The sequence below is a fragment of the Paenibacillus sp. FSL H7-0350 genome, from assembly GCF_038593195.1.
Taxonomy (GTDB): Bacteria; Bacillota; Bacilli; order Paenibacillales; family Paenibacillaceae; genus Paenibacillus_AQ.
The window spans coordinates 980,416-1,095,758 of the sequence record NZ_CP151972.1 but is presented as its reverse complement, the minus strand read 5'-3'; the positions used below and the strand labels follow the sequence as shown (position 1 = coordinate 1,095,758).

Genomic DNA, 115,343 nt, shown 5'->3' with positions numbered 1-115,343 from the left:
TGACAGCGAAATTGCCGGTTCGCTGCGGATTGGCGCACCGGAATCCCTGGCGGCCTTCAGGCTTCCCGGCATTATTAAGGATTTCCGCAGCCGTTATCCGCAGGTGCAGATTACCCTGAAGCCGGGGGCCTGCTGGGAGCTGACCGAATTCATCCGCTCCGGGGAGCTGGATCTGGCCTTCCTGCTGCAGCCGGAAACAGAGTATAAGGATATGTACTGTGAGACGCTGATCCATGAAGCTATGGCTCTGGTGGCTCCGCTGGATCATCCGCTGCTGGAGCTTGCTGAAGTGGAGCCGCATCAGTTGAAGAACGTAACCATTCTGCATACCGAGGCGGGCTGCACCTACCGCACCTTGTTTGAACGTCATCTGAACAGCCACGGCGTCTTTCCTGATCCGAAGCTGGAGTTCTGGAGCATTGAAGCAATCAAGCAGTGCGTGATGGCCGGTCTCGGCCTCTCTTTTCTGCCGCAGATTACGGTGAAGCGCGAGCTGGCGGAAGGCAAGCTGGGCCGGCTGAACTGGAATGACCAGTCGCAGCGGGTAGCTACCCAGATCGCTTACCATAACAAGAAATGGAAGTCTCCTGCGCTCAGCGAGTTCCTCGGAATGGTAGAGAAGCATGCTGCCGGATGGAGAGAAGCTGCTGCGGAGGAATGATATAATAGTTGTACTTAAGAGGGAGGGGGACAGATCATGAACGAGCTGGAACTAACATACGAAGAAGAGCTGGAGGCTTTCCTGATCTGGATGAAGGATGCCGGTTATACAGCACACACCCAGAAATCCTACCTTGCCGATGTGCGGGAATTCTTGGACAGCCTGAACGGCAGGGAGCTGGGGACGGTCAAAAAGCTTCATGTGGTGTCCTACCTGACTTCGGTCCGTGAGCGGGGAGTCAGCGATTCCACCCGTAACCGCAAGCATGCCTCGGTCAACTGTCTGTTCAAGGCATTGTCGGAGCTGGAGCTGTTATCTATTAACCCGGCGGCAGGAATCAAGAAATCCAAGACCGACAAAAACCGTGAGCCGGTCTATCTGGAGGAGCAAGAGCTGGAGCGGTTCCTCTCGGCGGTTGACGGCAAGTACAGAAGCCGCAATCTGGCGGTCTTCCTCCTTATGTCCTACATGGGGTTGCGGGTAGGGGAAGTACATACGCTGAATTTGAGTGATTATAATGTAGACAGACGTTCCCTGCGGGTCTTCGGCAAAGGGCGCAAATGGCGGGGCATTCCGGTTCCGGAGGATGTAGCCCCTTATCTCGATCAGGCGATTGCCGACCGGCTGGTCCCTTGGCGCAGCCAAGAGGAGGCCATGTTCATCTCGCAGAAGGGCCGCAGACTGTCGATCCGGGGAATTCAAGGCATTGCTGCGGATACCTTCAGCCGCTTCCAGAGTGAACTGCCCTCTTCCCAGCAGCGTACCTATTCGAGCCATAAGCTGCGGCATTCATTTGCCACCATGCTGCTGCGAAAGGGTGCGGATCTGCGGACGGTGCAAGAGCTGCTGGGTCACTCGTCCATTCAGACAACTACAGTATATACGCATATCACGAGCCGGGAGAAGGAAGAGGCGATGTCCCGACTGCAAATCAGCAGCGCTGATAAGCTAAGCGGCAGCCTGTAATCTGCCTGTCCAGCATTCATATCACTTGAACTATGAACTTTTGTTCATACCCTAACGCATAAATTACATGGAATGTGCATTTTTAGGATGACAACTTGTCTATGAATTGCTACCATGAGAAAGGAAAAACGGATTGTGAAATCAACCGCATAATCACTTTAGTCGCTTAACGCGTCTTCGCGGCTTGTAAATGCTTGGATGCTTGGATGTCAAAAAAAGGCCGCCAATCCTGCGGATTGGCGGCCGGCTTGTTTCGGCTGAAATTATAGCTCCAGCTTGGCAATTTCACTCTTGAGCTTGTCAGCGGACTGCTGGAATAAGCTCTGTTCTTCTTCGCTGAGCGGAAGATCCAGTACCTCACGCACCCCGGAGCGGTCCACAACACACGGAGCGCCGAGGAACACATCGGAGACGCCGTTGTAGTTGTTCAGCAATGTGGATACATTCAGAACGGAGCCTTCATTGTTCAGGATGGACGCTACAATGCGGTCCAGTGCGAGCGCGATGGCGTAGGAGGTCGATCCTTTGGCATCGATAATCTCGTAAGCGGCATTCTTCGTATCCTCGAAGATTTCTTTGCGTTCGGCTTCATCGAAGCCCAGATCAATCCCGGCGACATTGGCGAGACTCCAGACCGGCAGCTCGGAATCGCCATGCTCCCCGATGATCTGTCCATGAATGCTGCGCGGATCAATCTCCTTATGCTTTCCGATCAGGTACCGGAAGCGGGCGCTGTCCAGTACCGTTCCTGAGCCGATAACCCGTCTGCGGTCGAAGCCGCTGATCTTCAGGGTAGCGTATGACAGGATATCGACCGGATTAGTCGCAATCAGCAGGATCGCATGATGGTTGTATTTCGTGATTTTCTGAATGATATCTTTGAAGATCGAGATGTTCTTGCGGAGCAGGTCGATCCGGGTTTCACCAGGCTTCTGGGAGGCTCCGGCTGTGACGATAATAATGTCGGCTTCGCGGCAATCCTCATAGGTACCGGCCCATAGCTTCACGCCTCCTACAAAAGGCATACCATGGTTCATATCCAGCGCTTCACCAAGCGCCTTCTGGTGGTTCACATCGATCAGAACAAGCTCGGGCATGCGCTTACGCAGCAGCAGCGTATAGGCTGTAGTGGTTCCGACTGCACCGGTACCGATGACTACAACACGATTGGGCTTAAATGGGGCCATGGTTAAATCTCCTCCAGCATTTGTATTTTGGTAGTATAAGGAAGGCAGAGCCATTCCACTTGCTGTCCAATCTAATCCATCATAATCGCTAGGGATAGTGTTTTCAAGCTGTCCGCTTTTCATCCATTACCCGAAATAGGGTAAGCTAACAAAAGTTTTTCTATTATCCACTCAACCACTTGACAGGAGCGAACTGAAGTATGGATTTATTCCGCAAAAAACCGCTGGCCATTCCCCAGAATGCCGGAGCGGAGAAGCTTAGCAAGACACTGGGCGCCATGGATTTGACGATGCTTGGAGTAGGAGCCATCATCGGCACCGGGATCTTTGTAATGACGGGTGTGGCTGCTGCGGAGCATGCCGGCCCGGGACTGGTGCTGTCCTTCATCATCGCAGGGATTGCCTGTGTGTTGTCCGCCTTGTGCTACTCTGAATTTGCTTCGACACTGCCGGTATCCGGCAGTGCTTATGCTTACAGCTATGTGGCCTTTGGTGAATTACTAGCCTGGCTGCTCGGCTGGGATCTTGTACTGGAATACGGGGTTGCTGCCGCGGCGGTAAGCAGCGGATGGTCCGGTTATTTCCAAGGGCTGCTGGAGGGCTTCGGTATACATTTGCCGACAGCTTTGTCTGGAGCGTATAATGCGGATAAGGGAACGTTTATCAATCTGCCTGCCGTCATCATTATCCTGCTGATTTCCTATCTGCTGACACGGGGAGTTAAGGAGACAGCCCGTTTTAACGCAGTGATGGTTGTAATCAAGATTTCCGTGGTGCTGTTATTCATCATCACCGGTATTTTCTATGTGAAGCCGGAGAACTGGACGCCGTTCCTGCCGTTCGGGATTCATGGCGTGATGAACGGCGCGGCTACTGTGTTTTTTGCCTATATCGGCTTTGATGCCATTTCAACCGCCGCAGAAGAAGTTAAGCGTCCGCAGCGCGATCTTCCGATCGGGATTATCTCATCCCTTGCTATCTGTACAATCTTATATATCGCCGTATCCTTGGTTCTGACGGGTATTGTGCCTTATCAGAGCCTTAACGTCAGTGATCCGGTGTCATTTGCACTGCGTTTCGTCGGGCAGGATAAGATTGCCGGGCTGATCTCGATCGGAGCTATAGCCGGGATGACCACCGTACTGCTCGTTCTGCTATTCGGCCAGACCCGGCTATTGTTCGCGATCTCGCGTGACGGGCTGCTGCCGCAGAGCTTGTCCAAGGTTAGCGCCAAGACGCATACTCCGGTGCGCAGCACCTGGATGGTCGGCAGCCTGATCGCTGTGCTTACCGGCCTCGTTCCCCTGGACAGGCTGGCAAATTTGACGAGTATCGGTACCTTATTTGCCTTCCTGGTTGTGTCACTCGGGGTCATTATGCTCCGCCGGACGAAGACAGATCTCAAGAGAGGCTTCCGGGTTCCTTGGGTTCCGCTGGTTCCACTCCTTAGTGCGGCAGCCTGTGGCTACTTAATGTATAATCTCGGCAGAGAGACCTGGATTGGCTTCATCATCTGGGTTGCAATCGGGCTGGTCATCTACGCACTGTACGGCTATAGACGCAGTAATCTGAATACGAAGAAATAATCTTTTAAACAATCATTATTATAGAAGAAAAGGAGAGAGCGCATTGTCAGCCAAAGCTTCATATTCCAAGGTTCTAAGAGTGGCATTGATGCTTCTTATGGCTCTGCTGGTTCTCTCGGCCTGCTCGTCCGCCCCTAAACCGGAGGCTACCCGGCCTCCTCAGCCGACTGAAGCGCCGGAAGAAGGGCAGATGATTACGGTCATCACCCCGGATAACAAGAATGTGGAACCCGAAAATGCAAAGAAATATCAGATTCAGACGCGGCTGACAGACTTCCGGCTGCTCACCTCCTCGGCAGGACTGGCCTGGGGGGTAACGCGCAACGAGCTGCGAATGTACATGACGCTCAATAACGGCAAGACCTGGGCGAATATCTCACCAGCTACGAATGTACAGTTTCTGAACAATCCGGTCTACGGCAAAGAGATTTTCTTCACCGACCCCGAACATGGCTGGATTATCCGCAGTTCGTTCGGCTCCACCGAGACCGTGGTGCTGCGTACCACAGACGGGGGACACAGCTGGCAGATCTCTGCGTTCCCCGATTCCAACAAGCTGTCCTCCATATACTTCAGCTCTGGTCTGAACGGCTGGCTTATGACCAAGTGGGATGCTAGTGCCACCAAAGAGAGCAAAGCCTTGTATGCTACCAAGGATGGCGGAGCCACCTGGAGTCTGATGATGCAGAATGAGCAGTATAATCCGAATCTGCCGAGTAATTCGATTCCGCATGCCGGGGTCACGACCGGGATGATCTTTAATGATGAGAGCCGCGGGTTTGTTATGCTGCAGACTGGCGCTCTGCCCAAGATCTATATGACCAGGGATGGAGGGGCGACCTGGGTACCCGGTTCGGAATTCCTGGTCAATGATAGCTTTGCCGGATGTGACCGGGTGGTTACGGGTGTCCCTGAATTCTTCGGGGAGAATGCGGCCGGGGGCTGGATGCCGGTCGGCTGTCAGAAGGACAAAGAAGACAGTATGAGCTTTAACGGTTATTTTACCGCCAATGGGGGAGAGAATTGGAAGTTCACCACATTCGGGCGGCCGGTGCTCTCTGGGATGAACCGGAAGGTGGCACCCGACTTCCTGAATGCCATGACGGGCTGGTCGCTGGAAGGCAACCTGCTCTATAAGACGGTGAACCAGGGAGTGACCTGGACGGCCCTCCCGGCCAGCACGGTGCTGCAGTCCAAGCTCCTGGAGTATCCGGAGGTAGTGAAGCTGCAATTCATCTCAAGTGATGTAGGCTGGCTGCTGATCTCTAAGGAAGAAGACCGCAGGTCGATCCTGCTTCAGACCACCAATGGCGGCGAGAGCTGGCGTGTAATGTAATACTCTGCAAGAGGTTATCCGTTCTGACGGATAGCCTCTTTTTTTCACATTAAATCCGCTTAAAGTCCTCTACAATATAAGGAAAAATCTTATTTAAAATTTTCTTTAAAAATGTGAAAAAAATCACATGACAAACTCTGATTCCTGTGATATATTTAACACATAGAAAGCAAGTTCATTTTTTCACAAACTTTCAAACAAACCTTCAACCCGAATAGGAGAGATTACAATGACAACTTTTGAAACGGATTATATGACTAGAAACCTGATGCAACTGTGCTACAACTGCGATGACGCTCACCTGTGCCAGACTGAAGAACAATGCAAAGCCTGCTGGGCAGAGAACGGCATGATGCCGGAAGAAACGAACGAAACCAGACAACTGTTAGACCTCGTACATGCTTAATGTAACCGCCACTCGGGTATTATAGAAGGCCATTTAAGTTCCCGGCAGTACTGGAACCTGAATGGTCTTTTTGCAAATATAAGAACTTATATGTTTAACACGATAACTTATCCTTCTATTTCTCGCTGAAACGGTACCATCCTTTCAAAGGACGGCGAAGCCGTTTCTACTTGCGTTTCTACCGGTGCTGTCTTGCAGACAAGGGGCATATACATGTAGAGAAGCCTATAGGGGCAGGTGTGCTAACTATTTGGGAATAAGGGGGAAGAGACAATGGGAACGGGGAGTGATCCATCCTGGCTGTTCGATTTTACAGGAACGGTATTGCCGGTCTTTCTCGCTCTGGTCGTGGGGATCATCGCTGTGTCTGCGGGCCGGGGATTGCTTCAGTGGAGCCGGAACAATAAAGCCCCCCTGCAGTCCATTCCCGCCCGTATCGTGAGCAAGCGGACCGAAGTGCGCCAGCAGCAGTCCCAGGAGGATAATCTCTCCAGCCGGACCAGCACCACCTACTATCTGACCTATGAAGCTGAGGATGGGGTGCGCAGGGAATTCAAGGTGGAGGGACAGGAATACGGGATGAGCGCTGAGGGAGACCAAGGTATACTGACGTATCAGGGGACCCGGTATCATGGCTTTCAACGGCGTCCTCATTACTCCACGGCGGAGTAGATAAGAAGATGGAAATGTAATATAGATGGTTATTGTGACCCCCCTAGTTCCCGTTGTGGAGCAAGGGGGTTTTTGGCGTGTCGCCAACATAGGGACGGATGAGGAAGCGGCAGAAAATTGGGTGCAGACTGTCACCTCCTGGGCGAATACACATACAATACAGCGAGCAGCAAAAGAACAACGGAGAAAACAATAGTCTGCATAGCCTCACCCGTCAATGAAATGTATGCAAGGAGGAGAACGCGTGGCTGTCATCAAAACAAACTCGGAGGACGTAAGAGTGCTTGCACGGCTGATGCGGGCAGAAGCTGAAGAGGATGGGGAGTCAGGCATGCTGATGGTCGGCAATGTCGGCGTGAACCGGATTCTCGGCAACTGTCTGGATTTCAACAACATCCGCAGTGTGAACGACATGGTGTACCAGAGCCCCGGGGGCTTCGAAGCCCCGCAAAAGGGATATTTCTATCAGCGGGCGCGGGAGGCTGATATCCGGCTGGCGAAACGAGCGATTAACGGGGAGCGAACCTGGCCGGCCTCGAATGCGCTCTGGTTCTTCCGCCCGGTCGGTGATTGCCCGGCGACCTGGTACAATCAGCAGAATACCGGACGCTACAAGGCCCACTGCTTCTTCACTCCAACACAGGGAGATTGTCCGGCAGTATACTAGGCAAGACAAGGCAATTATTACACTTTAGGAGGTATTCCGTACATGATCGTTCAACCGTACCGCCCAGTTCCTTATATGATGGGCAGCAATCCCGCAGGCAGCATGAACAATATGGATAACATGAACAACATGAATAACATGAGCAATATGAACAATATGAATAACATGGGACACATCGGGAATATGGGTAAAATGGGAAACATGGGAAACATGGGAAACATGGGGAATATGGGCACCATGGCCGCCATGCCGCCTCAGGTAAGCAGCGGAAGTCCCATGATGCCCGGCGGCACGGTGGTCTCCACAGCTGCACCCGTGTTTGAACAGTCCTATGTGGAGAATATTTTCCGCCTGAATCTTGGCAAGGTGGGCACCTTCTATTTCACATATGAGAATAACAAGGACTGGAATGCCAAGGTCTACACCGGGGTGCTTGAAGCTGCGGGCCGTGACCACCTGATTATCAGCGACCGGGCTACCGGACAGCGGGTGGTGCTGCTGATGGTTAACTTTGATTACGCCACTTTCGAAGAGCCGCTTGTCTATCAATATCCGGGTGTAATCGGGAATCCGCTGGGAGTACGCAACTGCTAAACCGCTTTTCCGGGCATTTATCCATAGAATCATCCAAAAACGGCTGTCCGCCTTGGTTTGAAGGCGGTCAGCCGTTACTTATGCTCCCGTACGTACATATGCTGTATTTTTCGAGGGGACACGCATGCTTGCTGTTTCACCTAATATATTTATATAATGAAAGTATTATTTATAATCCGTGATTTTGTATAGGAGATGAGGGCATTGGGGAATTGATACGCAAGGGTTCTCTTAGCGTAATCGAGTCTGACATTTTGAGCAAACGAAGGAGGTGGGCCTATCCAGCCGTACAGATTACGGTGGATAGGAGTATAAATTGAGCGACCCTTTACCCGGTATATTACATGTAGGACTTATTATTTTGCTTGTGCTGCTTAACGGTTTTTTTGTTTCGGTGGAGTACGCGATGGTGAAGGTGCGCAGCGGGCGCATTGAATCGCTGATTGAGGAAGGCAGCAAGAGAGCGCTGGCGGCAAGGAACATTGTCCATAATCTGGATGGATTTCTGTCGGCCTGCCAGCTTGGGGTAACCCTTGCTTCACTTGCACTGGGCTGGCTGGGAGAACCGGCCGTGGCCACGATTGTGGGGCCGCTGGTCAGAGGTCTGGGCTTTGATGAAACGACCGTATTTGTCATCTCCCTGATTATTGCCTTCATGTTCATCACGGTTCTCCATATCGTACTCGGCGAGCTTGCACCGAAGACCATTGCTGTGAATAAGGCTGAGGCGGTGCTTCTGTTAACTGCGGGACCGATGAATGTGTTCTACCGGATCATGTTTCCATTCATCTGGGTGGTTAACGGGCTTGCCCGGGGACTGCTGAGGATCTTCCGTCTGACACCGGCTTCCGAGCTGGCTACTGCGCATACGGAGGAAGAAATCCGCATTCTGATGCAGGAGAGTAACAAAAGCGGCTTGATCGACAACACAGAAATGACACTGGTGGATAATATTTTTGGATTTGCCGACACGATGGCCCGGGAGATTATGATTCCGCGTACCGAGATGATCTGTCTGAACACGCATCTGGAGACGGAGGAGAATCTGGAGATTGCCTTCGATGGCATGAGAACCCGTTATCCGGTCTGTGACGGTGACAAGGACCATATTCTTGGTTTCATTCATATCAAGGATATGATTCGGGAGAAGGCACCGAGCTATAATGAACTGATCCGTCCGATATTGACGGTACCGGAATCGATTCAGATCAGCAGCCTCCTGAAGGTCATGCAGCGTGCCAAGACCCAGATCGCCATTCTTATTGATGAATACGGCGGTACCTCGGGGATGGTTACACTGGAGGATATTATGGAAGAGATTGTCGGTGAGATTCAGGATGAGTTCGACGAGGAGCGGCCCGGCATTGAGCAGCTGGGAGAGGATGAGTTCTCTTTAGACGGACTGATGCTGATTGAAGAGATTAACGACAAGCTCGGAATCCATATGGAGACTGATGATTATGATACGATCGGCGGCTGGCTGTATTCCAAGCTGGAGGTCAATCCGCCGCAAAAGGGCCAGTCTATTGAGTTCGACAATCATTTATTCGTGGTCGAAGAAACCGATAATAAGCGGATTTCCCGGATTAAGCTGCTGAAGCTGCAGTTATTGACGGAAGAAGCCGGAGCATAAGCTGTTGCATATACTATAAGCATGGCGCTACTACAGCGCTGTGCTTTTTTGTCATTATAAGGTTATTTGTCATTATATGGATGAATGGTTCTGGCGTTATTGCGATTCGGCTGGATTTAAGGCGGGTAAGGGAGTGTAAATACATGTAATATATCCGACTCAAGAAAGGGGCGGGAGCGTTGGAGCATCCTTTGAACACTTACAATGATCTGCTTGTCCTCTTGTCGGTTGCGGTAGCCTTTCTCTCCTGCTTCACGGCGCTCGATCTGACGGAACGCCTGCTTCGCGGCCAGCGGAGCTCCCGGTTCATTCTACTCATCTCCCTGGTGCTTGGCACAGGCCTGTGGAGCATGCATTTCATCGGGATGCGGGCAATGGAAATGGGCGTTCCGGTATCGTATAATCTGCCTCTGCTGGCGTTCTCTCTAGTGATCCCCGTCGCAGCTTCTTATATGCTGTTAGTTATGCTGAATAACCCGCACACCCGCAGCAGGGTCTATCTGGCTCTGGGCGGCCTCTTGTTCAGCAGCGGCATCCTGATTATGCATTTCAGCGGCATTCTGTCGATGAGACTTACGGCAACGTATGAGCAAGGCGCCTTCTCTATTACACTGGCGGTGTTGTTCGCCCTGATCGTCCCGGTGGTCACCGCATCCTATGATCCGAAGTGGCTGGAGCAGGCCTACAATATGTTCAGCTTCAAAAAACTGCTGCTTGTCCTGACCCTGACCGGCGCGTTCACAGGCATCCATTACGCTGCCATGGCGGGCGCTTCATTCCCGATAAGAGAACAGACCAGTGCTGCCGGACAAGTGCTCTATTTGCAGGATTCCATACTGGGAATGATTCTCTGCGGCTCTTTCCTGTTCATTGTGTCGATCGTCCTTGCTCTGCTGTACAGGGACCGGCAGCGGATACTCCAGTCAGCAGCTTTTAATGAGCAGCGGTATACTGCGCTGTTTGAGCATAACCCTGATATGGTGATCTGTATTGATCCTGCACGCAAGAAGATTATCAGTGCTAATCCTGCTCTGCGGGACATTACCGGATATAGCAGAGAGGAACTGGGGAATTATAAGGCGATACTTTACAGCGAACGGGATGAAGCGGCTGTTCGGGATGCCGTAACACGTGCGTCACGGGGCCAGTCCTCAAAGCTTGAGCTGAAGGTCCGGAGCAAAGGCGGGGCGCAGCTGATTTGCAGTGTCACCGTCTTTCCTTTGCTACATCATACGGAGCAGTGGGTCTATATTGTGGCCGAGGATGTGACAGCCCTTATGAAGTATCAGTATGAGCTGCTGGAGGCCAGGGATGCCGCGGAGAGTGCTGTGACGATGAAGAGCGAGTTCCTTGCCACCATGAGCCATGAGATTCGCACACCGCTGAACGGCATTATCGGTGTCAACCAGCTGCTGGCCGAGGAGATCAGCAATCCCGAGCATCTGGAGCTCCTGCAGCTTCAGAGTACAAGCAGCCACGCTCTGCTGCATGTGATGAGCGATATTCTCGATATCTCCCGGCTGGAGGCGGATAGTCTCTCGTTGACCAAGGATACATTCGGGCTGAAGGCGCTTCTCCAGGGCTGTATGGATCTGTTCGTGGTGAGCACGCAAGACAAGCCGTTATCCCTGGAGCTTGTGATCGAAGAGGGGCTTCCCGACAAGTTCACCGGGGATGCTGTGCGTATCCGCCAGATTCTGATCAATCTGATCGGCAATGCGGTGAAATTCACGCCATCCGGCACGGTAACGGTTAAGGTGGAGTCCTATGGCGTCAGGGAGACCGCTCAGGCGCTGCAATTCATGGTGCGCGACACCGGCATTGGCATCTCCCCGGATAAGCTGCAGCTGCTCTTCCAGTCCTTCTCGCAGGTGGACGCGTCGCATACCCGCAAATACCCCGGAACGGGTCTGGGCCTTGCGATCTGCAAGAAGCTTGTAGACCTGATGCAAGGAGAGATCTGGGCAGAACCGGCAGAGGGAGGCGGTACACAATTCTTCTTCAGAATTAAGCTGCAGTCGCAGGAGCATTCCCCGGAGGTATTCTTCGGCAAGGATACAGGGGGCGGGGAGTCAGCAGAGGAGAACGAAGCCGTATAAGCAGCGATTGCCAACAAGAGAGTTAACATTATATAATTTGAAAGTAACTATTCTTTTATCACGACAGTCCTGAGGACGGAAAGGAACTCTCTTTGAGCAAAACAAAAAAGAACAATGTCATGGCTCCCCAAATGAGCAAGCAGGAGAAGCGCAGGGCAGAGCAGGAACAGCAGAAGCAGAAAACGAGAATTCTGATCGTGAGTACGGTGGCTATCGTCGTTATTATTTTTGTAGGCTTATTCATACTTGCTTCGAAGGACTCTTCTCCTGCCGGTACAGACAGTAAGCCGGTTGCCTTCAATTACAGCGAAATGATGCGGCTTGGCAAGGAGGATGCTCCGGTTAAAATTGTGGAATTCGGCGATTTCAAATGTCCGGCTTGCGCCCAGTTCACCGGTGTGATCAAACCGCAGATCGTTCAGGGTTATGTAGATCAGAATAAAGCAGCCTTCTATTTCGTGAATCTGGCCTTCATCGGCAAGGATTCCAGAACGGCCTCCCTGGCAGCGCTATCGGTGTATCATCAGAACCAGGAAGCGTTCTGGAAATACTTCGATGCGATCTATGCCAACCAGGGGAATGAAGATAAGGAGTGGGCTACGCCTGACTTCATGGTGAGTCTCGCCAAGCAGCTGGGGCTGCCGGTCGATTATGACCTGCTGCGCAAGGATATTGACGACCGCACCTATGCGAAGGAGCTGGACCGGGATATTCAGCTTGGCACGGATGCGGGCGTAACGAATACACCTTCCTTGTTCGTGAACGGCATCAAGGTGAAGGAGCCTTTCAATATGGAGGAGATTGACGCTCAGATTCAAGCAGCTACAGCAGCAGCGGGAGCTGCCCAATGACAGCCTTCTCTACCTTCTGCCGGCGTAATTGTCTCTACTTGGCCTGGTTCGTCTGTGTGGTGGCTGTAGCGGGAAGCCTGTATCTCAGTGAGGTCCTGCATTACGAGCCGTGCAAGCTGTGCTGGTTCCAGCGGATCTTCATGTACCCGCAGCTGTTCTTGCTGGGGATCGCCACCTACCGGGCGGACAAGCGGATCATTCCTTATGTGCTTCCCCTTAGTCTGATCGGCGGCTGTATCTCTATTTATCATTATGCAGAGCAGAAAATTCCGGCGCTCAGCAAGGTGCTTCCCTGCACCATCGGCGTACCGTGCAACAAGGATTATCTGAATTGGTTCGGATTTGTTACGATCCCTCTGCTTGCACTTATAGCCTTTGTCTTAATCTCCATTCTGCTCTGGACAGGACGGAAAGAGGAGACTGCAGAGTAAGAAGCTGACGGGCAGAAGGAAGAGAAGAGAATCCCCTTAATTTTAGCGAAAAATAATATACAAAAACCCTGTAAAATCACGCCATAAAGGGATAATGAAAGAGAATGAAAGATCAAGACATACCGGATGATGAATTTGGTTGTTTTGAGTGCTTTTCATTCTTTTTTCATTTGTTTCCACGCTTTACGGAAGACGTATTGTAGCTTAATATTAGTCCTTGTGAGAAGTTGAATATGCGCTGAATTTTCCGGAAGGAAAAACGGGGGAACCACACTTTGGCCAAGGCCAAAAGGGGTGAATCGGAGCAGGCCGCAAGGGCTGTAACCGTAGGGCTACCACAGTCCGAATCCGCCAGCTAACCTCGTAAGCCACTAGTGGGATAATGACCATGCACATTAGGCATGCGGATCATTTCCGTATGCTTATTTTGGTGCCTGCATTTATGAAATCCACTTATGAAAACAGCGCAGGGAAACCCCATTTTCAACTTAACCAAGAGAGGAACTGTTACTACAATGGTAAGCAAGGTAAAACGACTATTGATCGGGCGTCCGATGAAGTCGAACGAACTCGATCATGAAAAGTTATCCAAGGTGAAAGCACTGGCTGTCCTGTCTTCTGATGCGCTCTCGTCTGTAGCCTACGGAACAGAACAAATTCTAATCGTACTGGTGGCCGCCGGGTTCACCGCCATCTGGTACTCCTTGCCAATTGCATTAGCCGTACTGGGCTTGCTGGCTATTCTGATTCTGTCCTATCGGCAGACGATATTCGCTTATCCGCAGGGCGGAGGAGCTTATATTGTAGCCAAAACCAATCTTGGAGTGCATACTGGGCTTCTGGCTGGCGGCTCGCTGCTGGTGGATTACATTCTGACGGTGGCGGTAAGCGCCTCGGCGGGGACGGACGCGATCACTTCAGCTTTTCCAAATCTGCATAATCATAGTGTCCTCATAGCGGTATCTGTTATCGTACTCTTAACGATTGTTAATCTGCGCGGGGTGACCGAATCGGCTTCGTTCATCGCCATCCCGGTCTATCTGTTCGTCGTCTCCATCTTCGTGCTGATTATCGCAGGGATCTTCAAATATGCAACCGGCGGGGCTCATGCACACGTTCCTGAGATTGGTACGGCAGTCTCCAATGTCAGTATGTTCCTGCTGCTGAAGGCATTCAGCTCCGGTTGTTCGGCCCTAACCGGGGTAGAGGCGGTCTCCAATGCCATTCCTAACTTCAAAGCGCCGGCGGAGAAAAATGCAGCCAAAACGCTGATGCTCATGGGCCTCATTCTCGGAGCTATGTTCACAGGCATTACGCTGCTGGCTTACTGGTACGGCATCATGCCCGATGAGAAGGCCACCGTGGTCTCACAGATTACCGAGTCTACCTTCGGCCGTGGCGGGCTGTACTTCTTCATTCAGGGGATTACGGCGGTTATCCTGTTCCTGGCAGCCAATACGGCTTACTCGGCCTTCCCGCTGCTGGCGTTCATGTTCGCCAAAGACAAATATCTGCCCCATGCCTTCATGGTGCGCGGCGACCGGCTTGGCTTCTCCAACGGCATTATTTTCCTCGGCGTCATGTCGGCAGTGCTCGTAGCTGCATTTCACGGGAATACGGAAGGACTCATTCCATTATATGCAGTAGGGGTATTCATTCCGTTCACGCTGTCGCAGCTAGGAATGATGGTCCAATGGTACAGAACGAAGCCGCAAGGCTGGCAGAGCAAGTTCGCCGTGAATACGGTCGGGATGCTCACCACGTTAACGATCACCATGATCTTCATTATCACCAAATTCTCCAGCGTGTGGATGGCCTTCATCTTCCTGCCGGTCGTCATTATCGTGTTCCACCGGATTCACCGCCATTATATGAATATTGCCGATCAGCTGCGGATCTGTCCCGCTACCGATAAGCCTTGTATCAAAGGAAGCACCGTAGTCGTTCCGGTCGCCGGTGTGACCCGCGCAGTACTACATTCGATCAGCTATGCGAAGTCATTGACTGATAATGTGGTCGCTGTATATGTAGGCTTTGATGAAGAAGAGATTCACAAGATGGAGCAGAAGTGGGAGGAGTGGAACCCCGGAGTACGCCTGATCGTACTGCGCTCCCGCTACCGCAGTATTATCCGCCCGCTGGTGAAATTCATCGATACAGTAGAGTGGAAGACCTCTTCAACGGATCATATTACCGTCCTGATTCCGCAATTCGTTACCAAGCATTGGTGGCAGGCGGTGCTGCATAATCAGACCAGCTTGTTCATCCGCTCTTATCTGATGAATCAGAAGGATATTGTCATCGCCACGGTTCCTTTCCATCTGCATAAATAATATAGAAGATTATAGAAAGACGGCTGTTTCTGCTTCATGCGGAGGCGGCCGTTTTTACGTTTTAGTTGACAGAGATAATGAGAATCAATATCATCAATCTATAAGCAATAATTGAGCTTGTCTGTTTCATAGCCATATTTATAATAGAGGAGCCTTGCTCCATTACATTTATACGAGGAGTGTTATCATGTCGGAACGTTTAAATACAGAGCAGCTGAGCATCGGATATGCGGAGACAATGATTGTAAAGGGGCTGAATCTGTCGCTTCCGACAGGGAAGATTACGGCGCTCGTCGGAGCGAACGGCTCCGGGAAGTCCACGATTCTGAAGACGATGGCCCGGATCATGAAGCCTAAGAGCGGGAATGTCATGCTGGACGGGAAGTCCATTCATAATCTGTCTACCAAAGAGGTGGCCCGCCAGTTGGCGATTCTGCCGCAGAATCCTACTGCCCCGGACGGCTTAACGGTATCTGAGCTGGTAGGGTACGGCCGGTATCCGCATCAGAAGGGCTTCGGCAGCCTGACGCCTGAAGACCGCAGCATTATTGCCGAGGCGATTGAATTGACCGGTATGAATGAATTCCGTGACCGGCCGATTGACCGGCTCTCCGGCGGACAACGGCAGCGGGCCTGGATCGCTATGGCGCTGGCACAGCAGACGGAGATTCTGTTCCTTGATGAGCCGACGACTTTCCTGGATATGGCCCATCAGCTGGAGGTGCTTCAGCTGCTGCAGAAGCTGAATGAGCAGGAAGGCCGGACGATCATTATGGTTGTCCATGATTTGAACCATGCCTCCCGTTACGCGCAGCACATGGTAGCGATCAAATCCGGCAATGTGATCAGTGAAGGCGCTCCGAATGAGGTAATGACACCGGCAGTGCTGCGTGAGGTATTCGGCATTGAGGCGGATATTGTGCCTGATCCGCGTACAGGTGTGCCGCTCTGTCTGCCTTACGAGCTGGCTGCGTACAAAGTTGCCGGGCTGTAGGAGAGGAACATGAATGAATTCCTGAGGCAAGAATATAGTTCCAAGTTCGATCTCCATGCTAAGGTACCCGAAGGAGCCGTGTATTCCTTCGCCGTTGCAGAACTGGCAGAAGAGGCGGGGATGAGGACCTTCATGGAGGCTTACCGGCCGCTGATGAAGGCGCTTGACGATAAAGCGGCCGGTGCGTATTTCGGTGGTTATCTGAGCATTATTGCACTCGCGGTCCAGTATTCCGTGACCGGCTACCTATGTGTACCGGACTTCAGCTTACGGAACCTTCAGCTGCATCTCGTTCCGGCAGACGGCTACTGCCGTGTTGCCTTCTCGCTTCGTGAATGGGGGATGGGACAAGCTCCTGCGGATGAGCCTGAACGGAAGGCCTGGCGCAATGAGGTGCTCACCAGCTTCTACCAGAGCACAGCCGTGCCGCTGATCCGCATGGCTTCACAGGTGAGTGGCCTTTCGCTTGGGGAGATCTGGGGACAGATGCCGACCAAATTCAATTATTATGCGGAAGCCTTTGCTGCTGAGCTTACAGATCCGCTCCAGCTACGCCGGCTGGAGGAGGATTACGCCTATCTGAAGGATGAGCTGCCTGCTGCCGTATTCGGGATGCCGCGGAATCCGTTCCAGGTGAAGGTGCGGAGAATCGAATCGCTCGCGGACCCGCAGCAGACGGTTCAGATGCGTAACCGCTGCTGCATGTATTACAGGACTGAGGGCGGGCGGCTGTGTTATACCTGTCCCCGGATGAAGGAGGAGGAACGGTCCGCACGGCGGGTGGAATTCCGTTCCGAGAGCACGGCGGCTGTCAAATAGGGTATAATTAGGAATTTCGAAGCATAATATTGCTATATGCAGCTTCTTAACAGGCTCCTGTCATTGACAAGGGAGCCTGTTCGTTGTTAAAGTTGTGGTTGCTGAAGCCGTGATGGCCCGGCGATGAGCACCACCATTACCTTGTTCATAGAGTTAGGAGTATGAAGAATGAATATTGACAACATATATGAGGATTTACAGCCGCTAGTAACAGCAGGCTCGCTGAAGCGCCGTGAGAGCCTTAAGGATCTGGTCTATACCCGCATGGGCGGCGAAGCGGATATCTTGGCTGCCCCGGTTACATATGAAGAGATCCAGATCATCTCTGCCTATGCCCTTGATCATCAGATCCCGCTTACGATTCTCGGCAACGGCTCCAATGTCATTATCCGGGACGGAGGCATCCGCGGCATCGTGCTCCAGACCTCGGATCTGTCCGGGATGGGCATCCGTGACGGGCTGCTGTATGCGCAGTGCGGGGCGAAGATTATCGATGTCTCGCGCTATGCGCTGGAGCAGGAGCTGACCGGTCTGGAATTCGCCTGCGGCATCCCCGGCACGGTAGGCGGGGCTCTGTATATGAATGCCGGAGCCTACGGCGGTGAAGTGAAGGATGTCCTGCACAGTGCGCTTGTGATCGATCAGAATGGCCAGCTCCTCACCCTGCACAGCGATCAGCTGGAATGGGGATACCGCAGCAGCCTCTTCGCCAGCGGACAGTATATTGTACTGGAGGCGAGATTCAAGCTTCTTCCAGGCGATCCTGCCGCGATTAAGGCGTCCATGGATGAGTTAACCTATCTGCGGGAATCGAAGCAGCCGCTGGAGTATCCGTCCTGCGGCAGTGTCTTCAAGCGGCCGCCGGGCCGGTTCGCGGGGCAGCTGATTCAGGAGAGCGGACTCCAGGGTACGCGCATCGGAGGCGCAGAGGTCTCGCGTAAGCATGCGGGCTTCATTATCAACGCCGACAATGCAACGGCCAGTGATTATATCGGATTAATCCAGCATGTCCGCTCAGCGGTGAAGCACAAGTTCGATGTAGAGCTGGAGACGGAAGTGGAGATTATCGGGGAAGAATTATAGGCCATAGTTTTTGCCAAGTGGAAACGATTTTGCTGTCCTTTTATAGGACGGTGCCGTTTCGGCGAGAAATAGAAGGATAATTTATAGCGCAAAAAACATAAATTCTTATATTTGAAAAGAGGGTGCAGTCCTAAGCCGGTATGTTGGCTTAGAGCTGCACCCTCTTTAGATTCTTACGGCCGGAGCCGCCGGATAATCAGCTTACAGCCAGCGAATATATCGCCCGGCTCGTCTGCAGGTCCACCTTGGCTTCGGACACTTCATGAAGCTGTAGCCCGCTCACTGCCAGCTCATATCCCGGCTGCGGCAGGGGCACCAGCTCACCATCGGCATTCAGGGTACTGCCTGTACCGCGCAGAATGACCGCACTGTCCAGATAATCATCAATGACATCGTCAGCGTTCCGGTAGTCTACGGTCTCCAGCTTGAAATGGACAGTATCCAGATCCTCCAGCTCCCGTTTTTCGATGACCAGTGTTGTATCCTTGCGGGCTTCCAGCCAATCGATAAGCTTCTGTACGTTTGCTTCCATAGTATGATCCCATCCTTCGGTTAATAGAGATTGTTATTTCTAAGTTACCCCTTTCAATACAAATGAATCCGTGCAATTTAGTTGTACTATGCAGGGTGTTTGCCTTTCTTCATTCGTGTGTAAACTATTCTTATGCATTGTAATGATGCCAATATCTTATAAGAAGGTGAATCGAATGGGGAACGCATTATTATGGGGCGCAGTCTCCGGCTCGGCGGTCTTGATTGGCGCTCTCTTGGCCTTATTCCTGCGTATTCGAAGCAAGATGATCGGCTTCATTATGGCGTTCGGTACCGGGGTGTTGATCGGCGCGGCGGCGTATGAATTGTTAGAGGATTCTGCCAGTGACGGCGGGCTGGCCCCGACGATTATCGGGTTCACCGCCGGAGCACTGGTGTTCACGGTGTTCGACTGGCTGATCTCGCGCAAGGGCGGAGCCGGACGCAAGCGCTCAGCCAGAGCCTCATCAGGGAAGAGCGACGCCAAGGGCGGAGGTCTGGCTATTTTTGCCGGAACGGTACTGGATGCAATTCCTGAATCGATCATGATCGGCGCAAGTCTCATTGCGGGTCAGGGCGTTAGCGTACTGCTGGTCATTGCTATCTTCATCAGCAATATTCCTGAAGGCTTATCCAGCACAGCTGGACTGAAGCAGGACGGTTATGGCAAAGGCAAGATTATGCTGCTGTGGCTCGGCGTGCTCGCTATCTCCACACTGGCCTCAGGGGCAGGGTATGCGTTCATGGATCACGCAAGCAGTTATACGGAAGCGGTGATTGCCTCTTTTGCCGGAGGAGGAATTATTGCCATGGTGTCCTCCAGCATGATGCCCGAAGCCTACGAAGAAGGGGGGCCGCTCACGGGGTTCATCGCTGCGATGGGACTGCTGTGCTCGCTGATTCTGGATCAGCTGTGAGGGTTGTCAAGCCCGCTGCAATCATGGTATAGTTCAAGACGCACCAAGATAAAGAAGGAATCTGCGCCGCGCGCAGGAGAGGTTCGCGAACTCCCTCTATAAAAAACTAAGCTATCTTAGTAGAGCCAGGTTTTCGAAATCTCGTTCTTCTTTCCAGTTCAGGCCATGAGCCTAGGGAAAAGAGAGGGGTTTTTTGTCATGTCAGAAGGTAGAAGGCAAGAAGAAATGCAGGAGGTTACCCTGCTGGGCAACCAAGGCACGCAGTACAAGTTCGGCTATGATCCGGGGATTCTGGAGGCGTTCGATAACAAACATCCCGGCCGCGATTATTTTGTCAAATTCAACTGTCCCGAGTTCACCAGCTTGTGTCCCGTGACCGGTCAGCCGGATTTCGGGGTGATGTATATCTCGTACATTCCTGATATCCGAATGGTAGAATCGAAGTCACTGAAGCTCTATCTGTTCAGCTTCCGTAATCATGGGGATTTCCATGAGGACTGTGTCAACATTATTATGAATGATCTGATCTCGCTGATGGAGCCGCGTTATATCGAAGTGTGGGGCAAATTCACGCCGCGCGGCGGTATTTCCATCGATCCTTACTGCAACTGGGGGCGTCCGGGAACCAAATATGAGGCGATGGCCGAGCACCGGCTGATGAATCATGATCTGTATCCCGAGAAAGTGGACAACCGTTAATCCGCAGGAACCAACTTCACAGAGCCATCAGGAGGAGAGATCATTATGGTAAATAGAAAAGCATTAGTCGTCTTCAGCGGCGGCCAAGACAGCACGACCTGCCTGGCGTGGGCATTGCAGGAGTTCCAGGAGGTTCAGGTGGTCACGTTCAATTATAATCAGCGCCATGCGGCCGAGATTGAAGTCGCCAAGGCAATTGCCGCGAGGTTCGGTGTGAAGCAGCATATTCTGGACCTGGGGCTGCTGAACCAGCTTGCTCCCAACGCCTTGACCCGGGATGATATTGACATTACCGCAGGCGAGGGAGAAGAGCTGCCCAGTACGTTCGTGGATGGACGTAATCTGCTGTTCCTGTCCTTCGCGGCCATTCTGGCCAAGCAGCTTGGCTACTCCAACATTATCACCGGGGTCTGCCAAACGGACTTCAGCGGGTACCCGGACTGCCGTGATGTGTTCGTGAAGTCGCTGAATGTCACGCTTAATCTGTCGATGGATGTGGAGTTCGTCATTCATACCCCGCTGATGTGGCTGGACAAAAAGCAAACCTGGAAGCTGGCAGACGAGCTGGGCCAGTTCGATTATGTCCGGGAGCAGACCTTGACCTGCTATAACGGGATCATTGGCAGCGGCTGCGGCACCTGTCCGGCATGTCTCCTGCGTCAGCGCGGTCTGGAGCAATATGAGGCAGAGCGTCAGGAGGCGGGACTATAATGCGGGGCGAAGTAGCCGTCTGCAAGATCTTCACCTTCGACGCTGCCCATCAGCTCATCGGACACAAGGGGAAATGCAGCAATCTGCATGGGCATACCTACAAGCTGGAGGTAGTGCTGAAAGGAGTGCCGTCCGCTGAGGAAGGGCAGTCGGATGAAGGTTTCGTCATCGATTTCAGCGATATTAAGGCGGCTGTACAGGAGGCGGTGATTGAACGGCTGGATCATGCTTTTCTGGCGATGGGCAATGAACCTGTGCTGGAGACACTACTCTCGACAGGCTCCAAAGTCGCGCTGCTCTCCTTCCGTACCACAGCAGAGAATCTGTCTGCTTACATTGCCTATGAGCTGAAACGGGCGGCGCTGCCGGTGTACTCAGTCAAGCTATGGGAGACTCCTACCTCCTGGGCTGAGGTGCTGGCAGCAGATATTCCCGAGGAGGGACCGGCTTACCGGCTGTATGGTGGCTGCGATCATGAGTAAAATCCCTGTGATTGAAATGTTCGGCCCGACGATTCAGGGGGAAGGCGCGGTCATTGGCGTCAAAACGATGTTCGTCCGCACCTACGGCTGCGACTACCGCTGCGGCTGGTGTGATTCCGCCTTCACCTGGGACGGCTCGGCCAAGGATAAAGTAACGATGCTTACGCCGCAGGAGATTCTCTCCGGGCTGCTGGAGCTGGCCGGGGAGAATTTCAATTGTGTCACCATCTCCGGGGGGAACCCGGCACTGATCGGGGAGGCGATGGGAGAGTTCATCTCCTTACTCCACGAGCGGGGCATTCAGGCGGCGATTGAGACGCAGGGCAGCCGGTGGCAGGACTGGTTCCATGAGGTGGATGTGTTGACGATCAGCCCCAAGCCGCCCAGCTCCGGGATGCAGACGGACTGGGATAAGCTGGATGAGATTATGCATAGAGTCGCTGATAACGGCAAGGCTTCACATAGCCTGAAGGTGGTTGTTTTTAATCAGGAGGATTATGAATATGCCCGTAAGATACATTTCAGATACCCTGAGGTTCCGCTATTCCTGCAGCCGGGCAACGATAACGTCACCGAGGAAGGCGACATCTCAGGCCGTCTGCTGGGGCGGCTGGAATGGCTGTTCGGGCGGGTGATTGCCGATCCGCAGATGAACCGTGCACGGGTGCTGCCGCAGCTGCATGCCCTGATCTGGCATAATAAGCGGGGGAAGTAAGATTTTCTCATAAAAATTAGCTATACTTAAGACTGGGCTTCCTGAGCAGGGAGGCCCGGTCTTTTACTATTTGCAGGAAACAGAGGAGGAATTATAATGGAGAATGGTTATTACGCAGGCTGGGGTACACTGGCTCTGATTAATGCCGGACTGGCGCAAGGAAAGAACCGGAGCGGAATGAACTGGTTTCTGTTGTCGTTGCTGCTGGGACCGCTTGCTACATTTATTCTGGTAATCTCTGAGAAGCTTCCAGAGTAGAGGGTAATATAATTATAGAATCGGCACAATAGCTACACGGGGGAGGTAGAAGCAATGACGATGCAGGCTATGAAGCCCATCCGGCGGTCCAAGCTGCGATTGTTTGCAGGGAAGCGGTATTTCACCTGGAAAAGATACTGGAGATGGATCACAGCCAGCGGCCGCCTGGCTACAGAACAGCGCAGTGAAGCTCTGCCGTACGAAGCGGCCAGCCATGCTACACCGCTGCTGCGCAAATTGCGCAATGTCGATATGCAGCTTCAGCACAACAAAATCGTGAACCTGAGGCTCGCGGTGGCGAAGCTGGACGGGCTTGTCATACAACCAGGCGAGAGCTTCTCTTATTGGCGCAGGATCGGCAAACCGACGCGAAGAAAAGGCTACCTGGACGGAATGGTGCTACACTATGGCGGGTTCCGTTCCGGCACAGGCGGCGGGCTCTGCCAATTGTCCAATCTGATCTACTGGATGACGCTGCATACCCCGTTGACCGTTACCGAACGGCACCGGCACAGCTATGATGTCTTTCCCGATGAGCAGCGGACCCAGCCCTTTGGCAGCGGGGCTACCTGTGCCTATAATTATCTGGATCTTCAGCTGCGCAATGATACAGAGCATGCTTATCAGCTTAAGCTGCATCTGGATGAGACGCATCTGTACGGGGAATGGCGCTGTGCAGGACAGCAGCTCTACCATTATGAAGTCTATGAAGATGGGCACCGTATCAGCCTGGAGCCATGGGGCGGGTATATCCGGCGCAATGCAATCCGCCGCAGGGTGCTGACGCATAGCGGAGAGCTGGCCGGTGACGAAGCGGTGGCCGAGAACCACGCACTGATGATGTATTCCCCGCTGCTGCATGGATAAGGACAAGTGGAAACGGCTTTGCCGTCCTTTTAAAGGACGGTACCGTTTCAGCGAGAAATAGAAGGATAAGTTATGGTGTGAAACATATAATTTCTTATATTTGAACAAATATATGGCATGGAACCCGTCAGAGGCGGATTCTGCGCCTTTGTTTTGCGTTGGAAATGAAAAAATGCTGCATTTTTCTCCGATTTACGTTAAATTAACATAATGAGTCTTACATCCTATGAAGGGGCGTTCTGTTATGCGTACTAATAAACCGCCCGTTCCCGTGCCTCTCTTGATGGTAATCGGAATTGTGGCCATCTCTTTTTCTTCTATCTTCATTAAATGGTCCTCCGCGCCCGTATCGGTCCAAGGGATGTACCGGCTGCTGTTCACCTCGCTGCTGATGCTGCCGTTCGCCCGTCCCTATAGCGGGGCACTCTTTCAGCTGCGGCGGAAGGACTGGCTGCTGCTGGGAGTGTCCGGTGTCATGCTTGCCCTGCATTTTCTGCTGTGGATGGGTTCGCTGAGTTATACCTCGGTAGCCAGCTCGACGATGATTATGGCGCTGGAGCCGTTATTCATTATGTTCGGTGCGTACATACTGTATAAAGAGCGTAATTCGATCTTTGCCATTCTGGGGATGGCGATTGCCATCTTCGGCGTTACTTTTATCGGCTGGGGAGACATTGGCTTGTCTGCTGAGAATCTGAAGGGCGACATGCTGTCGGTTGGCGGAACCGTAGCGGTAGCCGCGCATATGCTGCTTGGACAAAAGCTGGTGGCGCGTATGCCGTCCTATCTGTACAGCCTGATTGTATTTATCGCTGCGGCCATCGTATTTGCCGTCTACAATCTCGTGACCGGCATACCGTTCTTCGATTATCCGGCCCGGGAATGGGGCATCTTCGTCCTGCTGGCGGTAGTGCCAACCGTCTTCGGCCATATCCTGTTCAACTGGCTACTGCAATATACGTCTGCGACTACTGTCTCGATGAATATCCTGGGAGAGCCTGTCGGCGCGAGCATTCTGGCATTCCTGCTGCTGGGTGAGCAGCTTAGCGGCCTGCAGTGGGCTGGCGGGGTGCTGGTCATGGCCGGGCTGGGCGTCTATCTGTATGCCGGGCGCAGGAAAGCGCTGAAGCTCCGGCAGTCTCTGCCGAATGCTTCCTAGGCGGTTTGATTACATTTTATAGAACATAGATAAAGGGGTAACGAAAGCAATGAATGAACCTAATCAGAATGAACCGGATGGCCTTAATAAGGAAGCGCCACCTACCAGCGAGGAGCTGTGGAATGAGGATACCTATGCGGCCTGGACCAGCCGGTTCGGAACCCCTGCCGAGGCTGCGGAGAAGCTGTCTAAGGACCCTGCGGGGAAGCTGTATCCGCTGAATACCTATCTCGGTGAAGTGAAGGGCCGGAGGATCATGAATCTGATGGGCTCTAACGGCATGAAAGCGGTGGCGCTGGGACTGCTGGGCGCTGAGGTGACTGTCGCGGATTTCTCGGAGGCCAATGCCCGTTATGCCGGTGAACTCGCGCAGGCGGCCGGGGTACAGCTTGATTATATCGTGTCGGATGTCCTGGAGCTGCCCGAAGTGTATCTTAACGGCTCTTATGATACGGTTTTTGCCGAAATGGGGATTGTTCATTATTTTACGGATTTGGCTCCGTTCATGGCTACGGCCTACCGCTTGCTGGCACCGGGCGGGACGTTCGTGCTGCGGGATTTCCATCCGGTAACGACCAAGCTGATCTCCTCCAAGGGGTCGACGGCCAAGGTGCGCAAGCATAAGGTGAGCGGGGATTATTTTGATACGGCGCTTGAAGAGAAGCAGGTGTCCTATTCCAAATATATGCCGTCCTCAGGAGCAGCGGCGGAGGCGGTCAAACCGAATGTCGTCTACTGGCGGCGCTGGACGCTGGGCGAGCTGGTTACTGCTGCCGCAGCCAGCGGACTGGTGATAAGAGAGCTGGTGGAGGAGCCTAATCTGTCGTCAGATGTGTACGATAAGGGAATTCCCAAGACCTTCACCCTGGTCGCTGTCAAAAGATAATAAGGTTCACCACTACACGGTATCCCCGTTAGCGCAGTTACACAGGCGCTCAGGGGATACCGTTTTTTCATACATAACCCGCCGCCATCCCGGCAAAAGCCTGCTGGAGCGGAGAGAGCGTATAATCCTTGCGCCAAGCCAGCACAAAGGACCCGTCAGCCGGAAGCATTCCCGGCAGCTTGGCGTAGGCCAGACGGCCCGCCGCAACTTCAGCCTCAATCCCGGAACGGGAGAACACCCCCACCATTTGGCCTGTGTACAGCATCCCCTTGACTGCCTCCGGCGAGCCCAGCACCGCATGGTTCCAGACCCTAACATTATTAAGCTGTGCCCACTGGTCAGAGATTCCGCGCAGGAAGGAGGCGGCTTCATGCTGCACCCAGGGCTCGCGGGCAACGGCTTGGGCGGTCAGCTCCTGCTCCCCGGCAAAGGGATGCTCCGGCGCAAAGACCAGCACCGTCTCCTCATCAGCAATCACTTGCGTATGGAAGGTATCGTCTTGCCCCTCTGCACTGTGCAGTACGGCGAGCTGGATCTCCCGGCTGCGCAGACGCTCCCGGATGACGTCATCCGGGAGCACGGACAGATAGATATCGATCCCGTCATGCTGCTGTGTGAATTGGGACAGCAGTTTGGGCACAAGATAACTGGCAGGGATATCGCTGGCGGTAAGCTCCAGATTTCCCGAGGCGAGCGAGGTGAACTGCTTGACCGTCCGCTCGGCCTCCGCGCTTAGCGAGACAATGCGGACCGCATATTGATACAAGGCCCGTCCGGCATCCGTCAGCAGGACCCGGCCGCTCCGGTACTGGAACAGGGAAGCGCCCAGCTCACTCTCCAGACTTTTCATATGGAAGGAGACAGTAGGCTGCTTAAGGTTCATCTCGGCAGCTACATCTGTTACTTTTTTATATTTTTCGATGAGAACTAAGATTTGCAGCTTTACAAGGTTCATGAAGATTCCTCCGGGGATGGGGCAAAAAAACCCCTATTGTTGTTTCGATATAGATTTTATCTATTTAACTATTTAATTTATATTATAACTTTTATCCTCCGGTTTACAAACTCAGTACTTTTATCTAACGAACGGGTCCTAGAATAAGAAGAGTCAGAAGAGACGCTGATAGACACACAATAATGCTTCCCGAGTGAGTTTTGTACGAAGCAGATGGAACGCAGCAGACACTCACAAAACCTTTAGGAGGAAAAAAAACAATGCAATTCAAAAAATCGTGGATCATGGCTTTGACTCTTACCAGCGTACTGGCACTTTCAGCATGCGGCAACGGAAACAACGGGGGAAATAAGGCAACAACCAATACCGGAGGAAATACACCAGCTGCCACAAACACAGAATCCAGCAGCGGTACGAAGCTAAGCGGTTCGGTTCTGGCGTCAGGCTCCACAGCACTTCAGCCGCTCGTAGAGCAGGTAGCTGAGGAGTTCATGAAGACTAATGCAGGCGTAGACATTCAGGTTCAAGGCGGCGGCAGCGGAACCGGCTTGACGCAGGTCTCTGAGAAGCAAGTCGATATCGGGAACTCAGATGTATTTGCTGAAGAGAAGCTGAAGGATGCGGCAAAAGCGGCTGAGCTTGTTGATCATCAGGTAGCGGTTGTAGCGATTGCAGCAGTTAGCAACCCGAAGGCAGGCGTAGACAGCTTGACCAAGCAGCAGCTGATAGATATTTTTACAGGTAAAATCACGAACTGGAAAGAGGTCGGCGGCGCAGACCAGGCCATCCAGATCATCAACCGTCCGGCAAGCTCAGGTACCCGTGCTACCTTCGAGAGCTTCGCTCTTGGCACCAAAACCGAGGATCTGAAGGGCTCGATTCAAGAGGATTCCTCCGGTACAGTTAAGAAAATGATCGGCGAAACACCGGGAGCGATCGGTTATCTGGCACTGTCCTACCTCGATGATTCTGTAAAAACCTTGAACTATGACGGCGTTGAGCCTTCTGTAGACAATGTAGTGGCCGGTAAATATCCGGTGTGGGCTTACGAGCACATGTACACTAACGGTGAACCTAATGAGACTGTAAAAGCGTTCCTGGATTACTTCCTGACGGATGAAGTACAGACTGGAGACGTTGTAGAGCTTGGCTACATCCCGGCTTCCAAAATGCAGGTATCGCGTGATGTGGCAGGTACTGTAACACCTAAATAAGCTTCACCGGTTCACAGTTAGGATTGGATTTAAACTTTAATGTGATTAGAGGCGGATCTCTTCTGCCTCTCTTTTCACTTTAGAAAGAGGGAGCATCTTGAGGGGACAACCAACTAACAAGCGGCTGGAAAAACATCATATAGAAAATTTAATCGGACGTATTTATATGTCCTTTTGCGTGCTGCTGCTCATTGTCATCATTGTATCCATGGTCTATTTCGTAGCCTCCAAAGGCGTGGCCAACTTCGTGAGCGGTGAGGTCAAGGTCTCAGAATTCCTGTTCGGCACGAAGTGGTCGCCTGAAGCAGACACGCCATCCTATGGAGCCTTCCCGTTCATCTCGGGTTCCTTCCTGGTTACCCTGCTGGCTGCGCTTATCGCAAGTCCGCTCAGCATCTGCGCGGCGCTCTTCATGACGGAGATTGTACCGGGCTGGGGTAAAAAGCTGCTGCAGCCGGTCATTGAGCTACTGTCAGGTATTCCATCCGTTGTCTACGGCTTCGTAGGCTTAAGCGTCATTGTTCCATTTCTGCGGGATACGCTGCCCGGACAGGGCATCGGGGTGGCTGCAGGCGCGCTAGTGCTGTCGGTCATGATTCTGCCGACGATTACCAGCGTGGCTGCAGACGCGCTTGCTTCATTGCCGCAAAACTTGAAAGAATCATCCTTTGCGCTCGGTGCCACACGCTGGCAGACGATCTCCCGGGTCATTCTCCCGACGACCTTCCCTGCGATTATGACGGGTGTAGTGCTTGGTATGGCCCGCGCCTTCGGCGAGGCTCTTGCTGTGCAGATGGTTATCGGTAACGCGCCGTTCGTGCCTCACTCACTATTCGAGTCTGCGTCCACACTTACCAGTGTCATCACGCTGGGTATGGGGAATACAACGATGGGTTCACCGCAGAACAATGCGCTGTGGAGTATGGCGCTGGTGCTGATGCTGATGACCTTTGTATTCGTCCTGCTGGTGAGAATGCTCGAAAGGAGAAATAAAATTTGAAGCCTAGAACTGCTGACAAAGTAGCCACTGCCGTTATAGTAACCCTGGCCTTGCTGATCGTAGCCATCCTGGTTAGCTTACTCGGATATATCCTGATCCGCGGTTTCAATCATATTAGCTGGGACTTCCTGACCTCGGCGCCGCAAAAGATCCGCGCAGGCGGAGGCGTCGGGCCGCAGCTGTTCAACTCCCTGTTCCTGCTGGTGCTGACCTTGATTATCACCGTGCCGCTGGGGCTGGGTGCCGGAATCTTCATGGCGGAGTATGCGCGTCCCGGCAAGCTGACCAACTTCATCCGTCTGGTCGTGGAGGTATTGTCTTCCTTCCCGTCGATCATCGTGGGTCTGTTCGGTCTCTTGCTGATCGTCAACACCTTCAATCTCGGCTTCTCCCTGATCTCGGGTGCGCTCGCGCTAACCTTCTTCAACCTTCCGCTGATGGTGCGTATTACGGAACAAGCCTTCCGCACAGTGCCTAAGCAGCAGAAGGAGGCGGGCTTCGCGCTCGGATTATCCAAGTGGAAAATCGTTACCTCGGTCTTGCTCCCGGTAGCGCTGCCGACTATCATCACCGGTACGATTCTGTCGGCTGGCCGTGTGTTCGGCGAAGCGGCTGCGCTGATGTTCACCGCAGGGATGAGCAGCCCGCGCCTGGACTTCAGCAACTGGAATCCGCTGAGCCCTTCCTCACCGCTCAACCCGTTCCGTCCGGCGGAGACGCTGGCGGTGCATATCTGGAAGGTCAACAGTGAAGGCCTGGCACCGGATGCGCTTCAGATCGCAGCGGGCGCTTCAGCCGTCCTGGTGCTGACCGTATTAATCTTCAATCTGGCTGCCCGTTATTTCGGCAGATTCATCTACCGCAAGCTTACTGCATCCAAGAGAATGAGCTAGGCTTGTTAGGCAGAGGGAGGACACAGGCTTCCGAAGCGGGTTTTGCGTAGAAGAGTCGGAACGTGTAAGCTATCAGAACTTTTAGGAGGAGTAAGAGATGGGAATAGCGGAACCAGTGGTGCGCGAATCATTTCAAACGGAGGATCTGAGTATTTATTATGGGACGTATGAGGCGGTGAAGGGGATTAGCCTTCCTTTTGCGCAGAATACGGTTACCGCATTGATCGGCCCGTCGGGCTGCGGGAAATCCACCTTTCTCCGTTCATTGAACCGGATGAATGACGATATCTCCGGCTCTACGACCAAGGGCAGCATCTGGATTGACGGTGTCGATATCAATGCTACAGGCACGGATGTAATCAAGCTGCGGCAAAAGATCGGCATGGTCTGGCAGAAGCCCAATCCGTTCTATAAATCAATCTACGACAATATCGCCTTCGGCCCGAAATATCATGGCATCAAGGGCAAACAGGCGCTGGATGAAATCGTGGAGAGCAGCCTGCGCCGCGCCGCCCTGTGGGACGAGGTCAAAGACCGCTTGAAGGATTCCGCTCTGGCGTTATCTGGCGGACAGCAGCAACGTCTGTGTATCGCCCGCGCGCTGTCGGTCAACCCGCAGATCCTGTTGCTCGATGAGCCGGCTTCGGCCCTTGACCCGGTATCAACCGGTAAGGTGGAGGAGCTGATCAAGGAGCTGAAGGAGGAGCTGCGCATCGTGATCGTCACCCATAACATGCAGCAGGCCGCGCGGATCTCGGACTACACCGCCTACTTCTATCTCGGCTCCCTGGTGGAATATGACAAGACCGAGAAGGTCTTCACGAACCCCGAGAACCAGATGACGCAGGAATACATTATGGGCCGGTTTGGCTGATCGGGAGACTGGTACAGACGGGCATAGACAAAATCGATAACACTGGTAATGCTGATAGTTCAAGACACCATCCATTGCGGATGGTGTTTTTGCTGTTTGAAGGATAATGGGCCGGAAAGGGATGGTCATACCCCTGTCAAGTAGACAGAAGAAAAAACTAAGCAGCCAGCGCGTGTCGATACTCAATCGGCGCGCGCTGTTTCAGTTTCGCCTGAAAACGTTGGTAATTGTAAAAGTAGATATACTCCTCAACTGCTTGATGAATCTCTGCTTCTGACTTACACTGGTGAAGGTACAACTTTTCTGTCTTCAGATGCGAAAAGAAGGATTCGATGCAGGCGTTATCCAGGCAGGTTGCTTTGCGAGAGTGGCTGCCCTTGACGCCGAATGCCTCTAATCGTGTGTTGTACGCCTGAGACGTGTACTGAAAGCCTTGGTCCGAATGGAGCACGGCCTCAGACACGTCTCTTTTCCGCGTCCACTGTTCAACCGTATCCATGACGAGGTTTACGTCGTTTCGCTCCGAGATCTGCCAAGCTACAATCTCATTGTTAAAGAGGTCCTGAATCGCAGACAGATCATAAAAGCGGGTGCCGTCTGAGATATACGTGATGTCCGTTACTAGCTTCTGCTGAGGTGCTGTCGCATGAAACTTACGCTTTAATCGGTTCGGGTAGACCACGGAAGGAGCAGAGCGCGCACGACTCCTTTTCTTGCGAATGACGGACTGGATCGATAGCTCTTTCATGAGCCTCCATACCTTCTTGTGGTTGACGAGGTAGCCTGCCTCCCGCAGGGCTGCCTGCATTCGAGGGTACCCGAAATAGGGATGAGCCAGGTGAATAGCTACCATATGCTCTTTCATGGCGTGCTCTTGCTCATAGGCATCCATTCGTCGAACCTGTGCACCTCGCCACTTGTAGTCATTTGCCCGCGATACCTCTGCAATGGCTAATAGGCGGGTGATGCGATGTTGGTCACGTAGTTCTTCAATGACGGCGTATTTGTCATGTAGTCCAAGCTTCCCTCCCTTTACAGATTTGGATACCGCTTTTTTAAGTAGTCCACCTGTGCCTTTAAGTAATCTCGTTCTTCTTCTATACTGGCAAATGTAGAACGTGGACGTCCTTTTAAAGGGCTTGTTGCCCCTTTTTGTGTATCGAGTGGCTCCCCATTCCGATATTTCTTTACCCATACTTTAAGCTGGGTACAGTTCACAATTCCCAACCTGTCGGAGACGACCTTATAGCTCTCACCTCCTGTACAATAGGCTTGAATGGCCTCTTTCTTGAATTCCTCTGTGTACGATTGAAATACTTGTCCCTTTTTGGCCATACCAAAATCCCCTCCAAGTTCACTCATTTCCTCATGTTAACACATGAGGTTTTTTTCGAGTGTCTACTTCAAGGGGATAATACCAGGGATGCGTGAGGTAAATGTAATCGAAAAACCGATCACATTGGGCGTGGCGTAGGCGTGTGTGCAGAATGTAATCGAAAAACCGACCACAACGTGCATGAGCAAAGATGTTCGCAACACCGCTGTCTAACCAGGTCACTTCGTATGAGTAAATATCTCTTGCTAAACTAATCTTATTAGTTTATATTTAAACTAATAAGATTAGTTTTGAGGAGGAAGTTACAATGAGAGTGACAAAAGAAGGCAGTTTGCATCAGCTTACGTGGCTGCCGCGTATTTTTCCAGTGAATTGCTATTTGATTGAAGAAGAACAGGAGCTTACCCTTATAGACGCGGGAATGTCCTACAGTCTGCAAGGCATTCTAAGTCAGGTCGCCAAGCTAGGTAAGCCACTGACCCGCATCATCCTGACTCATGGTCATATGGATCATGTCGGGGCGCTTGATGCCCTGAAGAAGCAGGTGCCGGAGGCTAAACTCTATATTTCGGAGCGGGATGCTGCATTGTTGGCTGGTGACCGCTCGTTAAGAGCAGGTGAGCTACAGACTCCTATTAAGGGCAGTGTACCCGCCAAAATAGTAACCAGGCCCGACATTCTGCTGCATGACGGCGATAGGATCGGTTCGCTGATGGCGTTCAGCACTCCTGGACATACGCCGGGATCGATGTCTTTTCAGGACCGGCGCAGTGGAGCGCTGATCGTTGGTGATGCATTCCAGACCTTCCGGGCCACGGCGGTGTCCGGCAAGAAGGTCGCTTGGTTTCCTTTTCCGGCCATGGCGACTTGGAGTCCCGAACAGGCCCTGGTCAGTGCTTACAGGCTGATTGATCTTGCCCCTTCTGTACTGGCGGTAGGACACGGTGATCTGCTTATAGCTCCGGTAGAGGCGATGCAGCGGGCGGCTGCGGAGGCTGAAGGGCAATTAAAGGGAGGAGAGAGGGTACATGGCTAGAGCAGGTCTGGACACACACACGCTGGTGCTGGCTGCCGCAGAACTGGCGGATGAATACGGGATTGAAGAAGTGACGCTGGCTGCACTTGCCGCAAAGCTGGGTGTCCGTTCCCCGTCACTCTATAATCACATCAACGGGCTGGCGGGGCTGCGTACACTGATGGCGGTATATGGTCTGGAGCAACTGTATGAGGTCATATCGGAGGCAACGGAGGGGCTTAGCGGAGAAGCTGCGGTACATGCGATGAGTCAGGCCTATATCAGATTCACCAGAGCACACCCGGGGCTGTACACGACGACGCTACAGGCACCCGAACCGGGAGACACCGCTCTGGAAGCGGCGGGCGGGAAGATCCTGTCGCTCATCATTCAATTGATATCCGCGTTCGGCTTGGATGAGGAAGGCAATCTGCATGCTGTCCGTGGACTGCGGAGTATTCTGCATGGATTGTCCACCCTGGAGCATCAAGGCGGATTTGGAATGCCGCTGGACCTGAATGTCACTCTTACCCGGCTGATCAACACCTATATTGCGGGAATCCGCTGTATGGGATCGGACGCAGCAAGCCTGAAATAACAACAAAGAGCAATCTCTGAGTGAGGTTGCTCTTTGTTGTTACGGCTGATTTGGCCTAACGGTGTAAATGCAGTTTCTTCCTCCTTTTAAAATGTATTCCCCCCGTTCAATATGAACATCATCCCCTAGAACGGTTTTAAATAAATGCAATTCATTCTTGCATAACCCGGTACATACAGCCGCCGCTTCACAGATCGGGCAATGTTTCTCGATGAATAAGAGACTGCCATCCTCCTGCTCCTTCACCTCGGCCATATAACCTTCATTCGTTCGAATCTCGGCCAGTTTCTCCAATTTCTCTCTAACATCCGATGCCGCACCAAGATGCTGGAGATATTGTGCCTGCATCTTTTTATTTCGAACATCCAGCAGCTTGTCCAACCCTTCGTTACCAAAAGCTTCTTTCATCGACTGAATGAGACTGATGGATAAATCCGAATAGCCGGTTGGAAAAAAACGATTAGCCGCGGGTGTTAATATCCATAGCTTGGTGGGCCGGCCCATGGGACGCGCTTCTTCCACATTCGTAACCAATCCTTCTTCCTTCAGCGCATTCAAATGTTGGCGAATAGCCATTCCAGACAGCGAAAATTGAGAGGAGAGGGTCATAACATCCAAGCCCCCACGCTCTTTTAACAGATTAATGATCGCTCTTCGGGTACTGGTGGAGACATCCTTTTTGATTTGATTCGGGCTCATGGTGCGCCTCCTTTTTGCAGCTATTGAAGCTGCATCACTCCCTACATTTTAAATAAAAATGTTGACAAAGTCAAAGGCGGACTGTAGCGTAGACATTATAAACAAAAATGTTTACTAAGTATCCGGATACGATGTATACATACCAAACTTTCTTGGAGGTCACCATTCATGCCGTCTAATCATCAAAGTATTTTCAGCCCGCGTTACTTTGCACTATCCATAGGAATTATCTTGTCAGTGATGGCCGTGGGATTCGAAGGTCTGTCCGTAACCACCATTGCTCCCTCGATTGCTGGAGACTTGAACGGTCTTAGCCTGTTCGGGTGGATATTCAGTACGTATCTGCTTGCGCAGATTATCGGAACGCTGGTCGTCGGTCGAATCATAGATAAAAGAGGCCCTGCTGCACCATTCACTTATGCACTTCTATTGTTTATCGCAGGACTGGTCGCTGCGGCAACAGCAGGAGATATGTATATCATGATTGGATCACGGGCCCTGCAAGGTTTGGGTGCCGGAGCTATGATGACTTGTGTGTATACGGCTATTTCCTTAAGTTACCCGGATGAATTACGTGCCAAAATACTTGGAGCCTTTGGAACAGCCTATGTTCTTCCGTCTATGCTCGGTCCATACGTAGCAGGTCTTATAGCAGATCAGTGGTCCTGGCGGTTTGTTTTCTGGGGGATTTTACCTGTACTGGTTGTTTCAGCGGTGCTTAGTTTACCGGCTTTCAGGAAATTGAAAGTGCAGCAGTCGGGAGGGGCTAGCGGATCTTCATCTACTTGGATGGCGTTACTCTTAACGATGGGTACTGGCCTTTTCCTGGTTGGTCTAAGTATGCTTCCGGGTATGAAGGGATTTGTCTTCGCCCTGATTGGCCTCGCAGGTATGATAGTACCGCTCCGTCAATTGCTGCCGAAGGGAACACTTACGCTGCGGAGAGGGATGCCGGCGATTCTGGCAACACGCGGATTGTTCTTCGCTGCCTATGCCAGCACACAGAATTTCCTGGTATTGGCCCTCATTGAGGTGAAAGGAATAACCCCTTCTCAGGCGGGTTTAATCGTAGCGAGTGCAGCATTAAGCTGGTGTATCATTTCGTATCTGCAAGGGCGTTGGGATGCGGCAGATCAGGGCCGGGGACGTCATATGAGAATCATTCTGGGGGTATTTCTGCTTGCCGTAGGGATTGCCATCGTTTTTTGGATACCGGTTGTTTCTGTTGCCGTTGCCGTTATGGGTCAGATTATCGCCGGGGTCGGTATTGGATTGGCACATCCGGTTAGCGGTGTTGTAGCCTTTTCCCAAGCCGGGGAAGGCGGTGCGGGCCAAACCTCGGCAAATCTGCAATTTGCGGATTCTTTTACACCCGGTGTAGTGATCGGGATTGGGGGTTCTATCCTTGTCGTATGTCAGGCTGCTGGAATGTCACTGCAATCCGGCTTAATTGTAGCCATGGGCTTCCATCTCTTGTTGATCGTCATAAGTATGATTGCCAGCACCCGGATCTCACCGCAATCTATCAGGAAAGCTGCTCCTAAGAAAGAGGGTGTAAATATCATTGTCCACTGAGGATACGGAGAAACTTTTTATAGCCTATGACATCATCGGGTCTAAATGGACTATCCATATCTTATTCACTCTTTCTTACGGTCCGAAGAAATTCAGCGAAATGACCCGGAGTATTCCTTCTATTACGCAAAGAATCCTTTCTCAGCGTTTAAAGGAGCTTCAACATCATAATCTGGTCAAGAGAACCAGTCCGCAGCGTCCTACACGAACCATGTATGAACTTACACCAAAAGGAGCGGCTCTCGCGACATTCATACCTTGTCTAATGGACTGGGGTAGCCAAGACTAAATTAAGCTTGTATAGGAGGAATGAAGATGAACATTGAGGTCAGTGAGATCGCAGCAGAGAAAATTGCCGAAATCTTGTTAAATGCTGATACAAGGCACTCTTTTCTTAGAGTAGGCGTTGAAGAAGGGGGATGCAGCGGATTATCTTATACCCTTGTTTTGGATGAGCAGCAAACAGAGGAGGATGTGGTGTTCAATAAAGATAAATTCCGTATATTAGTTCACACGAAGAGTATTCCATATATTAACGGTCTTGAAATTGACTATGAACAAAGCGGAATGATAGGCGGATTCACCATGAATAACCCTAATGCCAAAGCCTCTTGTGGATGCGGTGCCAGTTTTAGAATGGCTAACTATCGGGGGGAAGTTAAAAAATGTGATTAACCTTTCATTTCTTTGTTGAAAAAACAGATGCCTGGATTTTACAGGACCATCATTTCCAGATTGGCTGTGATGAGAATGGTATATTTTTAAAACAAATTACTTTGAAGTGAATTTGCTCGTCTATAGTGATAAGCTTAATTTGGTGTACAAGTCAGATTGATTTAGGAGGCTGAATTACGTGGGCGAAGCAGATAAGCAAGAGAATGTAACCACCTTTGAAGAGATGGCTGAGGTAGTCGCCAGACTGGGGATTGTGCCGCTAGCCCCTCTGATCCCGGAGCATCCGTCCGTGAACGGGCTGACGCTGGCGGAGAATTGGCATACCGATACAGAGCTGGACCCCTGGCGCTGGCGGGTCAGATTTCCCGGAGAAGGCTTAGCCGGCTACGGAAAATTCATCAAGAAAAAAGCCGTGCTCGTATCCCGCGAGTGGCTTCCGGCGTACTTGGCAGCGGCCGGGCCTCAGCAGTCTCTCGAGGAGCGGTATAAGAGCGGCCTGTCCACGAGAGAAGCGCTGACCCTGCTGGAGATTATCCGGGCGAACGAGGGAATAGAGACACGCCAGTTGCGCTCCATGGCGGATATGAAGGCCAAGGAGAAGAAGACGGCTTTTGACAATGCGGTGACGGAGCTGCAAGGGTCTCTGGATATCGTAATCTCCGGCGTGAAGCAGCGGGTGAATGCGGACGGAGAGCCGAATGGCTGGAACAGCACCTCTTTTGAAACCTCGGGGCACTGGATGCATGAAGCTGGCATTCCGCCCTTTGAGGGATCGAGAGAAGAGGCGATAGTCTGGCTGCGTTCACGTATGGAAGAGGCATGGGCATTGGAGGCGGTTGCCTGGATCAACAAGGCGCTGGGCTGGAAATAAGTAAAAATGCCTTTGCTATCCATTTAAAGAACGGTAGTCCTCTACGTGAAGAGGGCTGCCGTTTTTGACTTTTTATGATGGTGAACAAATAAAAACGGCTAATCTCATTCCCGCAGGAGCAGACCGGCCGTAAGCGCTTACGAATATATGTTTGTCCTGCATATCTTGTGTATATTGAAGCAGCCTTACAGCATAGGGCCAAGGTAGGCAACCAGGAAGTACAGGAATCCGAACAGCAGCATGATATAAGCGGTGTACTTGATGGCGTCGGAGGCGACGATACTTAAGTCTTTGGGAGTCTGGACTTCCAGACGTTCTGTTTCCGTAGAATCGGTGTTGTCATGATTGAAAGCTTCTTTCATCAGAATTCCCTCCTTAGATTTTTCATGGACTACAATCTTCCTCATTTGGCACTGTAAACACTATCTATAATTGTATTGTGACATATTTGTGAACTAATTTCAACAATATTGTGAAAATTCTTTGACGGAATGTTCACATTTGGGCTGTTTGGGTTGCTTTATCTCAGTTCAACTCAAAGACCCCGCCATTCCTCAAGAGGAAATAGCAGGGTCTCATTCATAGTACAATGATTAAGCTTACGCCCAGTCTCCATTACGGAAGATCGGGCCCTTGGAGCCGTCATCGGCAATTCCGTCGATGTTCATCTCCGGGGAGCCCATCATGAAGTCGACATGGGTGAGGCTTTGGTTCATGCCCTTGTCCACCAGCTGTTCCTTAGTCATGTTAATGCCGTCCTGCAGGGTGAAGGCGTAGGAAGCGCCAAGTGCCAGATGGCAGGAAGCATTCTCGTCATATAGGGTGGTGTAGTAGAGAATACCGCTCTCCGAGATCGGGGAGTGGAAGGGCACGAGAGCCACTTCACCGAAGTAGGCAGCACCTTCATCCATTGCCAGCAGGGAAGCGAGGGCTTCCTGGCCCACTTCAGCAGTAAAGTCTGTAACTTTACCATTCTCAAGAGTCAGGCTGAAGCGGTCGATGATGTTGCCGCCATAGCTAAGCGGCTTCGTGCTGCGGACTGTGCCGTTCGCACCACTCTTCAGCGGAGCGGTGAACACTTCCTCGGTCGGAATGTTCGCCAGGAAGGACATTCCGCGGCTGTTCACCGCACCGGCCTGACACCAGATATGGCCTTCAGGCAATTCGATCGTCAGATCAGTGCCCGGAGCCGTGTAGTGCAGCTTGCGGTATTTCTTGGTGTTCAGCAGCTCACAGCGCTGCTTCAGGCCCGCCAGATGGACACTCCAGGCCTGCACCGGATTCTCCTGGTCTGCGCGCACAGCCTTGAAGATGGCGTCCCAGAGCAATTCGATCTGCTGCTCAGGCGCAGCGTCCGGGAACACCTTTGCGGCCCAAGAGGCGGATGGGAAGGCTAGGCCGGTCCAGCTGACCTGATTAGCCATCAGCATCTCGCGGTAAGGAGCCATAGCTTGACCGGCGGTCTTCTGATGGTTCGCAATACGGCTTGCATCAACACCATTAAGCAAGTCCGGATTCGCGGAGATGATTGTCAGGAACGCCGCGCCGCCCCGTGCCAGATCCTCCAGCTCATCAGCCTGCCACTTCGGCGGCTCAAGGAAACTCTCGGACGGTGCGAGATCATAACGGGTACGGGTGACGAATTCATCGGAATAGTTAACCTTGACGAGCTTCGCACCTGCTTCATAGGCCTGGCGTACAATCAGGCGGACCAACTCAGCCGATACGATATCCGCATTCACGACAAGGGTCTGGCCGGGTTGAATATTAACGCCGATCTTTACAGCGAGCAGTGCATAATTCTCCAGCTTTTGGTTGAAATCCAGCAATAGCTTCAGCTCCATTCGTTATCTAATGAAATGCATTAGTCTATAAGGGGGTTTAAAAGGCCCAGTTGCCCTTCTGGAAGACCGGCTCGCGCGTACCATCAGCGGTAATTCCGTAGATATCCATCTCGGCTGAGCCGATCATGAAGTCCACGTGAGTCACACTGTTGTTGAGGCCGCGGGCGGTCAGTTCATCCTGGTTCATTTCTTTGCCGCCTTCCAGACAGAAGGCATAGGCGGTGCCGATAGCCAGATGGTTGGAGGCATTCTCGTCGAACAAGGTATTGAAGTAGAGAATGCCTGATTCCGAGATCGGCGACTTATGCGGCACCAGTGCGACTTCCCCCAGATATTTGGCACCTTCGTCCAGGCTGATCAGATATTCGAGAGCTTCCTGGCCCTGCTCAGCGCTTACACTGGTAATCCGGCCTTGCTCAAAAGTGATCGAGAAGCCATCAATCACATTCCCGCCGTAGCTAAGCGGCTTCGTACTGCGGACCGTACCATTCACGCCGGTTTTCAGCGGAGCTGTGAACACTTCTTCCGTCGGCATGTTGGCGACAAAAGAATGACCTTTGGCATTGATGCTGTCCCCTTGCGCCCATAAATGGCCTTCAGGCAGTTCAATGCTAAGGTCAGTTCCAGGTGCTATGTAATGCAGGCTGGCGTACTTTTTCGCGTTAAGAACATTTGCCTTCGACTCAAGTGTGTCGAGATGCTCCTGCCAGGCGGCAATAGGGTCCTCACGGTCCAGACGGACAGTATGGAAGATGGCCTCCCACAGCTTGTCTACACGCTGGTCAGCAGGGACTTCAGGGAAGACTTTGTCTGCCCAAGGCTGGGACGGGATCGCTACAATGCTCCAGCTAACCTTGTCGGACATCTGCAATTCACGGTATTTCGTAAGCGCTGCGCCCCGGGTCTTCTGGAAGTTCGCAATCCGCTCAGGATCAATGCCTTTGAGGGCATCCGGGTTCTCGGCAATGACCGACAAGAAGGCGGCTCCGTTCTCGGCAAACTCGGTCATTTCACCGGCAAACCAGGTTGGGGCCTTGGTAAATACTTCGGGTGCGGCATGTTCGAACTGCTGGCGGGTGATGAACTCGTCACTCCAGTTCACCTTAACCTGGCTGGCGCCGATGGCATACGCCTTGGCCGTAATCAGGCGGACGAACTCGGCTGCAGTGATCGGGGCGTTCACGACCAGGATTTGTCCCGGCTGAACATTCACACCGATTTGTACTGCTAAATCAGCGTATTTACTTAGCTTGTCCTGAAGCTCTGTTTCAGTCATTGACATTTCCTCCATTACCATTATTTTTAGCTCTATATAAGCATTGTACTAAATTATTAACCGCCGGATGAAAAAAGTCAATTACAGCGCAAAAGGAAAGAGAATTGCTGACATATCAATGTTATACTGGATATTGTGGGCATGATCAGATGAAAGGAAGGAAAGAGGATGAACCTGGAAATCACCAAAGCAGAAATGAAACGGGTAGAGGATAGAAGTTTTGTGGGGAGAACGGTATTTACATTAGAGAATCACCGTTCCCCTTATGAGATTACTTTCTACAGTTCCCGTGGAACCGAATGGGATTACAGCCTGAGCTTCGCCGGTGAGCCGGGGAGTGAGGAACAGTTCCTGGAAGTGGATGCGCTGCTGGAGAATGACGATGATCTGTACAATCAGCTGCTGGATGCAGCGCTGGATACCCAGGAGATCCCGGAAGAGGAAGCTTAAGCTTACTTGCGGATATAAAAATGCGACCCCCGTCCCGGCAGATTGCCTTGGACGAGCAGGGTCGCATTTTTTCAATAGTTACCGGCCCTTAGCCGATGGTGATATTGCCTTCGGGGTAACGGTACAGCTCCTTGCTGTTCTTCGGCTTGAGCGCATAGGCCAGGGTAAGCGGCCCGGTCCGGCCCACGAACATAAGAATGATCACCAGCACCTTGCCGATCGTGGTTAGCTCTGTGGTCAGTCCCATGGTGATGCCTGAGGTGCCAAAGGCGGACACTGCCTCGAACAGTACGCTCAGGAAATCTGCGCGCTCTGTTACGGACAGAAGCATCGTGGAGATAACCACCAGCATCAGTGAGAGCAGTGTCATGGTAATGGCTCTGTAGACATTCTCCTTCGAGATCCGGTGGCGGAACATGACGATATCCTCTTTGCCCCGCAGCTTGGCGTAGGCGGTGCTGGCCAGAATGGCAAAGGTGGTAATCTTGATTCCACCACCGGTGGATCCGGGAGCCGCCCCGATGAACATCAGCAGAATCATCAGGAACTGGGTAGATTCCCGCAGCAGCGGAATCTCGATGGTGGTCACGCCGCCAGAACGGGGCGTAATAGCCTGCAGGAAGGAGGCCATAATCTTGCCTCCGGCATGCAGCGGCTTCAGTGTAGCGTTCAGCTCCAGCCAGAAGAAGACAATGGCTCCGACCAGAATCAGCACGGCTGAGGTCGCCAGCACGACCTTCGAGTGCAGCATCAGCCGCTTGCGCTTAGGATAATCAATCACATCGGATAAGACGATGAAGCCAATTCCGCCAAGGAAGATCAGCAGCATGGAGGTAATATTCACAACAGGATCTTCTACATAGCGGGTTAAGCCGCTGAACGGCCCGTGAATATCGCCGAACAAATCGAAGCCCGCGTTGTTGAAGATAGAGATACTATGGAAAAGTCCATAATAAGCTGCTTTGCCTATCGGCATATCCACTACAAATCGGGCAGCCAGCAGAATGGCCCCGGTTAATTGAATCACCAGGGAATAGATCAGAACCCGGCGGATCAGCTTGACGATCCCCTGCATGGAGTTCTGGTTCATGGATTCCTGTAGCAAGAGGCGTTCCTTCAATGAAATTCGTTTGTTCAGCACCAGAGTGATCAGCGTCGCCATCGTTACGAAGCCGAGACCGCCGAACTGGAACAGTACGAGAAGCACAATCTGTCCGAAGGTCGAGAGCTGTGTTCCCGTGTCGATAACGGCAAGACCGGTTACGCAGGTCGCCGAGGTTGCCATGAACAGCGCATCAATGAATGAGATTCTTCCGCCGGTGGAAGCAGCGGGCAGCGATAACAGCAGGGTTCCGGCAGCGATTAGGACCACAAAGCCGAGAGATAGTATTTTGGGCGGCGTCAGCTTCAGATGCCCAAAGAAAAGGTTAGCCAAGTTCATTCTCCTGACAATAGGGATAGGATCTGACAAGATTATAGCATAACATCTATTCCCTTCACCAAGCAGGCAGGATATTGACATATTTTATCGAAATCATTATAGGCTATAGGATTCAACAACTTGCACTTATATGAGGAGGCTATACTGCTGTGACAAGTCCGATACGCAATCAGGTTGGCGCTGTCTTCATTCCGGTTAGTGATATCGAAAGGTCCAAAAACTGGTATTGCAGCCTGCTGGGGCTGCCGCTGGACGGCGAGGTATTATTCGGGCATCTGTATGATGTGCCGATGCAGGGACCGGGGATCGTGCTGGACAGCATTATTTTCACAGCCGAGGCCGTACTGAAGGTACCAACCTTCCATCTGCTTACAGAGGACATCGATGCCGCCTATGATTATGTCAAAGCCAGCGGAGCGGAGATCCTTACGGATATTGAGAATGACCATTGGTTTAACTTCAAGGACCCGGACGGAAATGTGCTGATGATCTGCCGCTCCGTCACTTAGTTAATCGGGTTAATTATATTTGTTAATCACGTTAATTATACAAAGATATGATTCGCTCTTTATTGCAGGAGGAAAGGGAATGAACGTAAAACTAAGGGAACTGCTCCCGGGGGATGCAGCGGCGCTGTTGACCCTCCAGCATCGTCTGGACGGGGAAACCTCCTTTATGCTCCTGGCCCCGGGCGAGAGGCAGAGCGCCATTCCCCAGGTGGAAGACATGATTAGAGGCTTACATCAAGCGGAGAACTCGCTTATTCTGGGAGCAGAAGCAGACGGTGAGCTTGCAGGATACCTGTCAGTCGAAGGAGGGAGCTTCAGCCGCAATAGACACAGTGCTTATATTATTACCGGTATCCTGAAGCAGTATCAGGGCAGGGGCATCGGCAGCGCATTGTTCAAAGAAATGGACCAATGGGCCAGGCAGTGCGGCTTGGTGCGTCTGGAGCTTACGGTGATGCAGCATAATGAACAGGCGGTTGCGCTGTATAAGGGGCAGGGCTTTGAAATCGAGGGCTTGAAGCAAAAATCGCTACTGGTAGACGGGCAATGGGTGGATGAATACTATATGGGTAAAGTATATAGTTAATTGCATTAACTATAAGAATGAAGTAAGGCGCTCCCCAGTAACTCAAGGGGAGCGCCTTACTTGTTGCAGCTTATCTGTACGCCTTAATCGTTGTGTACATCCGAATCTTCGGTGACCGGAAGATCGATCAGGATCTCCACCTTGCGGATACGGTGGCGGTTCATCTCACGGACAGTCAGGGTGACATGCTCGTATTGATGGCTTTTGCCGACCACAGGCTCTTCCAGGTGACTGTACAGCCATCCGCCGATTGTGGTGACTTCATCATCATGGAAATCAAGTCCCGTAAGATCCTTGACCTCCAGCAGAGAGACATTGCCGTCGAACAGATAATGAGTGTCGCTCAGCTTCTCTACATTTCTGCGTTCATCCTCGTCGAACTCATCGCGGATCTCACCGACGATCTCTTCCAGAATGTCCTCAATCGTAATCAGGCCGGAGGTGCCGCCGTATTCATCCAGCAGCAGGGCGATATGCACGCGCTCCTTCTGCATACGGGTCAGCAGGGTCTTCACTGGCGTAACTTCCGATACGGTCACTAGAGGCAGGATCAGGCTTTTGAAATCGAAATCAGGATTGTTATCGTATTGCAGGTAGAGCTGCTTGGTATTGATCATACCAATGATATTGTCTTTGCTGCCGTCAGCTACAGGGAAGCGGGTATACTGCTCCTTGCGGATAATATCGAAATTCTCCTGCAGCGAATGATCGGTGAACAGGCATACCATATCTGTCCGGGGAACCATAATTTCTTTGGCGAGCATCTCATCAAAGGTGAAAATCCGGTTAACATAACCGTATTCCGCTTTGTTGATTTTGCCGCTCTCATAGCTCTCGGACAGGATCAGGCGGATCTCGTCTTCGCTGTGCGCGTCGCCGTGTTCACTGGCAGGCTTCATGCCGAACATACGGACGAGCAGGTTGGCGGAACCGTTCATAATCCAAATCAAAGGGTACAATATTCTGTAGAACCAAATAATCAGCGGTGCGGTAATCTGACCAATTTTCTCCGGAATATTAATAGCGGCGGTCTTCGGTGCAAGCTCTCCGACCACGACGTGGAGGAAGGTGGCGATAATGAAGGCCAATGCAAAAGCAATGGGCTTACTAACGTTATGGCTCACACCAGCCAGATCAAACAATGGAATGAGCAGCTGCTCAAAAGCAGGCTCTGCCAATGCCCCGATCCCGAGTGCAGTAATCGTGATACCGAGCTGGCAGGCGGACAAATATCCATCCAGGTTAGCGGCTACCCGCTGTACTGCCAGTGCGTTCTTCTTGCCGTCCAGCACCATTTGGCTGACCTGGCTTCCCCGTAATCTCACTACTGCAAACTCCGTCGCTACAAAAAATGCGGTTAAAATAATCAAAATTGCCACGAGCGTCAAACTAAGTCCTATACCCATATAATCTTTACCATCCCTTTCGTCCCTAAAATAGGTTATACTCATATTATGAGTTCATATGAACCTATTGTACGAACTTTTCAGTGAAATATCAAATGGTGGAGGGTTGCCAGCTATGGAAGCTTTTACACTTAGCCGGATAGAGATGTCCGGACTATTACTGTCTCTAGGGCCAAACTCGGAGCGGAAGCCGCTCCATATTCTGCAGGAAGCCTGGACGAAGTTCCACCGTGACGAGGTGCGGGAGGGGACAAGTCTGCCCGCTTTTCTGTCTACGGATATCCCCCCGATTCTGCAAAAGCTGATCAAAGGCAGCGGCGTCAAAGGGCTGTCCCTGGGTGAAATTGCTTCGCTTGGCGGACTGATTGAGTATTCCACGTTATCCGTCTCTGCTATGCAGAATTGGGTGAAGCGGGATTTCAAGGAATATCTCGGGTCCCCGCGTGAAGGGAAGAAGTACTCCATTAATCAGGCGGCCATTCTATTTATAATAGATGATCTGAAGGCTGCGCTTGATTTCGAGAGCATCAGGCAGCTCTTCCGTATGCTGTTCCTGGCGCCTGAACGTGATGACGACGATCTGGTGGAGCCAGCCCAGCTGTATCACGGGTATGCCGAGCTGTTCGAGGAGATTAAGAGCCGTTCCCCGATGCCGGCTGAGGGACAGGCTTTGACCGGGAATCCCAAGGAATATCAGTGGAGATCGGACAGCGGAATCAAGTCGGCCATGGACGGAATGATGAAGCGGCTCAGCCACCTGAGCAGAGGGCAGCGGGATGCGGTGCAGAATATGCTGCTGATCGCTGCGATCTCGGTGCAGACCTGTTATTTTCAGGCGATGGCCCGGCAATATTTCAATGCGGTGTTATTCCTTGATTTTTGAACCATCCGCTTCTAGAATGTGTAAGTGATACTATTCAGGAATTATTGGATTAGCGGGAATCAGGGGAGAGGGGCCTTAAGTCATGTGGAATCAAATGTCGCTGCTGCAGAATCCGAAGCAGCGGAAGCTGCTCTTCAGTGCAGGTCTAAGCTGGATGTTCGACGCGATGGATGTAGGGATGATCTCGTTCGTCGTGGCTGCACTGGCCAAGGAATGGTCGCTGGGACCGGAAAAGATCGGCTATTTAACCAGCATTAACTCAGTGGGGATGGCCGTCGGTGCAGCTGCAGCCGGGATTATGGCGGACCGCTTCGGCCGCAAATCAGTGCTGCTCTGGACGCTGCTGATCTTCTCGATTGCAAGCGGACTGTCGGCCTTCGCCGCAGGCTATGCAGTACTGTGCGTGCTGCGCTTCATTGCCGGCTTCGGGCTGGGCGGAGAGCTGCCGGTGGCTTCGACACTGGTATCCGAGAGCATGCCGGTTAAGGAAAGAGGCAGGGCTGTTGTGCTGCTCGAGAGTTTCTGGGCGCTCGGCTGGATTCTGTCGGCGCTGATTGCGTACTTCGTCATTCCGGATTACGGCTGGCGGGTCGCCTTCGCCATTGGGGCGGTACCGGCGCTATATGCGCTCTATCTGCGCAGGGCAATCGATGACTCACCGAAGTTCGCGGAGATCAAGAAAGCTCCTCCAGTGCCGTTGAAGAAGCGTATAGCGGCAGTCTGGTCGGCAGAGCACCGCCGCTCGACCATCATGCTGTGGATTCTGTGGTTCACCGTGGTCTTCTCTTATTATGGAATGTTCCTGTGGCTGCCGACGGTGATGGTGCTGAAGGGCTTTAGTCTGGTCAAAAGCTTCGAGTATGTGCTGATCATGACACTCGCCCAATTACCGGGTTACTTCACCGCCGCCTATTTCATCGAGAAATACGGCCGCAAATTCGTACTGGTCATCTACCTGCTGCTGACAGCCGTCAGCGCGGCTTGGTTCGGGAATTCAACGACCGAGGGCATGCTGATGGCTGCCGGGATCTGCCTGTCGTTCTTCAATCTGGGAGCCTGGGGCGGGATGTACGCGTATACGCCTGAGCTGTATCCGACTAAGATCCGTTCCACAGGTGTGGGACTCGCCACCTCCTTTGGACGTATTGGCGGTATTATTGCTCCTACGCTGGTCGGCCTGATGGTCGGCAAGGCAGTCGGGATCGGCTCCATCTTCATGATTTTCTTCGTTACCATTGTAATCGGCGCCCTGGCGGTACTGTTCATGGGGAAAGAAACGAAGGGACTAGAGCTAGAGTAGACTGCTACGGAATAGATGCATACTTAACAGGACTACAGGCCAGCCGGAAGATTTCGGCTGGCTTTTGTCTTACTTATTTGATATAACCCCTTACTTTTCTGGATTTACCCTATGCAGGGCGTTCCGTATAATCATTTATGTAACCGCTTACTTCACAAATTTGAGGAGGCAACAGATGACAATCAAGGGGACCAAAGGACTTGTACTGCTTCTAAGCTCAATATTGCTGATGACTACGGCTGCATGCTCATCCGGCGGTGCGAATGCACCGGACGGAGCCAAGACTTCTTCCAAATCAGAGGGTTCGGCACCTGCAATTGAGCTGCGCATGACCTGGTGGGGCTCACAGACACGCCACGATCTGACCACCAAGATGATCAAGCGCTTCGAGGAGAAGAATCCGGGCATCACGATTAAGCCGGAATATTCCGGCTGGGACGGTTATTTCGATAAGCTGTCTACTCAGGTAGCAGGCTCGAATGCTCCGGATATCATTCAGATGGACTATGCGTTCCTGTCTGATTACGCCAAGCGCGGCACCTTGCTTGACCTGACGCCTTATACCCAGGATGGAACGCTGCGGACCGGGGACCATGACAGCAGCATGCTCTCGGCAGGAAGCATTGACAGCAAATTGTATGCCGTTACCCTTGGAGTGAACGCTCCCGGCGTCATCTATAATGCATCTGTGCTTCAGGAGCTGGGAATTGCGGAGCCGCAGGAGTCATGGACGTGGAAGGATTTTGCGGAGATGTCAAATGCGATTGCTAAGAAGAAGGGCGACGGCTACTATGGGACGCCGGATATTTCAGGCACCACGAACATCTTCGAGGTATTCGTCCGCCAGAACGGGAGCGGCCTGTTCGCCGGGAACAAGCTTGGTGTCTCACAGGAGGTCATCGATGAATGGTTCAATTACTGGCAGGGGCTGCGGGACAGCGGCGGTGCTACAACGGCAGAGGTGACTGCCGCGATGACGAATGCGCTGGAGACCCGGCCGCTGTCCGTTGGCCAGTCCGCCCTTGATTTCGCCTGGTCCAACCAGCTGATTACCTATCAGAATGTGCTGAAGGATCAGAGCCAGAAGCTGAAGATGCAGGTGATTCCCCATATGGAAGGCGAGCAGAAGATCGGCGAATATCTGAAGCCCGGCCAGTTCATCTCCGGGAATGCCAAGACCAAGTATCCCAAGGAGGTAGCGAAGCTCATCGACTTCATGGTCAATGACCCGGAAGGCACTGCTATTCTGGGGGCTGAACGGGGAGTGCCGGTCAATTCCGCAGTCCGGGAGCAGCTGAAGCCGTCGCTTACAGCAGAGGAGCAGTTAATCTTTGATTTTATCGATGTGGTCTCCAAGCATTCCAGTGATATTGACCCGCCGTACCCGCAGGGCTTCTCGGAGATTGATAAGAACTTCAAGAGTGCCAGCGAGCAGATCTCCTTCGGTCAGGCCGGCATTCCGCAGGTAAGCGAGCAGTTCATCTCCGGTGCTAACGCCATACTGGACAAGGCCAAATAAATATAGAGGAGCGAGAGAGCCATTGAGTGCAGATCTGATGACAGTAGATAGACCAGCAGGCATGAAGCGGCGTAAAACAAAGCTGCGCTATAACCAGAACGGGGTTGCCCTCCTGTTCCTGTCGCCCTGGCTGCTGGGGCTAGTGTGCCTGACACTGGGGCCGATGGCGGCCTCACTCTATTTTTCTTTTACAGATTACAGTATTCTGGAGAGCTCCAGATGGATCGGTCTGGACAACTTCAGGACGATGCTCACCGCAGATCCGTTATTTATCCAATCGCTGAAAGTCACCTTCATCTTCGTATTCGTGTCTGTGCCGCTGAAGCTGATGTTCGCCCTGGCCGTGGCCCTACTCCTTAACAAAGGAATACGGGGCCTCGGCATCTACCGGACGGTCTACTACATCCCTACACTGCTTGGAGGCAGTGTCGCTATTGCGATGCTGTGGCGCAAGATGCTTGGCGGCGGCGGGCTGCTGAATCAGCTATTGGCCATGGTGGGGATACAGGCGCCTGACTGGGTATCGAATCCCAAATACTCACTGTATTCGCTGATCCTGCTATCGGTATGGCAATTCGGCTCGTCGATGATCATCTTCCTGTCCGGGCTGAAGCAGGTGCCGCCGGAATATTATGACGCCTCTTCGGTGGACGGTGCAGGCAAAGTGGGGCAATTCCTGCATATTACGCTGCCGGTGCTGTCTCCGGTTATCTTTTTCAACGTCATCATGCAGACGATCACCGCCTTCCAGTCGTTCACCCAAGCCTTCATTATCAGTAACGGCAGCGGGGGACCGGTGAATTCCACCTTGATGTATTCCCTGTACCTGTACAAGAAGGGCTTCTCGTTCTTCCAGATGGGCTATGCTTCGGCGATGGCCTGGGTACTGGTGCTGCTGATCGGGATATTCACACTCCTGCTATTCGGCAGCAGCAAGCTGTGGGTGCATTATGAAGATGGGGGGAAATAAGCTATGGATACAGGCAGCACATCGAAAAGTGCCGTTTGGCTCAAGCACTTCATCATCTGTCTGATCGCCTTTGTTATGCTGTACCCGGTGCTGTGGCTGGTGGGCAGCTCGTTCAAGCCGGCGAATATGATTTTCTCGGAAATCTGGTTCTGGCCCCGGCAATGGAATTTCCATAATTATGTCAGCGGCTGGTTCGGCTTTCAGGGCAGCTCCTTCGCCAAATTCCTGCAGAATTCGGCTCTGGTCTCTCTGGGGGCAGTGCTCGGCAATGTGATCACCTGCTCCATGGCGGCTTATGCGTTCGCGCGGCTGAATTTCCGGTTCAAGGCAGTGGGCTTCGCATTGATGCTGATGACGATTATGCTGCCGCTGCATGTGACCCTTATCCCGCGCTACATCCTGTTTAACAGCCTGGGCTGGGTGAACACCTTCGCGCCGCTGATTCTGCCCAAGTGGATGGCGACGGATGGCTTCTTTATCTTCCTGACGGTACAGTTCATTCGCGGCTTACCGAAGGAGCTGGACGAAGCGGCAACGATTGACGGCTGCGGGCCTGTTCAAATCTTCAGCCGGATTATTATTCCGCTGGCGTTGCCTGCGCTGATTACTACGATGATTTTCACCTTTATGTGGACCTGGGATGATTTCTTCAGCCAGCTCATCTTCCTTAGCGATATCGGGAAATACACAGTACCGCTCGGGCTGCGCCTGTTCCTGGACTCCAGCTCGCAGTCGGATTGGGGTCCGATGTTCGCCATGTCGGTATTGTCGCTGGTGCCGTGCTTCATTCTCTTCATCACACTGCAAAAGTATTTCGTGGAAGGAATTGCGACATCCGGCCTGAAAGGATAGAATCGTGGGAAAAGCATAGGGATGGGGCAGATGCAAAAAAGAATGCTCGGCACCTGGCTTCTGCGGATCAGGCGGAGCAAGCTCTCCACGCTGATGGCGGCCAGTATTATTACGTTCAATCTGATTTTTCTCGGATTCATAGTCCTGCTAGCGTACCGGACCTTCTCGGACGTAACCTTCAGCGAGATCAGCACGACCAGGCTTGCCCTGCTGAATGAGAGCACGAAGCGCGGCTTCGACTTCATGACCAATGTGTCGGGCACCGCCTACTCCATTGCAGCGAACAAGAGCGTGATTGAGGGGCTGGAGAACACGCCTGCCTCCAAGTATCAGATGATCTCCAGAAGGCGGGAGATTACGGAGATTCTCCAGCATTCGCTGGTGCTGAACGAAGGGGTAAGCTCGATTGAGATTTATAGTGATTTGTTCAGCGGGGTGCCGCAAAGCTCCACGGACCTTGTCTTTCCGGTCTCTTCGATTAAGAACGAGAGCTGGTATCCCCAGCTGAAGCAGGCGGATTCGCTCTGGGTTCCCCTGGAGGGCAGCGGCGGCGAAGATGAGCCTTATCTGATTGGCCATATTCAGCATCTGTTCGGAAATGAAGGCAAAACGATCGGCTACCTCTATATCCGGCTGTCCGCAGACGATATCCTGAAGCAGTTCAAGGACATTCCTGCTGTGCTGGACGGCCAGATCCATCTGGTGGATACAAGCGGCAATCTCCTGCTGCTGGTGAACAAGGAGAATGGCTCTGCCGGTAAGGCTGTACTGGAGGCAGACTGGCTCTACCGGCATACGTATGAGGGCAATGAAGGCTATGAGCTGCTGAAAAAGGACGGGCAGTCCTATCTCGTCCTGTTCTCCAGACCGAGCACGATCTCCTGGCGGCTGGTCCAGGTCATCCCGACGCGTGAGCTGCTGCAGGAGGTTCGGAAGGCGGACAGGCAGGTAATCGGGATCGGCCTGCTCTGTCTGCTTCTGTCGGCGCTGCTGGCGTATTTCTTCATCCGCAATATGATCCGTCCGGTGCGCAGGCTGATTCAGGAGATGCGGAAGCTGGAGCGCGGAGATTTCCGGGCCAGTATGAGTGAGTCGCTGACGGAGGAATACACGCAGATGTCTTACGGCTTCAACCACATGGTGAACCGGCTGCAGGAGTTGGTGCAGAGTGAGCGGGAAGCGAGCGCCGCGAAGCGGGAGGCTCAGGCAGGGCTGCTGGAGGCCCAGATCAAGCCGCATTTCCTGTACAACACGCTGGATATGATTCACTGGAAGGCGATGGATTACGACGCCCAGGATATCAGCTACATGATCACCCAGCTGGGCAAAATGCTGCGCATCGGCCTGAGCGGCGGCAGAATGCTCATCCGTCTGCGCGACGAGCTGGAGCATGCGCGGTGTTATGTGAGCATCCAGCAGGAACGGCTGCCGATTGCCATCGAGTATACGGAGTCGATTGCGGACCCGGCGGTACGGAGTTATTTCATTCCGAAGGTTATTCTCCAGCCGCTGATTGAGAATTCTATTATTCATGGCAGCCGGGAGCCTGGCTCCGGCCCTTTGCAGATTCACTTGGAGGTGCGGGAGATCAAGACGCCGGGAAGCCAGCCTTACTTGCAAATCACACTGCTGGATAACGGCAGGGGCTTAGAGGAAGGCTGGTCGATGGAGCAGGTGAGCGGCATCGGCACCCGCAATGTGATGAGCCGGATTCAGCTGTATTGCGGAGAACCGTATGGACTATTCTTGGCCAACCGGCCGGAGAGAGGGGTTGCGGCTATGATTACGCTGCCAGTCATTGAGACAGAGGAGCAGCTGGAGCGGCTGCTGCGCGATCAGCTATGAGCCGCTCTATCCTGCTGGTGGATGACGACCCGCATATTCTGAAAGCCCTTACGAGACATGTGGGCTGGGAGAAGCTGGGCCTTACCCTGGCTGGAACAGCGGTCAACGGCCATGAAGCGCTGGAGTTGTTCCGCAGGCTCTCCCCCGATCTGGTGATGACCGATGTCTATATGCCGGGCATGGGCGGGCTGGAGCTTACAGAGGCGCTGAGGGAGCTGGCGCCGGAGCTGCCGGTTATTATACTGAGCGGCTATGAGGAATTCGAGAATGCCCGGCAGGCGATGCGCTGGGGCGTCAGCCATTTCCTGCTGAAGCCGGCCCGGGTAGACGAGATCGAAGCTGTGCTCCGCGCTGTGCTGCTGGATCTGGATGCCGGAGAGCAGAAGAAGCGGCTGGAGGAGCGTTATCAGCAGGAAATCGGCCGCACGCTTCCTTTTCTGCGGGAACGCCTGCTTATGGAGCTGCTGACCACCCGCTACAGTGCGGAGGAATGCTCCGAGGAACGACTCGGATATCTGCAGATTATCCGTCCGCAGCGGCTGGCGGCGGCCAGCATCCAGCTTAACCGGCCTTCGCCGCTGCATAAGCTGAAGGAGCGCGAATGGCAGCTGCTGCGCTTCGGAGCCGGTAATATCTGCCGGGAGACGCTGCAGCACAAGCTTGCAGGTCATCTCTCTGTGCAGGGGCATGTGCTGGACTACTCCGACGATCTGCTGGTGGTACTGGTGCTGGACCGTGAGGCTGGAGAGCCGATCCCCGTTCTGAAGGAAGTGGTTCAGGAGACGATGGATAAGATCCGGAATTACATTCAGCTTCAGGCCTATGCCGGCATTGGTTCGGTCAAGTCTGCCATCCATGAACTGATCGATTCGTATCTGGAGAGCAGAGAGGCGCTTGCTTCCGCAGAGTTTCAGGAGACCAGTCCCATCTACGCCTATGAGCCGTGTGCAAGCAGCAACCCGTGGACGCTGGAGGACTATTCCCGGCTGCTCCAAGAGTGGAATGAAGTGCTGCTGTGCCGGGATTCCTCAAAAATATGGGAGACCTGGGAGATCATCTTCGGCAGACTCCGGCAGGATGACCAGAATAACATTCAGGATATACAGACGGTGTGTGTCGGTCTGTTCACTACGCTGATGTATTACTGGAATGCCTGCTGCCCAGGCCGCACTCCCCCTATGAGCATGTCCGAATTCCTGCAGGCGGTGACGGGCTACTACACCTGGAGAAGCTTGACGGAGTGGATGGGCCAGATGATCCCGGCTTTCCTGACCGCAGCTTTTACCGAGATGAACGTCAAGAAGAACCGGCTGGTAGAGAGCGTCAAAAGCTATGTGGAAGCCCACTATACCCAGGAGATCAGCTTCATGGGCCTCGCGCAGGAGCTGCATGTGCATCCGAAATATCTAAGCCAGCTGTTCAAACGGATCAGCGGTGAGAATTTCGTCAGCTACCTGAACCAGTACCGGGTGGACCGGGCCATTGAATTCCTGCAATCCGGCCAGCATATGGTGTATGAGATCAGTGAGATGGTCGGCTTCAACAACCCTGCCTATTTCAGCCAGGTGTTTAAGATGATTACCGGGCGCAGCCCGAGTGATTATTTGAAGGGGTGAGGGTGGGGCGAAGGAACAGGTGTGAGTACAAGTACAAGTTAACCCCCAGCAGCCTTGCTCCGCTATTGCAGCCCGCAGGGTGAGTATAGTATATTCTTATGGAGACACAAACGAACGTTCTCATTGCCCGGCAGGCAACATTAAGCTGCGGTGCGGTGACAGGCGCTCTCATCCAAGATCTTGAGGAGTTAGTCTCTCAAGGTCTTTTTATTGATTTATGGCAGGACGCTGGAGGGTGGGCCTATTCCTGCACATGACTGGAACGCCTGCATCCGCTGCATAGGGTATATGATATAATGTGAGAATTACGAAGACATACGGGTGGGGCGATGAAGCATGGCTAAAGACAGGCAGGGGCTGCATTTCTCGGAGCTGGTCTGGGAGAGTACGGAGCAGAATGTGGCGATTCCGCCGCGCGGTACTGTAGATGAAGGCAGCCGGAAGCCTAAGTCAGAGCCGGTTAAGAAGAAGACGTCCGGTTCCGGTTACGATACAGTCCAGCTCCAGCTCTGGGATATGGAAGAGAGTGTGGAGCCGGTAACCACTACAGAGAGTGAGTTCGTCCAGCGTGCACGTGAGCTTGTAGAGCATAAGGAGCCTGCGGTGCTGTTCGTCCCGTTCAAAAGCTATTGGCCCACCTACGGGCATATGACCGGCGCGCAGAGCAGATGGTATTTTTTCTGGCGGGATGAAGTCCGGCAGGGGAGATACCCGAAGACCGATCTCTCTTATATCTTCCTGCATATCTATGAGCTGATTAACGGCGTGGGCTGGGATGAGCCTCAGGAAGGCTACCGTCAGCTCAATCTGTTGTGGGAGGCCTACCGCGATAGTTACAAACGTCTGGATCAGTACCTTGGCGGGTGGATTGCGGATTTCTCTTTTGTCCATAAGCTGGATATTCCGCTCTCGGAGATCGTGGCCCGTTCGCGCGGGCTGGCCGGGGATCTGGCGGAGCTTGAGCTGGTCCGTTGCCTGTCTACTGCCCCGGAGCAGCTTAGCATCGAGGTCCTGAGTGTGATGTCGGACTATGATATCAGCAAGTCGAAATTCTACACCGGCGAGGGTAAAATCGCTGCGGATCGTTACATTCCCCAGGTTGTAGCCTTAATCGATGCCTATGTCGCGCGGAAGCACGACTCTAATCTGATCACGATGTTCCCGCCCGCCCCGCCTGTTGTCCGTGAACGTTATTTGTTCCGCAGTGCGGTATACGATATCTCCCTGTATGGCTATTCTGTTCTTGTGCCTGTCATCCGGGTGAGCAAGTCCCCGCCGCTGCGCAGCCTGATTACCCGACTGTTCCGGCTGACCGAGAATAAGCTGCGGGCGCTGATGGGCTACCGGGGAAGACTGAAGGATATACGGGTCGATGCCGATATGGATGATCTCGTCACCCGGTTCCTGGAGCGTGAATTCCGCAAGGCGGAGCAGGAAGAGAAGGGACCGGCGGTGGTTATTGACCAGCAGAAGCTGGAGCAGCTGGCAAGCGACTCCGAGGTGGTGCGTTCCTTGCTTACGGTGGAAGACACCGGGGAACGGGGGCAGGAAGATGACGCAGAATGGATAATTGAGTCTGAAGGAGCACTTGGAGGAGCCGGATTGGCCGGTGCCGGAAGTGATGCGGATGTACATGAAAGCACCGGATCAGCAGATGTAACAAGTGATGCGGAAGTACTGGGAAGAGCTGAATCAGCGGGCGAGAAAAGTGTTGCGAACACGGATGCAAGAGTTGCACCAGCTGTATCAGCAAATGCGGAAAGTATTTCCGATAGCTCTGCAAGAGCTGAAGAGCAGGTGGTCGCGATGATTGGTGGTGAGCGAATAGAGCGGGGTCATGAAGAGCTTCCAGGTACCCACTTGTCAGCTGGTCAGAAGCTTACCGCTTCCCCACCGCCTTACTCTGATAGCGAAGCAGACCGCTGGATACTGTTCGCTTCAGAGCTGACTCCGCTGCAACGGCAGGCCGTGCTGGCTCTGGCAGAGGAGGACGGTTCTGTGAAGGTGCAGCGGCTGGCTGCGGGAGCAGGGACGATGGCAGAACTGCTCTACGATGAGATTAATGAGCTGGCAATGGACAGTCTGGGAGACCTCATCATTGACGGGGAAGAGCTGACCGAAGAATGTCTATCCATGCTGGACTATATAAAGAGGTGAAATTCGTAAAATGAACCCACTCAAAATACCGAAGCGGATGACCACCGCGCTCGTCAATTCGCTGACAGCGGGAGTTGTACCGCGGATCGGGCTTGAACATATCGCCGTCGGCCGCCGTCCGGAGGTGGAGGCGATTCTCCGCGATATGGAGAACATCGCTGATGGCGGAGCCGCCTTCAAGCTAATTACAGGCAAGTTCGGCAGCGGCAAAAGCTTCCTGCTCCAGATCATCCGCAACTATGCGATGGACCGTGACTTCGTGGTTGCTGATGCTGACCTGTCACCGGAGCGGCGGCTGGTCGGCACGAAGGGCCAAGGGCTCGCCACCTACCGCGAGCTGATGAGCCATCTCTCGACCCGGACCCGCCCGGATGGAGGGGCACTGGAGATTATGCTGCAGAAGTGGATCATGACGCTGCAGCAGGCGGTGATGCAGGAGAAGGGCTACGGCCCTGATGCGCAGGAGCTGGGCGATGAGGTTGAGCAGCGTATCTATTCGGTAGCTTCCGAGATGCGAGGGCTGGTGCATGGCTTCGACTTCGCCAAGGTGCTGGCTTCCTACTGGAACGGACATAAGTTGGCTGATGACGGACTGAAGCAGGATTCCCTGCGCTGGCTGCGGGGAGAGTTCCCAACCCGAACGGAAGCGCGGAAGGCGCTCGGCGTTGGTGTCATTATCGATGATGACAACTGGTATGACTATATGAAGCTGTGGGCGGAATTCACCGGAGCCATCGGCTATAAGGGCTTGCTGCTGTTCATCGATGAAGGGGTGAACCTCTACAAGATTACCAACAGCATCTCGCGGCAGAGCAATTACGAGAAGCTGCTGACCATGTTCAATGATACGATGCAAGGCAAGGCAGAGCGGCTGGGAATCTTCGTTGGCGGTACGCCGCAGTTCGTGGAGGACCACCGGCGCGGACTGTTCAGCTATGAGGCCTTGCGTTCCCGGCTGGTGGCCGGACGGTACGCAGGCAACGGTCTGAACAATTACACAGGGCCGATTATCGCGCTAGACATGCTCTCCCACGAAGAGATTCTGATTCTGCTCCAGAAGCTGCGGGATATCCACGCGCTGCACTACGGATATGAAGCAAGACTGACGCAGGAGCAGCTGGTGCATTTCATGGAAGAGGCGGTCAACCGGCTGGGAGCTGATGAACTGCTCACCGCACGCGAGGTGGTGCGTGATTTCATGGATCTGCTGCATACCCTGCACCAGCATCCGGAGCTTTCATTCGAGAAGCTGGTCGGAGAGCGGACTTCGCGGCCCGCTGAGACAGAGCAGAATGAGCTGGACGGCTTCCTGGCGGAGTTCGACCTATGAGTGATAACCCGTTCTACCGGCTGGCCCCGTTCATCAAGGAATTCATCTACAAGAACCGCTGGGATACGCTGCGCGAGGCACAGGTCGATGCCTGCCGGGTGCTGTTTGACACGCCGCATCATCTGCTGATCGCTTCAGGGACGGCCTCAGGCAAGACTGAAGCGGCCTTCTTCCCGGCACTCACGGAGCTGTACGAGCGTCCGTCTGCCTCTGTAGGCATCCTGTATATCGCGCCGCTGAAGGCGCTGATTAACGACCAGTTCACGCGGCTGAACGATCTGCTGCGTGAAGGGAACATTCCGGTCTGGCATTGGCATGGCGATGTGCCGCAGGCGGACAAGACCAAGCTGATGCAGAACCCTTCGGGGGTACTGCAGATTACCCCGGAATCCCTTGAGGGTCTGCTGATGAACCGCCCGAATGCGATCCCGGCCCTGTTCCATGATCTGCGCTTCATCGTCATCGATGAAGTACATGCCTTTATGGGTGCGGACCGCGGCATTCAGGTGCTGAGCCAGCTGGCGCGGATCTCGCGGATGGCGGGCTGTCATCCGCGGCGGGTCGGCCTCTCTGCGACCTTAAGCGACTACGCCTCCGTTACGGAGTGGCTGGCGGCAGGCACGCGCGAGAGCGTGGAGGTCAGCGCGCCGCAGGGTGGACGCAAGCTGCGGCTGAGCGTGGAGCATTTCTCGTTCCCGGATGCGCGGAATGAGGAGGAGGCTGAGCACCTGGAGCGGGCGCGACAGGCGTATTACGGGTTCATCTACGATCACACGCATGTTAAGAAAGCGTTGATCTTCACGAACAGCCGCAGCGATGCCGAAGAGGCCATCCTGGAGATGCGGCGCATTGCCGCTAAGCGCGGCGAGCGGGATGTCTTCCATGTGCATCATGGAAGCATCTCCGCTATGCTGCGCGAGGAGACCGAGGCCACGCTCCGTGAGGGCGCGGGGCCGGCAGTAGCTGCAGCGACGCTGACGCTGGAGCTGGGGATTGATCTGGGCGAGCTGGAGCGGGTACTCCAGCTCGGCGCGCCTTATAGCTGCGCGAGCTTCGTGCAGCGGCTGGGCCGCTCGGGCAGGCGCGGGGACGCCGCCTCCGAGATGATCTTCGTCACGCCCGAGGAGGAGGACGAGGAGGCGCAGCTCCCGGCGCGCATGCCGTGGACGCTGCTGCGGGCCATTGCCGTAATCGAGCTGTACGTGCGCGAGAAATGGGTGGAGCCTCTGGTCGTGCGCCAGCTGCCGGTCGGTCTGCTGTATCATCAGACGATGAGCATTCTGAAGAGCATGGGGGAAGCAGAGCCGGAGGACTTGAAGGAGGCTGTGCTGAGCCTGCCGTCCTTCCGCAGCATCGATCCCGCGGATTATGATGACTTCATGGAGTACATGCTGGGCATGGGCCATATCGAGCAGATGGATGAGGGCAGCCTGCTGATCGGAATGGCAGGCGAGAAGATCGTCAACAACTTCCGCTTCTATGCGGTATTCAAAGACGATGAAGAGCATGTTGTCTATAACGGGACGGAAGAGATTGGATCCATTACCACCGTGCCTCCTCCGGGCTACTGCTTCACACTGGCAGGCAAGCTGTGGAAGGTTGAAGAGGTGGACAATCGTCACAAGGCCGTCTATGTCAAAGGCTCACGCGGCAAAGTGGACACCTTATGGCTCGGTGCAGGCGGAGATGTCCATACCCGGATCATGACGAAGATCCGGGAAGTATTAGGATCTACGGCCCTATACCCTTACCTTGCGCCAAGCGCGGCCGCCAGACTGGAACGGGCGCGGAGGCTTGCCAAGGAGAGCGGCTTGCTGACGCGTTCAGTTCTGCCTGCGGGAGGAGACTCCATGTTCATCCTTCCGTGGGCTGGCAGCCGCCAGTTCCGTACGCTGGAGCGCCTGCTCAAGAACAATCTGAAGGAGCCACTGGGGTTGCGTTCAGTCGTGCCGATGGAACCATATTATATGGTGGTCGCCGGTAAAGTGGATGCAGAGAAGCTGGAGGATGAGATCATCGCCGAGACCGCTGCGGCTTCGGATGCACTCACGCTCCTGAAGCCGGATGAAGCCCCTTACCTCGGCAAATACGATGAGTTCATCCCGCATGACCTGCTGCGCAAAGCTTTTTCGCTCGATGGCCTTGATGTGCCGGGTCTGGTCCATGTCATCAAACAGTGGCGGCAGCCTCCGGCATAAATTGATATAGCGATAGCCAATATGCGGAGATGTATCCCGCTTATACAACAAGAAGCAGTCGATCCTATCGTGATCAGCTGCTTCTTGTTTATCCACGGAAGTTATTATAGGGTGGGTGAGGAATCTATGGAAGCAAATGCGTTAGAGCGTTTACCGGATCCAACAATTTTACAAAAGCTAATGAAAATCCAAGCTTCACTGAATATTATTCTTTGTCAGGAGGAATGGCTTCGTTACCATAGTTTCAATCAAGAGTGGAATGAGGGTGTGTCTATGGCGAAAATAGATAATGGATCAGGGGATCATTTATTTATTTTGTTTTCCAATGAAGGCTCCATCATAAAAGGTTTCGATCACGAATCTGAATTAAGTCCATACGCACAAGATGAACATAAAGTATGGCAAGGAATTTATGATGACGTCCCAAAGGGATTATTACCATTACTTGATGATGCTGCGATTGAAAAAGAAGATGTGACTTTTTGCATTTGGCGTAAAAGCAGTGACACTAGCTGGCACAAAGGAAACGTTGAGATTCCAGAAGGTGAAAGCGATGGTTCTGATTTTTTACTGGGCTGTATATTCCATACACCAGAGGATTTTGTGGAATTTGCAACAGATTATTTTGAATTATCCCTATCCTTAGAGGTTGTTGCAAAAATCTACGAGGATCTCCCCATTACGGAAGAGATGATCCATAGCTTGAATTCCAGCTGTGACGTAAAGGAAGTTCTTCAAGAATTAGAGCTATTACGCTTAAGAGGTTAGTAAGATTCGCTGGTATTACCCAGAATCGTGGAACCACACCTTCACTCTGACGTATAGACGTATAATCATTTTCAATTTATTCCATTATCACGCATACAGGCGGAGGTGAACCGGACTGGAGCATTTCTATGACTTGATTCAATTGGCATTCTCCATCGCTCTGATCTATTCGATAGTGTCGATTCCCTTTACCTACTTTTCTATGCAGGAGATCCACTGGGGTCATGAACTTACTGCACCCGGTTTAACTTGGTCGGTAGCGGTCAGACTGACGCAGCCGAGCAGTATTCAGCGCTGGATCGCACGAACCGCCAGGCGAAGAGAAGCACCTGATGACGAAGATAACCGTCCTTTCCCACATTGAGATCCATACATTCAATTAGGGAGGACAACAATGAACAAGATGAACCTGTATCCAAAATGGGCCAAGCCCATTCTCGTCCTAGCAATGGGACTTATTACGGCCATATTGCTTAGCGGCTGCTCAGCAGCCTCCCAGGCCAGCCCGATTCTGGCGGATTCACCGGGGATATTCAACCACTTCTTTATTTATCCGTTCTCGTACTTAATCCAATTCTTTGGAGATGCATTCCAAGGAAACTACGGCTTATCGATTGTGCTGATGACTCTCATCATCAGGCTTGCGATCCTGCCGCTAATGATGAAGCAGACGAAGAAGCAAATAGCCATGAAAGCCAAGATGGCCGTCCTCCAGCCGGAGTTAACGGAGCTGAAGGAACGGTATAAGAACAACGTCAGCGCCGATGCCGCAAAACAACAGCAGGCCGAAATGATGCAGCTCTACCAGAAGCATCAGTTCAACCCGTTAAGTATGGGGTGCTTGCCGATGCTGCTCCAATGGCCGATCACCCTGGCATTTTATTACGCCATCCGCCGTACCCCCGAGATTGCCGCACACGATTTCCTGTGGTTCAACCTGGGGACCGCAGATATGATTCTGCCGCTTATTGCCGCTGCGGTCTATTACGTGCAGTTCCGTGTATCGCAATCTGCAGCTGTACAGAATCAGCAAAGCCCGGGCAACCAAATGGCTTGGATGGGATGGTTGTCACCGGTCATGATGGGACTGTTCTCGTTTCAGGTACCCGCAGCCTTGCCGTTATATTGGGTGTTTGCGGGATATTCATTATCGTGCAGACAGCCATTCTGAATAAAATGTACGCGAAGCCAGACTTAGCAGGTAAGAATCTATCTGCCGGTGTAGAAGAATAATTTTGAATTTCGCTTAAACAGCGGAGCGTCCACCCAAGTGCTTACGTAAATCTTACTCCTATTTAAGAGCTGTCCCAAGCAGTCAATTCATGGCTTCTGGGACAGCTTCTTGTCGAGCAAACATAAATGACTATATATAAACAAACGAGGTGACTCCAAATGAATTCACTTATAAGTGTAAGGCTGGCGTCCATAGCAGATGCTGAGGCACTGTCGGGACTCAACCAAGAGTTCAACGGCGGCGTCCGCAGACCCCCGGCCCAAATTGTTGAACATCTACATACTAACCGTAACGAATGTATTGCCGTAGCCGAGTTGAACGGTGCCATCGTGGGTTTTGGCTGCGCCCAAAGCCTGTATTCCTTTTGCTATGAGGAGCCTTATGGAGAAATTACAGAGCTTTATGTGCAAGATACCGCCCGGAGAAAAGGAGCTGCCAGAGCCATCATCACTTGTCTGGAAGACGAGCTTAGAGTGCGCGGAGTGAAACGGGTCAAGGTATTGACGGGTAGAAAGAACGCTGCGGCCATTCAGACCTACGAAGATTGCGGCTATGTGAAAGACGATGAGCAGATGTTAGAGAAAGAGCTGACGGATGAAGCCTGCCCAAGCATACCCTAGAAAAAACAAACCTCATTTCTGCAGTTCCCACCTTGCCCGAAACGCTCCGCCTGATGATAATTAGCTTATCACGACAGAGGGGGCTTTAATGAATGGTCAACAGAAAAATGAAGCAAACCGCCACCGTCGCGTTCGCCGCGCTAATGGCAGTAAGCCTTGCCGCATGCGGGAACTCGGACAACAACGCCAATTCCAAGGCTAAGGACACCGCCGCACCGAACACCGCCACAGGCAGCGGCAATGCCGCAGCTACAGACGCACCGAAGGACAAAGCGGTAACGATTACCTTCCAGAACATCTACCCTGACCCTGCAACACCGTCTTACAAAATGATCCACGAGCTGACGGACCAGTATATGAAAGAGCATCCTAATGTAAAGATTGAGCTGGATACGCTGAACACGGACCAACAGAAGGTGAAGCTGAAAACACAAGCAGCCTCCAAAGAAATACCTGATATTACGATGGTTAACCCTGCTGCCCAAATGAAGCCCTTTGTAGATGCAGGATTATTAGCCCCGCTGAATGATGTACTCGATCAGAATGGACTAAAAGACACGTACCAATCGGGCCTGCTCGATTATTACAGCTTCGACAACAATGTGTATGCGCTTCCTGACGGCAACAATATCGAAGTGGTCTACTATAACAAAGACTTGTTCGCCCAAGCTGGAATTGCAGCGCCTCCGGCTACCTTTGAAGAATTACTCCAGGACGTTAAGCTCTTAAAAGACAAAGGGATTACTCCACTGGCCATCGGTGAGAAGGATTCCTGGACCGGCTCGTTCCTGTTCATGAACATTCTGCTGCGCACTAACGGTGGCCCCGGCTTCCTGAAAGACGTAGTTGACGGTAAGAAAACATTTGAAGATCCTGCCTTTGTTGAAGCGGTAGACGCGTTCCAGCAACTGGTAGCGGCAGGCGCATTCCCTGACGGGGCGACTTCCATCGATGCGAATGCCGGCGGGAATATTTTCAGATCCGGTAAGGCGGCCATGTGGGTTATCGGTACTTGGGAGACGGGAGCTAATGATGCTTCTTCTGTAGCCGGTAAAGTGGGAGCCTTCCAATTTCCTACCGTTAACGGTAAAGGCGATCCGAACGAATTCATGCTTGCACCTGGCAGTGCATTTGCCGTGTCTGCAAACAGCGAGCATCTGAAGGAAACGAAGGATTTCCTGAACTTCTTCGCTTCTGAATACCCTAAAAAACAGTTCGAGCTGAAGAATGCTGTAGGTATCGGGCAAAAGGTAGACGGTGACCTGAAAGCTGCCGGTTACTCCGAGCTGGCTATCACTGTTGCCGGTCTGTTCAACCAAGTAAAAGGCGGCGATCTGTCCTTCGACAACACGATGAATCCAGCAACTTCACAAGTCCACCTCAGCAGCATTCAGAACCTGTTCGTGCAGAAGATGGATTCCAAGGCGGTAGCCAAAGAGCATCAGGCCGCATTTGAAGCGAATAAATAAGCTTAAGTCCTTAGTGGTTTTGTCCAACCTAACGCATTTCCTGTAATCGTACAGCTGTTCTACTCGATGCGAAGCAAGCCGATCAGGCTACTTCGCATCGGGTTTATCATGCACTTTAATAAGTTAATAACATTAATTATTAATTGGATGAATTAATAGACAAAGAAGAATCTGCTTGATTAGGAGGCGGGAAAGATGAAAGTTCTTAAGGTGCCGGCATACACAATCGCCGTCTTCATAGTGCCATGTCTGCTGCTCTATGTGTGCCTGGTATTCGTTCCCATACTGGTCTCATTCTACACGGGCTTATTGAAGTGGGACGGTCTAACGACCGCTCAGTTCGTCGGCTTCGGCAACTTCAAGAATATGTTCTGGCATGACCCGGTGTTCTGGCCCTCTGTGCGGAGAACGCTGCTGTACGCCGTGGCATCCATGCTGGAAATCCCGCTCTGTCTGGGGATGGCGATCCTGCTTAACCGCTATCTGCGCAGAGCCAATACGCTGGTGTCGATCTACTTCACGCCGGTCATCTTATCAGTCGTTATTATTGGACAACTCTGGAAGACCATCTATAATCCTACTTCGATGGGGGGCATGCTGAACGGTGTGCTGGTGTCCCTGGGGCTGGAGAGCTGGACGCATAACTGGCTGACTGAGCCTAATATCGCCATGTATTCTCTGTATCTGGTCTCCCTGTGGCAGTATTTCGGCTACCATCTGCTGATCCAGTATACCGGGGTGCAGAACATTCCCGATGAGCTGTACGAAGCGGCCCGGATTGATGGAGCGGACGGCTTCAAGGCGGATCGTTACATTACGCTTCCGCTGATCATCCCGATTTTCAAAATCTCGATTATCCTGGCGTTTATCGGGTCCCTGCAAGCCTTCGATCTGGTCATGGTCATGACTGGCGGCGGTCCGGCTCATGCAACGGATGTCATCTCCACCCATATGTATAACAGCTCCTTCTTGTCCTTCAAGTATGGCTACGGCAGCGCGATTGCGACGTTCCTCGTGGTGGTCTGCCTCATTTTTACCGGCATCATCAACACGATATTTAACCGGCTTGAGCGAAAATTCGAGTAGGAAAGGAGTGCGCGGACCATGCGTATGTTTAAAAAAGGAATCGTGTATCTTCTTTTTGCCATTCCTGTCATTACCCAGCTCTACCCGCTGCTGTGGCTGTTGTTATATTCCCTGAAGACGAATGAGGAGATTCAGGACGGGAGCTTCTTTTCTTTTCCGCGAAAATTCCAGTGGCATAACTACTACGAGGCTTACACCTCGGGCAGCTATCTGAAGTACCTGTCGAACAGCGTGTTCGTTACCGGCCTTACGATGATATGTGTCATTCTGCTGGCTTCAATGGCGGCCTACGCGATCTCCCGGTTCCGGTGGAAATACGGCAATGTCGTGATGACCATTTTCCTGATGGGGATGATGATTCCGATGCAGGCCACGCTGCTGCCGCTGATGATTATTTTCAAAAACATGCATATCCTCAACACCCACTGGTCGCTGATTCTGCCGTACATCGCGTTCTCAACTCCCATCGCCGTGTTCATATTGAGCGGCTTCATGAGAGCTATTCCACATGAGATCGAAGAATCGGCGTTCATCGACGGGGCGAGTGTGTACCGGATCTTCCGCAGCATCATCCTACCGGTGTCCATTCCGCCGGTCATGACCGTATGTATCCTAACCTTCATCAACATCTGGAACGAATACATCCTGGCCGCCACGTTCATCTCGTCAGAGAGGCTCAAAACCCTTCCATTCGGGGTCTATACCTTCGTGAGCCAGTATTCGGTCAACTACGGCAATATTGGGGCTTTCCTGGTGATGGGCGCGCTGCCGGTGATTCTGATCTACTTCTTCCTGTCGAATCAGATTACCAAAGGGATGGTGGCCGGAGCGGTTAAGGGATAGGGGGCGGCATGCCGAATTCCCTCATTGCATAAAAATGGAAAAGTTCTATAATAGGAAACGGCAGAACAGGGTGCGTAAAGGGGAGAGGCTTATGAAGCTCGGCTTTCATTCCATACATCATCGGTTGTTCTTGCTGTTTCTTTTTTGCATGTCCAGTATTCTGCTTATTGTCAGCCTGCTGTACTATAACCGGACTACAGACCAATTGCATGAGAAGATCGGTGATTTGTCGCAAAAAAACGTCGCCCAGAGCGCAGGCTTATTCACGCTTCTCTATAAAGGGTATGACGCTTTGTCCAAATCGCTCAGCAATAACTTTGAGATGATCCGCTTAATCAATGAGAAGACGGACGGGCCGGCGGTCGCCTATATCAATGAGCAGACGGTGACGAATATCATTGGCTCGATTTTTTATTCGCGGGACGATCTGGTGGGCATCCATGTGATTACAGACCGCGGCAAGATCTATAACTATGGCAACTATATGAATGTGGTCGATCCGCATTACAGGCAGGAGGACTGGTACCGGCAATTGCAGGCTTCCTCGGGGAAAATGGTCTGGCTCGGGGTGTACCCGCACTCCCTGATCGACCAGGTGGAGGACAGCCCGGTCTTCGCCTTCGGGCGGCAGCTCTATGACCTGAATGAGCATAAGCCGATCGGCATCGTGCTGTATGAGACGGACCCGAAGCCGGTGCTGGATGCGCTGGAGAACCTGAAGCTGGGCGCGCACAGCCAGGTCTACCTGATGTCGCCGGATGGACGGTTTGTCACCTCGGCCACCGATCCGCAGCCAGACGCTGCCCATCTGCCTAAGCTCCCCACTACGGAGCATGTGATGGTTCAGCAGGAGCGCGGGCAACTGGTTGTGGCGTCCAAACTGTCTTTCTCGGGCTGGTGGGTGATGAGTATTACGCCGGACCAGGATCTAAATGTGGAACTGGTGGAGCTGAAGCAGTATCTCTTGATCGTGATCTCGGCGCTGATTCTGGTCTCTACGCTGATTGCGTCGATCGTATCGCAGACCATCTCTTCGCCGCTGAAGAAGCTGATCCGCGAGATGCGGCAGGTGGAGGTGGGGAATTTCGGGGGCATGGTCAAGGTCTCTTCCTATCAGGAGATTAACATTCTGGTCGCTTCCTTCAACCGGATGGTCCGGCGGATCGAGGAGCTGATTGAGCGGGTCAAGCTGTCCTCGGTCAGCGAAAAGAATGCGGAGCTGCATGCCCTGCAGTCCCAGGTGAACCCGCATTTTCTCTACAATACGCTGGATATGATCTACTGGATGCTGGATGAGGAGGGTAATGAACAGCTAGGGGAGCTGATACTCTCCCTGTCCTCGATGTTCCGTTACAGCAGCCAGTGGGAAGACGGAGCCGATGTAAGCCTAGGTGAGGAACTGGAGCAGATCAGGCATTACTTGAAGATTATCTCGATCCGGCTGGAGGGCCGCCTCGTAATCGTGACCGATATCGATGAACGCTGGCTGAACATCAGGGTCCCGAAGATGACGGTGCAGCCGGTCATTGAGAATGCGGTCAAGCATGGACTGGAGCCGCTCTTGCGTCAGGGGATTCTCAAGGTATACACCCGGCAAGAGAGCGATCATCTTGAGCTGATTGTGGAGGATAACGGGGCCGGAATGAACGGGGAGCAGCTTGCAAGGCTACAAGAATCGCTGCATGTGGAAGGTCCCGATCATTCTGGCGCTAGTGGCAGAGAAGGCGGCAAAAGCGGGATCGGACTCCAGAACCTGCACCGCCGCCTGCGGTTCATGTTTGGAGAGGGCTACGGTCTGCAGATTCAGAGCTTCCCCGGAGAGGGGACGCAGGTGGCTATCGTGCTGCCTATTCCAGTGGAAGGAGAGCTGCTGAAGTGAATATACTTATAGCCGATGATGAACGGGCCATCCGTGAAGGCATCAATCGCACGATTAAGCAGATTAGTGCAGAGCATCAGGTGTTCGTGGCTGACCGGGCGGAGGAAGCGGTGAAGATTCTGGAGGAGCAGCATATTCATATTGTGCTGACCGATATTCTGATGCCGGGCATGAACGGGCTGGAATTCATGAAGATCTCGAAGCGCCGGTATCCGTATGTGAAATGGATTGTCATCTCTGCCCACAGCGAATTCTCCTACGCCCAGGAAGCGGTCCGGCTGGGTGCGCGTGACTATCTGCTGAAGCCGATCGGCAAGCATAAGCTGACCGAGCTGATCGACAGCCTGACAACTGAAATTCAGCAGGATAACCAAATCTCGCGGCAAGGCGAGCGGCTGAAGGCCAGTCTGCGGTTTCTGCGCGAGGGTGTTTTTCAGCGGCTGGCCTCGGGGCTTGATATCGGGAATCTGGACATCGACGCGTTCATTGAAGATTATCATTCCTTCTATCTGGTCATGATTCAACTGGAGCCGGGGGATCAGAGTGCCCGTCTGGAGCATTTCATTGTGGAGAATGTTCTCTCCGAGCTAATCGAGCGGTATGGTCGGGGCTTCGTGGTCAGCTATGACCGCCAGCACCTGCTGGGCCTGATCACACCGGGCGAGACTGTGCGGGTAGAGCAGTTCCAGGAGGCGGTGAAGACGCATCTGACGCATTATTTGAAAATCCCTTTTCAGATGATCTATTCCGGGCTGAGCTGTGACTTCCATACGGTGCCGCAGATCGTGAAACGGATGCGTGAGGCTTCGGCCTTCCAGGGGCCGCCGCTTGAGCCGCTCCAAGGGAGTGGGGAGAAGGCGATTGAAGTGGCGCTGCACTACATTAAGGAGCATTTCTATGAGGAGCTGTCGCTGGAGAGAATTGCTTCGGTGGTGTTCCTGAACCCGGCGTATTTCAGCCAGCTGTTCAAACAGAAGACGGGGCAGGGGTACAAGGAATATGTCACATCGCTGCGGCTGGAACAGGCGAAGCTATTACTGCTGAATCCGGGGCTGAGGCTGGCCGAAATTGCGGAGCGGGTGGGATATCAGGACATGCGCCATTTTACCCAAATGTTCCGCAAGAAATACCAGCTCACCCCCACAGAATACCGCCAAGCGGAGAGCATCAGCATTCTTAGGAGCAGGGGTACTCTGTGATGATCTCTGCTACTTCGATTCTTCCGTTAATCAACAGCTCTGGAAGCGCATTATTGAGATTACCTTTCCAGTATTCTCTGGCTTGTTCGATTTTACGGGAGAATGGGGCCCCGTCTTCCTTGGGCAATAGACTGCCGTCCCCTTCAAAAATAGCTCCAGTGACTTTAAGTCTAACGATCTGCAGCACTTTCCGGTGGTACGAATCGAATATGCTTTTCCACATCAGGGCGTCTTCATAGCTCTTTGCTGCGTATAAGCAAGACAAACGTGAAGGGTACTCAGGATGTTGCTGTAGCCTTACCATTTCAACGATAACCTCTCGAACCGCTCTGATGGTCTGCTCCGCATACTTAACCGTAACATCCGCATCCTCTTTATCCAATTTCAAACCGTCATCAGTATAATTGCCGTGCAGAATCTGAATAACGTCTTCCCCTTTGGAATTCAACTGTTCTTGCTCAAAAAAGAAGCGATACAAGGTGTTTTTCTGCTGATTGTCAAAATTAATGATTTGATTCAGGGCCATCTTCTTTCGGGTTACAATGTGGTAAACGTACCTTTCGCTTGCTTGCATAATTTACCTACCTCCTAATACAGAATCAGAATAAAAATAGTAGATAATACTAAATATCCTTTTAAAATAAAAACTATTCTAGTAAGGAATTGTTCTTTAGGGGTCTTTGGCTTAGCGTAACGGACTGAGGTGCTCTTATTTGGGAAAGAAGTCGCCAATTGGGCGAGTAACGGACTACAGGCCTTATCCTTTACACTTCGGCTCCAAATCGTCTCGTAGAGAGATAATAAGGCCCACTGAGTCCGTTACGCTGCAAAAAGTGGCGTTTTCGTGGGGATAAGGTTACTCCGGTCCGTTAGTTTTTTGGATGGATAGGTTTCGCTACACGAACCACTGGGTTTAAAATGCTTATTTACCCTTTGAAATCTGATGCTGTACTAGATGCTACTTTGCAGATCAAGACTTAATCACTGACTATAATGCGCTTATAAGAAAGGGGCAGCAAATCTTTAACTTCCACTTTCACTGGATTTCCCGCTTCATCGTTCAAGATTATCTTAATATCAGGACAGTAATTAAGAAGCATCTGGCGGCAGTTTCCGCATGGAGCTAATAAGTGGTTATGTGCCTTATCGTGAGTGGCCACAATGGTCTCAAACTCTCTTTCGCCAGCAGTGATAGCTGCACCGATTGCTATGTACTCCGCACAAGAACCATGAATTTCATAACAATTAACTCCAAGATACACATTTCCATTTTTACAGCGTATTGCCCCGCCCACTGTATGGTTGTAGACCCCGTCATCAAAGTTCTTTTCCAGTACGTTCATTGCCATTTCTATTAGTTCAAAATCACTTTGGTCTAATTCATAGGTTCTCATATATTCCTCCAGCATAAACTTAGTTATAACCCATACCCCATCGTAGTCTGTGCACTATTGAATAACAGAATAGCTACAACAAACATAATGATGAGAATGGCGTAAATAAAAGTAGAGGCTATTCCGCAGACCAGTCCGGCAATCGCCAATCCCCGGCCTTGCTCATAGCTGTAACGGATCTCCTTGAAGGCAAGTGAAGCCAGAACGATTGCGGTAATCCCGAACAGGATGCCGACGTAAGGTATTACGATGGAGAGAATACCCAGGACCAGTGCTGCAACCGCTTTGCCGTTCGTCCGATCCTGCGGAGGCTTCGGGTACTGCTGGTAGTAATTCTGTTCGCCATAGGGCGGAGGGGGATTATTCATCATCTAACTCCTTCATGGGTAGTGAGCTAATGCTCCTATTCAACCATCAATAATTAACCCAGTGCTCCAGAGTGACAGCGCGGGTTAGGCCAATGGATTCGGCGAGGCGGATGGAGGCGAGATTGTTCTCCAGCACCTGATACCTGGGAACGTAGCCCCGCTTCTGGGTGTGGAAGACTGCTGTGCGGACTACGCGCTGTGCTAATCCTCGCTGTCTGGCAGTTTCTATGGTACGTACGCCGCCTATCTCCCAGATTCGCTCCTCATTGCGGTAGACGATACATGTACTGAGTGGCGTATCCCCATCCAATAACGTCACAGCGAACGCCCCGTCTTCAAAATACTGCGTGATCTCCTCTAGCGAATAATCATTTGCCATCCACAGCGGCAGCAGCCGTTCATCGATAGCTTCACTGACCGTGCAGGCTTCATCTGCGCTGAAGCTCTGGCCTTCGGCTGAAGAATAAGAGTAGAGACTACGGACCCTCCGCAGCGTGAAATACGGTTCCAGCGCCTCCCGGTACGCATCCTCCTGAAGCTTGAAGACGAGGTTGGCATCCTGCGGCAACCGCTTGAGCAGGGCTGGGAAGACCTCAGGACTGCTGTAGTCCATCAGCACAACGGTGTCAGCCTCCGGGTAGGTCCGGTGATCATAGCCGAAGGTGGCGGCAGGCATAAGCAGCAGCACGCCCCACTCCTCCTGTTGCTCAATCAGCACACTGTCGATCTGAGCATGATAAGCCGTCAACATTTTGAGCAGCGTTACATTTTTCAGCGGATTCCGGCGTAATCTCTCCATTATTGTTGAATAGTGACTCAAGTGAGATCACTCCCTTTGCTCAGATTAATTGATTGTTCAATGTCATCCAGACGTTTGAACAGGCGCTCATACTTGGATAACATTGCGGGATCATCTACCTGTACACCGGATCTGTAAAAAAGGATATCGCCCATCCCCTCATTGATCCGGCCCCCCGCTTGAAGGATCTGTTTCAGGTGTCTGGCGGTTCCAACACTGCCTGAGATGAAGTCAACCGTATCCGGGAATATCTTCCGCAGACCTTCCTCGAAGTAGGGGAAGTGGGTACATCCGAGAACCACCGTGCTGTATCGCTTAAGGTCCAGGTGTGCCAGCTCACTTCTCAAATAGGGAATAATTCTCTCTTCGTCAAAATCAAAGCGCTCCGCAAACTCGACCAGCCCGGGCAGCGGCAGACTGTCAACAATTTCCCCATGATCGATACGGTGCACCAAATCATGATACTTCTTCTCCTGCAGCGTTAAGCGGGTCGCAAGTACCAGCACCTTCTTCTGCTTACCCTCCGATTGTTCAACCGCAGGCTTCACTGCCGGCTCAATTCCGAGCACCGGAAAGTCATACCGCTGCCGCAGCTCTTCGATCACAATGCTGGTGGCTGTGTTACAAGCGACCACCAACGCTTTTATATGCTGCTTGGCCATGAAATCCACCGCTTGCAGGATGTATTCCCTGACTTCGTCTTTCGTCTTCTCCCCATAGGGTACATGGCTGGTATCTGCATAGAAGAGGTAGTCTTCTTGCGGCAAGAGCTTAAACGCCTGATGAAGCACGGTTAACCCGCCAATTCCGGAGTCAAAAAATCCAATTCGCATACTTCCACTCTTTCCGTCATTATTAAAAGGATTCTATTATTCTATCATTAGACTTATTGTATAACTATAGCGAATGGACAAAAACGAGGAGGAGAAGGATGATGGCTGAGAAGACCAAGGTTGTTGAAGTGGTTCCGTATGATCCGGCCTGGAAGGCGGAGTATAGCAGAATTGAGACGCGGATGCTGGAGATCACCGGGGATCTGATTATCCGGTCTGAGCATGTGGGCAGCACCTCGATTGAAGGACTGTGGGCTAAGCCTGTAATTGATATCGATCTGGTGATGGAGAGCTATGACCAGCTGCCGGGTATCATCCGCAGACTGCAGGCGTTCGGTTATGAGCATCAGGGAAATATGGGTATTGAGGGCAGGGAAGCCTTCAAGAGCAACCAGGAGGATGGATTCATGAAATACCATCTGTATGTATGTCCCAAGGACGGCAAAGGTTATGTGGAGCATATTCTCTTCCGTGATTATCTGCGCAGCCATCCCGCTGCCCGGGAGGAATATCAGGCGGTCAAGCAGCGGCTGGCTGAAGAGTACCGTAATGACATTGATGCGTATTGTGACGGGAAGACCGCTTTTGTGCAGTCTATCCTGCAGAAGGCGTCACAGCAGCAAGAGTGAGAGGGAGCTTACCTGGGACGGGTCCAGAATCCCTCTGCGGACGGCTTGTCCGGCAGCACTGCCTCGAATACACGCATTCCCGCCGGGTCATGGAACCCGAATGTTCTCCAGCCGTTCAGCTGCGGGGAACCGAAGCAGATATGCAGCTCGCGGGCTGTGTTGTCACACACCATGGACCATAAGGTGCCTAAGCCTTCGCTGTAATGGTGACAGCAGATTCCCTCAGGATATTCGCGTCCTGCGGCGGCTTTCATGGCTGCTACAGGATTGATAGGTGTGTTGTCGTCCATAAGTGCTGCCCGCAGCGCGTCATATCTTGTCCATGAGTTCTCCATGACTTGCTGATTATGTAGCTGCATGGAGGGCAGGGTGTAATGGTTCGCCGAGAGTACAAGCTGGCTTGCGCTTAAGCTGTCAGCAGCCGGGTGATACTGGATCGCTTTCTCGGTACCAGCTGTCTCTACGAGGGCGATGTTCCCTTGGGCGTCAGAGATCAGGAAGTTTCTGTAGTCAGCCACCGGTATGCTGCGCATGAGCTGGACCGATTCTTCCGCAGTAGTACATTGATCCAGCAGGGCCCGGACTACGCCTGGAAAAACAAAGCCCTCCCCGGTCATCTCCGGCCGGACTCTCCCCGAGGTGGTGGTTACGGTAAGTCCTGCCTCATTCATCCCGTCATAACGTCCGAACAGTTGCAGCGCAAAGCCGGTATGTGCCAGCTTGCCCTTCACCCGGGCCAGGCTGAGCAGCAGCTGATTATACGGCTCATCCTCCCAGCCAAAATCATAATTACGCATATGATAAATCTGTCCGCTCTGATCCGCACTTGCTCCAGTTAGGTAGGCTGCCTGTGTGCAGTGGCCCGGTGCCTGGAAATAGGAATAATAGAATACGACATGGGCAGCTTCAATACCGGTCTCATCGGCGAAGCCCTGAATTTCTTCATTCAAGCCAGGGCAGTAGCGCTCGAAGCTCTCCATGGCTTTGTCCGCTGCATACGGTGTCAGCGGGGAGCCTCCCATGAAGGGTGAGGACAAGAAGGATAGCATGGCGGAATTATTCTTATGATGGGCGCCCAAGGCGCGTCCGACCTCATAATGAGTGCCTTCGGTAACGAGATATGTAAATTGTGCGGTCTTACGCTGTGACAGGGGATTAGCATCCATGTGAATGTTCCTTCTTTTTCGTTATTCTCTGCGCAGAGTAGGTTCATTATAAGGGGCGTATAGATCAGGCGGCAAAGCCCGCTGCGCCTCAAATCCCCGGATGCGCAGCCAAGCGGCGAAACGCAGTTATGAATTAGACGCATTTTCACTGGTTTAGAAGGAAATACTTGTATTATTGAGGTTTTTAAGGTAAATTATTGGTAAGACTTTCGGATTAAAGTTCATCTGGAAGTGTAACCTAATACATGGTATATGCAAGCCGAAGAGGAGCATTTCCCCCAAATGCTCCTTTTTGCGTTGCGCAGATATTAAGGTGCGAATGAAACCGTCTGAAGCACATAACGGATGATGAAGAAGGCGATGATCATTATCGAGAAGGCGCTTAGCAGAAAAGAAACAATCTCCCTCCCAGAACGTTTAGTTCGCCGCATTATGGTCACCTCGAAGTATAGGAATGGATTAGCCGTCAAAGGTTATGCTTGATCTATCCATATTATACATAATTATTCCAAGACTGTAATGGAAGCCAAAACAGGCTGTGGAGACCAAACTTATGTTTGTTATTGCTGCCCAAAGTAAGATAGAATGAACCTACGCCATAACAGCTTAGAAATCATTTACTTCAATGGAGGCTTTACACATATGTCGGATTTTAAAACAGAGCATGAGAATCAGCCGCTGAACCGCACCCTGCTGAACGAAGCAGGATTGGACCCTAAGGAACCCGTAGATCTTAATAACTGCGAGAAGGAGCCGATCCATATTCCCGGGCTTATTCAGCCGCATGGCGTATTGCTGGCCGTAACTCAGGACACAGCCCATAAAATTGTCCAGGCCAGTCTGAATACGGATACGTTACTAGGAAAAGATTCCGAAGCCCTGTTAGGCACGCCTATGGCTGACCTGGTAGGCCCGGATCAGCTGGAGATGCTGCTTACACGCAGCGTGAATGCGAAAGAAACTGCTGATTTGCAATATATTGTAATACAGATTGAAGTCGCGGGTGAGCCGCAGGACTTCTTCTGCATCCTTCACGAAAGTGAAGGGTTGATGATCGTTGAACTGGAGCCTGCCTCTATCGATCAGAGCGACAGCACCAACGACTTCGACTGGATTCGCACCTTCTTCGGACGGCTGAAGCATGCGGCGAACCGGCTGGAAGCCAGCCAGGCCGCCGCAGAGCAGGTGAAGGAGATGCTTGGCTATGACCGGGTCATGATCTACGAGTTCGATGAGCAGTGGAACGGCAAGGTGATTGCCGAAGCCCGGGAAGCGGGGCTGGAGCCGTTCCTGGGCCATCATTATCCCGCCTCTGACATTCCGAAGCAGGCGCGTGAGCTGTATCTGCGCAACTGGCTGCGGACGATCGTGGATGTGAACTATGTTCCGGTTCCAATCACCCCGGTGCTGCAGCCGCTTACCGGTAAGCCCTTGAACCTCAGCTTGTCCATCCTCCGTAGTGTGTCTCCGCTCCATATCGAGTATTTGCAGAATATGGGGGTAGGCGCAACAACCACCATCTCGCTGATCAATAATAACAAGCTCTGGGGACTCATCACCTGTCATCACTATTCCCCCAAGTATGTCCCGCACCGTATCCGTAATCTGTGTAATTTCCTCGGGGCCTTCTTCTCTAGTGAACTGTACCAGCGTCAACAACTCGACAACTATCAGACGGAGCTCGAACTGCGGACCAAGGCGATGAGAATTGTCGATATTTTCACAAGTAACGTCAGCTCTTCCCGGATGATTGAACAGCTCGGCGATGAAGAACAGACACTGCTGGGTATGATGGAGGCTTCCGGTGCAGCCGTATGTTATCAGGACAAGCTGATGCTGTTCGGAGCCACGCCTTCCCAGGAGCAGGTGCGGGAGCTTGCCGGTTGGCTGGCAGGGAAGTCGAAGGATTACACCTACTGCACCTCCAGGCTCAGTCTGGAATATGAATCAGCCAAAGCTTACAAGAACAAGGCCTCTGGTTCCATCTATCTCGCCCTCACTCCAGGACATCAGAATTACATGATTTGGTTCAGGCCTGAGGTGGTGGAGATTGTGGACTGGGCCGGAGATCCGGCTAAGGCTGTCATTCAGGAGAATGACGGACAACGCCTGTCTCCCCGCAAATCCTTTGAGAAATGGCGGCAGGTGGTTCAGTCCACCTCACTTCCGTGGAGAGAGCAGCATCTTAACATTCTGCCGCAGCTCAAATCTATTCTGCGCGGACAGACCGAGAACCAGCTGCGTCAGGCGGAAGAGCAGGCCCTGCAGAACGCCCGCAGTCTGCGTCATAATGAACAGCGGTATCTGCAGTTGATGGATCTGTCTCCGGTAGCCTTCTTCATGATTACCGATGATGTGATTGCTTACTGCAATAACCGTGCAGTGGAGCTGATGGGTGAAGAGAAGGGCAAATCGCTGATCGGGCAGCCGTTCCTGAACTATGTGCAGGAGTCCTACCGGCCAGCCCTGAAGCAGCACTTCTCAGACCTGAGCCAGAATGTAACCCAGTTCGTATCTGATCAGGGCCAATTCCTGAGCGGAGACGGGCAACCGCTGGAGGTAAGCTTGAGTCTGGCTTCGGTTATTCATGGCGGCAGACCGTCCATTATGGCAGTGCTTAACACCGGAACAGGTACAGAGGCGAAGGGCGAAGCCTATGTCGATGCGGCCAACCAGATGCAAAGCTATCTGACCACGGATTCCCTGACCGATCTGCCGAACCGGCAGGCGCTTGAGCATGAGCTGGATCAGCGCTTGGAGGATACACTGAATACCCGGGAACCTTTGCTGCTGCTGTCGATTGATATCGATGATTTTCATGCTTACAATGCTGTACACGGGCTGAAAGGCGGCGATCTCTGTATTCAATCGGTAGCGGATGTGCTGAATATTATCAGCATAACGCACGGCACCTTCGTGGCCCGCTTCAGCGGGGCGAACTTCATCCTTACGATGGTGGGGGCGTCGACCTCCCAGGCAGAGCAATTAGCCGAATCCGTCCGTCAAGGCATCTCTGATCTGCAGATTCCCCGTGATCGGTTTGAAGAGGAAGGTGTGGTCACTGTAAGCATAGGCGGCCTGTTGAAGGTACCGGTTCCCTCTGACCGTCCGTCTGACTTCATTGCCAAGGCGGAAAAGGCTCTCTATGAGGCGAAGTCTGCCGGGAAGAACCAGGTCGCATTTTATTAAAATATAAGAATTTATATGTTTCACACGATAACTTACCCTTCTATTTCTCGCTGAAACGGTACCATCCTTTAAAAGGACTACGAAGCCGTTTCTACTTGACACCCGCTAGTACTATGGTGCATCCAGAGAAGAAGCCGGATGAGTCCATATTGGACTTGTCCGGCTTTTTTTGGGGGGGCCCCGCAAGGTACCTGAGCTATCACCTACGCTAAAGCTCCACTTTGTGGGGTTATTTTGCTGTCCTATTCGTCCAATCCTCCGCAGGTAATCCGCATACATTACATTACAGAGTAACCGTTGGTAATGTCCAGAATCTTGTATACCATCATCCACATGATCCACATCATCCAGAGCGAGGTGAACCACAGTGTCTGTAGAGAAGCATACGCTGGCGGCAGGAACGCCCTATGCCACACCTTATTATGTCATTAGCAGCGGTGTACCCGGACCTGTATTCATGATAATCTCCGGTGTTCACGGCAATGAGCCGGCGAGCAGCCGCGCAGCGCAGGGCATTGCCAGCCGGCTCAGCCGGGGTAATCTGATGCTGCGCTCAGGGAAGCTGCTTATCGTCCCGCTGGTGAACCAAATCGCACGGCGCAAGGGGATTCGCGGGAATCCTGACTTGAACCGTACCTTCCCGCGAGGACAAGGTGCCCCGGCCCGTCATCCGTTGTCGGCAGCCGTATGGCAGCTTGCCTTGCGCTACCGTCCCTCGTGGGTACTGGATCTGCATGAGGCAAACGGGCTGTCTGAGCTGAATCCGAAGCGGGTCGGCCAGACTCTGATCATCAGCCCGGTCAGCCGGGCGCATGGATTGGCGAAGCAAATTGTGATGCGGATGAATCAGACGATCACGAATAGAGCTTACCGCTTCAACATACGGCATAGGGAGCGTGCAGGGACTTCCCGGATGGCCTTCCAGCGTCTGCTCGGCGCCCGGGCGGTGACCGTAGAGACCTGCTGGAGCCTGGATTATGCCTTAAGAGTAAGGCTGCAGAGCGAGATCGTCTGTCACTTCCTGCGGTCTCAGGGGATGATTGGCTAATTAAGGGGATGACACTAAAGGATTGACACAACTGCGCATAGTGTATATATTAAATATATACACTAAATACATAATACACAAAGGAAGCTGATGCTGCTGCATGAATATCGTGATATCAAGTACATCTGGCGAACCGATCTACGCCCAGATTGTGGGACAGGTCCGCCAGATGATTCTCCAAGGCGAGCTGGTCTCGGGTACGCCGCTGCCATCGATCCGCTTACTGGCGAAAGAGCTGCAGATTAGCGTCATTACCACGAAGCGGGCTTATGAGGAGCTGGAGCGGGAGGGGCTGATCAACTCGATTGTCGGCAAGGGATCTTTTGTCTCCGGGGCCGATCAGGAATATATCCGGGAACAGCGGCTGCGGATGGTGGAGGGCAAGCTGAAGGAAATTATTGACGAGAGCAGACAGCTAGGCATGGAATACGCTGAACTCGCGGAGATGCTTAAGCTGCTCTATGAGGAGGAACAGGAATGAGTAATGTAATTGAGCTGGACCATGTGACCAAGCGCTACGACCGTTTTGAGCTGCGGGATATTTCGCTACCTATCAAGGAGGGCTACATTACCGGGCTGATCGGCCCGAATGGTGCAGGTAAGACCTCAATGATCAAGTTGATGATGGGGTTAATTTACCCGGACCAAGGCAACATTCTGATGTTCGGCCAGAACAACCAGCAGGACCTGGCGGCTATTAAGGCGCGTATCGGTTACGTCTCGGATGAGAATATCTATTATGAGCACTTGACCGTTAAGCAGATGAAGAGTATCATCGCCCCGTTCTATCCCGGGTGGAATAATGATACATATGTGAAGTTTCAGGAGCTGTTCAAGCTTCCGCCGGGTAAGAAGATCAAGGATCTGTCCAAGGGGATGAAGATCAAATTCTCCCTCGCTATCGCCCTGTCCCATGGTGCCGATCTGCTGATTATGGATGAGCCGACCTCGGGACTTGATCCGATTTTTCGCCGGGAGATGCTGGAGCTGCTCAGTGAGCATATCCAGGATGAGCACAAGTCGATTCTGTTCTCGACCCACAACACTACCGATCTGGACCGGATTGCCGACTATATTGCATTCATTAACGAAGGACGGATTATTTTCAATGAGATGAAGGAGAGTCTGGGCGAACGCTATCTGCTGGTCAAAGGCGGGAAGGAACTGCTGGACCGGGATGTCCGGCGGTGGTTCGTGGGGCTGCGGGAGAACGGGCTGGGCTTCGAAGGGCTGATCAGCAACCGTGCGGAAGGGGAACGTTATTTCAGGGACACCGCAATCTGCGAGACACCTACACTGGAAGAGATTATGTACTATACGGTAAAAGGAAGTGAAGCACATGTATAACTCCATAGCTCTGATCCGTAAAGACTTCATGCTTACCCGGAAGTTTATCCTCCTGCTGATTCCCTATTATCTGATAATGGGTTATATGAACGCTGAATCCTATACGGTGTTCTCGCTGTTTCCGGCTATGCTGCTGCTCATTAACTCCTGTACCATCGATATGCAGCATAACAATCAGAAGTTTCTGGTTACGCTCCCGGTCCCGAGACAGCGGCTGATTCAGGCTAAATATATGACGCTGATTCCATTCTCCTTGTTCAGCCTGACCTGTACGATTCTGCTGTATCTGGTTGCTTTTACGATGGGCAAGCTGGATGAACCGCTGCGCTGGAGAGAGCTGGGAATAGCTACTGCCGCGTTCCCTTTATTGGCCTCATTTTATCTGCCGCTGTATTACTGGCTGGGACAAAAAGGGATGCAGATCGTCAACTTCATCTTTATAATGGTGATCATGCTGAATTTCACGGCAATTACCAGCTTGTCTAAACGGTTTCCGGCACTTGCCGAATGGATTAGCACTGGCAGATTGGATGATGTCTTGCTTGTTGCCATCAGCGTCCTGGCCTATCTCGTGATTATCTATGCTTCTTATTTAGTCTCTTTGCGGATTTATATGCACAAAGATATCTAGCTACATTGCCGGTATAAGCTTCATCACAAGAATGACCTCAGCTTCCACACTCCAGTGGCAGTCTGAGGTCATTCTTGATTATTCATACATAATACACCTAGCGGAAGTTTCCGCCTTGTTCCAGGTTATCTACGAAGTCCTTGGCTTCCTTCAGGCCCAGATTCCGCGCTTCGCGCATGACCTTGACCGCCTGGATCTTCTTGCCTTCGGCCATCAGCAGGCGGATTCTCCGCTCCAGGTCCGGTGCCAGCTCCGGGTTCTGCACGAACAGGGGAGCCGGGATGTCAGTAGCTCTACTGCTCGCTGGGGGAGAGTACATTCCGCCGTAAGCATCTCTTTGCGCTAACCGGGACTCAAGCTCGTTCACACGTCTCTTCAGACTGAACACACTGAGCATAAGCAGTAGCGCCAGCACCAGAGCCAGAATGGCGATGAGATCGATCGTATCCATATGTTCCATAGGCATTGCTCCTTCCCTAATTATCTACTACCCGCCAGAGCGAAGAATGAACACTTCAGGCCTGATTGTTGATTGTATCCCCCTGGGCGGGAGCCTACAATGAGTTACAGGAACAGTACACTTATTGCTTCAACGGTACGCGGATTCCCAATTCATCTATAGGAGTGATCGGAAATGAACGAAGCTAGACATATGAAGGCGATTCGGATACATCAATTTGGAGGGCTAGAAGAGCTAAGGTATGAAGATGCACAGGTCCCCTCTCCAGCAGCGGACGAGATTCTGATTAAGGTGGCAGGGACAGCGTTCAATGCAGCAGATGTCAAAATCCGCAAGGGCTACCTGCAAGCCGTTTTCCCGCATGAATTCCCGTACATTCCTAACATTGAGGTGTCGGGTACGGTGGAGGCAGCAGGAGCAGAGGTTACGGACTTTCAGCCGGGGGACAGAGTCTATGCTGCGCTCGATATGTCCCGTGACGGCGCTGCCGCAGAGTATGTGGTCACCAAAGCGCAGTATGTTGCGCTGGCGCCAGTCTCCCTGGAGTTATCCGATGCTGCCGCGCTGCCGATTGGCGTCTTGACCGCATGGCAGGGGTTATTCGATCATGGCAACCTGCCGCAGGGTGGGCGGGTGCTGATTGCCGGAGCCGCTGGCGGGGTAGGCAGCTATGCAGTGCAATTCGCCAAGCAGCATGGAGCGTATGTCATAGGGACATCCTCTGCGGCCAGTATGCCAAAGCTTCGGGAGCTGGGGATTGACGAGATTATTGATTACACCAAGGATAGCGTCACGGACAAGCTGAAGGACAAGGTGGATCTGATCCTCAATCTGTCCCCTGAGAATACCGAGGTGCTCAACACATGGCTGCCGCTGCTAAAAGAGGGAGGAGCGCTGATCTCGGCGGTGAATCCTGCGGACGAAGAGCTGGCAGCGCAGCTTGGCGTTAAGGCACATCAGCTGTTTGCACGAGAGGATCGTACGCTGCTGACACGGGTTGCAGAGCTGGTGGATGCAGGCAAGCTGAAGCTGTGGATTACTGAGCGTCTGCCGCTGGCCGAGCTGGCTGCCTCCCATGCTATGAGCGAGGCAAGTAAGCTCCGTGGTAAGGTATTGATTACAATTTAAGCCTTAGCGATCAGAGTCGACTGCATAAATAAGACCTCATTATAGATCACCGCCAGCTCCTTCGGAGTATAAGGCATCCCGCTGTGCAGCCATTCTTCCGTAATTCCCAGAAAAATAGACGCGGAATGCGCAGCGAGATACTCTGGAGGAACCCCCGGGTGGTCGGCAAATACGCCATTCATCTCCAGCTTCCGGTAGAAGCTGCGCTTAATAACGTCCTTGAATTGTCCCGGAAATGCCGCCCCCCCTTTAGCCCCTAGAAATAAGCGGATTCGCCCGCCATGCTGCTGCAGATACTCAAGGATATGCACCAGGGGCGGATAGGGCAAGCCCTTCAGATAATGCTCGGACATCTCTTCACGTACGATTTTGACAACCATCACCTGCTCCAGACCTGTCAGTATTTCCCGCTGAAGCTGCTCCAGCAGATCGTATTTATCCGTAAAATGCAGATAGAACGTTCCCCTGTTAATATGTGTTCTAAGCGCCAGCTGGCGTACGCTCACCTTGTGAAATCCTTCCTGCTCCATGAGCTGGAGGAAAGTATCCTCGATTAAAGCCCGGGTTCCCGCTGACATCCTCTCATGTATATCGCCCATACTGTGTTCGCCTCTTCCGTTAACTGCTGAAACTCTATCTTTTTAAAATAGGATATTTCCAACCAAAATTCAAATGTAAGCTCTGCCAAAGTCTTTCGGGTTACCATAAATGAGATTAAATGGTGTATAATTGGGGGAAAGGGAGGCGATTCTTATGACTGAATTCTCTAATGGCGGTGGACCCCCTATCTATTCGAATGACCCCGGCGGGCACAAAGCCAACCATGACGTCAATGAACAGAAGCTTCATCGTGAAGGGCCTTTGGGATTATGGCGGCAGATCTCTGATATGGTTATTGCGGTGGGTGTAATTGCTTTGATTATTGTTGTGATCATGTGGATTTCTTAACCGAATAGATTGAACTTATGTTTTTTCTGCTATGGGACTGCCGTGACTCCAGAGAATGTTTGGCCCTCCGGCCGCTGTTGTATTTGGATTTCCTTGGTTACAACCGCTTCTCGCGGTAGAAATCCAAATACAGCCTATGCTTACGATGCGAGCTTTCCTGCGGAAAGCTTTCAGGCGTACGCTATCGCTCCTACAGTTCCAAATTTCCCCTCCACTTCTTTTGCTTTTTTGTTAACTTCTTAATTGCATCTTACATAACAACTCCAAATGAATTGATAGGGAGAGAAGTTAAATGATATATCACCGGGCCGAACGGGCGATTGAAACTGAACGGTTACTGCTGCGCCTATTCAAACCAACGGATGCAACAGATGTCAGCTATCATTGTAACAATTACAATATATACAAGAGTACTTTGACCCTTCCGTATCCTTATCCAATAGAGTGTGCGGTGGACTGGATCGCGAATCATGAACAGAACTTTGACCTGGACAAGATGTATGACTTCGCAATCACTGACAAGGCAGACGGCCAGCTATATGGAGCGATTGGGTTATCTAATCAACCGCCCCATCATAACGGTGAAATCGGGTATTGGATTGGCGAAGCCCATTGGGGGCACGGTTACGGAACAGAGGCTGCCAGGGCGGTTATTGAATTTGCTTTTGCAGAGAAGAAGTATCACAAGGTCTATGCACGGCATTTCGCTTCCAATCCGGCTTCAGGAAGAATTATGCAGAAATGCGGAATGACCTATGAAGGTACACTGAAAGATCAAGTACATAAGATTCATGCCTATGAGGATTTGGTGTATTACGGAATTGTGAATACGGAGGAGGCTTCGCCTAATGGTCTATGAATTCGAAGGTGAGATTAAGCTGCTGGAAGGTAAAATGAAATGGAAGGTCGTGTATTTTCCGTATTCCGTCCAAGAGGCATTCCATACTAATAGCAGAATACCTGTACATATCGACGTAGGCGGGCATGAGTTCGAGCATACGCTGTTGCCGTCCAGGAACGGGCATTATTTTGTGTACAATGAGTTCATCCGGAGGGCGGTCCGTAAAGAGCTGGGCGACATGCTGCATGTCACACTCACACAGAGCGTGGAACCCCGTGCAATTGTTGTACCCGCATACATTAAGGAGGTTCTTGAAGAACATCAGATGCTCAGCACATTCCTGGATCAGCCCGATTACCTGAAGCGGGAACAAATTAATTAAGCCTCTAACTCCGATAACTCCGAGCCACTCTTCCTTCGCCATCAGCCCTTCCCCCGATATTCACTCGGCGTTTGGCCGGTGAACTTCTTGAACTGCCGCATGAAATGGACATCATTCTCATAACCGCAACCCGCAGAGATCTGGCTGACGGTATACGTGGTGTTCTTCAGTAAATAGGAGGCATGGCCCACACGATTAAGGATGATGTCGCTGACGGCCGGAATGCCGAAGATTTGCTTATAGATCTGCTGAAAATAGGACGGGCTCATGTTCATCCGCTCCGCCAGCTGTTCGACAGAATACCAGGTGGAGGGGGAGCTGAGCACTTCATTTCTCAGGTTCAGGAACTCATCATAGTATTTGCTGACCGGCTGGCTGGCCTCCACGTGATGGCGCATATCGCTAAGCTTCATGAACAGGCAACGAACAATGGAGTCGATGATCTCCAGGCGGAAGCTGCCGTTCTGCAGATTCTCCCAGTGCAGCTCATTCACTTTTCTGGTGATATAGAGCGGGTCATGGGCCTTCATTAAGGTGTCCAGCGGCAGCTTCAAGCGGTCAAACCAAGCATCCGCCCCCTCCAGCTCAAAATGGAACCAGTCATGCACCAGCGGCAGCTCAGCGTCTCTGTAGAAGTAATGGCTATCTCTGTTATAGATGATGTAAGTATTCGGTTCAGCATACACGCTCCGCGTCTGAAGCCTCAGCTCCATCTTGCTCCGAAAGAATACGAAGACATAATCGCCGGAGCCTTCCGGGCGGTCAATTGTCATGCCCTCCGGATGAATTACATTCGAACCGCACCGTTTTAGGATGAACATATACATTTCCGCCTTTTTGAAGGATAGATCAGTCAATAGATAGGATAAATCATTTTCTTTCCCGGGACAAGGGAGTACTCTGTGGTAGTGAATATGGAGAATACTTCAGTAACGAGAGAGAGGGTTAATTCTAAGATGACTGGAACAACGACGAAAGCAGCGACGAAATTCTATACCCTGGGCTACCCGAGACCCCAATTTGTCCGCAGCCAGTGGCTGGATTTGAACGGAGAATGGGACTTTAGCTTCGATGATGACAATGCAGGCGTTGCGGCGCGCTGGATGGACCATTTTCCGGCCACACATACCATTAACGTTCCATTCACCTGCGAGACAGCGGCCAGCGGCATCGGTGAGGAGACCTTTCACCCCCGGATCTGGTACCGCAAGCATCTGGTTCTGTCCCATGCGCTAGAAGGGAAGCAGACGGTGCTGCATTTTGAAGGCGTGGATTATAAAGCGGTCTGCTGGGTGAACGGCGGGTACGCAGGAGAGCATGAGGGGGCGTATGCGCGGTTCTCCTTCGATATTACCGATCTGCTCAGTCAGGATGGCATGAACGAGATTGTGCTGATGGTGACCGACAGCGACAGCTGTCTACAGCCCCGGGGGAAGCAGCGCTGGGCGGGCCGAAACCATGATTCGTTCTATGTTCAGACCACCGGTATCTGGAAAAGCGTCTGGCTGGAGCATGTCCACGCTACCCGGCTGGATTCCGTGAAAATGACACCCGACATTAACCGCCAAATGCTCCGGCTGGATTACCGTGTACACGGCCTGACAGAAGCCCGGAATCTCAGGCTGGAGACCGAAATTACGTATCAAGGGGAGCGGGTAAATAAGCTTAGCCTGTCGGTGGACAGAGCATGGATGACGGTGGAAGTCAGCATGATGGAAGGCATTAACGGGCCTTGGCTGCAGAACCTGTGGTCACCGGGGAACCCGAACCTTTTTGACATCGAATTCGTGCTGTATGCGGGTGAGCAGGAGCTTGACCGGGTTGGCTCGTATGCCGGCATGCGCAGCATCTCAATCAAGGGCAGCCAGATCCTGCTGAACAACATCCCTCTGTATCAAAGACTGATCCTGGATCAGGGCTACTGGACCGACAGCCATCTGACTCCGCCGTCTGAAGAAGCGCTGATTCAAGATATTGAGGCAATTCTGGAGATGGGCTACAACGGTTTGCGTAAACATATGAAGGTGGAGGACGCCCGGTTCCTGTACTGGTGCGATGTCAAAGGCCTACTGGTCTGGTCAGAGATGGCGGCTGCTTACGAATATAACGACGAGGCGCTGGAGCGTTTCACCAACGAATGGCTGGAGGTCGTGCAGCAGCAGTATAACCATCCGTGCATTATCACCTGGGTGCCTTTTAACGAATCGTGGGGAGTGCAGAATATCCTTCATGACGTCCGGCAGCAGACATTCACGGAAGGGATCTATCATTTGACCAAATCTATTGATCCTTATCGCCCGGTGATTACGAATGACGGCTGGGAGCATACCGTGTCTGACATTCTGACGCTGCATGATTATGTGGAGCGGGGTGAAGCGCTATATGCAACTTACAAGGATAAAGACTCTATTACCGGCAGCAGCGGCACGTATAACGAATGGAAGTTTGCTTTTGCAGAAGGGTATAGCTATAAGGGGCAGCCGGTCATCATCAGCGAGTATGGGGGGATTGCCTTCCAGAGTGAGGACGGCTGGGGGTATGGCCATCAGGTGGATGGCGAGGAAGCTTTTCTGGAGCGGTTCGGCAGCTTAACCCGTGCGATTCAGGCCATTCCATTCATCTCCGGGTACTGTTATACGCAGGTTACGGACGTTCAGGATGAGGTCAACGGGTTAATGACTGCGGAGCGCGAGCCGAAGGTTCCACTTGCGCGGATACGCGAGATTAACCTGCGCCTGGGAATGTAAACTCTTTCAAAAAACACCGAAGGGGTTGACGAACGGAGAATATTACACTATCATTCATAATAGTTACAAAAAATTAATAACTGTCAGGCAGCATTAGCCGGCAAGAAAGGAGACTGAGTTCTTTTTGAAAAAAGGAATCGTGTGGCTACTGAGTATTGTACTATTGCTATCGTTTGGATCTGAAAAAGCATCTGCGGATGACAGCACCAGGCTTGACCAAGAGGTTAATGATGTTATGGGAACTCCATATAAATGGGGGGGCACCAAGGCATCTGAAGGGTTTGACTGTTCCGGATTTATAATATACATATTTGGCAAGTTCAACTTAGATCTTCCGAGAACATCCAAGTCGCAGGCAAGTGCAGGCGAATATGTAGCCAAGTCCGATTTACGTCCGGGAGATCTTGTCTTTTTCGACACCGGAGGCAACGGCATCTCGCATGCAGGCATCTATGTGGGCGACAACAAATTTGCACATTCCTCCAGCAATAACGGAGTGTCCATCACCAAGCTGTCTTCGAGCTACTACAAGGATAGATACGTAACCGCCAGAAGAACCATTTCGGAGAGCACGTATCAGAAGATGACTGGCAATTAATTCGATCACTAATCCTTATATTATAAACAAACGGCGACGTTGCCCTGGAATCTACCGGGGCGGGTCGCCGTTTTTGGTAGGGGTTTATGACTTGGCTGGCTCCTCGATATGCACCATCACCCGCACCAGATAGTCCTCAGGATGCTTCATAACGATCTCATCCAGCAGGAATTCCTCGTAAGCATCTCCTTTAATAACATAATGATTCTTGTCCATGTAATCAAAAATCTGCGGATAAATTTTCTCGCTATCCTCATAATCAGCCCGGGTGTAAGACACAAGATAGTAGCCTTCCGGCATATATTCTTGTTCGTGATGCTCTGTTGTGATGAAGCAGAACATATAGGAGATCATATCCCCGTCCCTCCTTAGCAGATCCTCTTTACAGATAATCGCTCCACCCGGATATCCGGCAGGTGCATGTTCGAGATGCAGACGTTCCTGGTAATCATCCCACAGCTCCTCGTTTAATTCCCGCCTCGAGTCATGGACACGGCGGCTTCGCAGAATCGGCTTGCGGGCCTGGTGGATGACAGATATCCGGCTGGTGTCCACATTCAGAGAGTGATCGATATTATCCGCGCGCTGGAGGATCATCTGTCTAGCCTGTGTGAGCTTCGCAATCTGTAGCTTCACAATCTCCTCCTGCTTCCGCAGCAGCTCCAGGGTGCTTGACGGAGAACGGTGCTCCAGATACTCCCGGATATCCTCCAGAGACATGCCCAGCTCCTTGAAGAGATAAATGACACCAATGGTATCCAACTGGGTGCGGATGTAGTACCGGTAGCCGTTGTCAGCCACGAAGGCAGGCTTAAATAAGCCGATCTGATCATAGAAAATGAGCGTTTTGCGCGGAACACGGGACAGCTTGGAAAAGGCGCTAATAGACATCAAATCATTCTTAGGTTTAGCCATCTTCATCTCCTTCTAAATGACGGGTTGACTGTATAGTTACTATACAGTTTATAATAACCTCTGTTCTTACGGTTAATCAACTTGTTCGTTACAAAGAAGGAGAATGCTTATGATCAGGAAGTTACTGCAAAGTGTGCGGGAGTATAAGAAGGATACATGGTTGACTCCTATATTCTTGCTTGGAGAGGTTGCCATGGAGGTGCTGATTCCCTTGCTCATGGCTGAGTTAATTGACCAGGGCATTACCGGGGGGCAGATGAACCAGATCGTGAAGTATGGTCTGATTCTTATCCTGTTCGCTCTGGTCTCCCTGGTATTCGGCGCACTTGCCGGTAAACATTCAGCCACCGCAATGTCCGGCTTCGGGCGAAATCTGCGGGAAGACCTGTTCCGTCATGTGCAGCGGCTGTCTTTTTCCAATATGGATAAATTTTCGACCTCAGGCATCGTCACCCGGCTGACTACAGATATCACGCATGTGCAGAATGCATTTCTGATGATTATACGGATTGCGTTCCGCAGCCCGGTGATGATTATATTTGCCACGATTATGACCTACCGGGTCAGTCCAACTATTGCTACCTGGTTCATCGTCGTTGTTCCGGTGCTTGCGGCAGGGATGATGCTCATCTTGAAGTATGCCTTTCCGGTCTTTGAACGGGCCTTCGACAGCTATGATTCGCTCAATAAGGTCGTTCAGGAGAATGTCCGCGGCATTCGGGTGGTCAAGTCTTATGTGCGGGAGGAGCATGAGATCTCCAAGTTCCAGGCAGTGTCGCTGAGGATCTTCGCACAGATGGCCAAAGCCGAACGCATCCTCGCCTATGAGCTGCCGCTTATGCAGGTGATTCTGTATGGGGTGATGCTAATCATCTCCTGGGTAGGAGCCAAGCTGGTGGTGGGCGGCAATATGACAACCGGAGAACTGACCAGTGTGTTCGCTTACTCCATGCAAATTCTGATGAGCCTGATGACGCTGGGGATCGTTGTAGTAATGGTTGCTATTGCCCGCGCGTCTGCCGGACGTATTCATGACCTGCTGGATGAACAGCCGGACATCACAAGTCCGGGTTCCCCGGTCACTGAACTGCATACAGGCGAGGTGGAGTTCCGCAACGTGTCCTTCCGTTACTCCAGTAAGGCCAAGAAGGATGCATTATCCGGGATCAACCTGCATATTCGCCCGGGACAGACGATTGGCATGATCGGCGGGTCGGGCAGTGCCAAGTCTACATTGGTGCAGCTCATTCCGCGTCTCTATGATGTTACCGAAGGTGAAGTACTCGTTAGCGGAACGAATGTGAAGGACTATGATCTGCATGTGCTGCGGAGTCAGGTCGCTATGGTGCTCCAGAAAAATGTACTGTTCGGCGGCTCCATCAAGGACAATCTGCGCTGGGGGAATGAAGCAGCTACCGACGAAGAGCTGATCGACGCCTGCAAGGCCGCACAAGCCCATGAGTTCATCACGTCCTTCCCTGACGGATATGATACCCGGCTGGATCAAGGGGGGACGAATGTATCCGGCGGGCAGAAGCAGCGGTTATGTATTGCCAGAGCTCTACTGAAGAAGCCCAAAATCCTGATTCTGGATGATTCGACCAGTGCAGTGGATACACGTACAGATGCATTAATCCGAACTGTATTCAAGGAGAGTATTCCGGATACGACCAAGATCATCATTGCCCAGCGCATCGCGTCTGTGGAAGATGCAGATCAGATTATTGTGCTGGATGACGGGGAGCTGGCGGATATCGGGACGCATCAGGAGCTTTTGAGCCGGAGTACGATCTATCAGGAAGCTTACAACACACAGACGAAGGGAGAGGAAGCACAGCATGAACAACATTAATTATGGCAGAACGATTAAGCGGCTCCTGGCCTACTTCAAGCTCTTCAAGTTCAGAACCTCACTGGCCCTTCTGCTGGTGCTGGTAAGTTCTGCGGTATTTGTAGCTTCCGCTACGTTCCTGAGACTGCTCATCGATGACTTCATCACACCGCTGCTGGGCGATCAGCATCCGGTATTTGACGCTTTGTTCCAGGCACTGGCCATTCTGGCTGTCATTTATGCCGCCGGTGTCATCAGCACATTTATCTCCAAGCGGCTGATGATTACGGTCTCACAGCTCATTATGAAAAGAATCCGTGACCATCTGTTCGCTCATATGCAGAAGCTGCCGATTAAGTACTTCGACCGCAAGGAGCACGGTGACATCATGAGTCACTACACGAATGACGTAGATACACTGAATATGATGCTCACAGACGGCTTGCCGCAATTGCTGTCTACGGTTGTGACGGTCATAGTGGTGCTGGGTACGATGCTGTATTTGGATGTCCCGCTGACGATTGTAGTGGTATTAGGCGCATTGGTGATGATATGGATTACCAAGAAGGTAGGTGGAAAAGCAACACACCACTTTTTCCGGCAGCAGGAATCTATCGGCGCACTGGACGGATATATCGAAGAAATGATTCACGGGCAAAAGGTAGTGCAGGTATTCGGCCGTGAAGAGCGATCCATCGAGCAGTTCGCACAGCTGAATCATCAGTTGTTCGAGAATTCCACGACAGCCAACAAGTATTCTAATATTCTGATGCCGGTGAATGCTAATCTGGCTACCTTAATCTATGTGCTGGTGGCAATAGCGGGTGGGGCCATGTCGATATCCGGCTGGAATGAAGGCTTGACGCTGGGAAGTATTACGGCGTTTCTGAGCCTGTCCCGTAACTTCACGATGCCGATTGCTGAAATCTCCTCCCAGATCAATATGTTCGTGGTGGCGCTTGCGGGCGCACAGCGGATTTTCAACCTGATGGATGAACAGCCGGAAGAGGACGAGGGACGCGTGACCCTGGAGCAAGACCCGCAAGGCACCGGATGGGCATGGAGGCTGGAGGATGGTTCCACAGTGCCGCTTGCCGGGAAGGTGGAGTTCAAGGATGTCTGCTTCACGTATGACGGGAAGAAGCAGGTGCTGCAGGAGATTACTTTATATGCAAAGCCTGGGCAGAAGCTTGCTTTTGTAGGCGCTACAGGTGCCGGAAAAACGACCGTGGCCAACCTGCTGAACCGTTTCTACGATATCACGCAAGGCGAGATCATCTATGACGGCATCAATATACAGCGTATCCGCAAAGCGGACCTGCGCCGGTCCCTTGGTATCGTTCTGCAAGACACGCATCTGTTCTCCGGCACGGTGGCCGATAATATCCGCTATGGACGGCTGGAGGCCACTGACGAGGAGGTTATGCAGGCCGCCAAGCTGTCTTATGCCGCGAGCTTCATCGAACGCTTGCCGGACGGATACCAGACTCAGCTGGACGGGAACGGGAATGGGCTGTCACAGGGCCAAAGCCAGCTGTTGGCGATTGCCAGGTCAGCCATTGCCAATCCTCCGGTGATGATTCTCGATGAAGCGACCTCATCCATTGATACCCGGACGGAAGCGCTGGTACAGAAGGGGATGGATAATCTAATGGATCACAGAACCGTGTTCGTCATCGCCCACCGCCTGTCCACCGTAAGGAATTCCGATGCCATCATGGTGATGGACATGGGGCGGATTAAGGAGCGGGGGGATCACGGGGAGTTGATTTCAGAGAAGGGGATATATTATCAGTTGTATACGGGAGCTTTTGAGTGGGATTGATGCAGGGGCGTTCTGACAAGGGAGTCTGCCGATGGGCAGGCTCTTTTTGCTGCTTCTAATAATTCTCAGAGACTGAACAAAAATGTGTTGACCAGACTAGGCAGGTTGGTTATAATTTACATTGATAATCGTAATCATTACAAATAAAATTCAAAACTGCAAGGGTGTGAGCGATGCGCAGAGAAATCTCCTTTGTTAAAGTAAGCCCTACTCAAAACATGACGATCTTGGTTAAGAGCAGCCATGAGGAAGATGAATACGCTCCGATCGCGGTAAGAATGATGTCTTACGACAACGTAAATGCCGAGCAGGTGGGGTTCATTCAGAAGAAATCCCGTCCGGATGCAGATGCTTCGCTCCAAATGGCCGGCGGCGAGTTTTGCGGAAATGCCTGTATGGCCTTGGCTGTACTGATGGCGAACCAGCAGGACCTTCACCCCTCCGGCTGCCAATCTATCACACTGGAGGCTTCAGGCACAGATCAACTGGTTGATTGCGTGGTGACGAGAACAGCAGAGAGTTACCTGTGTCAGGCCAGGATGCCCATCCCGCTGAAGCTGGAAACCAAGGTATTCAAGTATAGCGGCAATGAATATTTGGTGGGTCTGATCCAGTACTCCGATTTCCTTCATGTGGTAGTCGAGGTCCGTCAGTTTACGAACCCGTTCAAAAGAATGGCTCATAGCTTAGCCAAGCTGCTTGAAATTACATCGTCCAATCAGCTGATTGGCATCCTGCTGTTTAAGCCAAGCTCAAGCGAGCTTCTGCCGCTGATTTATATCCCAGCGCTGGATAGTATGATCTGGGAGAGAGGCTGCGGTTCAGGGACCTCTTCTCTTGGTGCCTATATGGCTTGGAAGAACAAGTCCTCCTTCGAAGGGGCCATTCAGCAGCCCGGAGGTATCATCAGTGTATCGGCACAGCTGGAGCAAGAACAACTTGTCGGCTTAAGTATTTCAGGCCATGTCAACATCGTGGCGGAAGGAACAGCCTATATCGACCTGTAATCATTGTAGAAGAGAAGGGGAGGTTTGAACATGCTTCTAACTACACTCTATGGATTTGCAGCCAGGTTCCGGAGAATCGCTGATGCGTATGATGGTACTTCCGCTGAAAGTCTGGAGCTCACGAAGATCATAGACGACTACACCGGATTCATTATGAATCCCCGCCATCAGGAAATCTGGGCAGAGATAGAACAACAAGATTCCAAGGAGGTGACGCAGCTAACAGCAGAATTAAGAGAAGTATCGGCACGGTGTGTTGCCATCATGGAGAAGTGTCGTGCCCTACTCGTCTTGAACGGCGTGGAAGAGCGAAACGGATATTTCACTAATATTGAATCCAGCATTGAGCGTGAATTCGGCAGCTTTCAGGTGGAATCCACATCCAGGGTAGTGATGGTTGGCTCGGGAGCTTTCCCGATGACGCCCATGCTGATAGGCAGGCGTACGAATGCCGAAGTTCTGGGAATAGACATTGACAAGGAAGCTGTGCAATTGAGCAATGAAGTGCTGAAGAAGATAGGGAATCATTCGCCATTACGTCTTTTAACAGGGGAAGTTATTCAGTTCAAGGCTGAGTTGAAGCAAGCGACACACATCATATTCAGCTCCACTGTGGCGGAGAAGTACGATCTGCTGGACCGGTTGTATGCATTAACCAGCGGGCAAGTGGTAGTAGCTATTAGGTATGGTAACCACCTAAAGTCACTGTTTAATTACCCGATGGAAGCTGTGGATGAGACCAAGTGGAAGCTATCTGAACAAATTCTGTGTCCTGATCAGGTCTTTGATGTCGCGCTATATTGCAAGGCTCAGCCAACATTGTAAGAGAGGAGGCTTCATGTGGACGAATTCAGACGTGTATTATTACTCGGGACCGGACCGGTGACCCTTCAGCTGGCGGTCTTGTTCAAGAAGCATTTCGACTCCTATCTAGGCATCGCCGGGAGAATCTCCCGCAGGTCTGAGTCATTGATGGCCGCGCTTCACGCAGACGGTAATCGGTTGTTCACTACCGCACAGAATGATTCACACCGCAGGATGGCAGGTGAATGCCGTGCAGATCAGGTTTTTCAGGACTATAGGGCGGTAAAGGGGACATGGGATACCCTCATTGTATCCGTCACCGCCGATGCCTATCTGGAGGTACTGCGCAGCCTGGATACACAACTGCTCACGCATGTGAAATGCGTCATTCTGGTGTCTCCGACGCTGGGTTCCAACCGTCTGGTTCACCATTACATACAGGAGACGGGCTCCAAGGCCGAAATTATAAGCTGTTCCACTTATCTGGGTGATACACGCTGGATTGACGGTGTACCTTCCAACCGTGCGATAACTACCGGGGTTAAGAAAAAAGTTTTCATTGGTTCATCACAGCCCGCGTCCCATCATCTCCACCTGCTGAAGCAGCTCTACGAACGTCTGGGAATTGCTCTGGTTGTCATGAAGTCTCCGCTGGAGGCGGAGAGCAGGAACATCTCCTTATTCGTTCATCCGCCGCTCTTCATGAATTCATTCTCACTTAAGGCCATATTTGGCCAAGATCACAGCCGGAAGTATGTATACAAGTTATTCCCGGAGGGGCCAATTACTCCCCAGTTAATTCACGAAATGGTGGAGTGCTGGAGAGAGTTGTCAGCGCTGCTTGATGCCCTCGACCTGCCAAGCGTCAATCTGCTGAAGTTCATGACGGTCGACAATTATCCGGTCAGAGCGGAGAGTCTGCCGCAGCACATGATTGAAAGCTTCGAGTCGCTGGAGCCGATCCATCAGGAATACCTCGTATATGTCCGTTACGCCTCTCTCCTGATTGACCCGTTCTCGGATCCGGACCCGGAGGGAAGATACTATGACTTCTCCGCTGTCCCCATTCAATCTGTATTCATGAACAAGGATGGAGCATGGGATATCCCGCGGATGCCCAAGGAGGATTATTACCGCATTAAGATCATTCAGGGCATCGCAGAGCATGTGAAGGTGAGTTGTCCCACGATTGATACATTTATTAAACGGTATGAGCAACAACTGAAGCGTTCAGCCAAGGTGCTCCAGGGACAGCCCGTTTCCGAAGCGTTCCATGTCCAGTCATTTGCCGGCGATATTGAGCGGATCTGCAGCAATACAAAACTATACTAATCATTCAACTTGGGGGAGTTCAGATGAGAAAGAGATCTACTATTTTTGTGGCAGCAGTTACGATAGTGATGCTGCTCGCCGGATGCGGCGCGGCAGAGAACAGGCAGACGGAAGCGGGTAAGCCCGGCCAGGAGCTGGTATACGCCACGGTGAAGGATATCAACGATATGAATCCGCATTTGTATCCCGGCTCCATGCCGGCTCAAGGAAAGGTCTACGAATCGCTGGTTGAGAATACACCGGGTGGTATCCAGCCCCTGCTTGCAGAATCCTGGGAGATCTCCCCGGACGGGACCGTCTATACGTTCCATCTGAGACAGGGTGTGACTTTCCACGACGGGCAGCCGTTTAATGCCAAAGCGGTGAAGCAGAATATAGATGCGGTGCAGCATAATGCCGCTAAGCATACCTGGATCAAGCTGTCAGACAAAATCAAAGAAACGAAGGTGACCGGTGAGCATACCTTTGAGTTGACCTTGTCAGAGTCGTATTACCCGACATTGCTTGAGCTATCCATGACAAGACCGTATGTCTTCCTGTCCCCGCAGGACTTCCTGAATGGAGAAACCAAGGATGGGGTGAAAGGCTATCATGGAACGGGCCCTTACCGTCTTGCTGAACACCGGACGGACCAATATGCGGTGTTTGAAGCGAATACTAAGTATTGGAACGGTACACCTGCCATCTCCAAAATCACGGCCAAGGTGCTGCCGACCGGGGAAACAACCTTCCTGGCCCTGCAAAAGGGGGAAGTCAACTTTGTGTTCACCGATGACCGCGGAACGGACAGTATCGATACGGAGGCTATGGACCGGCTGGCCGAATCCGGAGTCTATCAGGTCGTGAGAAGTGAGCCGATGAATACGAAAATGATTGTGGCCAATAGCGGCAAAGCAGACAGTCCCGTGCAGGATAGAGCCGTCCGCGAAGCGGTCTGGCACGCCATTGACCGGGATACGATCGCCGGGCAAATCTTCAGCGGCAAGGAAACTCCCGCCGGGACCTTGTTCTCTTCCAATGTGAACTATGCGGATATCGGACTGAAACCGCGGGCCTATGATTTGCAGGAAGCAGAGCGTCTCCTGGAAGAAGCCGGCTGGACCCGCTCCGGCGAAGAGACCCGCACGAAGGGGGGCAAACCTCTGTCCATGACATTATATTATGATGCCGCTTCGTTATCCCAGAAGACGGAGGCCGAGCTGATCCAGAATACCGTCAAAAGCATAGGCATGAAGCTGGAGCTGTTGGGTGAGGACTCCTCCTCCATTGCAAGCCGCAGAGCAGCGGGGAACTATGACCTCCTGTTCAACCAGACCTGGGGGCTTGCTTATGACCCGCAAAGCACAGTCTCTGCATTCACTTCGGAAACCGCGTATTACCATGCCATCAAAGGCATCGGCCGGGCCGAGCAGCTCAAGGGCAAAATTGAAGAAGTCATGGTAACCACGGATGAGGAGAAGCGCAAAGCTCTGTATGCAGATATTTTGACAACGGTTCATGAAGAGGCCCTATTCATTCCGTTAACGAACGGCAATCTTACCGTAGTCGCTCCCGGCAACCTGCAGGGCATCAGCTTCAAGCAAACGCAATTTGAGCTTCCCTTCGAGCGTATGAGCTTCAAATAAGCCGGAGGCGGAAAGGAAGGTCTGTATGAGCGGATATATTCTCAAAAGGACACTGCTGGCAGCGCCGCTGCTGATCATTATTTCGTTCATGACCTTTGCGCTGAATCATCTGTCCCCGCTGAATCCGGCTGAGGTGGTTCTGCGCTCTCAGGGGGTGCCGCAGATTACGGAGACGTTAATTGCGGAGACTGAAGCAGCACTCGGGATGGACAGGCCGTTTCTGATCCGTTATGCGGATTGGCTGGTCTCCTGCCTGCGGCTGGATTTCGGCGATTCCTATATTACGGGGACTCCGGTGTGGTCTTTGCTGGGCCCGGCTCTGCTTAATACGCTGAAGCTGACGATGGTATCCGTTATTGTCATCCTGGCATTATCTGTGGGTCTGGGAATTCTCTGTGCGCTGAAAGAAGGCCGGCTGCTGGACCGCTCGGTCCGCGGTGTCTCCTTCTTCCTGACATCTATGCCGTCTGCCTGGCTTGCAGCCATGATGATCTGGTATTTCTCCGTCAAGCTGGACTGGCTTCCGACCAGCGGCATGGACTCATCCGCCGGCTATATCCTGCCCGTGACGGTGCTGACTGTCAGTTATGCGGGAATCTACTTCCGTATCATCCGCAGCTCCATGCTGAGCCAGCTACATGAGGACTATACGCTATATGCAAGGGCATGCGGTTTGCCTGAGCGGAAGATTACACTTCGCATGCTTAAGAATTCCATGCAGGTCGCGGTGTCGGTGTTCTGCATGGCAGTTCCGGTTATCCTGGGAAGCACCGTTGTGGTAGAGAGCATCTTCGCCTGGCCGGGGCTTGGAGCCTTAACCGTGAACTCCATACTGGGGCGGGATTTCCCGGTTATTCAGGCTTATGTCCTGGTGCTCGCAGCGTCCTTCGTGCTGTTCAACACCTTGTCAGATCTTATCAATGCAGCGCTGAATCCAAGGCTGAGGAAGGAGTTCTAGATGACTGTCTATCGTAAAATGTGGAGCGACAAGCTGGCCGCCTTATCACTGACGGTCACTGCAATGGTCGCAATCCTTGGCATTTGCGCTCCTTGGTTTGCTCCTCACAGCCCGGAACAAGTCCATATGGAGCTGCGCTACGCATCCCCATCGTGGCAGTACCTGCTGGGCAATGATCATCTCGGACGCTGTGTGCTGTCCAGATTAATCTATGGTATTCGTCCCAGTGTGCTTTGGGTTTTTGCCGCGCTTCTGGTCTCCTTGTCCTTCGGGGGCGTTCTCGGAATTCTGGCAGGCTACTTCCGGGGGAAGACGGATCACATGATCATGAGAGTCTGCGACATCATGCTTTCCTTTCCCGGATACGTCATGTCGCTGGCTGTAGTCGGTATATTGGGGCCGGGAATCCAGAATATTCTGATTGCCTTCGTGATCATGAAATGGGCTTGGTTTGCCCGCGTCATCCGCACCTCCGTGATGCAGTTTGCTGAAGCTGATTATGTCAGATTTGCTAAGGCAATAGGGATGGGCAACGTTAAGATCATATGGAGGCACATCCTGCCTGTAGCGCTGCCGGATATTGCAGTGATCTCCAGCAGTGCTTTTGGAACCATGATCCTGCAGATTTCCGGGCTGTCCTTTCTCGGTCTGGGCATTCAGGCACCTCACGCGGAGTGGGGGATGATGCTGAATGAAGCAAGAGGGGTCATGTTCTCCCGGCCTGAGCTGATGCTGGCCCCGGGACTTGCGATCGTAATCGTGGTGTCGGCGGTTAATTTCTGCTCCGACGCCCTTCAAGCAGCACTCGACCCCAAGCTGCAAAGCAGCACCCGCAAATCACTCCGTGGCCTGGGGTTGTTCCCGGCCAAACCGAAGGGAGAAGAGGTGGCATAACGATAGTGAACATACTAGATGTTTCGAATTTGCGGATATGGGACGATACGACGGGCAAGGTGGTGGTCTCTGACAGCTCCTTTCAGGTGAGGCAGGGGCGCTGTCTGGCTATTGTCGGAGAGAGCGGCAGCGGCAAGTCTGTCACCTGCCGGGCGATCATGAGATTGAATACCTTCAACATGAGACAGTCAGGGAGTATTCGGCTGAACGGGGTTGACCTCGCAGAACTGTCCGAAGCGGATATGCGCAGGCACAGAGGCAAGCACTTGTGTCTGATTATGCAGCAAGGCATGCGGGCGTTCGATCCTTCAAGCCCGGTCGGAAGCCATTTCAGAGATACACTTCGGCAGCATTATGGCTGGGGCCGGACTGAGATCACGTCCAGAATGGCCAAGGCCATGGAGAGCGTCAGGCTGCATGATCCGGTTGCGCTAATGAACAAATACCCGCATCAGCTATCCGGAGGAATGCTGCAGCGGATGATGATTGCGCTGGCGATTGTTCTTGAGCCCACGCTGATTATTGCCGATGAGCCCACCTCGGCGCTGGACACGCTGTCGCAGTTTGAAGTGCTTGAGCAGCTGATAGTCCTGCGGGAGGAGACAGGCTGCGCCATGATCTTCGTCTCCCATGATCTGGGCATTGTGCAGCGGATCGCTGACGATATCGTGGTGATGAGAGACGGCGAAATTCTGGAGTGCGGAACAACGGCTGACATTTTCTCGGGGACCAGGCATGAATATACCAGACATCTCCTGGATGCGAAGCAGAGGCTGAACCGGCATTTCAGGCACAGGATGGGAGGGCATCAGCATGTTGACCGTTAGTCAGGTGGAGAAATCCTATGGAGGCGGGAGAGGGTCATCCCGCAGCCCCAAGAAGGTGTTACATAATATCAGCTTTGTCTTGGAGAATGATGAGGTGCTGGGCATTATCGGGGAGAGCGGCAGCGGCAAATCAACCTTGGGAAGGCTGCTGCTTGGCATCGAGAAGCCGGATAAGGGAAGCCTTCATTTCGAAGACAGAGATATAGCAGAGCGCTCAGGCCGAAGGAGGAGGATTAGTGCAGTATTTCAGGACTATACTTCTTCTATTCATCCCTACTATACGGTAGAGAAAGCCCTGGCCGAGCCGCTTAAGCTGTACGGGTGGAAGGACGGGGACATCAGGCTGAGAATAGACTTCCTGCTGCGCCAGGTTGGACTGGATTCCTCTTACCGCAGCAAGTATCCTCATGAATTGTCCGGGGGAGAAGCGCAGCGGGTGTGTATTGCCAGAGCCATTTCCACAGAACCGAAGTGCATTGTGCTGGATGAAGCCGTCAGTTCGCTTGACGCCTCCGTCCAATTTCAGGTGCTGGAGCTGCTGAAGGAGCTGAAGGCATCCTACGGCATGAGCTACATCTTCATCACACATGATATCCAGGCAGCCGTCTATTTGTGTGACCGCTTGATGTTTATCCGTGACGGGCAGATTGAAGAGATCGTGTCTGCCGGGCAGTTAACTGAAGTCCGCTCGGAATACGCCTCAATCATGCTGCACATGGCATTAGAACTGGCAGGCCAGGATGAAGGCTGCAATGCCGGCGGGGAGAAACGGAAGGAGAGAATATGGTGAAGGGAGCCCTCGCTTGGCCCTTTCTGCGCTTATATGCATTAACACTCTTGTATTTCAGTGCGAACTCCATTCTGAACGTAATCATTCCCTTAAAAGGAGAATCCCTGGGGGCCAGCAATTCGGCCATTGGTATCGTGATGGGGGCGTATTTATTCACCACCATGTTCCTCCGTCCCTGGGCGGGCCAGGTTATTCATCAGTGGGGGCCTGTTAAAGTACTGCGTGTCATTCTGGTGATTAACGCACTAGCCTTATCGTTATATACCTTTACCGGCTTAGGCGGCTTTTTTCTCGCCCGGATGCTGCAAGGGGTGTGCACAGCTTTTTTCTCGATGTCCCTGCAGTTGGGCATCATTGATGTTCTGCCGGAGAAGGATCGCTCACAAGGTATTTCTATGTATTCGCTTTGTGCATCAATGCCCGGTGTAATAGGCCCTTTACTCGCAGTGAACATCTGGGAAGCGGGGGAGATGAGCACTTTCACAGTGGTGTTGATTGGAATCGCTGTACTCACAGGAGCTGTAGGATTCAGCGCCACGATACAGACGGGGGCAGATCATCGGCCCATTGTTCAGAAATCCGGCATGCGGGGGTCGTTTGGGCAGCTATTGACGAATCCGGATTTATTCCGTTGCAGCGTGCTGATGCTGGCGGCATCCATTGTATTTGGCGCAGTGACCACCTTCATCCCTTTGTATGCAGCCCAGATTGATCATGGCAGTGCTGCCGTATATTTAATGCTGCAGGCAGCCATGATTGTTGCCGCACGATTTTTTTTGCGCAAAAAGATCCCCTCGGACGGACAATGGCATCCTGCATTTGTGGCATGGATTATGACTGCACTCACGGCAGCGTCTTTATGCACAGGCCTGTCTTCTATCAGCGGATTTGCCGTGTTTTATTGCGGCGCCTTATTCATGGGACTTGCCCAGGCGTTGCTGTACCCTACCTTAACGACCTACTTGACATTTGTACTCCCGGAGCTTAACCGTAACGTGTTGATCGGCCTGTTTATTGCTATGGCGGATCTCGGCGTATCGCTTGGCGGAGTAGTGATGGGCCCCGTTGCTGACTGGTTATCCTATGCTTGGACGTACTATATCTGTGCAGTATTGGGCGGTTTGTTATTGCTATTTGTATATTGTAAGAGGCTTAATGATTAACCCAATTTCAAGACCTTCACCAGCAGGAAGCCTAACACGGATAGCAGAACAGATCCAATGAATCCGGCTCCGAAGGCCTTTAGGCCCATGCGTCTAAAAGCAGCCAAATCTACGTTCAGACCCAGGCCTGCCATAGCCATTGCAATGAGGAAATACGCAGCAAGTATAAGCTTATCCGTGATTGCTTCAGGAATGATCTGCAAAGTATTGACGGTGCTCATTAGCAGGAACCCCAGGATGAACCACGGAACCGGTACAGACTTCCAATTGGATGGTCCGGACTCCGGGTTCTCCTGCCGCTCTTTGCGCTTGGCCCAGATTCCTATGATTACAGCGATCGGCACCAGCATGGTGACACGGGTTAATTTGACGATGACGGCCAGGTCAACCGCCTGCTTGCCGGCCGGCCCGGTTGCTGCAATGACATGAGCGATTTCATGGAGTGTGGCCCCTGAGAAGATGCCGTAGCCCAGTGGAGTCAGGGTAAGGAAAGGGTAGAGAAGGGTATACGTCAGTGTAAAAATGGTGCCTAAGATTGCAACGGTTGCCGCGCTGATCGCCGTCTCCTCGTCACTGGCTTTGAGCTGCGGAGCGATGGCTATTACCGCTGCTGCTCCGCAGATCGCCGTGCCGCAGGCCGTCAGCAGCCCCAGTCTGGATTCTACCTTGAACCATCTCGCCAGACCAAGCACCGTACAGATCGTGAACCCGATACACACCAAGGCGATTAGCACCACCTTGGGACCAGCCTGAAGGATATCCTTCAGGCTAAGTCTCATGCCCAGCAGAATGATGCCATACCGCAAAAGCTTTTTGGAGGTAAAGGAGATTCCGGGTGTTAAATAACTTGGAACGCCTAGCGTGGCTCTCCAGATCATTCCGAGCAGAATAGCTATGACTAATTGCCCCATAATGCACAGGAAGGGGAAGGCGGATACGTATTTGGCGAACAGGGCCAGCATTAGAGGCAAGGCGATACCGAGCGCAAAGCCCAGCTTCTTCTTTTCTTCCATGTGCACAGCTAAGTGTAGATTCATCGAAGTCACGTCCAATAGGTTGAATTTAGTTCCTTTAAACACTATATTCAGTTATGATTGATTAGGGAAATACGGATTTTAAATGTATATCATAATAAAATGTTATCTTAAAGGGGCGCGCGAACGATCATGCTTGAATCCTTGGTGGTCTATGTAACGGTTGTGGAGCAGCGGAACTTCTCCAGGGCGGCAGAGCTTCTGCATCTGTCACAGCCTGGGGTCAGTCTGCAGATCCGTAATCTGGAGAAGGAACTCGGCGTAAAGCTCATGAACCGTTCGCCCAAATGGGTGAAGCTGACGGAAGCAGGGGAGCTGTTCTATAGACGGGCGAAGGAAATGCTGAATCTCTATGAGTCTGTTAAGCTCGATCTGGCCCGGCTGCATGATACCGTGAGCGGAAGCTTACATATCGGGGCAAGCTTTACGATTGGCGAATATGTGTTGCCCCGGCTGTTCTCATCCTTCGCCAAGCAATATCCCGATGTGGACATGGGGATGACGATTGCGAATTCAACGGAGATTGTCTCTGCCTTGCGGGAGAATAAGATTGAAGTGGGGCTGATTGAAGGAAGCATCGAGGCGGCGGATCTGCAGGTTGTTCATTTTATGAAAGACGAACTGATTATCGTCGCTGCTGAGAATCACCCGCTCTCACGAACCGGCGCGGTGGAGGTGGGCGTACTCCAGGATCAGATATGGGTGCTGCGTGAGAGCGGTTCGGGGACGCGTTCGTTCAGCAATCATTTTTTGGCACAGGCTGGTCTAAGAATGAAGCGCTCGTATGAGATCAACAGCAGTCAGGGAGTGAAGGAGGCTGTCGCTAACGGACTGGGGATTTCTATTCTCTCGAAGTGGGTGGTCCGCAGGGAGATCGAGACCGGTAAGCTCATAGAAGTTCCTGTGCAAGGCCTGAGCCTTGAAAGAGACTTCTCGATTGTGCGGCTGACCGGTCATGTTCCCAGCAGAGCGAATGAGGTGTTTGTGGAGAGGTTGGTGAAGCTGGATAGTGCATTTGCCTGAACCGGAATAGTGACTATATAAATTGAACTAATGGTTTTTATGTTTTGGGATTACCGTGACTCCAGAGAAGTTTTGGACTTCCGGCCGCTGTTGTCTGCAGATTTCTTGATTTATCCCGTTTGTAACGGTAGAAATCCGCAGACAAAGGCGGTCGCTACCGCTCCTCCAGTTCCAAAATTCCCCTCCGCCACTTTTCCTTTAACTATAATTTTTTAGTTCAATCTATATATGTCATTTAATGGTCTGGTATACGAGGCCTAAGGCTCCAGAATCAAATGTCTTATTTTCAATAAGCTTCAGATTAGTCTTCTCCTGGATACCTTGGAATAACTTCAAGCCGCTGCCGATCAGGACGGGGGAGACCGTAATTTTATACTCATCGATTAAACCAAGCTGCATAAGAGTGTGGGCGAACCGGGGACTGCCGAGAATGATGATATCCTGGCCTGGCTGCTCTTTGAGACGCTTGATCTCTTCCTCGACGTTCTCTTTGACCAGTCTGGAATTATTCCATTCAACGTTCTCCAGGGTTGTGGAAAAGACCACTTTGGCTGTCTTCTCAATCCATTCCGCATGATCCCGTTCGTGCTGCGAAGCGGAGGGATCTGCTGGGACGGAAGGCCAATAACTATACATCATTTGATATGTACCACGACCCCAAATGACCGTGTCCGCAGTACTCAGAATTTCCCTCGCGTGGCTCTCCAGATCAGCATCATAGGCAACCCAGCTAATATCCATTGGGCCGTTCGGGCCTTCTACAAAACCGTCAAGCGAAGCGTGCAGAAATAGAACGAGTTTTCTCATCTTCATTAATCCTCCGATATCCAATTTGGTTATTGGATTTAGTATAACTCATTAAAATTAAAGATTGAAACAAGAGAAAAGTTGGATAATAATGATAATGTTAACTTTATCAAATTAATTGGAGGAAAAGCAATTGCGCAAACAGAGAGTAACCAGCACCTTTTTAATCACTATTTTTGCAGTATTCTATTTATTTAGTGGAGTATCGGCTGCTAACAGCATCTCACCAAGTAGTGACTTGAAACCATTATGGAACATCTCAAATGAATCTGAACTGGATATGTTCCTACAAGCACCGTACCATGTGCCTAATACCAATACAGTTTATATTCATACCAATACCTTTGTGAATTCTGAGACAAAAAGCTGGATGGTTAGTGTAGTTTCAGCCGTAGATAAGACTACAGGTAAGAAAAAATGGTCATTTGATTTTTATAAAAAAGGGATACCTTATCCATGGACTACTTCTGATTTCGCCTACAGTCAGAGCGGTTCTATCTATGCCTTGGTGAAAGACGGGGGTGGGTCAAGATTATATTCTGTTAACTCCTACGGAAAGCAAAATTGGGTGATAAACGTTCCGGATGCCCAGAACCTATACGCAATGAACAATGGTACAGTGTTGTTAATAAACTCCGATAAAGTAGATTCAAAAGGTAACCGCACACCATGGGCTTATGCATATAGTCAAAACGGAAAAAAGACGGGGGAGAAATCACTAACACAAATGTACTCGGTTATAGACGGCCAATATCTTGTCACGCAGACAGGGCCATTTGGAAAATCCAAACTTGAAGTGTTTGGCCCAACGTTAAATCGATTGTTTACTTATACGCCTCCTGCAGGAGCAGGGTTATACGTTGACGAAATGTCCTGGCGTATAAATAAAAGTAATATACTCCTGCGTATGAACTTACCAAAAACAGGGAATCGATTAATCGCGATAGATTCAAAAGGCAAGACTTTGTGGGGAAAAAATATAGCTGGAGACGCTTCGGTTCAATCCATAGGCGAGAATTATGCCATATATGAGAATAATGAGTTAAGTGTTTTTGGAGCAAAAGGACTCATTGTAAAAAAGCCAATTCAATTAGGTGATCCTATGAATGTAGTCTTAAATACTACAGATAATAAAATCAGAGTTCACTCTGAGAATTGGATGGATATTCTAGATCCAATTACACTCAACATTATGTATCATATTCCATATGATGATGATGAGAAACAATTGGAATATTATTATGCTGGAGATGGATATCTGTATTTATTAAAAAATGGTTACCAATTATCTCAGTTTAAATTAGACAAGGTCACAAATTCAAAATAACTAAAATGAAACTACCGCTGATGAAGCCGCGGTAGTTATTTTTGTAAGCAATTATAAAGTCACCTTTAACTTCTTCACAAAACCCGTATTTTGTACATATGTATATAGGTGTAGTTAACGCCTATTAACTACTACCTACAACACTTTTTCGCAACAAGAACATTTTAGTCTGTGCCAGGTCCGTGATCAAATTTAGTACCTTTTCCAATAGCATAAAATTGGCCGCCAGCAACATAGTGTATTGTTCGCAATTCATCAGGAGCATCATCAAAAATCCAATGTCCGTTGTTGAATACTCGATCATCACTCCAAGCACCGACAATTTCACCCATGAAAAGATCATGTTCTTGTTCATTTTCAGAATTTGGGATTACCTTGCATACTAGCCAGCCAGCGCAACCTTCCACTAGTGGTAAATCAAACCCTTCTTCGTAAAATAGCGGAATCTTATCAAGTTTATTGTCTACTTCTTTAGTGCTGTGCTCACCAACATACAAGACAGTTTCCATTTGTTTAACAGTTGGAACTTGTACTACATAATACCCACTCTTTTCAACGAGTTCACGTGTGAAAGCTTGTTTGCCGATAAATGCCATTACTTTGTTATTTCCTACCAGACCGACCCATGCGGCAGCCATTACATTTGCTATCCCATCGTGTTTAGCAGAAATCATGGTTGTTGGACCTACTTGCAATAAACGGTATGCTTTCTTTAAATCAACAGGCTTAATTGCCATTATCGTTCACCTTTTCAATTTTATTATTAAGAGTCATTGTTGTATAGTATAATAGCAACATTGAAAAAGACTAGTATGCACTTTTTAGTAAGATACTATCAAAAAGGAGAGTATTGCATGATTCACAGTAAAACAAGAAATGAAAAAGAAGACAGTAATGAATCATTTGTATATACCTTATCGCTAATTAGTGGTAAATGGAAATTACATATCTTATTCTTGCTATTGAAGGAAGAGATTATGCGTTACGGTGAGTTGAAAAGAGCGCTTCAAGGAATTACTCACAAAATGCTTAGTAATCAATTAAAAGAGCTAGAGGCTGATTCGCTCATTACACGCCATGAATACTCACAAGTACCTCCTAAAGTTGAATACAACCTTTCAGAGCGTGGCAAGTCCCTCATCCCTGCTCTGCAAGTGCTTTGCAAATGGGGAGCTGATCATATAGATGATGAACAATAAGTCACGAGGCATTCACTTAAGGCGCTATTATCGTAAAAATAAATAAGCTTGAGGTTCGCACGCGCATGGAGTATCATTCCACCATCTAACTTTCGGTATCGACAAAAACGGCAGCGTTCCAGATTTGGAATCACTGCCGCTATGGATAAAACCAAATTAGGCTTTGACTGTGTACATCAATTCTTGTGCATTGATTGTGGTACGACCAGCCGATTGGATATCCGTATATTGATACATGTTTGTAACAATGACCGGCGTAATCAAGTTGTAACCCGCTTTCTCGATCTCTACACGGTCAAATTCCATCAATAAATCGCCTACGGATACTTTAGCCCCTGCCTGTACCTTTGGCGAGAAGAATTGGCCCTTCAGCTTCACGGTATCAATTCCGATGTGAATCAGCATCTCTGCGCCAAGATCACTGACGAGGCCAATAGCATGTCCACTCTTGGACACAGATATTACTGTACCGTTAACTGGAGAAACTGCACGTCCTTCAGTAGGTAGAATAGCAAATCCTTTACCCATCATCTCTTCGGAAAACGCAGGATCTGGCACCAGGCTAAGCGGCTTAATTTCCCCATTCATGGGGCTAAATATGGGTTGATCCTGTAATGTAATGTCTTTCGTTCCTTCAGATGCTGTCGGGGAACTTGCTGATGGTGCAACCGTCTCTTCCTCGAAGCCCAGTATATAAGTAATTACGCTAGCTACAACGAATGCAATTAAAGCACCAATCAGTGCATAGAGCAGGTTGCTAATGTCTGGGCCGACATATGAGGCCGCTCCCGGAAGACCTACAGTGCTAATGAAATAGGCTTTAACAGAAAAGCTTCCCAAAAATGCCCCGGCAGCTGCTCCCCCAATGAGCGCTGCAATAAATGGTTTTTTGAATTTCATGTTAATTCCGTACATTGCAGGCTCCGTAATTCCCATAAGAGCAGTAAGTCCTGTAGAATAAGAAAGTGATTTGGTTTGGGTGTTTTTGGACTTGAAGCCCACACCAAATGCAGCACCACCCTGTGCCATATTAGCTGCGAACATTAGCGGAACGATAAAATCGTACCCAAGTGCTGCTATCGAACCAACTGCAAGCGGCAACAGCGCATAATGCATGCCAGTAATAATCAGTACAGACATCGTACCACCAATCAAAATACTCGCCAAAATGGATGCGTTATCAAATAACCATCTAATTCCCCCAGATAAACCGTTTCCAATAATCCCGCCAAGTGGCCCGATGGCTATCAAGGTTAGTGGTACCATGATAAGTAGCGTAACGGTTGGTACAACAATCATTTTCAGTGAAGAATGAGTGATGCGGTCAATAGCTCTTTCCACGTAAGCAGCAATCCAGATTGCAATGACGATAGGAATAACCGATGAGGCATAGGATGTGGCAATAACCTTAATGCCTGCAAATGATGTATCACCCTCTTTAAGCAAGGCTGTAATGGTTGGATGCATGAGGCCGGCCGCTAGTGCAGCTCCCACATAAGCATTGCTACCCATTTTCTTCGCGGCACTTATGGCCAAAATAATAGGCAGGAAGTAGAACGCTCCATCGCCAACGGCGGACAAAATGACATAGGTTGAACTTGTATTCGTCATCCAGCCAATAGCTACCAGAATGGATATGATCCCTTTGATCATCCCTGCTCCAGCAATTGCTGGCAGGATTGGTGTGAACATGCCCGAGATGAAATCAAATAACGCGCTGATCGGATTCCTTTGTTTCTTTCCTTGTTTTGAAGCGCTGTCTTTTTTAGTGGTCTTGCTCATGTTGTTCACTAGTGCTTGATACACATCGGATACTTCATTGCCAATGATCACCTGGAACTGTCCGCCGTTTTCCGTTACACCCATAACGCCAGGCGTGTTTTTTAATGCTGCTTTGTCTGCTTGATTGTTATCGTTAAGATTAAATCTCAGTCGAGTCATACAGTGAGTAACTTGATCAATATTTTCTTCGCCACCAACCAGCTTGAGAATATCCTTGGACAATTGTTGTTTATCCATAGTACTTGAGCCCCTTTATGTTTTTATTAGGAATATGTTATAAATTCATGATACTCAGATCAAAGCAGTAAATATATAGATTTTCGTGTTTTGTTTGCAGTGACACATAATGACTCTTGTAACAAAAATGTAACGTGTTGTTTTTTTAAAAAAGGTGATGTATACTGCCTAAGCAGATTACCTATTCTTATTATTATGGTCTAAGGGAGTGTATATCCATGTTCACCAGTGAGCAAATCTCGTCCTATAATGAATTGGAGCTATCCTTGTATAACTATATTACTCAAAACATGGAAAAGGTGGCGTACATGCGTATTAGAGAGCTGGCCGATGAAACTCATGTCTCTACAGCCACCATTCTTCGATTCTGCAGAAAGAATCAATGTGAGGGATTTTCGGAATTTAAAGTAAAACTGAAGATGCTTGTTTTCCAAAGGGATAAACTAACCAAGCAGGATTTGAAAAGTCCACATCATGCGGTCTATGAGTTTTTTGAACGTTCTCAAGCTCCTGAATTGGAGGAGAAAATTCGAATGGCAGCAAAGTTAATTGCTGAAGCCAGTAGCGTCATTTTTATTGGTATCGGGAGCTCAGGAATCATGGGCGAGTATGGAGCCAGATTTTTTTCAAATCTAGGGATCTGCTCCGTGTACATAAAAGATCCTCATTATCCTGTTCATACTCGAGTGCAAAAAAACAGCGTTACGATTGCATTATCTACGCGAGGTGAAAACCCGTATGTTCTCCCTTATCTCCAACGGATCAAGCAGGGGAATAATAAAATTGTTGCGATAACGAACAATCGCCAATCTACCATGGCTAAAATTTCAGATGTGAATATTCCTTATTATGTAAAAGAAGAGTATTACGAAACAACTAACATTACCACTCAGGTTCCTGTTACTTTCCTGTTAGAATGGCTCGGTCGAGAGGTTTTCAAAGAAATGGAGAATATAGAATGAGAGAGCACCAAAAAGAGAGTCATGTGGACTCTCTTTTTGGTGCGGGATGACTACGTTTGACTCTTTTCCGTTACTAGTTTTCCCCGTGTTGCTGCAATTTGCGTCATAATCATTAGGATAATGATCACAAGCATTCCAATCAAAGCTGGTGTGAAGCTATTGGAAGCATCATGAATCCAACCTAGCAGTATTGGACCCAGTGCTCCAATCACATACCCGGCCGATTGCTGCATCGCTGACCAGGAAGTCGCATCGTTAACATTGTTTGTAGAATCAATCGGTAACATCAGGTTTAAAGTGAACAAGCCCCCTGCTCCAACCCCAAAGAGCACAACAGAAACCATCGGTATGAAATTGATCATCAATAAAATCAACCCAACCATCATGAACAGTGATTCACCAACCATCCATACTCTTCTTGAAGGAAAGTTCTTCAATAATACAGGAAGTATAAAACTAATCGGAATTTGGATGACAACAAATATGGTCAGACAAAGCGTTGCATAGGATTTGCTATACCCCATCTCCTGAATCATTAATGGGAGCCAGGCTGTAAAAGAATAAAACAACATAGCCATTAATCCAAATGAAAGAGTAAGAGTCCATGCGCTTCTATTTCCCCAGGGAAGTTTAATTTGCGGGCGATTTTGTATTTCACTCCCATTAGCAGATTCAGATCGAGGCTTCACCATGATCCACCAAATAATCGCTGCCACGAAGGCAATGACTGCCCATCCCCCTACCGCCTTCTGCCAAGAATTGAAATATTCCTCTAAGGGAATAGATACCATTGAGCTAACCGCAGCACCTACAGTGATCGCAATACTATAGAGTGCAATCATGGATGGAACGTGATCGGGAAAATACTTTTTAATAAAACCTGATGTTAACGGGCCGATCGAAGCGATCCCGATACCTACGATCAATGCAGATACAAGTAAAACGAACGTTGAGTGTGTAAATAGACGAGTGGATATTCCGATTCCAACTACAAGCAGGGAATATCCAATCATTCGTTCTATCCCCCATCGTCCACTTACTTTGACGGCAAAAGGTGAAAATACTCCCATACATAGTACAGGTATTGAAGTTAACAAACTGGCAAGTGCCGCGCTCATCCCCAGATCTTCCCGAATCGTATCTAGCAGTGGGGATAGGGAATTAATGGCGGGGCGCAAATTCAATGTAGCAACAAATAATGCAATAACTAAAAATATATTTTTTCTCATCTTCTACTCCCTAATGTTCAGATATCAAATTGTAAAATAACAAAGAACCGCCCGTTCGCGGCCCTTTGTTATTTTTATTCTGTTTTCCAATATTAGCGCCTATCGCTATTCTCGAAACAAACTGCTCCCGTTGGTCTGAATGACATCCTTATACCAGTGGAAGGACTTCTTACGATAGCGTTCCAATGTTCCTGAACCATCATCATTACGATCCACATAGATGAATCCGTACCTTTTTTTCATTTCTGCAGTTGTTGCACTAACCAAGTCAATACAACCCCATGTTGCATAACCCATCAATTCAACACCATCTTGAATGGCTTCAGCGACTTGAAGCAAGTGCTCCTTCAAATACTTAATGCGATAATCATCAATAACTGTTTTGTGGCCATGCTCGTCCGTGATCAGTTCATCTACGGCTCCTAATCCATTTTCAACGATGAATAATGGTTTCTGATAACGGTCATACATCGCATTCATGATGTACCTCAGGCCTTGGGGATCGATCTGCCAACCCCACTCACTCGCTACCAAGAGCGGATTTGGAACACCTCCAATGAGATTTCCCTTCCCTTTAATTTGCTTAGCAGGATCAGCCGTTTCACAAGAACTTTGATAGTAGCTAAACGAAATAAAGTCCACGGTGTTTTTCAAAATATCTTCGTCGCCAGGTTCAAAATGAATCGTAATCCCGTTATCTTTCAAATAACGTTTCATATAGCCTGGGTAGTAACCACGCACATGGACATCCGTGAAACCTGTATTCTTATGATCAGCTTCCATCACTTTGATCATATCATTAGGGTCAGGAGTCAACGGGTAAATCGGCATAGCAATGACCATACAACCAATTTTGAACTCAGGGTTAATTTCATGGCCTATTTTAACCGCCAGCGCACTTCCAACAAACTCGTGGTGAACCGCTTGGTACAGATCCTGTTTGCTAAGTTGATCCGCATGTGTGTTAATCCCGCCGCCTACAAACGGATGTTCCAGAATCGAATTAATCTCGTTAAATGTGAGCCAATACTTCACTTTGTCTTTATATCTGTCGAAAATGGCTCGCACATAACGTTCATAGAAACCGATCATTTTTCGATTCGCCCAGCCATCATATTCCCTAACGAGATATAGAGGAGTCTCATAATGAGAGATCGTAACTAGAGGTTCAATCCCGTATTTCCGGCACTCGTCAAACAGGTTGTCGTAAAATTGGAGGCCTTTTTCGTTTGGCTCAAGTTCATCCCCTTTGGGGAAGATTCTGGACCAGGCGATAGACGTGCGGAAAACTTTGAAACCCATTTCGGCAAGGAGTTTAATGTCCTCCTTGTATCGATGATAGAAGTCAATTGCAATTAACTTCATATTATCCTCTGTTGGTTCTGTTGTTGGAGGTGTCTGAATACCGTGCGGCATGATATCTGAAATGGAGAGTCCTTTCCCGTCCTCTAGATATGCACCCTCAATTTGGTTCGCAGAGACGGAACCGCCCCATAAAAAACCATTAGGAAATTGAAATGTTTGATTCATTTGGTATGTCCACCTTTCTTATAAACCTTCAGCTGTTCACAACCTATGTTACAGAGATTATTTCATGAAATACATGTTATTTCGTATTTAGTTCAAGGTATCATAGATTCACATTTGTAACATAAAAGTAACGCTGTGTTTCAACAGTTATCTATACGCTGGCAAAACAAAAAAAGCCGCCAAAACGACGACTTCATCATGATAAGTTATTTCAATATTTTGCAGTTTGGCAATCGACTTCAACGCAGTGGGATGATCCAACGTGTGTTCGTCGTCAAAGGACAGAAGGTTTCCATCTTTTGAATTTAATGCATCGCCAGCAATTAACGTTTGGCTTGGAATATGATATAGCGACATGTGATCTGGCGTGTGTCCTGGTGTAAAGACGACTTGAATACCGCCTGCCAGGGGCAGAATGTCTCTATCCTTCAGTGCCTGATGAACGTGCACGGACGGTGCGAAGGTTTTACTTTTAAGAAGCGGAATGGCTCCCGTAAGATAGGGTACAGCCTCCTAATGTGCGAGTACCGTTACCTCGTTCCCCCTGGCCTGAAGTAGTTCCGGCAGACTGCCAATGTGATCGCCATCTTGATGCGTTATAATGACATGCGTCAGCTTATCTAGACCCAAACCTTCTGCTTCAAGTAACGTACTGATTTTATTTTTGAAATAGATCTCTTTCGTCTTAAGCTATGATTTGGGCATTGATGTTCAGGTATTTGACTAGCGCTTCAGCATCTTCTACAGTTGCAGCATGTCTATTCTCCTGTTTCAGCAAATCGTTTGATGCGCTCGCCCACTTGATCACGAACTCGTTGAAACACCGCCCATTTTTCCTCATCTGTTCCTTGGGCCTTCGCCGGATCGTCGAATCCCCAATGCTCCCGTTTCACCTGTGGCGGAGTAACCGGGCATTTATCTGCTGCATCTCCACATAATGTAATGACGAGATCAGAGCTATTCAGCAGCTGCGGATCAATAATATCTGATGTTTGACCTGAGATATCTATACCTACTTCACTCATCGCCTGAACGGCTTTCGGATTCAAACCATGAGCCTCAATGCCGGCACAGTAAACATTCCAGTCATTGCTCAAATATTTCTTGGCCCATCCTTCCGCCATCTGGCTCCGGCAGGAGTTTCCTGTACACAAAAAGTAAATGGTCTTCTTATCCATAAGTCTCAATCTCCTTCGAGTTTAAAATAGGGTCAATGTTATATATAAACCAAGCAGTGTGATGAACAGCGTAGGGATCGTCAAAATAATGCCTGTTTTAAAGTACGTTCCCCAGGATATCTTTACTCCTTTGGTGGAAAGCACATGCAGCCACAGTAAGGTAGCCAGCGAACCAATCGGTGTTATCTTCGGTCCTAAATCAGAACCAATAACATTCGCATAGATCAAAGCTTCCTTAATCAGTCCGGAAGTGTTCGTGGCATCAATGGCCAGCGCATCAATCATTACGGTAGGCATGTTATTCATTATCGAAGAGATCACCGCGGCAATAAAACCCATCCCCATCGTAGCGGCGAACAGCCCTTGATCTGCAAAGGCCTGGATAACATCAGCCAATACATTCGTTAGTCCAGCATTCCTCAGACCATATACGACAACATACATGCCGATGGAAAAGAACACAATGGCCCAAGGTGCCCCCTTCAACACTTCTATTGTGGGAACAGCAGGACTTCTCCTTGCCATGAGCAAGAAAAAGATCGCGATGATACCCGCCACTATGGATACCGGAATATTCAGGAATTCACTGACAAAGTATCCTGCAAGCAGAAGCGCAAGTACGAACCAGGATAACTTAAACATCTGCTTGTCTTTAACAGCCGCTTCAGGGTTCTTTAGCTGGGAGCTATCAAAGTTTCTTGGAATGCTTTTACGGAAAAAGAGATAGAGCACAAAGATGCTTGCCCCTAAAGAAAATAAGGTTGGCATTAACATCCGTCCGGCGTATTCCATAAAGGTTAGCCCGAAAAAGTCGGCCGATACGATATTCACCAGATTGCTTACAACCAGGGGCAAAGACGTAGTATCTGCTATAAACCCGCTGGCAATGATGAACGGAAAAACCTTTTTCTCATCAAAATTCAGCGCACGGACCATAGCCAGCACAATTGGTGTTAGAATGAGCGCTGCTCCGTCATTAGCAAAAAATGCCGCTACTACAGCACCAAGAATGATGACATAGATAAACATTAGGGTTCCATTCCCGCTAGCAGCTTTGGCCATATGTAAAGCAGCCCATTCGAAGAATCCAATTTTATCGAGGATTAGGGAGATCAAAATGATTGCTACAAAGGCCAGTGTGGCATTCCACACAATCAACGTAACATCCAGAACATCCTTCAAGCTGACGACACCGACAAGTAAGGCGAGTAACGCTCCGCCGCAGGCAGACCAGCCAATGGACAGATTTTTAGGTTGCCAAATAACAAAAACCATCGTGACTATAAATATCAGACTTGCCAGAGCTACCAATGGTATTCCCTCATTGTATGTCTAACTCCACGCATCAGAGCACTCCCTTCAAAGAGTTAAGTTTAATGTCACGAATCATTATATAATTATATGATTATATATTCAACGAAAAAGTGTTACTCGCAGCATGCAGTTTTAGAAGGTTTATTCAAATGCAAGAGAATGCCACTCGCATCCGGAGTGAGATTTAGGATCGCCTTAACATGGGGTTTATCTTCAATGTTTAAAGAATAGTACACCCACTGCCCCCTTTTCTGTTCCTTTACCAGTCCGCTGCTTTTTAATTTACGTAGATGCTGACTAACGGCTGGTTGAGAAATGTCAAAGAGATCCACGAATTCACATACACACCACTCTCGCTCTTTTAGAAGTGTAAGGATCGTGAGACGCGTCTTATCTCCAAGGAGCTTTAAGTCTTCTGCAAGATTATCAAGTGTATCCAATTTAAAATCTCCCCTCCCCGTATATAAGACAATACTTATATTCTAAGACCTTTAAGATGAATTATCAACTTTGCAAAATAATATTTGCAATTTGCAATTAATTGCGCTATAACTACATCAAGAGGTGAGAACAATGGAAACCCCAAGAGAACTATTCCAAATCATGACCCGGCGCTTAGGGCTTCTCAATAAGGACTGCTGCAGCGTAGGAGGGTGTACTCTTTCCGCAGCCCAAAGCCATCTTTTATATGAGATCGATCGGAGTCATAATCCT

111 protein-coding genes, 2 pseudogenes and 2 riboswitches (2 of these 115 only partly in view) are annotated in these 115,343 nt (G+C 51.1%); of the genes and pseudogenes, 83 read left to right on the top strand and 30 right to left on the bottom strand.

The features are described from left to right. Together NYE24_RS05080 and NYE24_RS05075 are read left to right on the top strand one after the other, a co-directional pair. Positions 1-661, top strand: the 3' portion of a protein-coding gene (locus tag NYE24_RS05080) for a LysR family transcriptional regulator (protein WP_076158094.1). 251 nt of this gene lie to the left of the window's left edge; the window shows 661 of its 912 coding nt (coding positions 252-912); the start codon falls outside the window, past its left edge; it ends in the stop codon at positions 659-661. 36 nt (positions 662-697) lie between these two features. Continuing rightward, positions 698-1,627: a tyrosine-type recombinase/integrase gene (locus tag NYE24_RS05075; RefSeq protein ID WP_051493539.1), complete on the top strand. Its 930-nt coding sequence runs from the start codon at positions 698-700 to the stop codon at positions 1,625-1,627. 263 nt (positions 1,628-1,890) lie between these two features. Here the strand turns inward: NYE24_RS05075 and NYE24_RS05070 are convergent, their stop codons facing one another. Next, entirely contained in the window at positions 1,891-2,814 is a 924-nt protein-coding gene (locus NYE24_RS05070; RefSeq protein WP_036695389.1) for an L-lactate dehydrogenase, read from the bottom strand. A gap of 200 nt (positions 2,815-3,014) precedes the next feature. Here NYE24_RS05070 and NYE24_RS05065 point away from each other — a divergent pair, with 200 nt between their 5' ends. From NYE24_RS05065 to murB, 14 genes are all read left to right on the top strand, one after another. Beyond that, positions 3,015-4,400: an amino acid permease gene (locus NYE24_RS05065; RefSeq protein ID WP_036695388.1), complete on the top strand. Its 1,386-nt coding sequence runs from the start codon at positions 3,015-3,017 to the stop codon at positions 4,398-4,400. 43 nt (positions 4,401-4,443) lie between these two features. After that, positions 4,444-5,736, top strand: a complete 1,293-nt coding sequence (locus NYE24_RS05060; RefSeq protein WP_051493537.1) for a hypothetical protein — start codon at positions 4,444-4,446, stop codon at positions 5,734-5,736. A 229-nt stretch (positions 5,737-5,965) separates the two neighbouring features. Continuing rightward, positions 5,966-6,142 (top strand): hypothetical protein, encoded by a 177-nt coding sequence (locus NYE24_RS05055; protein WP_179090460.1) that lies wholly within the window; start codon positions 5,966-5,968, stop codon positions 6,140-6,142. Positions 6,143-6,415: 273 nt separating this feature from the next. Next, a complete protein-coding gene (locus tag NYE24_RS05050; RefSeq protein WP_342478221.1) occupies positions 6,416-6,814 on the top strand; it encodes a DUF2500 domain-containing protein in 399 nt (132 codons plus the stop codon). A gap of 244 nt (positions 6,815-7,058) precedes the next feature. Beyond that, entirely contained in the window at positions 7,059-7,481 is a 423-nt protein-coding gene (locus NYE24_RS05045) for a cell wall hydrolase (RefSeq protein ID WP_036695386.1), read from the top strand. Positions 7,482-7,673: 192 nt separating this feature from the next. Beyond that, positions 7,674-8,075, top strand: coding sequence for a spore coat protein GerQ (gerQ, locus tag NYE24_RS05040; RefSeq protein ID WP_235218446.1), 402 nt, complete (start codon positions 7,674-7,676; stop codon positions 8,073-8,075). Between the two features lie 316 nt (positions 8,076-8,391). Beyond that, on the top strand, positions 8,392-9,708 hold the full coding sequence (locus NYE24_RS05035; protein ID WP_036695384.1) for a hemolysin family protein: 1,317 nt from the start codon (positions 8,392-8,394) through the stop codon (positions 9,706-9,708). Positions 9,709-9,887: 179 nt separating this feature from the next. Next, the gene (locus tag NYE24_RS05030) at positions 9,888-11,807 is read left to right on the top strand and encodes an ATP-binding protein (RefSeq protein ID WP_342478220.1); all 1,920 of its coding nucleotides are present in this window, start codon (positions 9,888-9,890) and stop codon (positions 11,805-11,807) included. A 92-nt stretch (positions 11,808-11,899) separates the two neighbouring features. Then, the gene (locus tag NYE24_RS05025) at positions 11,900-12,658 is read left to right on the top strand and encodes a DsbA family protein (protein WP_342478219.1); all 759 of its coding nucleotides are present in this window, start codon (positions 11,900-11,902) and stop codon (positions 12,656-12,658) included. After that, positions 12,655-13,089 carry a disulfide oxidoreductase gene (locus NYE24_RS05020; RefSeq protein WP_342478218.1) on the top strand — a complete coding sequence of 145 codons (435 nt, stop codon included), beginning with the start codon at positions 12,655-12,657 and terminating at the stop codon, positions 13,087-13,089. The genes NYE24_RS05025 and NYE24_RS05020 overlap by 4 nt, the downstream gene beginning before the upstream one ends. A gap of 226 nt (positions 13,090-13,315) precedes the next feature. Continuing rightward, positions 13,316-13,475, top strand: a riboswitch (cyclic di-AMP (ydaO/yuaA leader). Between the two features lie 129 nt (positions 13,476-13,604). Continuing rightward, positions 13,605-15,422 (top strand): APC family permease, encoded by a 1,818-nt coding sequence (locus tag NYE24_RS05015; RefSeq protein WP_036695381.1) that lies wholly within the window; start codon positions 13,605-13,607, stop codon positions 15,420-15,422. 187 nt (positions 15,423-15,609) lie between these two features. Beyond that, on the top strand, positions 15,610-16,416 hold the full coding sequence (locus NYE24_RS05010; protein ID WP_036695380.1) for an ABC transporter ATP-binding protein: 807 nt from the start codon (positions 15,610-15,612) through the stop codon (positions 16,414-16,416). Between the two features lie 9 nt (positions 16,417-16,425). Next, positions 16,426-17,235, top strand: a complete 810-nt coding sequence (locus NYE24_RS05005; protein ID WP_342478217.1) for a (2Fe-2S)-binding protein — start codon at positions 16,426-16,428, stop codon at positions 17,233-17,235. A gap of 168 nt (positions 17,236-17,403) precedes the next feature. Next, a complete protein-coding gene (gene murB / locus NYE24_RS05000) occupies positions 17,404-18,318 on the top strand; it encodes a UDP-N-acetylmuramate dehydrogenase (protein WP_076158083.1) in 915 nt (304 codons plus the stop codon). A 196-nt stretch (positions 18,319-18,514) separates the two neighbouring features. On the opposite strand, the gene NYE24_RS04995 is transcribed toward murB, so the two are convergent. Continuing rightward, positions 18,515-18,850: a hypothetical protein gene (locus NYE24_RS04995; protein ID WP_036695377.1), complete on the bottom strand. Its 336-nt coding sequence runs from the start codon at positions 18,848-18,850 to the stop codon at positions 18,515-18,517. 175 nt (positions 18,851-19,025) lie between these two features. Between NYE24_RS04995 and NYE24_RS04990 the strand changes: the two genes are divergently transcribed. The 9 genes from NYE24_RS04990 to NYE24_RS04950 all read left to right on the top strand — a co-directional run bounded on the left by NYE24_RS04990 (position 19,026) and on the right by NYE24_RS04950 (position 25,543). Then, a complete protein-coding gene (locus NYE24_RS04990; RefSeq protein WP_342478216.1) occupies positions 19,026-19,766 on the top strand; it encodes a ZIP family metal transporter in 741 nt (246 codons plus the stop codon). Positions 19,767-19,838: 72 nt separating this feature from the next. Next, a riboswitch (PreQ1 riboswitch) is annotated at positions 19,839-19,882 on the top strand. Positions 19,883-19,964: 82 nt separating this feature from the next. Further along, positions 19,965-20,465 carry a preQ(1) synthase gene (gene queF, locus NYE24_RS04985; protein WP_342478215.1) on the top strand — a complete coding sequence of 167 codons (501 nt, stop codon included), beginning with the start codon at positions 19,965-19,967 and terminating at the stop codon, positions 20,463-20,465. 45 nt (positions 20,466-20,510) lie between these two features. Next, a complete protein-coding gene (gene queC / locus NYE24_RS04980) occupies positions 20,511-21,176 on the top strand; it encodes a 7-cyano-7-deazaguanine synthase QueC (RefSeq protein ID WP_076158075.1) in 666 nt (221 codons plus the stop codon). After that, the gene (locus tag NYE24_RS04975) at positions 21,176-21,658 is read left to right on the top strand and encodes a 6-carboxytetrahydropterin synthase (protein ID WP_076158072.1); all 483 of its coding nucleotides are present in this window, start codon (positions 21,176-21,178) and stop codon (positions 21,656-21,658) included. Before queC ends, NYE24_RS04975 begins: the two co-directional genes overlap by 1 nt. Further along, positions 21,651-22,373, top strand: coding sequence for a 7-carboxy-7-deazaguanine synthase QueE (gene queE, locus NYE24_RS04970; protein WP_076158248.1), 723 nt, complete (start codon positions 21,651-21,653; stop codon positions 22,371-22,373). The genes NYE24_RS04975 and queE overlap by 8 nt, the downstream gene beginning before the upstream one ends. A gap of 96 nt (positions 22,374-22,469) precedes the next feature. After that, positions 22,470-22,631 carry a hypothetical protein gene (locus NYE24_RS04965; RefSeq protein ID WP_179090458.1) on the top strand — a complete coding sequence of 54 codons (162 nt, stop codon included), beginning with the start codon at positions 22,470-22,472 and terminating at the stop codon, positions 22,629-22,631. A gap of 54 nt (positions 22,632-22,685) precedes the next feature. Further along, the gene (locus tag NYE24_RS04960) at positions 22,686-23,498 is read left to right on the top strand and encodes a VanW family protein (RefSeq protein WP_036695372.1); all 813 of its coding nucleotides are present in this window, start codon (positions 22,686-22,688) and stop codon (positions 23,496-23,498) included. A 244-nt stretch (positions 23,499-23,742) separates the two neighbouring features. Beyond that, positions 23,743-24,657, top strand: a complete 915-nt coding sequence (locus tag NYE24_RS04955) for a DMT family transporter (RefSeq protein WP_076158070.1) — start codon at positions 23,743-23,745, stop codon at positions 24,655-24,657. A 49-nt stretch (positions 24,658-24,706) separates the two neighbouring features. Beyond that, on the top strand, positions 24,707-25,543 hold the full coding sequence (locus NYE24_RS04950; RefSeq protein WP_342478214.1) for a class I SAM-dependent methyltransferase: 837 nt from the start codon (positions 24,707-24,709) through the stop codon (positions 25,541-25,543). Between the two features lie 67 nt (positions 25,544-25,610). On the opposite strand, the gene NYE24_RS04945 is transcribed toward NYE24_RS04950, so the two are convergent. Further along, positions 25,611-26,498 carry a LysR family transcriptional regulator gene (locus NYE24_RS04945; protein WP_051493531.1) on the bottom strand — a complete coding sequence of 296 codons (888 nt, stop codon included), beginning with the start codon at positions 26,496-26,498 and terminating at the stop codon, positions 25,611-25,613. 260 nt (positions 26,499-26,758) lie between these two features. Between NYE24_RS04945 and NYE24_RS04940 the strand changes: the two genes are divergently transcribed. From NYE24_RS04940 to pstB, 4 genes are all read left to right on the top strand, one after another. Further along, the gene (locus tag NYE24_RS04940; protein ID WP_036695369.1) at positions 26,759-27,712 is read left to right on the top strand and encodes a phosphate ABC transporter substrate-binding protein PstS family protein; all 954 of its coding nucleotides are present in this window, start codon (positions 26,759-26,761) and stop codon (positions 27,710-27,712) included. 97 nt (positions 27,713-27,809) lie between these two features. After that, positions 27,810-28,712 carry a phosphate ABC transporter permease subunit PstC gene (pstC, locus tag NYE24_RS04935; protein ID WP_200869209.1) on the top strand — a complete coding sequence of 301 codons (903 nt, stop codon included), beginning with the start codon at positions 27,810-27,812 and terminating at the stop codon, positions 28,710-28,712. Beyond that, positions 28,709-29,605 carry a phosphate ABC transporter permease PstA gene (pstA, locus tag NYE24_RS04930; RefSeq protein WP_036695366.1) on the top strand — a complete coding sequence of 299 codons (897 nt, stop codon included), beginning with the start codon at positions 28,709-28,711 and terminating at the stop codon, positions 29,603-29,605. The genes pstC and pstA overlap by 4 nt, the downstream gene beginning before the upstream one ends. 97 nt (positions 29,606-29,702) lie before the next feature. Then, positions 29,703-30,479, top strand: a complete 777-nt coding sequence (gene pstB / locus NYE24_RS04925; RefSeq protein ID WP_036695365.1) for a phosphate ABC transporter ATP-binding protein PstB — start codon at positions 29,703-29,705, stop codon at positions 30,477-30,479. 157 nt (positions 30,480-30,636) lie between these two features. Here the strand turns inward: pstB and NYE24_RS04920 are convergent. Next, positions 30,637-31,814, bottom strand: a pseudogene (locus tag NYE24_RS04920) (IS3 family transposase). Positions 31,815-32,122: 308 nt separating this feature from the next. Here NYE24_RS04920 and NYE24_RS04915 point away from each other — a divergent pair. Then, positions 32,123-32,851: an MBL fold metallo-hydrolase gene (locus NYE24_RS04915; RefSeq protein WP_342478213.1), complete on the top strand. Its 729-nt coding sequence runs from the start codon at positions 32,123-32,125 to the stop codon at positions 32,849-32,851. Beyond that, on the top strand, positions 32,844-33,428 hold the full coding sequence (locus tag NYE24_RS04910) for a WHG domain-containing protein (protein ID WP_342478212.1): 585 nt from the start codon (positions 32,844-32,846) through the stop codon (positions 33,426-33,428). The genes NYE24_RS04915 and NYE24_RS04910 overlap by 8 nt, the downstream gene beginning before the upstream one ends. A gap of 39 nt (positions 33,429-33,467) precedes the next feature. Here NYE24_RS04910 and NYE24_RS04905 read toward each other — a convergent pair whose 3' ends face one another. Next, complete coding sequence (locus NYE24_RS04905; RefSeq protein WP_341025500.1) at positions 33,468-34,127, bottom strand: ArsR family transcriptional regulator; 660 nt, start codon at positions 34,125-34,127, stop codon at positions 33,468-33,470. A 168-nt stretch (positions 34,128-34,295) separates the two neighbouring features. Here NYE24_RS04905 and NYE24_RS04900 point away from each other — a divergent pair, with 168 nt between their 5' ends. The 3 genes from NYE24_RS04900 to NYE24_RS04890 all read left to right on the top strand — a co-directional run bounded on the left by NYE24_RS04900 (position 34,296) and on the right by NYE24_RS04890 (position 37,248). Next, positions 34,296-35,702: an MFS transporter gene (locus NYE24_RS04900; RefSeq protein ID WP_342478211.1), complete on the top strand. Its 1,407-nt coding sequence runs from the start codon at positions 34,296-34,298 to the stop codon at positions 35,700-35,702. 315 nt (positions 35,703-36,017) lie between these two features. Next, positions 36,018-36,377, top strand: a complete 360-nt coding sequence (locus tag NYE24_RS04895; RefSeq protein WP_179090456.1) for an iron-sulfur cluster assembly accessory protein — start codon at positions 36,018-36,020, stop codon at positions 36,375-36,377. A gap of 178 nt (positions 36,378-36,555) precedes the next feature. Further along, positions 36,556-37,248: a hypothetical protein gene (locus NYE24_RS04890; RefSeq protein WP_341025497.1), complete on the top strand. Its 693-nt coding sequence runs from the start codon at positions 36,556-36,558 to the stop codon at positions 37,246-37,248. 185 nt (positions 37,249-37,433) lie between these two features. On the opposite strand, the gene NYE24_RS04885 is transcribed toward NYE24_RS04890, so the two are convergent. From NYE24_RS04885 to NYE24_RS04875, 3 genes are all read right to left on the bottom strand, one after another. Next, positions 37,434-37,610, bottom strand: coding sequence for a hypothetical protein (locus tag NYE24_RS04885; RefSeq protein WP_342478210.1), 177 nt, complete (start codon positions 37,608-37,610; stop codon positions 37,434-37,436). A 237-nt stretch (positions 37,611-37,847) separates the two neighbouring features. Then, positions 37,848-39,077 (bottom strand): aminopeptidase, encoded by a 1,230-nt coding sequence (locus NYE24_RS04880; RefSeq protein ID WP_341025495.1) that lies wholly within the window; start codon positions 39,075-39,077, stop codon positions 37,848-37,850. Between the two features lie 52 nt (positions 39,078-39,129). After that, on the bottom strand, positions 39,130-40,374 hold the full coding sequence (locus NYE24_RS04875) for an aminopeptidase (protein WP_342478209.1): 1,245 nt from the start codon (positions 40,372-40,374) through the stop codon (positions 39,130-39,132). A gap of 162 nt (positions 40,375-40,536) precedes the next feature. On the opposite strand from NYE24_RS04875, the gene NYE24_RS04870 reads away from it, so the two are divergent. Next, complete coding sequence (locus NYE24_RS04870) at positions 40,537-40,818, top strand: hypothetical protein (RefSeq protein ID WP_036695355.1); 282 nt, start codon at positions 40,537-40,539, stop codon at positions 40,816-40,818. An 88-nt stretch (positions 40,819-40,906) separates the two neighbouring features. On the opposite strand, the gene NYE24_RS04865 is transcribed toward NYE24_RS04870, so the two are convergent. Then, a complete protein-coding gene (locus NYE24_RS04865; protein WP_036695354.1) occupies positions 40,907-42,259 on the bottom strand; it encodes a TrkH family potassium uptake protein in 1,353 nt (450 codons plus the stop codon). 149 nt (positions 42,260-42,408) lie between these two features. Between NYE24_RS04865 and NYE24_RS04860 the strand changes: the two genes are divergently transcribed. Together NYE24_RS04860 and NYE24_RS04855 are read left to right on the top strand one after the other, a co-directional pair. Continuing rightward, the gene (locus NYE24_RS04860) at positions 42,409-42,768 is read left to right on the top strand and encodes a VOC family protein (protein WP_076158048.1); all 360 of its coding nucleotides are present in this window, start codon (positions 42,409-42,411) and stop codon (positions 42,766-42,768) included. A 79-nt stretch (positions 42,769-42,847) separates the two neighbouring features. Next, entirely contained in the window at positions 42,848-43,354 is a 507-nt protein-coding gene (locus NYE24_RS04855) for a GNAT family N-acetyltransferase (RefSeq protein ID WP_036695352.1), read from the top strand. An 83-nt stretch (positions 43,355-43,437) separates the two neighbouring features. On the opposite strand, the gene NYE24_RS04850 is transcribed toward NYE24_RS04855, so the two are convergent. After that, the gene (locus NYE24_RS04850; RefSeq protein ID WP_342478208.1) at positions 43,438-44,760 is read right to left on the bottom strand and encodes a hemolysin family protein; all 1,323 of its coding nucleotides are present in this window, start codon (positions 44,758-44,760) and stop codon (positions 43,438-43,440) included. A 115-nt stretch (positions 44,761-44,875) separates the two neighbouring features. Between NYE24_RS04850 and NYE24_RS04845 the strand changes: the two genes are divergently transcribed. The 18 genes from NYE24_RS04845 (at position 44,876) to NYE24_RS04760 (ending at position 68,528) form a co-directional block, all read left to right on the top strand. Further along, entirely contained in the window at positions 44,876-45,643 is a 768-nt protein-coding gene (locus NYE24_RS04845) for a DUF1836 domain-containing protein (RefSeq protein ID WP_036695350.1), read from the top strand. 82 nt (positions 45,644-45,725) lie between these two features. Next, positions 45,726-46,943, top strand: coding sequence for an MFS transporter (locus tag NYE24_RS04840; RefSeq protein WP_342478207.1), 1,218 nt, complete (start codon positions 45,726-45,728; stop codon positions 46,941-46,943). Between the two features lie 175 nt (positions 46,944-47,118). Beyond that, a complete protein-coding gene (locus NYE24_RS04835; RefSeq protein ID WP_342478206.1) occupies positions 47,119-48,462 on the top strand; it encodes an extracellular solute-binding protein in 1,344 nt (447 codons plus the stop codon). Between the two features lie 61 nt (positions 48,463-48,523). Then, positions 48,524-49,432 carry a sugar ABC transporter permease gene (locus NYE24_RS04830; RefSeq protein ID WP_076158243.1) on the top strand — a complete coding sequence of 303 codons (909 nt, stop codon included), beginning with the start codon at positions 48,524-48,526 and terminating at the stop codon, positions 49,430-49,432. Between the two features lie 3 nt (positions 49,433-49,435). Further along, positions 49,436-50,284: a carbohydrate ABC transporter permease gene (locus NYE24_RS04825; RefSeq protein WP_036695346.1), complete on the top strand. Its 849-nt coding sequence runs from the start codon at positions 49,436-49,438 to the stop codon at positions 50,282-50,284. A gap of 30 nt (positions 50,285-50,314) precedes the next feature. Then, entirely contained in the window at positions 50,315-52,129 is a 1,815-nt protein-coding gene (locus NYE24_RS04820) for a histidine kinase (RefSeq protein ID WP_342478205.1), read from the top strand. Further along, a complete protein-coding gene (locus NYE24_RS04815) occupies positions 52,126-53,745 on the top strand; it encodes a response regulator (RefSeq protein ID WP_342478204.1) in 1,620 nt (539 codons plus the stop codon). The genes NYE24_RS04820 and NYE24_RS04815 overlap by 4 nt, the downstream gene beginning before the upstream one ends. Positions 53,746-54,081: 336 nt before the next feature. Further along, positions 54,082-55,902, top strand: coding sequence for a TerB N-terminal domain-containing protein (locus NYE24_RS04810; RefSeq protein ID WP_342478203.1), 1,821 nt, complete (start codon positions 54,082-54,084; stop codon positions 55,900-55,902). Positions 55,903-55,912: 10 nt separating this feature from the next. After that, a complete protein-coding gene (locus NYE24_RS04805; protein WP_036695343.1) occupies positions 55,913-57,232 on the top strand; it encodes an ATP-binding protein in 1,320 nt (439 codons plus the stop codon). After that, positions 57,229-59,430 (top strand): DEAD/DEAH box helicase, encoded by a 2,202-nt coding sequence (locus NYE24_RS04800; protein WP_036695342.1) that lies wholly within the window; start codon positions 57,229-57,231, stop codon positions 59,428-59,430. The genes NYE24_RS04805 and NYE24_RS04800 overlap by 4 nt, the downstream gene beginning before the upstream one ends. A 126-nt stretch (positions 59,431-59,556) precedes the next feature. Then, positions 59,557-60,198 carry a hypothetical protein gene (locus tag NYE24_RS04795; protein WP_342478202.1) on the top strand — a complete coding sequence of 214 codons (642 nt, stop codon included), beginning with the start codon at positions 59,557-59,559 and terminating at the stop codon, positions 60,196-60,198. A gap of 394 nt (positions 60,199-60,592) precedes the next feature. After that, positions 60,593-61,369, top strand: coding sequence for a membrane protein insertase YidC (gene yidC, locus NYE24_RS04790; RefSeq protein ID WP_342478201.1), 777 nt, complete (start codon positions 60,593-60,595; stop codon positions 61,367-61,369). A gap of 221 nt (positions 61,370-61,590) precedes the next feature. Then, a complete protein-coding gene (locus NYE24_RS04785) occupies positions 61,591-62,052 on the top strand; it encodes a GNAT family N-acetyltransferase (protein ID WP_342478200.1) in 462 nt (153 codons plus the stop codon). Between the two features lie 92 nt (positions 62,053-62,144). Beyond that, entirely contained in the window at positions 62,145-63,521 is a 1,377-nt protein-coding gene (locus tag NYE24_RS04780) for an extracellular solute-binding protein (protein WP_342478199.1), read from the top strand. Positions 63,522-63,716: 195 nt separating this feature from the next. Next, complete coding sequence (locus NYE24_RS04775) at positions 63,717-64,607, top strand: sugar ABC transporter permease (protein WP_036695338.1); 891 nt, start codon at positions 63,717-63,719, stop codon at positions 64,605-64,607. An 18-nt stretch (positions 64,608-64,625) separates the two neighbouring features. After that, positions 64,626-65,450 carry a carbohydrate ABC transporter permease gene (locus tag NYE24_RS04770; protein WP_036695336.1) on the top strand — a complete coding sequence of 275 codons (825 nt, stop codon included), beginning with the start codon at positions 64,626-64,628 and terminating at the stop codon, positions 65,448-65,450. 91 nt (positions 65,451-65,541) lie between these two features. Next, positions 65,542-67,329, top strand: coding sequence for a sensor histidine kinase (locus tag NYE24_RS04765; protein WP_342478198.1), 1,788 nt, complete (start codon positions 65,542-65,544; stop codon positions 67,327-67,329). Next, positions 67,326-68,528 carry a response regulator gene (locus NYE24_RS04760; RefSeq protein ID WP_342478197.1) on the top strand — a complete coding sequence of 401 codons (1,203 nt, stop codon included), beginning with the start codon at positions 67,326-67,328 and terminating at the stop codon, positions 68,526-68,528. The genes NYE24_RS04765 and NYE24_RS04760 overlap by 4 nt, the downstream gene beginning before the upstream one ends. On the opposite strand, the gene NYE24_RS04755 is transcribed toward NYE24_RS04760, so the two are convergent. The 5 genes from NYE24_RS04755 to murI form a co-directional block, all read right to left on the bottom strand. Continuing rightward, the gene (locus NYE24_RS04755) at positions 68,506-69,102 is read right to left on the bottom strand and encodes a DUF2441 domain-containing protein (RefSeq protein ID WP_342478196.1); all 597 of its coding nucleotides are present in this window, start codon (positions 69,100-69,102) and stop codon (positions 68,506-68,508) included. The two genes, NYE24_RS04760 and NYE24_RS04755, sit on opposite strands and share 23 nt — an antisense overlap. Positions 69,103-69,505: 403 nt before the next feature. After that, positions 69,506-69,922 (bottom strand): cytidine deaminase, encoded by a 417-nt coding sequence (locus NYE24_RS04750; protein WP_342478195.1) that lies wholly within the window; start codon positions 69,920-69,922, stop codon positions 69,506-69,508. Between the two features lie 23 nt (positions 69,923-69,945). After that, on the bottom strand, positions 69,946-70,293 hold the full coding sequence (locus NYE24_RS04745) for a DUF4190 domain-containing protein (RefSeq protein ID WP_235218443.1): 348 nt from the start codon (positions 70,291-70,293) through the stop codon (positions 69,946-69,948). 43 nt (positions 70,294-70,336) lie between these two features. Next, the gene (locus NYE24_RS04740; RefSeq protein WP_342478194.1) at positions 70,337-71,089 is read right to left on the bottom strand and encodes a GNAT family N-acetyltransferase; all 753 of its coding nucleotides are present in this window, start codon (positions 71,087-71,089) and stop codon (positions 70,337-70,339) included. Positions 71,090-71,106: 17 nt separating this feature from the next. Next, positions 71,107-71,922, bottom strand: a complete 816-nt coding sequence (murI, locus tag NYE24_RS04735; RefSeq protein ID WP_342478193.1) for a glutamate racemase — start codon at positions 71,920-71,922, stop codon at positions 71,107-71,109. Between the two features lie 98 nt (positions 71,923-72,020). Between murI and NYE24_RS04730 the strand changes: the two genes are divergently transcribed. Beyond that, the gene (locus NYE24_RS04730; protein ID WP_342478192.1) at positions 72,021-72,551 is read left to right on the top strand and encodes a GrpB family protein; all 531 of its coding nucleotides are present in this window, start codon (positions 72,021-72,023) and stop codon (positions 72,549-72,551) included. 8 nt (positions 72,552-72,559) lie between these two features. Here NYE24_RS04730 and NYE24_RS04725 read toward each other — a convergent pair whose 3' ends face one another. Continuing rightward, positions 72,560-73,717: a C45 family peptidase gene (locus NYE24_RS04725; protein WP_342478191.1), complete on the bottom strand. Its 1,158-nt coding sequence runs from the start codon at positions 73,715-73,717 to the stop codon at positions 72,560-72,562. Positions 73,718-74,359: 642 nt separating this feature from the next. Here NYE24_RS04725 and NYE24_RS04720 point away from each other — a divergent pair. From NYE24_RS04720 to NYE24_RS04700, 5 genes are all read left to right on the top strand, one after another. Then, positions 74,360-76,906 (top strand): diguanylate cyclase, encoded by a 2,547-nt coding sequence (locus NYE24_RS04720; protein ID WP_342478190.1) that lies wholly within the window; start codon positions 74,360-74,362, stop codon positions 76,904-76,906. A gap of 367 nt (positions 76,907-77,273) precedes the next feature. Continuing rightward, positions 77,274-77,954 (top strand): succinylglutamate desuccinylase/aspartoacylase family protein, encoded by a 681-nt coding sequence (locus tag NYE24_RS04715; RefSeq protein WP_342478189.1) that lies wholly within the window; start codon positions 77,274-77,276, stop codon positions 77,952-77,954. Positions 77,955-78,054: 100 nt separating this feature from the next. After that, the gene (locus NYE24_RS04710; RefSeq protein WP_036695325.1) at positions 78,055-78,435 is read left to right on the top strand and encodes a GntR family transcriptional regulator; all 381 of its coding nucleotides are present in this window, start codon (positions 78,055-78,057) and stop codon (positions 78,433-78,435) included. Next, a complete protein-coding gene (locus NYE24_RS04705) occupies positions 78,432-79,301 on the top strand; it encodes an ABC transporter ATP-binding protein (protein ID WP_036695324.1) in 870 nt (289 codons plus the stop codon). The genes NYE24_RS04710 and NYE24_RS04705 overlap by 4 nt, the downstream gene beginning before the upstream one ends. Further along, complete coding sequence (locus NYE24_RS04700) at positions 79,294-79,932, top strand: ABC-2 transporter permease (protein ID WP_342478188.1); 639 nt, start codon at positions 79,294-79,296, stop codon at positions 79,930-79,932. The genes NYE24_RS04705 and NYE24_RS04700 overlap by 8 nt, the downstream gene beginning before the upstream one ends. A 97-nt stretch (positions 79,933-80,029) precedes the next feature. Here the strand turns inward: NYE24_RS04700 and NYE24_RS04695 are convergent, their stop codons facing one another. Then, positions 80,030-80,392 (bottom strand): ribosomal protein L7/L12, encoded by a 363-nt coding sequence (locus NYE24_RS04695; RefSeq protein ID WP_342478187.1) that lies wholly within the window; start codon positions 80,390-80,392, stop codon positions 80,030-80,032. A 174-nt stretch (positions 80,393-80,566) separates the two neighbouring features. Here NYE24_RS04695 and NYE24_RS04690 point away from each other — a divergent pair, with 174 nt between their 5' ends. Next, positions 80,567-81,520, top strand: coding sequence for an NADP-dependent oxidoreductase (locus NYE24_RS04690; RefSeq protein ID WP_342478186.1), 954 nt, complete (start codon positions 80,567-80,569; stop codon positions 81,518-81,520). On the opposite strand, the gene NYE24_RS04685 is transcribed toward NYE24_RS04690, so the two are convergent. Next, a complete protein-coding gene (locus NYE24_RS04685; protein WP_342478185.1) occupies positions 81,517-82,119 on the bottom strand; it encodes a TetR/AcrR family transcriptional regulator C-terminal domain-containing protein in 603 nt (200 codons plus the stop codon). The genes NYE24_RS04690 and NYE24_RS04685 overlap by 4 nt on opposite strands. A 154-nt stretch (positions 82,120-82,273) precedes the next feature. On the opposite strand from NYE24_RS04685, the gene NYE24_RS04680 reads away from it, so the two are divergent. The 3 genes from NYE24_RS04680 (at position 82,274) to NYE24_RS04670 (ending at position 83,691) form a co-directional block, all read left to right on the top strand. Continuing rightward, positions 82,274-82,468: a hypothetical protein gene (locus tag NYE24_RS04680; RefSeq protein ID WP_036695321.1), complete on the top strand. Its 195-nt coding sequence runs from the start codon at positions 82,274-82,276 to the stop codon at positions 82,466-82,468. Between the two features lie 292 nt (positions 82,469-82,760). Continuing rightward, entirely contained in the window at positions 82,761-83,327 is a 567-nt protein-coding gene (locus NYE24_RS04675; protein ID WP_342478184.1) for a GNAT family N-acetyltransferase, read from the top strand. Then, a complete protein-coding gene (locus NYE24_RS04670; protein ID WP_342478183.1) occupies positions 83,317-83,691 on the top strand; it encodes a DUF1905 domain-containing protein in 375 nt (124 codons plus the stop codon). The genes NYE24_RS04675 and NYE24_RS04670 overlap by 11 nt, the downstream gene beginning before the upstream one ends. A 41-nt stretch (positions 83,692-83,732) precedes the next feature. Here NYE24_RS04670 and NYE24_RS04665 read toward each other — a convergent pair whose 3' ends face one another. Beyond that, positions 83,733-84,512 (bottom strand): AraC family transcriptional regulator, encoded by a 780-nt coding sequence (locus NYE24_RS04665; protein WP_342478182.1) that lies wholly within the window; start codon positions 84,510-84,512, stop codon positions 83,733-83,735. A 135-nt stretch (positions 84,513-84,647) separates the two neighbouring features. Here NYE24_RS04665 and NYE24_RS04660 point away from each other — a divergent pair, with 135 nt between their 5' ends. Together NYE24_RS04660 and NYE24_RS04655 are read left to right on the top strand one after the other, a co-directional pair. Continuing rightward, positions 84,648-86,438 carry a sugar-binding domain-containing protein gene (locus tag NYE24_RS04660; RefSeq protein WP_342478181.1) on the top strand — a complete coding sequence of 597 codons (1,791 nt, stop codon included), beginning with the start codon at positions 84,648-84,650 and terminating at the stop codon, positions 86,436-86,438. A 124-nt stretch (positions 86,439-86,562) separates the two neighbouring features. Continuing rightward, entirely contained in the window at positions 86,563-87,036 is a 474-nt protein-coding gene (locus NYE24_RS04655; protein WP_036695317.1) for a C40 family peptidase, read from the top strand. A gap of 84 nt (positions 87,037-87,120) precedes the next feature. Here the strand turns inward: NYE24_RS04655 and NYE24_RS04650 are convergent, their stop codons facing one another. Beyond that, a complete protein-coding gene (locus NYE24_RS04650; RefSeq protein WP_036695316.1) occupies positions 87,121-87,951 on the bottom strand; it encodes a MerR family transcriptional regulator in 831 nt (276 codons plus the stop codon). Positions 87,952-88,060: 109 nt separating this feature from the next. Here NYE24_RS04650 and NYE24_RS04645 point away from each other — a divergent pair, with 109 nt between their 5' ends. The 11 genes from NYE24_RS04645 (at position 88,061) to NYE24_RS04595 (ending at position 101,007) form a co-directional block, all read left to right on the top strand. Next, positions 88,061-89,803 (top strand): ABC transporter ATP-binding protein, encoded by a 1,743-nt coding sequence (locus tag NYE24_RS04645; protein ID WP_076157976.1) that lies wholly within the window; start codon positions 88,061-88,063, stop codon positions 89,801-89,803. Further along, positions 89,790-91,607, top strand: a complete 1,818-nt coding sequence (locus NYE24_RS04640; protein ID WP_342478180.1) for an ABC transporter ATP-binding protein — start codon at positions 89,790-89,792, stop codon at positions 91,605-91,607. Before NYE24_RS04645 ends, NYE24_RS04640 begins: the two co-directional genes overlap by 14 nt. A gap of 218 nt (positions 91,608-91,825) precedes the next feature. Then, positions 91,826-92,614, top strand: coding sequence for a diaminopimelate epimerase (locus NYE24_RS04635; protein WP_342478179.1), 789 nt, complete (start codon positions 91,826-91,828; stop codon positions 92,612-92,614). Positions 92,615-92,644: 30 nt separating this feature from the next. Next, positions 92,645-93,439 (top strand): SAM-dependent methyltransferase, encoded by a 795-nt coding sequence (locus NYE24_RS04630; RefSeq protein ID WP_342478178.1) that lies wholly within the window; start codon positions 92,645-92,647, stop codon positions 93,437-93,439. 15 nt (positions 93,440-93,454) lie between these two features. After that, complete coding sequence (locus NYE24_RS04625) at positions 93,455-94,750, top strand: opine metallophore biosynthesis dehydrogenase (RefSeq protein WP_342478177.1); 1,296 nt, start codon at positions 93,455-93,457, stop codon at positions 94,748-94,750. A 23-nt stretch (positions 94,751-94,773) separates the two neighbouring features. Further along, a complete protein-coding gene (gene nikA / locus NYE24_RS04620; protein ID WP_342478176.1) occupies positions 94,774-96,375 on the top strand; it encodes a nickel ABC transporter substrate-binding protein in 1,602 nt (533 codons plus the stop codon). Between the two features lie 25 nt (positions 96,376-96,400). Next, positions 96,401-97,333 (top strand): nickel/cobalt ABC transporter permease, encoded by a 933-nt coding sequence (opp1B, locus tag NYE24_RS04615; RefSeq protein WP_342478175.1) that lies wholly within the window; start codon positions 96,401-96,403, stop codon positions 97,331-97,333. After that, positions 97,334-98,227 (top strand): nickel/cobalt ABC transporter permease, encoded by an 894-nt coding sequence (opp1C, locus tag NYE24_RS04610; RefSeq protein WP_036695307.1) that lies wholly within the window; start codon positions 97,334-97,336, stop codon positions 98,225-98,227. Positions 98,228-98,232: 5 nt separating this feature from the next. Further along, positions 98,233-99,054, top strand: coding sequence for an ABC transporter ATP-binding protein (locus NYE24_RS04605; protein WP_076157966.1), 822 nt, complete (start codon positions 98,233-98,235; stop codon positions 99,052-99,054). Further along, a complete protein-coding gene (locus NYE24_RS04600; protein WP_076157963.1) occupies positions 99,041-99,844 on the top strand; it encodes a dipeptide/oligopeptide/nickel ABC transporter ATP-binding protein in 804 nt (267 codons plus the stop codon). The genes NYE24_RS04605 and NYE24_RS04600 overlap by 14 nt, the downstream gene beginning before the upstream one ends. Next, complete coding sequence (locus tag NYE24_RS04595) at positions 99,841-101,007, top strand: MFS transporter (protein ID WP_341027926.1); 1,167 nt, start codon at positions 99,841-99,843, stop codon at positions 101,005-101,007. The genes NYE24_RS04600 and NYE24_RS04595 overlap by 4 nt, the downstream gene beginning before the upstream one ends. Here NYE24_RS04595 and NYE24_RS04590 read toward each other — a convergent pair. After that, positions 101,004-102,044 (bottom strand): YeiH family protein, encoded by a 1,041-nt coding sequence (locus NYE24_RS04590; protein WP_341025463.1) that lies wholly within the window; start codon positions 102,042-102,044, stop codon positions 101,004-101,006. The two genes, NYE24_RS04595 and NYE24_RS04590, sit on opposite strands and share 4 nt — an antisense overlap. A gap of 126 nt (positions 102,045-102,170) precedes the next feature. On the opposite strand from NYE24_RS04590, the gene NYE24_RS04585 reads away from it, so the two are divergent. Further along, positions 102,171-103,064, top strand: a complete 894-nt coding sequence (locus tag NYE24_RS04585) for a LysR family transcriptional regulator (protein WP_342479200.1) — start codon at positions 102,171-102,173, stop codon at positions 103,062-103,064. A 231-nt stretch (positions 103,065-103,295) separates the two neighbouring features. Here NYE24_RS04585 and NYE24_RS04580 read toward each other — a convergent pair whose 3' ends face one another. Continuing rightward, the gene (locus NYE24_RS04580) at positions 103,296-103,871 is read right to left on the bottom strand and encodes a dihydrofolate reductase family protein (RefSeq protein ID WP_342478174.1); all 576 of its coding nucleotides are present in this window, start codon (positions 103,869-103,871) and stop codon (positions 103,296-103,298) included. A gap of 133 nt (positions 103,872-104,004) precedes the next feature. Between NYE24_RS04580 and NYE24_RS04575 the strand changes: the two genes are divergently transcribed. Then, positions 104,005-105,198, top strand: coding sequence for a hypothetical protein (locus NYE24_RS04575; RefSeq protein WP_256706816.1), 1,194 nt, complete (start codon positions 104,005-104,007; stop codon positions 105,196-105,198). A gap of 164 nt (positions 105,199-105,362) precedes the next feature. On the opposite strand, the gene NYE24_RS04570 is transcribed toward NYE24_RS04575, so the two are convergent. Then, positions 105,363-105,935 carry a flavin reductase family protein gene (locus tag NYE24_RS04570; protein ID WP_342478173.1) on the bottom strand — a complete coding sequence of 191 codons (573 nt, stop codon included), beginning with the start codon at positions 105,933-105,935 and terminating at the stop codon, positions 105,363-105,365. A gap of 117 nt (positions 105,936-106,052) precedes the next feature. Between NYE24_RS04570 and NYE24_RS04565 the strand changes: the two genes are divergently transcribed. Next, complete coding sequence (locus NYE24_RS04565) at positions 106,053-106,397, top strand: helix-turn-helix domain-containing protein (protein WP_342478172.1); 345 nt, start codon at positions 106,053-106,055, stop codon at positions 106,395-106,397. 156 nt (positions 106,398-106,553) lie between these two features. Here NYE24_RS04565 and NYE24_RS04560 read toward each other — a convergent pair whose 3' ends face one another. Beyond that, positions 106,554-108,416: a beta-glucoside-specific PTS transporter subunit IIABC gene (locus NYE24_RS04560; RefSeq protein ID WP_342478171.1), complete on the bottom strand. Its 1,863-nt coding sequence runs from the start codon at positions 108,414-108,416 to the stop codon at positions 106,554-106,556. 218 nt (positions 108,417-108,634) lie between these two features. On the opposite strand from NYE24_RS04560, the gene NYE24_RS04555 reads away from it, so the two are divergent. Beyond that, positions 108,635-109,378, top strand: a complete 744-nt coding sequence (locus NYE24_RS04555; protein WP_342478170.1) for a MurR/RpiR family transcriptional regulator — start codon at positions 108,635-108,637, stop codon at positions 109,376-109,378. 50 nt (positions 109,379-109,428) lie between these two features. Here NYE24_RS04555 and NYE24_RS04550 read toward each other — a convergent pair whose 3' ends face one another. The 6 genes and pseudogenes from NYE24_RS04550 to NYE24_RS04525 all read right to left on the bottom strand — a co-directional run bounded on the left by NYE24_RS04550 (position 109,429) and on the right by NYE24_RS04525 (position 115,069). Beyond that, on the bottom strand, positions 109,429-110,607 hold the full coding sequence (locus NYE24_RS04550; protein WP_342478169.1) for an MFS transporter: 1,179 nt from the start codon (positions 110,605-110,607) through the stop codon (positions 109,429-109,431). Positions 110,608-110,712: 105 nt separating this feature from the next. Beyond that, the gene (ascB, locus tag NYE24_RS04545) at positions 110,713-112,137 is read right to left on the bottom strand and encodes a 6-phospho-beta-glucosidase (RefSeq protein WP_342478168.1); all 1,425 of its coding nucleotides are present in this window, start codon (positions 112,135-112,137) and stop codon (positions 110,713-110,715) included. A 147-nt stretch (positions 112,138-112,284) separates the two neighbouring features. Beyond that, positions 112,285-112,794: pseudogene (locus NYE24_RS04540) on the bottom strand (MBL fold metallo-hydrolase). Between the two features lie 101 nt (positions 112,795-112,895). After that, on the bottom strand, positions 112,896-113,315 hold the full coding sequence (gene arsC / locus NYE24_RS04535) for an arsenate reductase (thioredoxin) (RefSeq protein WP_342478167.1): 420 nt from the start codon (positions 113,313-113,315) through the stop codon (positions 112,896-112,898). 21 nt (positions 113,316-113,336) lie between these two features. After that, positions 113,337-114,626, bottom strand: coding sequence for an arsenic transporter (locus NYE24_RS04530; protein WP_342478166.1), 1,290 nt, complete (start codon positions 114,624-114,626; stop codon positions 113,337-113,339). Positions 114,627-114,742: 116 nt separating this feature from the next. Beyond that, positions 114,743-115,069, bottom strand: a complete 327-nt coding sequence (locus NYE24_RS04525; protein ID WP_036696882.1) for a metalloregulator ArsR/SmtB family transcription factor — start codon at positions 115,067-115,069, stop codon at positions 114,743-114,745. A 133-nt stretch (positions 115,070-115,202) separates the two neighbouring features. Here NYE24_RS04525 and NYE24_RS04520 point away from each other — a divergent pair, with 133 nt between their 5' ends. Continuing rightward, positions 115,203-115,343 carry the 5' end (the start) of a MarR family winged helix-turn-helix transcriptional regulator gene (locus tag NYE24_RS04520; RefSeq protein ID WP_342478165.1) on the top strand. The gene runs 309 nt beyond the window's last position, so the window shows 141 of its 450 coding nt (coding positions 1-141); the start codon lies at positions 115,203-115,205; the stop codon falls past the right edge of the window.

What these genes read in the sequence shown, in the direction of transcription:
- NYE24_RS04660 (WP_342478181.1), top strand. Translation starts at nt 84,648, where the DNA reads ATGACTGGAACAACGACGAAAGCAGCGACGAAATTCTATACCCTGGGC.
- murB (WP_076158083.1), top strand. Translation starts at nt 17,404, where the DNA reads ATGAATATTGACAACATATATGAGGATTTACAGCCGCTAGTAACAGCA.
- NYE24_RS04840 (WP_342478207.1), top strand. Translation starts at nt 45,726, where the DNA reads ATGTGGAATCAAATGTCGCTGCTGCAGAATCCGAAGCAGCGGAAGCTG.
- NYE24_RS04690 (WP_342478186.1), top strand. Translation starts at nt 80,567, where the DNA reads ATGAACGAAGCTAGACATATGAAGGCGATTCGGATACATCAATTTGGA.
- NYE24_RS04555 (WP_342478170.1), top strand. Translation starts at nt 108,635, where the DNA reads ATGTTCACCAGTGAGCAAATCTCGTCCTATAATGAATTGGAGCTATCC.
- NYE24_RS04750 (WP_342478195.1), bottom strand. Translation starts at nt 69,922, where the DNA reads ATGAGAACCTATGAATTAGACCAAAGTGATTTTGAACTAATAGAAATG.
- NYE24_RS04995 (WP_036695377.1), bottom strand. Translation starts at nt 18,850, where the DNA reads ATGGAAGCAAACGTACAGAAGCTTATCGATTGGCTGGAAGCCCGCAAG.
- NYE24_RS04665 (WP_342478182.1), bottom strand. Translation starts at nt 84,512, where the DNA reads ATGTTCATCCTAAAACGGTGCGGTTCGAATGTAATTCATCCGGAGGGC.
- NYE24_RS04695 (WP_342478187.1), bottom strand. Translation starts at nt 80,392, where the DNA reads ATGGAACATATGGATACGATCGATCTCATCGCCATTCTGGCTCTGGTG.
- queE (WP_076158248.1), top strand. Translation starts at nt 21,651, where the DNA reads ATGAGTAAAATCCCTGTGATTGAAATGTTCGGCCCGACGATTCAGGGG.
- NYE24_RS04850 (WP_342478208.1), bottom strand. Translation starts at nt 44,760, where the DNA reads ATGGGTATAGGACTTAGTTTGACGCTCGTGGCAATTTTGATTATTTTA.
- queC (WP_076158075.1), top strand. Translation starts at nt 20,511, where the DNA reads ATGGTAAATAGAAAAGCATTAGTCGTCTTCAGCGGCGGCCAAGACAGC.
- NYE24_RS04865 (WP_036695354.1), bottom strand. Translation starts at nt 42,259, where the DNA reads ATGAACTTGGCTAACCTTTTCTTTGGGCATCTGAAGCTGACGCCGCCC.
- NYE24_RS04765 (WP_342478198.1), top strand. Translation starts at nt 65,542, where the DNA reads ATGAAGCTCGGCTTTCATTCCATACATCATCGGTTGTTCTTGCTGTTT.
- NYE24_RS05065 (WP_036695388.1), top strand. Translation starts at nt 3,015, where the DNA reads ATGGATTTATTCCGCAAAAAACCGCTGGCCATTCCCCAGAATGCCGGA.
- NYE24_RS04650 (WP_036695316.1), bottom strand. Translation starts at nt 87,951, where the DNA reads ATGGCTAAACCTAAGAATGATTTGATGTCTATTAGCGCCTTTTCCAAG.
- NYE24_RS05020 (WP_342478218.1), top strand. Translation starts at nt 12,655, where the DNA reads ATGACAGCCTTCTCTACCTTCTGCCGGCGTAATTGTCTCTACTTGGCC.
- NYE24_RS04670 (WP_342478183.1), top strand. Translation starts at nt 83,317, where the DNA reads ATGGTCTATGAATTCGAAGGTGAGATTAAGCTGCTGGAAGGTAAAATG.
- NYE24_RS04785 (WP_342478200.1), top strand. Translation starts at nt 61,591, where the DNA reads ATGAATTCACTTATAAGTGTAAGGCTGGCGTCCATAGCAGATGCTGAG.
- NYE24_RS04825 (WP_036695346.1), top strand. Translation starts at nt 49,436, where the DNA reads ATGGATACAGGCAGCACATCGAAAAGTGCCGTTTGGCTCAAGCACTTC.
- NYE24_RS04955 (WP_076158070.1), top strand. Translation starts at nt 23,743, where the DNA reads ATGCGTACTAATAAACCGCCCGTTCCCGTGCCTCTCTTGATGGTAATC.
- NYE24_RS04820 (WP_342478205.1), top strand. Translation starts at nt 50,315, where the DNA reads ATGCAAAAAAGAATGCTCGGCACCTGGCTTCTGCGGATCAGGCGGAGC.
- NYE24_RS04805 (WP_036695343.1), top strand. Translation starts at nt 55,913, where the DNA reads ATGAACCCACTCAAAATACCGAAGCGGATGACCACCGCGCTCGTCAAT.
- NYE24_RS04870 (WP_036695355.1), top strand. Translation starts at nt 40,537, where the DNA reads ATGAACCTGGAAATCACCAAAGCAGAAATGAAACGGGTAGAGGATAGA.
- opp1B (WP_342478175.1), top strand. Translation starts at nt 96,401, where the DNA reads ATGAGCGGATATATTCTCAAAAGGACACTGCTGGCAGCGCCGCTGCTG.
- NYE24_RS04590 (WP_341025463.1), bottom strand. Translation starts at nt 102,044, where the DNA reads ATGAATCTACACTTAGCTGTGCACATGGAAGAAAAGAAGAAGCTGGGC.
- NYE24_RS04885 (WP_342478210.1), bottom strand. Translation starts at nt 37,610, where the DNA reads ATGAAAGAAGCTTTCAATCATGACAACACCGATTCTACGGAAACAGAA.
- NYE24_RS04600 (WP_076157963.1), top strand. Translation starts at nt 99,041, where the DNA reads ATGTTGACCGTTAGTCAGGTGGAGAAATCCTATGGAGGCGGGAGAGGG.
- NYE24_RS04685 (WP_342478185.1), bottom strand. Translation starts at nt 82,119, where the DNA reads ATGGGCGATATACATGAGAGGATGTCAGCGGGAACCCGGGCTTTAATC.
- NYE24_RS05015 (WP_036695381.1), top strand. Translation starts at nt 13,605, where the DNA reads ATGGTAAGCAAGGTAAAACGACTATTGATCGGGCGTCCGATGAAGTCG.
- NYE24_RS04635 (WP_342478179.1), top strand. Translation starts at nt 91,826, where the DNA reads ATGACGATCTTGGTTAAGAGCAGCCATGAGGAAGATGAATACGCTCCG.
- NYE24_RS04755 (WP_342478196.1), bottom strand. Translation starts at nt 69,102, where the DNA reads ATGCAAGCAAGCGAAAGGTACGTTTACCACATTGTAACCCGAAAGAAG.
- NYE24_RS04570 (WP_342478173.1), bottom strand. Translation starts at nt 105,935, where the DNA reads ATGGCAATTAAGCCTGTTGATTTAAAGAAAGCATACCGTTTATTGCAA.
- NYE24_RS04965 (WP_179090458.1), top strand. Translation starts at nt 22,470, where the DNA reads ATGGAGAATGGTTATTACGCAGGCTGGGGTACACTGGCTCTGATTAAT.
- NYE24_RS04560 (WP_342478171.1), bottom strand. Translation starts at nt 108,416, where the DNA reads ATGGATAAACAACAATTGTCCAAGGATATTCTCAAGCTGGTTGGTGGC.
- NYE24_RS04640 (WP_342478180.1), top strand. Translation starts at nt 89,790, where the DNA reads ATGAACAACATTAATTATGGCAGAACGATTAAGCGGCTCCTGGCCTAC.
- NYE24_RS04700 (WP_342478188.1), top strand. Translation starts at nt 79,294, where the DNA reads ATGTATAACTCCATAGCTCTGATCCGTAAAGACTTCATGCTTACCCGG.
- NYE24_RS04905 (WP_341025500.1), bottom strand. Translation starts at nt 34,127, where the DNA reads ATGAGCCCGAATCAAATCAAAAAGGATGTCTCCACCAGTACCCGAAGA.
- NYE24_RS04940 (WP_036695369.1), top strand. Translation starts at nt 26,759, where the DNA reads ATGCAATTCAAAAAATCGTGGATCATGGCTTTGACTCTTACCAGCGTA.
- NYE24_RS04835 (WP_342478206.1), top strand. Translation starts at nt 47,119, where the DNA reads ATGACAATCAAGGGGACCAAAGGACTTGTACTGCTTCTAAGCTCAATA.
- NYE24_RS05055 (WP_179090460.1), top strand. Translation starts at nt 5,966, where the DNA reads ATGACAACTTTTGAAACGGATTATATGACTAGAAACCTGATGCAACTG.
- NYE24_RS04960 (WP_036695372.1), top strand. Translation starts at nt 22,686, where the DNA reads ATGACGATGCAGGCTATGAAGCCCATCCGGCGGTCCAAGCTGCGATTG.
- NYE24_RS04710 (WP_036695325.1), top strand. Translation starts at nt 78,055, where the DNA reads ATGAATATCGTGATATCAAGTACATCTGGCGAACCGATCTACGCCCAG.
- NYE24_RS04830 (WP_076158243.1), top strand. Translation starts at nt 48,524, where the DNA reads ATGAAGCGGCGTAAAACAAAGCTGCGCTATAACCAGAACGGGGTTGCC.
- arsC (WP_342478167.1), bottom strand. Translation starts at nt 113,315, where the DNA reads ATGGATAAGAAGACCATTTACTTTTTGTGTACAGGAAACTCCTGCCGG.
- murI (WP_342478193.1), bottom strand. Translation starts at nt 71,922, where the DNA reads ATGCGAATTGGATTTTTTGACTCCGGAATTGGCGGGTTAACCGTGCTT.
- NYE24_RS04630 (WP_342478178.1), top strand. Translation starts at nt 92,645, where the DNA reads ATGCTTCTAACTACACTCTATGGATTTGCAGCCAGGTTCCGGAGAATC.
- NYE24_RS05050 (WP_342478221.1), top strand. Translation starts at nt 6,416, where the DNA reads ATGGGAACGGGGAGTGATCCATCCTGGCTGTTCGATTTTACAGGAACG.
- NYE24_RS04815 (WP_342478204.1), top strand. Translation starts at nt 52,126, where the DNA reads ATGAGCCGCTCTATCCTGCTGGTGGATGACGACCCGCATATTCTGAAA.
- opp1C (WP_036695307.1), top strand. Translation starts at nt 97,334, where the DNA reads ATGACTGTCTATCGTAAAATGTGGAGCGACAAGCTGGCCGCCTTATCA.
- NYE24_RS04990 (WP_342478216.1), top strand. Translation starts at nt 19,026, where the DNA reads ATGGGGAACGCATTATTATGGGGCGCAGTCTCCGGCTCGGCGGTCTTG.
- NYE24_RS05075 (WP_051493539.1), top strand. Translation starts at nt 698, where the DNA reads ATGAACGAGCTGGAACTAACATACGAAGAAGAGCTGGAGGCTTTCCTG.
- ascB (WP_342478168.1), bottom strand. Translation starts at nt 112,137, where the DNA reads ATGAATCAAACATTTCAATTTCCTAATGGTTTTTTATGGGGCGGTTCC.
- queF (WP_342478215.1), top strand. Translation starts at nt 19,965, where the DNA reads ATGTCAGAAGGTAGAAGGCAAGAAGAAATGCAGGAGGTTACCCTGCTG.
- NYE24_RS04800 (WP_036695342.1), top strand. Translation starts at nt 57,229, where the DNA reads ATGAGTGATAACCCGTTCTACCGGCTGGCCCCGTTCATCAAGGAATTC.
- nikA (WP_342478176.1), top strand. Translation starts at nt 94,774, where the DNA reads ATGAGAAAGAGATCTACTATTTTTGTGGCAGCAGTTACGATAGTGATG.
- NYE24_RS04945 (WP_051493531.1), bottom strand. Translation starts at nt 26,498, where the DNA reads ATGAACCTTGTAAAGCTGCAAATCTTAGTTCTCATCGAAAAATATAAA.
- NYE24_RS04875 (WP_342478209.1), bottom strand. Translation starts at nt 40,374, where the DNA reads ATGTCAATGACTGAAACAGAGCTTCAGGACAAGCTAAGTAAATACGCT.
- NYE24_RS04910 (WP_342478212.1), top strand. Translation starts at nt 32,844, where the DNA reads ATGGCTAGAGCAGGTCTGGACACACACACGCTGGTGCTGGCTGCCGCA.
- yidC (WP_342478201.1), top strand. Translation starts at nt 60,593, where the DNA reads ATGAACAAGATGAACCTGTATCCAAAATGGGCCAAGCCCATTCTCGTC.
- NYE24_RS04780 (WP_342478199.1), top strand. Translation starts at nt 62,145, where the DNA reads ATGGTCAACAGAAAAATGAAGCAAACCGCCACCGTCGCGTTCGCCGCG.
- NYE24_RS05005 (WP_342478217.1), top strand. Translation starts at nt 16,426, where the DNA reads ATGAATGAATTCCTGAGGCAAGAATATAGTTCCAAGTTCGATCTCCAT.
- NYE24_RS04950 (WP_342478214.1), top strand. Translation starts at nt 24,707, where the DNA reads ATGAATGAACCTAATCAGAATGAACCGGATGGCCTTAATAAGGAAGCG.
- NYE24_RS04705 (WP_036695324.1), top strand. Translation starts at nt 78,432, where the DNA reads ATGAGTAATGTAATTGAGCTGGACCATGTGACCAAGCGCTACGACCGT.
- NYE24_RS04680 (WP_036695321.1), top strand. Translation starts at nt 82,274, where the DNA reads ATGACTGAATTCTCTAATGGCGGTGGACCCCCTATCTATTCGAATGAC.
- NYE24_RS04740 (WP_342478194.1), bottom strand. Translation starts at nt 71,089, where the DNA reads ATGGAGAGATTACGCCGGAATCCGCTGAAAAATGTAACGCTGCTCAAA.
- NYE24_RS04915 (WP_342478213.1), top strand. Translation starts at nt 32,123, where the DNA reads ATGAGAGTGACAAAAGAAGGCAGTTTGCATCAGCTTACGTGGCTGCCG.
- NYE24_RS04855 (WP_036695352.1), top strand. Translation starts at nt 42,848, where the DNA reads ATGAACGTAAAACTAAGGGAACTGCTCCCGGGGGATGCAGCGGCGCTG.
- NYE24_RS04795 (WP_342478202.1), top strand. Translation starts at nt 59,557, where the DNA reads ATGGAAGCAAATGCGTTAGAGCGTTTACCGGATCCAACAATTTTACAA.
- NYE24_RS04720 (WP_342478190.1), top strand. Translation starts at nt 74,360, where the DNA reads ATGTCGGATTTTAAAACAGAGCATGAGAATCAGCCGCTGAACCGCACC.
- NYE24_RS04770 (WP_036695336.1), top strand. Translation starts at nt 64,626, where the DNA reads ATGCGTATGTTTAAAAAAGGAATCGTGTATCTTCTTTTTGCCATTCCT.
- NYE24_RS04845 (WP_036695350.1), top strand. Translation starts at nt 44,876, where the DNA reads ATGGAAGCTTTTACACTTAGCCGGATAGAGATGTCCGGACTATTACTG.
- NYE24_RS04725 (WP_342478191.1), bottom strand. Translation starts at nt 73,717, where the DNA reads ATGGATGCTAATCCCCTGTCACAGCGTAAGACCGCACAATTTACATAT.
- NYE24_RS05010 (WP_036695380.1), top strand. Translation starts at nt 15,610, where the DNA reads ATGTCGGAACGTTTAAATACAGAGCAGCTGAGCATCGGATATGCGGAG.
- pstB (WP_036695365.1), top strand. Translation starts at nt 29,703, where the DNA reads ATGGGAATAGCGGAACCAGTGGTGCGCGAATCATTTCAAACGGAGGAT.
- NYE24_RS04810 (WP_342478203.1), top strand. Translation starts at nt 54,082, where the DNA reads ATGGCTAAAGACAGGCAGGGGCTGCATTTCTCGGAGCTGGTCTGGGAG.
- gerQ (WP_235218446.1), top strand. Translation starts at nt 7,674, where the DNA reads ATGGGAAACATGGGAAACATGGGAAACATGGGGAATATGGGCACCATG.
- NYE24_RS04895 (WP_179090456.1), top strand. Translation starts at nt 36,018, where the DNA reads ATGAACATTGAGGTCAGTGAGATCGCAGCAGAGAAAATTGCCGAAATC.
- NYE24_RS04565 (WP_342478172.1), top strand. Translation starts at nt 106,053, where the DNA reads ATGATTCACAGTAAAACAAGAAATGAAAAAGAAGACAGTAATGAATCA.
- NYE24_RS04730 (WP_342478192.1), top strand. Translation starts at nt 72,021, where the DNA reads ATGATGGCTGAGAAGACCAAGGTTGTTGAAGTGGTTCCGTATGATCCG.
- NYE24_RS04645 (WP_076157976.1), top strand. Translation starts at nt 88,061, where the DNA reads ATGATCAGGAAGTTACTGCAAAGTGTGCGGGAGTATAAGAAGGATACA.
- NYE24_RS04675 (WP_342478184.1), top strand. Translation starts at nt 82,761, where the DNA reads ATGATATATCACCGGGCCGAACGGGCGATTGAAACTGAACGGTTACTG.
- NYE24_RS05070 (WP_036695389.1), bottom strand. Translation starts at nt 2,814, where the DNA reads ATGGCCCCATTTAAGCCCAATCGTGTTGTAGTCATCGGTACCGGTGCA.
- NYE24_RS04745 (WP_235218443.1), bottom strand. Translation starts at nt 70,293, where the DNA reads ATGATGAATAATCCCCCTCCGCCCTATGGCGAACAGAATTACTACCAG.
- NYE24_RS04775 (WP_036695338.1), top strand. Translation starts at nt 63,717, where the DNA reads ATGAAAGTTCTTAAGGTGCCGGCATACACAATCGCCGTCTTCATAGTG.
- NYE24_RS04900 (WP_342478211.1), top strand. Translation starts at nt 34,296, where the DNA reads ATGCCGTCTAATCATCAAAGTATTTTCAGCCCGCGTTACTTTGCACTA.
- NYE24_RS04550 (WP_342478169.1), bottom strand. Translation starts at nt 110,607, where the DNA reads ATGAGAAAAAATATATTTTTAGTTATTGCATTATTTGTTGCTACATTG.
- NYE24_RS04975 (WP_076158072.1), top strand. Translation starts at nt 21,176, where the DNA reads ATGCGGGGCGAAGTAGCCGTCTGCAAGATCTTCACCTTCGACGCTGCC.
- NYE24_RS04580 (WP_342478174.1), bottom strand. Translation starts at nt 103,871, where the DNA reads ATGAGAAAACTCGTTCTATTTCTGCACGCTTCGCTTGACGGTTTTGTA.